The 113,359-nt window shown below is 68.6% G+C and carries 100 protein-coding genes and 28 pseudogenes (1 of these 128 running past the window's edge); 55 read left to right on the top strand and 73 right to left on the bottom strand.

Going from position 1 to position 113,359, the window contains the following annotated elements; all coding sequences use genetic code 11:
- Positions 1-33, bottom strand: partial view of a TetR/AcrR family transcriptional regulator gene (locus OG819_RS52430; protein WP_266656946.1) — the beginning only. 663 nt of this gene lie to the left of the window's left edge; 33 of the gene's 696 nt are visible here — the first part of the coding sequence; its start codon is at positions 31-33; its stop codon lies beyond the left edge, outside the window.
- Positions 34-295: 262 nt separating this feature from the next.
- Between OG819_RS52430 and OG819_RS52425 the strand changes: the two genes are divergently transcribed.
- The 3 genes from OG819_RS52425 (at position 296) to OG819_RS52415 (ending at position 2,176) form a co-directional block, all read left to right on the top strand.
- Entirely contained in the window at positions 296-679 is a 384-nt protein-coding gene (locus tag OG819_RS52425; protein WP_266636197.1) for a hypothetical protein, read from the top strand.
- A 483-nt stretch (positions 680-1,162) separates the two neighbouring features.
- Positions 1,163-1,642, top strand: coding sequence for a TetR family transcriptional regulator (locus OG819_RS52420; protein ID WP_266657445.1), 480 nt, complete (start codon positions 1,163-1,165; stop codon positions 1,640-1,642).
- A gap of 216 nt (positions 1,643-1,858) precedes the next feature.
- Positions 1,859-2,176 (top strand): hypothetical protein, encoded by a 318-nt coding sequence (locus OG819_RS52415; protein ID WP_266636199.1) that lies wholly within the window; start codon positions 1,859-1,861, stop codon positions 2,174-2,176.
- 16 nt (positions 2,177-2,192) lie between these two features.
- On the opposite strand, the gene OG819_RS52410 is transcribed toward OG819_RS52415, so the two are convergent.
- From OG819_RS52410 to OG819_RS52390, 4 genes are all read right to left on the bottom strand, one after another.
- Entirely contained in the window at positions 2,193-3,086 is an 894-nt protein-coding gene (locus OG819_RS52410; protein ID WP_266656944.1) for a DUF1963 domain-containing protein, read from the bottom strand.
- 148 nt (positions 3,087-3,234) lie between these two features.
- Positions 3,235-3,633 carry a transposase gene (locus OG819_RS58935; protein WP_323138287.1) on the bottom strand — a complete coding sequence of 133 codons (399 nt, stop codon included), beginning with the start codon at positions 3,631-3,633 and terminating at the stop codon, positions 3,235-3,237.
- A gap of 28 nt (positions 3,634-3,661) precedes the next feature.
- On the bottom strand, positions 3,662-4,213 hold the full coding sequence (locus tag OG819_RS52395; protein ID WP_266656942.1) for a hypothetical protein: 552 nt from the start codon (positions 4,211-4,213) through the stop codon (positions 3,662-3,664).
- 101 nt (positions 4,214-4,314) lie between these two features.
- Complete coding sequence (locus OG819_RS52390; protein ID WP_266656940.1) at positions 4,315-4,902, bottom strand: transposase family protein; 588 nt, start codon at positions 4,900-4,902, stop codon at positions 4,315-4,317.
- 331 nt (positions 4,903-5,233) lie between these two features.
- On the opposite strand from OG819_RS52390, the gene OG819_RS52385 reads away from it, so the two are divergent.
- Complete coding sequence (locus tag OG819_RS52385) at positions 5,234-5,725, top strand: hypothetical protein (protein ID WP_266656938.1); 492 nt, start codon at positions 5,234-5,236, stop codon at positions 5,723-5,725.
- Here OG819_RS52385 and OG819_RS52380 read toward each other — a convergent pair.
- Positions 5,677-6,606 carry a transposase gene (locus tag OG819_RS52380; RefSeq protein ID WP_266647792.1) on the bottom strand — a complete coding sequence of 310 codons (930 nt, stop codon included), beginning with the start codon at positions 6,604-6,606 and terminating at the stop codon, positions 5,677-5,679. The two genes, OG819_RS52385 and OG819_RS52380, sit on opposite strands and share 49 nt — an antisense overlap.
- A gap of 23 nt (positions 6,607-6,629) precedes the next feature.
- Here OG819_RS52380 and OG819_RS52375 point away from each other — a divergent pair, with 23 nt between their 5' ends.
- Positions 6,630-7,274: a helix-turn-helix domain-containing protein gene (locus tag OG819_RS52375; RefSeq protein WP_266656936.1), complete on the top strand. Its 645-nt coding sequence runs from the start codon at positions 6,630-6,632 to the stop codon at positions 7,272-7,274.
- 458 nt (positions 7,275-7,732) lie between these two features.
- On the opposite strand, the gene OG819_RS52370 is transcribed toward OG819_RS52375, so the two are convergent.
- From OG819_RS52370 to OG819_RS52355, 4 genes and pseudogenes are all read right to left on the bottom strand, one after another.
- Positions 7,733-9,238 carry a GMC family oxidoreductase N-terminal domain-containing protein gene (locus OG819_RS52370; RefSeq protein WP_266657443.1) on the bottom strand — a complete coding sequence of 502 codons (1,506 nt, stop codon included), beginning with the start codon at positions 9,236-9,238 and terminating at the stop codon, positions 7,733-7,735.
- Between the two features lie 1,003 nt (positions 9,239-10,241).
- Positions 10,242-10,481: pseudogene (locus OG819_RS52365) on the bottom strand (transposase); the annotation flags it as partial.
- A 49-nt stretch (positions 10,482-10,530) separates the two neighbouring features.
- Positions 10,531-10,764: pseudogene (locus OG819_RS52360) on the bottom strand (hypothetical protein); the annotation flags it as partial.
- 219 nt (positions 10,765-10,983) lie between these two features.
- Positions 10,984-11,406: pseudogene (locus OG819_RS52355) on the bottom strand (GNAT family N-acetyltransferase); the annotation flags it as partial.
- Positions 11,407-11,697: 291 nt separating this feature from the next.
- On the opposite strand from OG819_RS52355, the gene OG819_RS52350 reads away from it, so the two are divergent.
- From OG819_RS52350 to OG819_RS52320, 7 genes are all read left to right on the top strand, one after another.
- Entirely contained in the window at positions 11,698-12,876 is a 1,179-nt protein-coding gene (locus tag OG819_RS52350; RefSeq protein WP_266636210.1) for a 4Fe-4S dicluster domain-containing protein, read from the top strand.
- A gap of 61 nt (positions 12,877-12,937) precedes the next feature.
- Positions 12,938-13,756: an FAD/NAD(P)-binding protein gene (locus OG819_RS52345; protein WP_266636212.1), complete on the top strand. Its 819-nt coding sequence runs from the start codon at positions 12,938-12,940 to the stop codon at positions 13,754-13,756.
- Position 13,757: 1 nt separating this feature from the next.
- Positions 13,758-14,636, top strand: coding sequence for an oxidoreductase (locus OG819_RS52340; RefSeq protein ID WP_266636214.1), 879 nt, complete (start codon positions 13,758-13,760; stop codon positions 14,634-14,636).
- A complete protein-coding gene (locus OG819_RS52335; protein ID WP_266636215.1) occupies positions 14,633-15,979 on the top strand; it encodes a Ni/Fe hydrogenase subunit alpha in 1,347 nt (448 codons plus the stop codon). Before OG819_RS52340 ends, OG819_RS52335 begins: the two co-directional genes overlap by 4 nt.
- On the top strand, positions 15,976-16,449 hold the full coding sequence (locus tag OG819_RS52330; protein ID WP_266636217.1) for a hydrogenase maturation protease: 474 nt from the start codon (positions 15,976-15,978) through the stop codon (positions 16,447-16,449). Before OG819_RS52335 ends, OG819_RS52330 begins: the two co-directional genes overlap by 4 nt.
- A 193-nt stretch (positions 16,450-16,642) precedes the next feature.
- Positions 16,643-17,518, top strand: a complete 876-nt coding sequence (locus OG819_RS52325; RefSeq protein ID WP_266636219.1) for a universal stress protein — start codon at positions 16,643-16,645, stop codon at positions 17,516-17,518.
- A gap of 500 nt (positions 17,519-18,018) precedes the next feature.
- Entirely contained in the window at positions 18,019-18,270 is a 252-nt protein-coding gene (locus OG819_RS52320) for a universal stress protein (protein ID WP_266656933.1), read from the top strand.
- Positions 18,271-18,402: 132 nt separating this feature from the next.
- Here the strand turns inward: OG819_RS52320 and OG819_RS52310 are convergent, their stop codons facing one another.
- The 5 genes and pseudogenes from OG819_RS52310 to OG819_RS52290 form a co-directional block, all read right to left on the bottom strand.
- The gene (locus tag OG819_RS52310; RefSeq protein ID WP_266656929.1) at positions 18,403-18,840 is read right to left on the bottom strand and encodes an NAD-binding protein; all 438 of its coding nucleotides are present in this window, start codon (positions 18,838-18,840) and stop codon (positions 18,403-18,405) included.
- A complete protein-coding gene (locus OG819_RS52305) occupies positions 18,789-18,980 on the bottom strand; it encodes an NAD-binding protein (protein WP_266636226.1) in 192 nt (63 codons plus the stop codon). The genes OG819_RS52310 and OG819_RS52305 overlap by 52 nt, the downstream gene beginning before the upstream one ends.
- A 98-nt stretch (positions 18,981-19,078) precedes the next feature.
- Positions 19,079-19,375: pseudogene (locus OG819_RS52300) on the bottom strand (cation-transporting P-type ATPase); the annotation flags it as partial.
- 172 nt (positions 19,376-19,547) lie between these two features.
- Positions 19,548-20,429, bottom strand: a complete 882-nt coding sequence (locus OG819_RS52295; RefSeq protein WP_266636228.1) for a universal stress protein — start codon at positions 20,427-20,429, stop codon at positions 19,548-19,550.
- Complete coding sequence (locus OG819_RS52290) at positions 20,413-20,763, bottom strand: DUF1918 domain-containing protein (protein WP_266636230.1); 351 nt, start codon at positions 20,761-20,763, stop codon at positions 20,413-20,415. The genes OG819_RS52295 and OG819_RS52290 overlap by 17 nt, the downstream gene beginning before the upstream one ends.
- Before the next feature lie 439 nt (positions 20,764-21,202).
- Between OG819_RS52290 and OG819_RS52285 the strand changes: the two genes are divergently transcribed.
- Together OG819_RS52285 and OG819_RS52280 are read left to right on the top strand one after the other, a co-directional pair.
- On the top strand, positions 21,203-21,907 hold the full coding sequence (locus OG819_RS52285; RefSeq protein WP_266654313.1) for a CBS domain-containing protein: 705 nt from the start codon (positions 21,203-21,205) through the stop codon (positions 21,905-21,907).
- A 35-nt stretch (positions 21,908-21,942) separates the two neighbouring features.
- The gene (locus tag OG819_RS52280; RefSeq protein WP_266656927.1) at positions 21,943-22,554 is read left to right on the top strand and encodes a hypothetical protein; all 612 of its coding nucleotides are present in this window, start codon (positions 21,943-21,945) and stop codon (positions 22,552-22,554) included.
- A gap of 78 nt (positions 22,555-22,632) precedes the next feature.
- On the opposite strand, the gene OG819_RS52275 is transcribed toward OG819_RS52280, so the two are convergent.
- The 3 genes from OG819_RS52275 to OG819_RS52265 form a co-directional block, all read right to left on the bottom strand.
- A complete protein-coding gene (locus tag OG819_RS52275; RefSeq protein ID WP_266656925.1) occupies positions 22,633-23,283 on the bottom strand; it encodes a CBS domain-containing protein in 651 nt (216 codons plus the stop codon).
- A gap of 23 nt (positions 23,284-23,306) precedes the next feature.
- The gene (locus tag OG819_RS52270; protein WP_266656923.1) at positions 23,307-23,765 is read right to left on the bottom strand and encodes a cyclic nucleotide-binding domain-containing protein; all 459 of its coding nucleotides are present in this window, start codon (positions 23,763-23,765) and stop codon (positions 23,307-23,309) included.
- A 316-nt stretch (positions 23,766-24,081) separates the two neighbouring features.
- Positions 24,082-26,412: a heavy metal translocating P-type ATPase gene (locus OG819_RS52265; protein ID WP_266656921.1), complete on the bottom strand. Its 2,331-nt coding sequence runs from the start codon at positions 26,410-26,412 to the stop codon at positions 24,082-24,084.
- Between the two features lie 495 nt (positions 26,413-26,907).
- Between OG819_RS52265 and OG819_RS52260 the strand changes: the two genes are divergently transcribed.
- Together OG819_RS52260 and OG819_RS52255 are read left to right on the top strand one after the other, a co-directional pair.
- Complete coding sequence (locus OG819_RS52260) at positions 26,908-27,198, top strand: SHOCT domain-containing protein (RefSeq protein WP_266636245.1); 291 nt, start codon at positions 26,908-26,910, stop codon at positions 27,196-27,198.
- A 46-nt stretch (positions 27,199-27,244) separates the two neighbouring features.
- Positions 27,245-27,580: a CBS domain-containing protein gene (locus OG819_RS52255; protein WP_266657441.1), complete on the top strand. Its 336-nt coding sequence runs from the start codon at positions 27,245-27,247 to the stop codon at positions 27,578-27,580.
- Here OG819_RS52255 and OG819_RS52250 read toward each other — a convergent pair.
- The 5 genes and pseudogenes from OG819_RS52250 to OG819_RS52230 form a co-directional block, all read right to left on the bottom strand.
- Positions 27,563-27,631 (bottom strand): annotated as a pseudogene (locus OG819_RS52250) (DUF190 domain-containing protein); the annotation flags it as partial. The gene OG819_RS52255 and the pseudogene OG819_RS52250 sit on opposite strands and share 18 nt — an antisense overlap.
- Before the next feature lie 135 nt (positions 27,632-27,766).
- Complete coding sequence (locus OG819_RS52245) at positions 27,767-27,955, bottom strand: hypothetical protein (protein WP_266656919.1); 189 nt, start codon at positions 27,953-27,955, stop codon at positions 27,767-27,769.
- 81 nt (positions 27,956-28,036) lie between these two features.
- The gene (locus OG819_RS52240) at positions 28,037-30,445 is read right to left on the bottom strand and encodes a bifunctional polysaccharide deacetylase/glycosyltransferase family 2 protein (RefSeq protein ID WP_266656917.1); all 2,409 of its coding nucleotides are present in this window, start codon (positions 30,443-30,445) and stop codon (positions 28,037-28,039) included.
- Between the two features lie 14 nt (positions 30,446-30,459).
- Positions 30,460-31,206 carry a hypothetical protein gene (locus OG819_RS52235; RefSeq protein ID WP_266656915.1) on the bottom strand — a complete coding sequence of 249 codons (747 nt, stop codon included), beginning with the start codon at positions 31,204-31,206 and terminating at the stop codon, positions 30,460-30,462.
- A gap of 89 nt (positions 31,207-31,295) precedes the next feature.
- On the bottom strand, positions 31,296-31,757 hold the full coding sequence (locus OG819_RS52230) for a DUF1877 family protein (protein ID WP_266656913.1): 462 nt from the start codon (positions 31,755-31,757) through the stop codon (positions 31,296-31,298).
- A gap of 501 nt (positions 31,758-32,258) precedes the next feature.
- Between OG819_RS52230 and OG819_RS52225 the strand changes: the two genes are divergently transcribed.
- Positions 32,259-32,876: an RNA polymerase sigma factor gene (locus OG819_RS52225; protein ID WP_266636253.1), complete on the top strand. Its 618-nt coding sequence runs from the start codon at positions 32,259-32,261 to the stop codon at positions 32,874-32,876.
- On the opposite strand, the pseudogene OG819_RS59435 reads toward OG819_RS52225, so the two are convergent.
- Both OG819_RS59435 and OG819_RS59430 read right to left on the bottom strand, forming a co-directional pair.
- A pseudogene (locus OG819_RS59435) lies at positions 32,863-32,934 on the bottom strand (hypothetical protein); the annotation flags it as partial. The gene OG819_RS52225 and the pseudogene OG819_RS59435 sit on opposite strands and share 14 nt — an antisense overlap.
- A 289-nt stretch (positions 32,935-33,223) precedes the next feature.
- Positions 33,224-33,457: pseudogene (locus OG819_RS59430) on the bottom strand (transposase family protein); the annotation flags it as partial.
- A 77-nt stretch (positions 33,458-33,534) separates the two neighbouring features.
- Between OG819_RS59430 and OG819_RS52220 the strand changes: the two are divergent.
- Together OG819_RS52220 and OG819_RS52215 are read left to right on the top strand one after the other, a co-directional pair.
- Positions 33,535-34,161 (top strand): annotated as a pseudogene (locus tag OG819_RS52220) (SAM-dependent methyltransferase); the annotation flags it as partial.
- Between the two features lie 163 nt (positions 34,162-34,324).
- Positions 34,325-34,474, top strand: a complete 150-nt coding sequence (locus OG819_RS52215) for a hypothetical protein (RefSeq protein ID WP_266636255.1) — start codon at positions 34,325-34,327, stop codon at positions 34,472-34,474.
- 206 nt (positions 34,475-34,680) lie between these two features.
- Here OG819_RS52215 and OG819_RS52210 read toward each other — a convergent pair whose 3' ends face one another.
- The gene (locus OG819_RS52210) at positions 34,681-35,979 is read right to left on the bottom strand and encodes an ISAs1 family transposase (RefSeq protein ID WP_266652472.1); all 1,299 of its coding nucleotides are present in this window, start codon (positions 35,977-35,979) and stop codon (positions 34,681-34,683) included.
- Positions 35,980-36,147: 168 nt separating this feature from the next.
- Here OG819_RS52210 and OG819_RS52205 point away from each other — a divergent pair, with 168 nt between their 5' ends.
- Positions 36,148-37,608, top strand: coding sequence for an IS1380 family transposase (locus OG819_RS52205; RefSeq protein WP_266648810.1), 1,461 nt, complete (start codon positions 36,148-36,150; stop codon positions 37,606-37,608).
- An 877-nt stretch (positions 37,609-38,485) separates the two neighbouring features.
- On the opposite strand, the gene OG819_RS52200 is transcribed toward OG819_RS52205, so the two are convergent.
- Both OG819_RS52200 and OG819_RS52195 read right to left on the bottom strand, forming a co-directional pair.
- A complete protein-coding gene (locus OG819_RS52200; protein WP_266636257.1) occupies positions 38,486-39,121 on the bottom strand; it encodes an ATP-binding protein in 636 nt (211 codons plus the stop codon).
- Between the two features lie 266 nt (positions 39,122-39,387).
- A pseudogene (locus OG819_RS52195) lies at positions 39,388-40,619 on the bottom strand (IS701 family transposase).
- On the opposite strand from OG819_RS52195, the gene OG819_RS52190 reads away from it, so the two are divergent.
- Positions 40,501-40,743 (top strand): hypothetical protein, encoded by a 243-nt coding sequence (locus OG819_RS52190; RefSeq protein WP_266657478.1) that lies wholly within the window; start codon positions 40,501-40,503, stop codon positions 40,741-40,743. The pseudogene OG819_RS52195 and the gene OG819_RS52190 overlap by 119 nt on opposite strands.
- An 84-nt stretch (positions 40,744-40,827) precedes the next feature.
- Here OG819_RS52190 and OG819_RS52185 read toward each other — a convergent pair whose 3' ends face one another.
- Positions 40,828-41,307 carry a hypothetical protein gene (locus OG819_RS52185; protein ID WP_266656911.1) on the bottom strand — a complete coding sequence of 160 codons (480 nt, stop codon included), beginning with the start codon at positions 41,305-41,307 and terminating at the stop codon, positions 40,828-40,830.
- On the opposite strand from OG819_RS52185, the pseudogene OG819_RS52180 reads away from it, so the two are divergent.
- Positions 41,267-42,187: pseudogene (locus OG819_RS52180) on the top strand (aldehyde dehydrogenase family protein); the annotation flags it as partial. The gene OG819_RS52185 and the pseudogene OG819_RS52180 overlap by 41 nt on opposite strands.
- Before the next feature lie 21 nt (positions 42,188-42,208).
- On the opposite strand, the pseudogene OG819_RS52175 reads toward OG819_RS52180, so the two are convergent.
- The 3 genes and pseudogenes from OG819_RS52175 to OG819_RS52165 form a co-directional block, all read right to left on the bottom strand.
- Positions 42,209-42,598, bottom strand: a pseudogene (locus OG819_RS52175) (transposase); the annotation flags it as partial.
- A gap of 42 nt (positions 42,599-42,640) precedes the next feature.
- Positions 42,641-42,808, bottom strand: a pseudogene (locus OG819_RS52170) (DDE-type integrase/transposase/recombinase); the annotation flags it as partial.
- 120 nt (positions 42,809-42,928) lie between these two features.
- On the bottom strand, positions 42,929-43,339 hold the full coding sequence (locus OG819_RS52165; protein ID WP_266656909.1) for a hypothetical protein: 411 nt from the start codon (positions 43,337-43,339) through the stop codon (positions 42,929-42,931).
- Positions 43,340-43,492: 153 nt separating this feature from the next.
- Here OG819_RS52165 and OG819_RS52160 point away from each other — a divergent pair, with 153 nt between their 5' ends.
- A complete protein-coding gene (locus tag OG819_RS52160) occupies positions 43,493-44,791 on the top strand; it encodes an ISAs1 family transposase (protein ID WP_266648190.1) in 1,299 nt (432 codons plus the stop codon).
- 46 nt (positions 44,792-44,837) lie between these two features.
- On the opposite strand, the pseudogene OG819_RS52155 reads toward OG819_RS52160, so the two are convergent.
- The 7 genes and pseudogenes from OG819_RS52155 to OG819_RS52125 form a co-directional block, all read right to left on the bottom strand.
- Positions 44,838-46,199: pseudogene (locus OG819_RS52155) on the bottom strand (reverse transcriptase domain-containing protein); the annotation flags it as partial.
- A gap of 532 nt (positions 46,200-46,731) precedes the next feature.
- A pseudogene (locus tag OG819_RS52150) lies at positions 46,732-46,926 on the bottom strand (IS3 family transposase); the annotation flags it as partial.
- Positions 46,927-46,990: 64 nt separating this feature from the next.
- Positions 46,991-47,920, bottom strand: a complete 930-nt coding sequence (locus OG819_RS52145) for a transposase (RefSeq protein ID WP_266647792.1) — start codon at positions 47,918-47,920, stop codon at positions 46,991-46,993.
- 79 nt (positions 47,921-47,999) lie between these two features.
- Entirely contained in the window at positions 48,000-49,694 is a 1,695-nt protein-coding gene (locus OG819_RS52140) for an ISAzo13 family transposase (protein WP_266652478.1), read from the bottom strand.
- Positions 49,695-49,743: 49 nt separating this feature from the next.
- Positions 49,744-49,836 (bottom strand): annotated as a pseudogene (locus tag OG819_RS52135) (IS3 family transposase); the annotation flags it as partial.
- Between the two features lie 56 nt (positions 49,837-49,892).
- On the bottom strand, positions 49,893-50,432 hold the full coding sequence (locus tag OG819_RS52130) for a hypothetical protein (RefSeq protein ID WP_266656905.1): 540 nt from the start codon (positions 50,430-50,432) through the stop codon (positions 49,893-49,895).
- Between the two features lie 65 nt (positions 50,433-50,497).
- A pseudogene (locus OG819_RS52125) lies at positions 50,498-51,105 on the bottom strand (transposase); the annotation flags it as partial.
- 291 nt (positions 51,106-51,396) lie between these two features.
- Here OG819_RS52125 and OG819_RS52120 point away from each other — a divergent pair.
- The 3 genes from OG819_RS52120 to OG819_RS52110 all read left to right on the top strand — a co-directional run bounded on the left by OG819_RS52120 (position 51,397) and on the right by OG819_RS52110 (position 52,880).
- Entirely contained in the window at positions 51,397-51,792 is a 396-nt protein-coding gene (locus OG819_RS52120; RefSeq protein WP_323138315.1) for a VOC family protein, read from the top strand.
- 43 nt (positions 51,793-51,835) lie between these two features.
- Positions 51,836-52,198, top strand: a complete 363-nt coding sequence (locus OG819_RS52115) for a DUF488 domain-containing protein (RefSeq protein WP_266636265.1) — start codon at positions 51,836-51,838, stop codon at positions 52,196-52,198.
- 463 nt (positions 52,199-52,661) lie between these two features.
- A complete protein-coding gene (locus OG819_RS52110; protein WP_266656903.1) occupies positions 52,662-52,880 on the top strand; it encodes a transposase in 219 nt (72 codons plus the stop codon).
- Between the two features lie 109 nt (positions 52,881-52,989).
- On the opposite strand, the gene OG819_RS52105 is transcribed toward OG819_RS52110, so the two are convergent.
- Together OG819_RS52105 and OG819_RS52100 are read right to left on the bottom strand one after the other, a co-directional pair.
- On the bottom strand, positions 52,990-54,693 hold the full coding sequence (locus tag OG819_RS52105; RefSeq protein ID WP_266647505.1) for an IS1634 family transposase: 1,704 nt from the start codon (positions 54,691-54,693) through the stop codon (positions 52,990-52,992).
- Positions 54,694-54,833: 140 nt separating this feature from the next.
- Positions 54,834-55,220 (bottom strand): hypothetical protein, encoded by a 387-nt coding sequence (locus OG819_RS52100; RefSeq protein WP_266656901.1) that lies wholly within the window; start codon positions 55,218-55,220, stop codon positions 54,834-54,836.
- On the opposite strand from OG819_RS52100, the gene OG819_RS59425 reads away from it, so the two are divergent.
- The 6 genes and pseudogenes from OG819_RS59425 to OG819_RS52070 form a co-directional block, all read left to right on the top strand.
- Positions 55,107-55,658 (top strand): IS3 family transposase, encoded by a 552-nt coding sequence (locus OG819_RS59425; protein ID WP_353963275.1) that lies wholly within the window; start codon positions 55,107-55,109, stop codon positions 55,656-55,658. The genes OG819_RS52100 and OG819_RS59425 overlap by 114 nt on opposite strands.
- Complete coding sequence (locus tag OG819_RS52090; protein WP_266656896.1) at positions 55,547-56,986, top strand: PLP-dependent aminotransferase family protein; 1,440 nt, start codon at positions 55,547-55,549, stop codon at positions 56,984-56,986. The genes OG819_RS59425 and OG819_RS52090 overlap by 112 nt, the downstream gene beginning before the upstream one ends.
- Before the next feature lie 311 nt (positions 56,987-57,297).
- Positions 57,298-58,001: pseudogene (locus OG819_RS52085) on the top strand (IS6 family transposase).
- An 82-nt stretch (positions 58,002-58,083) separates the two neighbouring features.
- Positions 58,084-58,518, top strand: a pseudogene (locus OG819_RS52080) (transposase); the annotation flags it as partial.
- Positions 58,475-58,888 (top strand): winged helix-turn-helix domain-containing protein, encoded by a 414-nt coding sequence (locus OG819_RS52075; protein ID WP_323139471.1) that lies wholly within the window; start codon positions 58,475-58,477, stop codon positions 58,886-58,888. The pseudogene OG819_RS52080 and the gene OG819_RS52075, both read left to right, overlap by 44 nt.
- Positions 58,885-59,400: pseudogene (locus OG819_RS52070) on the top strand (transposase); the annotation flags it as partial. The gene OG819_RS52075 and the pseudogene OG819_RS52070, both read left to right, overlap by 4 nt.
- Positions 59,401-59,437: 37 nt before the next feature.
- Here the strand turns inward: OG819_RS52070 and OG819_RS52065 are convergent.
- Entirely contained in the window at positions 59,438-59,845 is a 408-nt protein-coding gene (locus tag OG819_RS52065) for an FKBP-type peptidyl-prolyl cis-trans isomerase (protein WP_323138286.1), read from the bottom strand.
- Positions 59,846-60,149: 304 nt separating this feature from the next.
- On the opposite strand from OG819_RS52065, the pseudogene OG819_RS52060 reads away from it, so the two are divergent.
- Positions 60,150-60,461 (top strand): annotated as a pseudogene (locus OG819_RS52060) (transposase); the annotation flags it as partial.
- 164 nt (positions 60,462-60,625) lie between these two features.
- Here the strand turns inward: OG819_RS52060 and OG819_RS58930 are convergent.
- Positions 60,626-60,982, bottom strand: a pseudogene (locus OG819_RS58930) (IS982 family transposase); the annotation flags it as partial.
- A 2-nt stretch (positions 60,983-60,984) separates the two neighbouring features.
- Here OG819_RS58930 and OG819_RS59420 point away from each other — a divergent pair.
- Positions 60,985-61,146 (top strand): hypothetical protein, encoded by a 162-nt coding sequence (locus OG819_RS59420; RefSeq protein ID WP_353963274.1) that lies wholly within the window; start codon positions 60,985-60,987, stop codon positions 61,144-61,146.
- Between the two features lie 83 nt (positions 61,147-61,229).
- Here OG819_RS59420 and OG819_RS52055 read toward each other — a convergent pair whose 3' ends face one another.
- The gene (locus tag OG819_RS52055; protein ID WP_266647505.1) at positions 61,230-62,933 is read right to left on the bottom strand and encodes an IS1634 family transposase; all 1,704 of its coding nucleotides are present in this window, start codon (positions 62,931-62,933) and stop codon (positions 61,230-61,232) included.
- A 651-nt stretch (positions 62,934-63,584) separates the two neighbouring features.
- On the opposite strand from OG819_RS52055, the gene OG819_RS52050 reads away from it, so the two are divergent.
- The 5 genes and pseudogenes from OG819_RS52050 (at position 63,585) to OG819_RS52025 (ending at position 67,738) form a co-directional block, all read left to right on the top strand.
- Entirely contained in the window at positions 63,585-63,968 is a 384-nt protein-coding gene (locus tag OG819_RS52050; protein ID WP_266636403.1) for a YciI family protein, read from the top strand.
- Positions 63,969-64,116: 148 nt separating this feature from the next.
- On the top strand, positions 64,117-64,416 hold the full coding sequence (locus OG819_RS52045; RefSeq protein ID WP_266636404.1) for a hypothetical protein: 300 nt from the start codon (positions 64,117-64,119) through the stop codon (positions 64,414-64,416).
- 347 nt (positions 64,417-64,763) lie between these two features.
- Positions 64,764-65,111 (top strand): FAD-dependent monooxygenase, encoded by a 348-nt coding sequence (locus OG819_RS58925; protein WP_323139470.1) that lies wholly within the window; start codon positions 64,764-64,766, stop codon positions 65,109-65,111.
- Positions 65,083-66,284 (top strand): IS3 family transposase gene (locus OG819_RS52035; protein WP_266656894.1). Its coding sequence is split into 2 segments (ribosomal slippage): positions 65,083-65,365 and positions 65,365-66,284, totalling 1,203 coding nucleotides; the frame shifts between segments, so codons are not numbered across the junction. The genes OG819_RS58925 and OG819_RS52035 overlap by 29 nt, the downstream gene beginning before the upstream one ends.
- A 165-nt stretch (positions 66,285-66,449) precedes the next feature.
- Positions 66,450-67,738: pseudogene (locus OG819_RS52025) on the top strand (IS701 family transposase).
- An 89-nt stretch (positions 67,739-67,827) separates the two neighbouring features.
- On the opposite strand, the gene OG819_RS52020 reads toward OG819_RS52025, so the two are convergent.
- From OG819_RS52020 to OG819_RS51995, 6 genes are all read right to left on the bottom strand, one after another.
- On the bottom strand, positions 67,828-68,313 hold the full coding sequence (locus OG819_RS52020; protein WP_266656892.1) for a hypothetical protein: 486 nt from the start codon (positions 68,311-68,313) through the stop codon (positions 67,828-67,830).
- A 325-nt stretch (positions 68,314-68,638) separates the two neighbouring features.
- The gene (locus OG819_RS52015; protein ID WP_266636405.1) at positions 68,639-68,860 is read right to left on the bottom strand and encodes a hypothetical protein; all 222 of its coding nucleotides are present in this window, start codon (positions 68,858-68,860) and stop codon (positions 68,639-68,641) included.
- 39 nt (positions 68,861-68,899) lie between these two features.
- Complete coding sequence (locus OG819_RS52010) at positions 68,900-69,553, bottom strand: recombinase family protein (RefSeq protein ID WP_266656890.1); 654 nt, start codon at positions 69,551-69,553, stop codon at positions 68,900-68,902.
- Positions 69,554-69,715: 162 nt separating this feature from the next.
- Positions 69,716-69,838, bottom strand: coding sequence for a hypothetical protein (locus tag OG819_RS52005; RefSeq protein WP_266656888.1), 123 nt, complete (start codon positions 69,836-69,838; stop codon positions 69,716-69,718).
- 277 nt (positions 69,839-70,115) lie between these two features.
- Positions 70,116-70,541: a DUF4267 domain-containing protein gene (locus tag OG819_RS52000; protein WP_266636411.1), complete on the bottom strand. Its 426-nt coding sequence runs from the start codon at positions 70,539-70,541 to the stop codon at positions 70,116-70,118.
- 327 nt (positions 70,542-70,868) lie between these two features.
- Entirely contained in the window at positions 70,869-71,315 is a 447-nt protein-coding gene (locus OG819_RS51995; RefSeq protein WP_266636413.1) for a DUF1772 domain-containing protein, read from the bottom strand.
- Between the two features lie 90 nt (positions 71,316-71,405).
- Here OG819_RS51995 and OG819_RS51990 point away from each other — a divergent pair, with 90 nt between their 5' ends.
- On the top strand, positions 71,406-71,984 hold the full coding sequence (locus OG819_RS51990; protein WP_266636415.1) for a TetR/AcrR family transcriptional regulator: 579 nt from the start codon (positions 71,406-71,408) through the stop codon (positions 71,982-71,984).
- Between the two features lie 189 nt (positions 71,985-72,173).
- Here the strand turns inward: OG819_RS51990 and OG819_RS51985 are convergent.
- A pseudogene (locus OG819_RS51985) lies at positions 72,174-72,662 on the bottom strand (Tn3 family transposase); the annotation flags it as partial.
- Between the two features lie 668 nt (positions 72,663-73,330).
- On the opposite strand from OG819_RS51985, the gene OG819_RS51980 reads away from it, so the two are divergent.
- The 3 genes from OG819_RS51980 to OG819_RS51970 are packed head-to-tail and all read left to right on the top strand — an operon-like array spanning position 73,331 to position 77,092.
- Positions 73,331-75,124 (top strand): FAD-dependent monooxygenase, encoded by a 1,794-nt coding sequence (locus OG819_RS51980; protein ID WP_266656886.1) that lies wholly within the window; start codon positions 73,331-73,333, stop codon positions 75,122-75,124.
- A gap of 4 nt (positions 75,125-75,128) precedes the next feature.
- A complete protein-coding gene (locus OG819_RS51975; RefSeq protein ID WP_266636590.1) occupies positions 75,129-76,184 on the top strand; it encodes a maleylacetate reductase in 1,056 nt (351 codons plus the stop codon).
- On the top strand, positions 76,181-77,092 hold the full coding sequence (locus OG819_RS51970; RefSeq protein ID WP_266636592.1) for an intradiol ring-cleavage dioxygenase: 912 nt from the start codon (positions 76,181-76,183) through the stop codon (positions 77,090-77,092). Before OG819_RS51975 ends, OG819_RS51970 begins: the two co-directional genes overlap by 4 nt.
- A 58-nt stretch (positions 77,093-77,150) precedes the next feature.
- Here OG819_RS51970 and OG819_RS51965 read toward each other — a convergent pair whose 3' ends face one another.
- Entirely contained in the window at positions 77,151-78,089 is a 939-nt protein-coding gene (locus OG819_RS51965) for an AraC family transcriptional regulator (RefSeq protein WP_266636594.1), read from the bottom strand.
- Between the two features lie 16 nt (positions 78,090-78,105).
- Complete coding sequence (locus OG819_RS51960) at positions 78,106-79,014, bottom strand: LysR substrate-binding domain-containing protein (protein WP_266636596.1); 909 nt, start codon at positions 79,012-79,014, stop codon at positions 78,106-78,108.
- Positions 79,015-79,097: 83 nt separating this feature from the next.
- Between OG819_RS51960 and OG819_RS51955 the strand changes: the two genes are divergently transcribed.
- From OG819_RS51955 to OG819_RS51935, 5 genes are all read left to right on the top strand, one after another.
- The gene (locus tag OG819_RS51955) at positions 79,098-80,300 is read left to right on the top strand and encodes a thiolase family protein (protein ID WP_266636598.1); all 1,203 of its coding nucleotides are present in this window, start codon (positions 79,098-79,100) and stop codon (positions 80,298-80,300) included.
- Complete coding sequence (locus OG819_RS51950; RefSeq protein ID WP_266636599.1) at positions 80,297-80,968, top strand: 3-oxoacid CoA-transferase subunit A; 672 nt, start codon at positions 80,297-80,299, stop codon at positions 80,966-80,968. Before OG819_RS51955 ends, OG819_RS51950 begins: the two co-directional genes overlap by 4 nt.
- Entirely contained in the window at positions 80,965-81,636 is a 672-nt protein-coding gene (locus OG819_RS51945) for a 3-oxoacid CoA-transferase subunit B (RefSeq protein ID WP_266656884.1), read from the top strand. Before OG819_RS51950 ends, OG819_RS51945 begins: the two co-directional genes overlap by 4 nt.
- A gap of 208 nt (positions 81,637-81,844) precedes the next feature.
- Positions 81,845-86,743: a non-ribosomal peptide synthetase gene (locus tag OG819_RS51940; protein ID WP_266656882.1), complete on the top strand. Its 4,899-nt coding sequence runs from the start codon at positions 81,845-81,847 to the stop codon at positions 86,741-86,743.
- A complete protein-coding gene (locus OG819_RS51935; RefSeq protein ID WP_266656880.1) occupies positions 86,740-88,026 on the top strand; it encodes a condensation domain-containing protein in 1,287 nt (428 codons plus the stop codon). Before OG819_RS51940 ends, OG819_RS51935 begins: the two co-directional genes overlap by 4 nt.
- 355 nt (positions 88,027-88,381) lie before the next feature.
- Here the strand turns inward: OG819_RS51935 and OG819_RS51930 are convergent, their stop codons facing one another.
- Entirely contained in the window at positions 88,382-88,732 is a 351-nt protein-coding gene (locus tag OG819_RS51930) for an SDR family NAD(P)-dependent oxidoreductase (RefSeq protein WP_266656878.1), read from the bottom strand.
- A 35-nt stretch (positions 88,733-88,767) separates the two neighbouring features.
- Positions 88,768-89,302: pseudogene (locus OG819_RS51925) on the bottom strand (steroid 3-ketoacyl-CoA thiolase); the annotation flags it as partial.
- 229 nt (positions 89,303-89,531) lie between these two features.
- On the opposite strand from OG819_RS51925, the gene OG819_RS51920 reads away from it, so the two are divergent.
- Positions 89,532-90,197: a nitroreductase gene (locus OG819_RS51920; protein ID WP_266636607.1), complete on the top strand. Its 666-nt coding sequence runs from the start codon at positions 89,532-89,534 to the stop codon at positions 90,195-90,197.
- A gap of 120 nt (positions 90,198-90,317) precedes the next feature.
- Here OG819_RS51920 and OG819_RS51915 read toward each other — a convergent pair whose 3' ends face one another.
- From OG819_RS51915 to OG819_RS51870, 10 genes and pseudogenes are all read right to left on the bottom strand, one after another.
- Positions 90,318-91,565: an IS701 family transposase gene (locus OG819_RS51915; protein ID WP_266652542.1), complete on the bottom strand. Its 1,248-nt coding sequence runs from the start codon at positions 91,563-91,565 to the stop codon at positions 90,318-90,320.
- A 156-nt stretch (positions 91,566-91,721) separates the two neighbouring features.
- Positions 91,722-92,651: a transposase gene (locus OG819_RS51910; protein ID WP_266647792.1), complete on the bottom strand. Its 930-nt coding sequence runs from the start codon at positions 92,649-92,651 to the stop codon at positions 91,722-91,724.
- A gap of 101 nt (positions 92,652-92,752) precedes the next feature.
- Positions 92,753-93,127: pseudogene (locus OG819_RS51905) on the bottom strand (transposase); the annotation flags it as partial.
- A gap of 254 nt (positions 93,128-93,381) precedes the next feature.
- Positions 93,382-94,086, bottom strand: coding sequence for a hypothetical protein (locus OG819_RS51900; RefSeq protein WP_266636609.1), 705 nt, complete (start codon positions 94,084-94,086; stop codon positions 93,382-93,384).
- A 73-nt stretch (positions 94,087-94,159) separates the two neighbouring features.
- Complete coding sequence (gene ribA, locus OG819_RS51895) at positions 94,160-94,840, bottom strand: GTP cyclohydrolase II (RefSeq protein ID WP_266656876.1); 681 nt, start codon at positions 94,838-94,840, stop codon at positions 94,160-94,162.
- Positions 94,841-94,924: 84 nt separating this feature from the next.
- A complete protein-coding gene (locus OG819_RS51890) occupies positions 94,925-95,971 on the bottom strand; it encodes a zinc-binding dehydrogenase (protein ID WP_266656874.1) in 1,047 nt (348 codons plus the stop codon).
- Between the two features lie 224 nt (positions 95,972-96,195).
- A complete protein-coding gene (locus tag OG819_RS51885; protein WP_266656873.1) occupies positions 96,196-97,269 on the bottom strand; it encodes a tetratricopeptide repeat protein in 1,074 nt (357 codons plus the stop codon).
- Entirely contained in the window at positions 97,266-98,438 is a 1,173-nt protein-coding gene (locus OG819_RS51880; protein WP_266656871.1) for a DUF4331 family protein, read from the bottom strand. The genes OG819_RS51885 and OG819_RS51880 overlap by 4 nt, the downstream gene beginning before the upstream one ends.
- 36 nt (positions 98,439-98,474) lie before the next feature.
- The gene (locus tag OG819_RS51875) at positions 98,475-99,803 is read right to left on the bottom strand and encodes a Dyp-type peroxidase (RefSeq protein ID WP_266656869.1); all 1,329 of its coding nucleotides are present in this window, start codon (positions 99,801-99,803) and stop codon (positions 98,475-98,477) included.
- Positions 99,804-99,921: 118 nt separating this feature from the next.
- Positions 99,922-100,551 (bottom strand): hypothetical protein, encoded by a 630-nt coding sequence (locus tag OG819_RS51870; RefSeq protein ID WP_266636620.1) that lies wholly within the window; start codon positions 100,549-100,551, stop codon positions 99,922-99,924.
- 538 nt (positions 100,552-101,089) lie between these two features.
- Here OG819_RS51870 and OG819_RS51865 point away from each other — a divergent pair.
- The 3 genes from OG819_RS51865 (at position 101,090) to OG819_RS51855 (ending at position 102,462) form a co-directional block, all read left to right on the top strand.
- Positions 101,090-101,635 (top strand): hypothetical protein, encoded by a 546-nt coding sequence (locus OG819_RS51865; RefSeq protein WP_266656867.1) that lies wholly within the window; start codon positions 101,090-101,092, stop codon positions 101,633-101,635.
- Entirely contained in the window at positions 101,589-101,885 is a 297-nt protein-coding gene (locus tag OG819_RS51860) for a hypothetical protein (protein ID WP_266656865.1), read from the top strand. The genes OG819_RS51865 and OG819_RS51860 overlap by 47 nt, the downstream gene beginning before the upstream one ends.
- Before the next feature lie 259 nt (positions 101,886-102,144).
- Positions 102,145-102,462, top strand: a complete 318-nt coding sequence (locus OG819_RS51855; RefSeq protein ID WP_266657435.1) for a transposase — start codon at positions 102,145-102,147, stop codon at positions 102,460-102,462.
- An 876-nt stretch (positions 102,463-103,338) separates the two neighbouring features.
- Here OG819_RS51855 and OG819_RS51850 read toward each other — a convergent pair.
- The 8 genes and pseudogenes from OG819_RS51850 to OG819_RS51815 form a co-directional block, all read right to left on the bottom strand.
- Positions 103,339-103,926 (bottom strand): TetR-like C-terminal domain-containing protein, encoded by a 588-nt coding sequence (locus OG819_RS51850; RefSeq protein ID WP_266636626.1) that lies wholly within the window; start codon positions 103,924-103,926, stop codon positions 103,339-103,341.
- Between the two features lie 217 nt (positions 103,927-104,143).
- Positions 104,144-105,655 (bottom strand): MFS transporter, encoded by a 1,512-nt coding sequence (locus OG819_RS51845; protein ID WP_266656863.1) that lies wholly within the window; start codon positions 105,653-105,655, stop codon positions 104,144-104,146.
- A 137-nt stretch (positions 105,656-105,792) separates the two neighbouring features.
- A pseudogene (locus tag OG819_RS51840) lies at positions 105,793-106,474 on the bottom strand (NAD(P)/FAD-dependent oxidoreductase); the annotation flags it as partial.
- Between the two features lie 70 nt (positions 106,475-106,544).
- Entirely contained in the window at positions 106,545-107,174 is a 630-nt protein-coding gene (locus OG819_RS51835; RefSeq protein WP_266636620.1) for a hypothetical protein, read from the bottom strand.
- A 163-nt stretch (positions 107,175-107,337) separates the two neighbouring features.
- A complete protein-coding gene (locus OG819_RS51830) occupies positions 107,338-107,562 on the bottom strand; it encodes a hypothetical protein (RefSeq protein WP_266656862.1) in 225 nt (74 codons plus the stop codon).
- A 64-nt stretch (positions 107,563-107,626) separates the two neighbouring features.
- Positions 107,627-107,863: pseudogene (locus OG819_RS51825) on the bottom strand (integrase core domain-containing protein); the annotation flags it as partial.
- 128 nt (positions 107,864-107,991) lie between these two features.
- Positions 107,992-109,254, bottom strand: coding sequence for a dihydrolipoamide acetyltransferase family protein (locus tag OG819_RS51820; RefSeq protein ID WP_266656861.1), 1,263 nt, complete (start codon positions 109,252-109,254; stop codon positions 107,992-107,994).
- Positions 109,255-109,264: 10 nt separating this feature from the next.
- A complete protein-coding gene (locus OG819_RS51815; RefSeq protein WP_266656860.1) occupies positions 109,265-111,454 on the bottom strand; it encodes an alpha-ketoacid dehydrogenase subunit alpha/beta in 2,190 nt (729 codons plus the stop codon).
- Between the two features lie 133 nt (positions 111,455-111,587).
- Here OG819_RS51815 and OG819_RS51810 point away from each other — a divergent pair, with 133 nt between their 5' ends.
- The 3 genes and pseudogenes from OG819_RS51810 to OG819_RS51800 all read left to right on the top strand — a co-directional run.
- Positions 111,588-112,100 (top strand): VOC family protein, encoded by a 513-nt coding sequence (locus tag OG819_RS51810; RefSeq protein ID WP_266636636.1) that lies wholly within the window; start codon positions 111,588-111,590, stop codon positions 112,098-112,100.
- Complete coding sequence (locus tag OG819_RS51805; RefSeq protein WP_266636638.1) at positions 112,097-112,780, top strand: GntR family transcriptional regulator; 684 nt, start codon at positions 112,097-112,099, stop codon at positions 112,778-112,780. Before OG819_RS51810 ends, OG819_RS51805 begins: the two co-directional genes overlap by 4 nt.
- 8 nt (positions 112,781-112,788) lie before the next feature.
- Positions 112,789-112,911, top strand: a pseudogene (locus tag OG819_RS51800) (IS256 family transposase); the annotation flags it as partial.
- Positions 112,912-113,359: the final 448 nt, after the last annotated feature.

Raw genomic sequence — 113,359 nt, 5'->3', positions numbered from 1 at the left:
CTCCCTCGAGGACGGGGCGTGGTGGGGGCTCATGGCTCGAGCTTAACATGAGGACCCCCTCGAATTAGGTTGTTGTCATGTTTCCGATCGCAATCTCGCCCCTCTGACGTGCTGTGATGAGCCTCACCGCAAACATGAGGCACCCCTCGGGTATGGTGGCAGAGCCGAACGTGAGGCACCCCTCCGGATGACCTTGCGGCAAGCCGACTGACCCGGGATTTCCGGATCTCGGTTCACATAGAAGCGGCGGCCGCCAGTTCGGCGAAACCGCGGCAGTCTCGCAAGGGAAATGACCATGAACAGCATGACCAAGCGCGTCTCGATCGCACTCGCCTCCACGGCACTGGCCGGCGGAGCTCTTCTCGGAGCCGGCGGCTCGGCGTCGGCAGCCACGACTTCGGTGCCCGTGCAACACACGCAGTACGTGTCCGCCACCTCCGCGACCAGCAGCGAGCAAGTCGGCCGCCACACGGACGACGACCGCCGCGACGACCACCGTGGGCAGGACACTGTGCGCTACGTACGGGCTGCGGACCACGAGGGCGAGGCGGCCTCGTGGCGCGGCGTCAGCGCCGCCCGCTGGTACCAGGACCAGGTCGACGAAGCGGCCTCGTGGCACGGTGTCAGCGCCGCCCGCTGGTACGAGGACCAGGTCGTGTGGTCCCTGAACCACAGCTGACGCGGCCCGAGCCGCCCCACTCCGGAACGCCGGCGCCTGCCCACACAGCAACACGGCCGCACCCCCGGCCGACCAGGTTCCCGGATCGCGCGCCCCACGGCGGTCCGCACCCGCATGGAGACGAACGCCGCACGCAAGGCGAAGGCAACTCCGGCCCTCAGCGCCCGCCACGCCGACCACGGCCAGGCCCGCACCGACACATGAACCTCGTCGACCGCTTCCCTTGCCGATCGCTTCCGCACGCGCCGTGACATCCCGCCGGACCGGGCAGATCCGCTCCACCCCGGGACAGTCACCCGACGCGAACGCCTAGAACACCACCCCAGGGCGATCGACCGGCCGGGGCGTCATCGGAAGCACTCGGCGCATCGATCCATCCCATGCGCCCATTCTGCCGTCCCGTGCGCAGACTGCCCTTTTGCCCGCACCAGTTCACCTCGGACGGCCTGCGGATCGGCCCCGTTCACCTGAGACAGGGACCAGATCGGCCGAGACGGGACACCCCTTCACCGCGGCTGGGCCCGCACCACCGTGCGGGACATCGCCGCGGCCGCCGGGGTCAGTCACGCCGCCATCGGCTACCACTTCGGCTCCCGGGACGCGCTGCTCACGCAGGCGCTGGTGGAAGCCGTGGACGAGCTCGACGAGGAACTGACCCGCCATGCCCCGGCAGGAAGCGCGGAGGAGCGCTGGCAGGCGCTGATCGACAGCTTCACCACGCATCGGGCGTTGTGGGTGGCCCAACTGGAGGCCGTGGTGCAGGCCGAACGGTCGGCGGCGGTGCGCGAACACCTCGCCGAAGGCCAGCGCAGGGCGCGGGAGGGGCTCGGCGGCTCGGTGCCGCTCGCTCTGCTCGGCGGCTTGATGCTGCAGTGGCTGGTGGATCCCGATCACGCACCGTCGGGCGCTGAGGTGATCGCCGAACTGTGCTCGCCCCCGGCGTCGTTGACGACGGATCGGTGACAGGACCGCCGGAAGGCGACGCGCCCCGAAGCGGGAACGAATCCAGGCGGGCGGCGGCTTGACCTCCTGACCCGCATCCTTTCCCGGGGGCATTCATCGCCCGCTGCCGCAGTACCCGCCCCTGCGAGAAATGCCGAACCCCGACCGACAAGTCCCGGCAGGGCCGCCAACATGTGCAGAGCCCGGAACAACACCGAGTCCAGGCCGCGTTCCACCTTGCCCCGGGACCCTACGCACCCGACCCGCGCGACGTCGAGCAGCGGCTACTGCGCGGCGCCGACATCGGGCCTGGGTACATCGCGGGCCCTGATCGGCGCGAACGCCGAGTGGCTCACCGTGTTCCAGCTGCCCACCTATGCCCCGGACCTCAACCCGCACGAAGGCGTGTGTTCGCTGGTCAAGCGCGACATCGGCAATCTCGCCGCGGCCGACCTCGGTCAGATCACCCGGGCCGTGAAGCGCAAGCTCAAGATGCCGCAGTACCGCCCCGAAGTGATCGACGGCTGCCTCGCGGGCACCAGTTTGGCCCTTTGATCGAAGCAGCGCGCAGTCAGGAACAATCTGAGCGGTAGGCGAAGGGCCTGTCGGAGCAGCTGGTGCATTCGAACAGGTAGATGCCGCCCATGTCGCCGAGCATGAGCCCAGGGGGGCATTGGATCTCGGTGCGTTGTTCGTATGGAAGGTCCCAGATGGTTCCCATGGCCGGGGTGTCCTCGATGGGCAGCCACGTGCGCCAACTCTCGCCATCGAACTCGTTGCTGCTGATCGTCAGGAGATGCTCCATGCGCACACGGCATGTCGGGCACGTCGGCCAGTTGGGCTCCTGCGTCCACGTCGGATACCCGCCGGCCTTGACGCCGTCCGACACGGAGAGGTGGGACCAGTAAGACCAGCCGGTTTCCTCCTCCAGCTGTTCGAACCTGGCTTCGAGCGCGTCGGCGACCTCGTCCGGGAGGTCCCAGTTAGGGTAGTCGGTGACACGCTCAGGGTGCAGGACGCACGGGTCCGGAAGGTAGTCGTTGTCAGCGCCGGTCGGGCGGGGTCGGTTGGCCGGCTGCAGGTCGCTCAGGGAGCCGTCTCGCCAATAGATCTCGGGGCGGGGAACGTAACCGTCCTCGTGATCGAAGGGGCACCACAGCACCTGCAGCAGATCGGTGGCGCTGGGGAAGGCCAGGTCAGGCACGTCGGCCGCGAAGAGCTGGAGGACCGGGACGAGCGGGATCGGTCCCTGGGCGGGAGGGGAGAACGCCGTGCGCGGGTGGTCGTCCTCGCAGTGGGGCCAGGGCTCCGAGAGCGGCCAGAGCACGGGTCCGCCGAGCGAGCTTTCCCACGCGCTCGGATCGCCGAGGCGCGGATGCAGGCGAACGGCCGTCTTCCGATAGCTGGCCACCTCAGGGAACAGCGTCTCGACATCGAGCGGACGTGGCGGGGTGGTGCGAGCCATCGGAGTGCTCCTCACAGACCGAAGCGTTGGCTTGGCCACGGCCGAGGCCGCGGTGGGCTGAGAGTAGCCGCACGGTCCGTCGGATCCAGCAGCAGGCCCCGTTCTCGGTCACGGGGCAGCGCGCGGTCGGCCCTGACAACACCCGACATCACGAGTTCAAGTTCAGTAGCCAGTGGAGATGTGGTGCGTGGCAGCGATGGTGCGCGGGGTCAGTTGCGGGTCGCGCAGGTGCTGTTGGATGAAGGCCCGAATGCGTTATCGCACCCTTCGCATCGGTCAGGGACTGGAGTCGGCTGAAGACCCTGTGCCAGGTGCCGTTCCGCTGCCATCGGCGGAACAGGTCGTAGATCCGGCCCCACGGCCCGTACTCGGCGGGCACGTCCCGCCACGGGACGCCCGTTCGGACCCGGAACCGTATGCCGTCGATCAACTGCCGCCGGGACCAGATGGGTGGTCGCCCCGCCTTCGTCCCCTTCGGCAGCAACGGCTCCAACACCACCCACTGTTCGTCCGAGATCTCCCCGCCCCATGAACCATGATCATTCATGCCTCGTGATCCACTTTCGATACACGGCCTAGTAGGCGAAGTCGTAGGCGATGAAGGCGAGGCAGACGACCGTTCCGTCCTCCTCCAGTGCCTCGTAGCCGTCTCGTTCCTCCTCATTGACCGGGAAGAACAGGGCGTTGCCACCGCGGTCCGGATCGGTGACGATCTCGGCGTAGTTGACCCGGCGGCCCTGGCCGTCGCCGGCCGCGATGATCCGCTTGACCTCGCGGAGATCGGCCTCGGCATCGCGGCCGCCGACGTGCAGCGGATCGAACGGATTGCCGCACAGGACGGCGTATCCGTCCAGCGCCGACGGTTCGTAGCCGCCGTACCCGTCGTTCCAGTCGGCCGCGACGATCCGGGCGGGATCCGCCAGCGGCAGGACGACCATGCTGACCCGGGCCACCCTCGGTTCGTCGCCCACCTGAGACCAGTAGAAGCCCGCGTACACGGGAGCCTTGCTGGGGCCAGAGAGCAGGCCGCCGTGAACCCATCGACCGGCGGTCGCCATCCCGTACCACGTGACCTCCTTCGCCAGTTCCAACTCTCCGACGCGCGCGAACCATTCCGGCCGCGTCATTCCCTTCTCACCGTTCCGATTAACGTGATCCACCCACCGCCATAACAGGGCGTCCATGGTGGCCGCTGGAGTGGCGGAAGCGGGCGAGTCCTTGGCTGCTGTCATGGCGCACAGCATGGCAGGGGGGTGTGACGTGTTGATGTCGGCGTTGGACCGTGAGTCCCCGCGTTCGCGGCGATCTGGCGCTGGGCGATCACGGTCTGACAGGCGTGGAGTGCGGCGGCGAGCGGGTGGACGGCTGCGCCGTCGGTGCGGGATCCTCGCACGGTCTTGCCGGCGACGGCCAGACCGACCAGGGTGTCACCGGGTTCGTCGACCGGGTCGGCGGCGTACCGGGCGAGCCAGGCGCCCACGGCGTCGTCCAGGGCGTCGCCGTCCAAGCGGGCCAGAAGTCGTCCCAGCGTGGAGGCGTTCGACGTGCTGGAGGCCAGTCCGAGTTGTTCGCACAGGTGGGAGTCGGTATCGGCGGCGAAGCGGGCGATGGCCGCCAGGGACGTGGCTCCGCCGAGGACGGCGACCATGCACAGCGCGAGCAGGGAGCCCAGGCGGTAGCGGCGGCCCCGGACCCGGCGGGGATCGGGTATCCGGCCCAACACGTCCGCCAGGCAGGTGAGCTGTGACGGTTCCGGGCAGGTGGAATCGGTGTCCGCGCAGTGCCGTTGCAGGACACCGATTGGGGAGGATGGCACGCGAACGCGACCCCTGTTCGTGATCAAAGGCTTCGAGAAGCTTGATCATCAGGGGTCGCGTCTCTCGTTGCCGAACTGGGCGAACCGACCACGGCGGCGCGTACGCAGGCGATCAGCTCATCTCGCCGAATCAGAACGCATCAGCTCTGCCCCTCGACCGTTGCTATGCGGGCCGTCTGTAGGAAGATTGGCACAGTGCCCACATGAGCCATGGCGACGTCCTGCGGAACACGAGCACCACAGGATGGCGTTGAAGCAATGACGGTGAGGGGATCAGAGAGTCATGCACAGCTCTGGAGCGGGGGTCGACGGCGCGCGCGGGGTGCTCGCAGTGGACTCGACCGCCCCGGACGCCGCACCGCGGGGACTCGATGCCTTCCGGCGCGGGTGGGAGACGCAGATCGGCGACGATGTCTTCCAACTGCCGGCCTTCAGCCCGGACACGATCGGTGACTTCCGGGTCAAGGGCAACGTGGCCAAGGTGCACGGCGCGGCAATCGCCGATCTTCACGCCGCGTCGGCAACCCGGACCGCGGACGCCCCGGGCGGCGATCAGGATCTGGTGGCCATGTACGTAGTGCAGCGCGGCGCATGGACTCTGGGCGGCCCGCCCGGTTGCGGCGAGCAGACGGTATCGGCCGGGCAGTTCCTCGTCCGGCACGTCGGGCGCCTGACGGCCTTCGAGACGACGGCGCACCTCACGGCGAAGTTCTTACGACGGGGTGCGCGATTGAGGTCGGGCCGTGTTGGCCTGGCGGGTTGGCTGGTGGTTGATTACCGCATGGCCGCGCGGTCGGAGACCAGGCCGGCGATGGCCTGGTAGGTCTGGTCGAAGTACTCGCGGCGTCCGATCCAGCGTTGCAGGGGCCGCCACTGCTTGTGCTCGGCGTTGGCGTGCTCGACGCAGATCCGCTCGGAGGACTGCTGCTTGCGCGCTTCCTCCCAGGCCGCCAGGTCCTCGGGCGGGGCATCCTTCTTCGGCTTCAGCGGCGGCGCTTGGACCTGGGCGGGGAACTGCTTGGCCAGTCCCCGGTAGCCGGCGTCGACCTTGGCCTTGACCTGGGGGAACCTCTCGAACAGGTCGCAGATGCCCTCGGTCTTCAGCGCGGTCTGGTCGTGCTGGCGGCCGGGCCGGAAGGCACCCGCCCACAGGGTCCGGCCCTTCTCGTCGGTGACGACGGTGGCCTTCTTGGTGTTCTGCCGCATCTTCCCGGAGATGAATGCCCGGCGTCCGGGCTTGTTCGCCCGTGGACGTCGGACCCGGACCTCGGTGGCGTCGATCCGCAGTTCCACTCCGTGGGAGGCGGCGTAGGCGAAGACATCGGCCAGGGTGCGAAGGCGCAGGTCGGGACTTCCAGGGACGGCGAAGCCGCGGGCGGCGAGCAGGGGGCGGATCTCGTGGACCGCGCGGGTGATCGTGGAGCGGTCCACCTCGTAGAACAGGGCGAGGACGGCATGCGGAAGCTGGAAGCGCAGGATGACCAGGGTGGCGACGACCCGGTCGGTGAAGACGAGTTGGTGGTCGGGACCCGCTCCGGCGGCGCGCTGCCGGTCATGGCCCCGGCGTTCACGCAGCTGGGACTCCTGCCCGGCCACCCACGGCCCGGCCAACTCCGCGACCAGCTTGCCCAGGCGACGGCGCGGGATCCCGGTGCAGATACGATGGCTCAAGGCCGTGCGGGCCCCTCTTGACGTCACAATCATGATCGTCCCGCACGGCCGTTCGCATGCTCAGACCGGGGTTTCAGCTACCGCGCACCACGTCGTTAGTCCTGCCCCCCGGCGAGCTCAAACCCCTGCTCGGGAACCGGGTCGTCACCGGGCCGGCGGACTCGGCCGAGATACGCCTGCTGACGGCCTTCACGGACATGATCCACACAACTGTGGCCGACCTCGGCCCAGCCGGTGTGGAAGCCACCCACGGCGCCCTGATCGAGCTGGCCAAGGCGGTGGCGAAGGGCCGGTTCGACGACGTAGAACCCCGGCTGGCTCCCGCGCTCACCCAGGCAGCCAAGGACCTCGCGGACCGCCGGCTCGCTGATCCCGAACTTTCTCCTGCGATGCTTGCGCGTGAACTCAACGTCTCCGTCCGTACTCTGCACCGGGCATTCGCCGCAGTGGGAGAACAGGTGGCCACCTACATCCGCCACCGGCGACTGCAAGAGGCCCGGCTCGCCCTTACCGCGCCGTCAGGTCGCCTGAGTATCTCGGAACTCGCCGCACACTGGCAGTTCGCGGACAGCAGCCACTTCACCCGGACCTTCAAGAAGCACTACGGCCAGACTCCCACCGAGTACGCCCGCTCGACCGGAGCAGCCTCGCTCTCGCCGAACAGGCACTTGCCGGGCCACGGGCCGGCCGAAGGCGCGTGACCAAAGGTACGACCGCACTTCAGCGGATGCCGCCAACTTGTGTTCCAAGCAAGGCAGGGCGGCGCTGTGGGCGGCCTGGGCATGTGACCGCGGTGGGATGTTGTCGATGAGGGCGCGGTCTGGGTGACCTCGCCGGCGGTGTCCGCGGGGCCCTCGGTCTTTAGGAACTCGGCGGTTCCCGGCGAGCAGAGAGGTGATCCACCGCCCCGTGGCTCACCATTGGGTGGTGTTTGCTGCCCGCCTTCCGCTGGCCGACCGACCACGTACCGGCGTCAGCTCCCCCTCTTTCGCGTGTACGTGGCGGCCGTCCACACCGGCCCTGGACCCGTCGAGCTCGCCGGCCGCCTTGAGTTCGGCAAGCAGGCTGCCGGCAGCTGGTCGAGACTCCGACCAGCCGCCGGCGGTCCAGGCGTCGGGGATGAGCGCGTTGTGGAAGCGCCGTGGGCGCTGAAGAAGGCTCAGTCGAGCAGTTCTGCGGCCCGTTCGGCGATGGCATAGACGGTCGCGTTGGTGTTGGCCGAGGGGATGGACGGCATCACCGAGGCATCGGCGACCCGCAGTCCGGCCATCCCGCGTACGCGAAGGTTCGCAGGGTCGACGACGGCATCGGCGTCGGTTCCCATGCGGCAGGTGCCGGTGAAGTGGAAGTAGGGGCCGGTGGCCTTGCGGATGAACTCGTCCACGGATTCGCCGCTCGTACCGGAGCCCGGCACCGCTTCCTGCTTGCGCCAGTCGGCGAACGCGTCGGCCTCCCCGATGCGGCGTGCCAGGGCGAGGCCCTTGCGCATGACCTCCAGATCACGGTCGTCGCTCAGGTAGCCGGGGTCGACGACGGGAGCGCTGCCGGGATTGGCGTCCGTCAGGCGCACGGTGCCGCTGCTGTGCGGAGCCATCGCGGAGAAAGCAATGGAGTAGCCGTTGGCCGGCGGCTGGCCCCATGCCGACGGGAGCGGTGCGGCGACGATGTAGACCTGAAGGTCCGGCCGGGCCGCGGCGGGGTCGCTGTACAGCAGGCCCATCATTTCGGCGGGCGGGTTGGCAGGAACGAACGGTACGGGCTGGATGGCCTCGTACACCACGCCCGCCATCGGATGGTCCTGCAGATGGGAGCCCACTCCCGGCAGGTCGGCGACGACGTCGATACCGTGTTCCTCAAGGTGTTGTGCCGGGCCGATCCCTGACAGCATCAGGAGGTGTGCCGAACCGATGGCCCCCGCGGTCAGTACCACCTCGGCGCCATCGACGGACAGGTGCTCCCCACCGATGGTGTACTCGACGCCGGTGCAGCGGCCCGCGGTGGTGCGCAGCCGCTGCACGGTCGCGTCCGTGACGACGTCCAGGTTCGGCCGGTCGAGGAACGGACGGATGTAGGCGTCGGCCGCGCTCTGGCGGGCGCCGCCGGGCAGATTCATGTCACTCCACCCGAACCCGGTCTCCAGGCCGCCGCCGATGTCATCGGCGCGTGCGAATCCAGCCTCCACCGCGGCGTCGACGCCCGCCGTGGCCAGGGGATGGGGTTCCGGGACCGGGGCGACCACGACCGGCCCGTCCGTGCCTCGCACGGAGGCATCACGGCTGCGAGTGCTCTCGCTGCGGCGGAAATAGGGCAGCAGATCGTCGAAACCCCAGCCCGGAGCACCGAGGCCGGGCCATTCGTCGTAGCCGGAGCGGTGCCCCCGCAGGTGGTAGAGGCCGTTGATGCTCGACGATCCGCCGAGCGCTTTTCCGCGCAGCACGTCAGCGACCCTGCCTGTACCGGTCTGCACGGTTGAGGCGCCCAGCCAGAGGGATGACGGGTCGAACCCCAGGAAACCCCATGGAGATGCCATCGTCTCGGTTGCGTCCCGGGCTCCCGCCTCCAGCAGCAACACCCGCGCGCCGGGGCGTTCCGAAAGCCGGGAGGCAATCACGCATCCCGCTGTCCCCGCTCCCACCACGACATAGTCATAAAGACTCTTGCCCATCATGTCTCCGCTTTCCACGGCAGCCTTGTCCGACCACCGGATTTCAGAAAATCAGCTCCTCGACGATCAAGGAGCTGATTATGCTTATGTACTAAAGGGGCCTAAAAGTGAGGATGGTTGTCTTCGCGTCAGCCCTATGGGTCGCCGAGCCGCGTCCGGGCCCGGTGCGCAGAAGGCGTGGAACCGGCTGATCAGCAGCGAGCGGGCTCCAGTGGAGCACGGCTGTCCGGATGGAGGCCCGCCACGCGCCCCTGCTGGTGTGGGCGTTGCTGGTGCTGACGGACACCGAGGTGACTCGGTGACAAACGAGCACCTTGATCCGGCGGGCCTGGGCACGCCCGATCCGCACACGGCCGATCACCCCGTTGGGGCTGTCCATGTCGGCGCCGGTACCTGCGATGACGGCCACGCGGCCGGAATTCTCTTGGTTCACGAGTTTCTCGTCTTTGGTGTGTACCCGTCCAGGAACAGCCCGGGTGTTCCCTCTGCCGTCGAAGCTTAGGAAAACCGACACAGCTCGCACTTGAACCACCGCGACGTCCGTTCGGAACCTGAGCGCCATAAGGCAACGTTGGAGCGCGCGCGGCCGGGCTCACGGTGGAGTACATCGACGAGCGGCCGACCGTGCGGATGTAGGGGTCGTCGGGTTTCTTCTTCTGGTGCGGCAGGAGGATCCCGGCGATGAAGTTGGCGACCCGGTGGTGGACAGACTCGAAAAACGCCCGCTCGTAACCCGTCCAGATCTCCGGCGCGTCGTCCAGCATCCGGTAACTCCACGTCTTGTCCCAGGTCACCGGCGGAAGTCCCTTCGCGGCGGCGACCTGGCGCAGGTGCGCGAGCCCGGTGTGGACCTGCGTGCGAGTGCGCTCGGTGGCCGCCATCAGCTGGACGATCGTCAGGCCGGCGGGACGGGCCTCCAGCAGGGCGGAAAGGATGGCTTCGGCGTGGACGTGAGCGGGAACGCGTGGCATTGGTCCCGCATCTGGCGGTGGCAGTAGCCCTCGGGCTGCCCGTCCCTGCCCGCAAGCCAGGCCGGCACCGGCAGTAGCGGGCGGATGGCTGCCCACTCCGCGTCCGTCATGTCCGACGGATACCGGCGCACCCGGTCCGGATGATCGGCCGCGTTGCCGTACATGTGCGCGAGGCAATCACACGATGGAGCAGCCGAGTTGAAGTCGACGGGCTCGGGCGCGTACAACAACGACAACAGTGCCTCCGGGAACCGCTCGGAATGGGGTCGCACCCCCGAGCTACCAGGAGGACCTAATCCGTTCTTAAGGACGCAGGGTGATCAGATCGTCGCGCTGGCCCTCGGCTAGGACAGTGCGGTACAGGCTCATGCGCTGGCGCAGCCGGTCAAGATCGTAGGTGCGAAGGCCTGACCAGGCGACATGCAGCGGCAGCTCAACCCGTCCCTGCGTGGGCCCAGAGAGCTCGTCGAGCGATGCGGGAAGACGACCCGCGTACCGCTCCCGCAGAACTTCGGCGGCGGGCGGCAATGAGACGGGTGAGGACTGCGGAGCCATGCGGTCGATTATCCCCGCCCCCCGCTCCTTGGTAACACAGACGCGGTATCTGCCGCTCCTCTCTGGGACGCATGGCGTCACGTAGGCGGCTGACTCCAGCGGAAGGCCGCCTCCCGTTCAACCGTCCGTAGCCAGCCGAGCACGGTGAGTGGTGACCGGCGCTCGAAGTCGGCATCGGCGCTCTCCGCCGTCTGCCCAGCATCAAGGCGGTGGCTTGAGCTACGTGCTCCGGGCGGCCGGCCCCGGCCATCGGGTGGCCAGCAGGCCGAAGAGAAGAGTGTCGGTCCACTTACCGGTATTGGTGTTCCGGGTGAATTCGGGGCGTCGGCCCTTGAGTTGGAAGTCGGCGAGTTCAAGAAGGCGGGCCGAGGGGGTGCTGCGGGTGTCGCATTCGGCGGAGACCCGGTGGAGCCCCTGGTTGAGCAGATGCCGGCCTGCAGGGCTTCGGTGGCGTATCCGCTGCCCGTGGTGGGCCGGGGCGAGGGTGATGCTCAGTTCGGCCTGCATCCGGTTGTCGTGGAGGAGGATGCCGAGGTCGCCGGCCACGCCGCGGTCGGCCTTGGGTTCGATGGCGTACTGGAACCAGCCGGGCTGTTCGGGGTCCTGTTCGCTGTACTTACGGACTTGCTCGGTGGCCGCCTCGGGGGCGAGAGAGGAGGGCTACCGACGAGCACGTCGAACTGCGATCCACCCTGCGGCGTCTCGGGAGTGCCGGGCGTGCTGATCGTTGCGGAGTAGCTTGGAGGCCCATTCGCCGGACCACGGCCCGCAGCGGCTGTCGACTCCCCAGATGGCGATAAAGGGACAAACGGACCAAAGTGATGCCCGTATGGCTCTATCGGCACATTGCCGCACCGTAAATGCTGCGATCGGGGCCTTGAGAGGACGGCAAGCCCCCGACTCTGCCGTCTGCGGCGCTGAAGGAGATCGGTCATGAGCACCGATGTCGATGTGAACGCCTTCCCGTCTGCCGCGAGCGACGGGCTCGTGATGGGCAAGGACGGAATGGCCGCGCTCGTGGACGTGCTGATCGGACGCGGGTTCACGGTGATCGGCCCCACGGTGCGGGACGGTGCGATCGTGCTGGCGGAGCTGCGGTCGGCCGGCGAGTTGCCGTACGGCTGGGGCGTGGAGCTGGAGGCCGGGCGATACCGGTTGCGTGAGCGGTCCGACGGCGCGGCGTTCGCGAACGCGGCGGGCCCCCAGTCCTGGAAGTCGTTCCTGCATCCGGCGAGGGTGCGGGAGTGGAGCGCCGACCGAGTGGAGGGCGAGTTGGTCCTCACGGCCGACCAGGCCGCGCCTCCCCGGTACGCCTTCCTCGGCGTGCGTCCCTGCGACCTGCGGGCCATTGCCATCCAGGACCGGGTACTGACCGGTGGGGCGTACCGCGACCCCGTCTACGCGGGGCGGCGCTCCGGGGCACTGCTGATCGTGGTCGAGTGCACGGAGCCCGGCGCCACCTGCTTCTGCGTCTCGATGGGCACCGGTCCCGCCGCCGGCCCCGGCTACGACTTGGTGATGACCGAAGCGGTCGATGAGGACGGGCACCGCTTCTGGATCCGCGGCGGCAGCCGGGAAGGTGCGGAGATCCTGGCCGAACTGCCCGCTCGTCCGGCCGACCCCGAAACCCGGGAGACGGCCCGCGCAGGTGTCACGGCCGCCGCGGACCGCATGGGACGGAGCATGCCCGAGGCCGATCTGCGGGAACTGATGGCCGGAACACTCGACGCGCCCCGCTGGGACGACGTCGCCGGACGGTGCCTGACCTGCGGAAACTGCACCATGGTGTGCCCCACCTGCTTCTGCACCACCACCGAGGACGTCACCGACCTCACCGGCGACCACGCGGAGCGGTGGCGGCTGTGGGACTCGTGCTTCGATCTGGACTTCTCCCACCTGCACGGCGGCCCGGTCCGCGCCTCCTCGCGCAGCCGCTACCGGCAGTGGATGACCCACAAGCTCGGTACCTGGCACGGCCAGTTCGGATCGTCCGGCTGCGTGGGCTGCGGCCGCTGCATCGTGTGGTGCCCGGTCGGCATCGACATCACCGAGGAGGCCGCCGCCCTGCACGACTGGACACGGTCCGGGGCATCGGAGGGGGCGGCGTCGTGACCGGGCTTTCCGCCTCCCCGGACTCCCCTGCGGTCGAACGGCTGCTGGGAGGTGGGCCACCATGAGCACCGTGGCGCCCCCGCTTCCGTACCGCGTCGCCGACACCTGGGCCGAGACCGCCGACACCCGGTCGATCGAACTCGTGCCGGTCGGACGGGAAGTCCCGTCCTTCGCACCGGGGCAGTTCGCGATGATCTACGCGTTCGCGGTCGGCGAGGTGCCCATCTCGGCCAGCGCCCTGCGCGGCCGCCATGGAGGTCTCGTGCACACCGTGCGCGCGGTGGGTGCGGTCTCGACCGCGCTGTACCGGATGCGCCCGGGCGACACCGTCGGGTTCAGCGGGCCGTACGGTACCGGCTGGGACCTTGATGCGGCGGTCGGCCACGATGTGCTGGTGATCGCCGGCGGCATCGGGCTGGCTCCGCTCCGGCCGGTTGTGCACGCGGTCCTGGACCGGCCTGCCGCGTATGGTCGGCTCGCGGTCCTGGTGGGCGCCCGTACCCCCGCCGATCTGGTCTACCGCGACGAGATCGAGAGCTGGCGCGGTCCGGCCCGGGTGGAGGTGACCGTCGACCGCCCCGGCCCGGGGTGGCAGGGTGCGGTGGGTGTGGTCACCACGCTCCTGGACCACCTCGACCTGCGGCCCGAACGGACCTGCGCGCTCGTGTGCGGGCCCGAGGTGATGATGCGGCACACCGCACGCGCCCTCTTGGTCCGGGGCCTGGTCCCGCAGCGCGTTCAGGTGTCCTTGGAACGCAACATGCACTGCGCCACCGGCCATTGCGGCCACTGCCAGCTCGGCCCACTCCTGCTGTGCCGCGACGGACCGGTCGTCGGCTACGACCGCGTGGCACAACTGCTCCTCGTGAGGGAGTTGTGACATGGCCACCGAAGCCGGACCTGCCACTGACCCACGGCCCACGCTCGCCGTGTGGAAATTCGCCTCCTGCGACGGCTGCCAGCTGACCCTGCTCGACTGCGAGGACGAACTCCTCGACCTCACCGAGCGAGTACGGATCGACCACTTCCTGGAGATGACCCCGGTCGAGGGTGCCGGCGGGGAGCGCGCGCGGCTGGACGGCCGGGGCCCGTACGACCTTTCCCTGGTCGAAGGATCGATCACCACCGCCGAGGACGCCGAGCGGATCCAGCGCATCCGCAGCGTCTCCGGGTATTTGGTGACCATCGGAGCCTGTGCCACCGCGGGCGGCATCCAGGCACTGCGCAACTTCGCCGAGGTCGACGAGTTCCTGGCCGCGGTCTACGCCCAGCCCGAGTACATCTCCACGCTGGATACCTCGACACCGATCTCGGCCCACGTCCCGGTCGACTTCGAACTGCGCGGCTGCCCCATCGACCGCCGCCAGCTGCTCGAAGTCATCACCGCCTACCTGGCCGGACGCAAACCCCGGATCCCCAGCCACAGTGTCTGCTTCGAGTGCAAGAGGCGCGGCACCACCTGCATCACCGTGGCCCATGGCACCCCCTGTCTGGGCCCGGTCACGCACGCCGGTTGCGGCGCCATCTGCCCCGCCTATGGGCGCGGGTGCTATGGCTGCTTCGGACCGACGAGCCGGCCCAACCTGCGCTCCATGGTCGCGCAGTTGCGCCACGACGGGATGAGTGAGCGGGACATCCAGCGTGTCTTCCGTACCTTCAACGCCGCGTCGCCGGAATATGCCCCCGTACCCGACCTCGCGGCCGAGGAGCAGGACAGCCCTCGGACCACGACGGAAATCCGCCCGGAAAGGCCCGCATGAACCATCGTGGAACCCGCGTCCTACGACTGGACGCGCTGGCCAGGGTGGAAGGCGAGGCCGCCCTGCACCTACGCGTCGACGGGGGGACTGTCGCCGAGACACGGCTGCGCATCTACGAACCGCCACGGTTCTTCGAGGCCTTCCTGACCGGCCGGGCCCATACCGAACCCCCCGACATCACGGCTCGCATCTGCGGTATCTGCCCGGTCGCCTATCAGATGAGCGCCTGCCAGGCGATCGAGAACGCCTGCGGGGTCACGGTGGACGGTCCGCTCGCGGAACTGCGGCGCCTGCTGTACTGCGGCGAGTGGATCGAGAGTCACACCCTGCACATCTATCTGCTGCACGCTCCGGATTTCCTCGGCCATGCGGACGTGGTGGGGCTGGCCCGCGACCAACGTGCCGCCGTGGAGCGCGGCTTGAGGCTCAAGCAGGCCGGTAATACGATCCTCGAACAGCTCGGCGGCCGTCCCATCCACCCGGTCAACGTCCGAGTCGGCGGCTTCTACCGGACGCCGGCGCCGCAGGAACTTCGCCCGCTGGCGGAACGGCTCCGGCAGGCCCGAGAGGACGCGCTGGAGACCGTTCGCTGGGTGGCCGCGTTCGACTTTCCCGACACCGTGTGCGACCACGACCTGCTCGCACTGCGTGACCCCGGCCGCTACGCCATCGACTCCGGAACGCCGACGGTCATGGCCGCCCACGGCGGAAGTCCGGCGTTGCGCGAGTTCACCCTGTCCGACTTCGAACAGCACGTCCAGGAAGGGCAGGTGCCGTACTCCACTGCCCTGACCGCCACTCTCGACGGACGCCGCTTCCTGACCGGTCCGCTGGCGCGCTATGCGATCAACGGCCGGTGTCTGCATCCCGTGGCGGCCGAGGCGGCGCGGGACGCCGGGCTGGGCGACCCCGCCGCCGGCGCGATCTGCGACAACCCCTTCCGAAGCATCGTCGTACGCGCCGTGGAGGTGGTGCATGCCGTCGAGGAAGCCCTGCGGATCATCGACGGGTACGAACAACCTCTCCGACCGGCCGTCGAGGTACCGCCACGCAAGGCGGTCGGCGCCGGGGCCACCGAGGCGCCCCGGGGCCTGCTGTACCACCGCTACGCCCTCGCGGAGGACGGCACGCTCACCGAGGCCCGCATCATTCCGCCCACGGCCCAAAACCAGACGGCCATCGAGGAGGACGTGCGCAGGGCGGTTCAGGCGCGCCTGGACAGGGCCGGGCCCGCCGCAGACGACGAGGAGCTCACCCACTTGTGTGAACGGGCCATCCGGAATCACGATCCCTGTATCTCCTGTGCCGCGCACTTCCTCGACCTGACCGTGGAGCGCAAATGAGCGGCCGGGTGCTGGTGATCGGTGTGGGCAATCCCCTGCGCGGTGACGACGGGATCGGCCCGGCAGCGGTGGAGGCACTGCGGGGCCGTGTTCCGCAGGACACCGTCCTGGTGGTCAGCGACGGTGAACCCGCACGCATGCTCGACCTGTGGCGGGGTGCGGACACCGTGGTCGTCGTGGAAGCCCTGCGTGCACATCCGGCCAGGCCGGGTGAGGTGCACACCCTGACACCGGTGGAAGCGGCCTGCCACGCAGTGGGTACGGCGAGCACACATGCCTTCGGCCTGGGGGAGTGCCTCGCCCTGGCGGAGGCCCTGGACCAGCTGCCTCACAGGCTCGTCGTGCACGCCGTGGAGGTGGCCGACGTCGCACTCGGCGCGGGCCTGAGCGAAGCGGTGCGGTCGGCCCTCCCCGAACTGACCGACCGCGTTGCCGCCTCCGTCCGACAGGCATACGCACGGAACCACTAGCGGTGGTTTCCCACACGAAGCTCCAGGCCCGGCAGGCGACGATGCGACGCCCCGCCACATCGAGCCGTAGGGGGCCGAAGGTCCTCCGACGCGGGCCGAAGCGCCCCTCGCAACGCCAACGGCGGAGTGCCACCGTGAAGTTCACCCCCATGCGCTGCACGAGGTGGCAGCCCTGTGAAAGGTGGTGGGCAGGATGACACTTCCTCTGGTGGTGGGCGTCGACGGCTCGGACTCGTCTCTGCTCGCGGTCGACTGGGCCCTGGACGAGGCCGAACGTCATGGTCTTCCGCTGAGGCTCGTCTACGCCTCCCTGTGGACGCGCTACGAGGGCGGCCGCACGTCGGTGGGCCAGGGGCGCCCTTCCGAACGGGTGCTGGCTGAGCACATAGTGGCCTCTGCGGCCGAACGCGCCGAGCGGCGCGACTCCGATGTGAAGGTCACCACCGACATCGTTCCGGACGAAGCAGCAGACGTTCTCGTGCGCGAGGGCAACAATGCCTTCGCACTGGTGACGGGATCGCGCGGCCGCGGTGAACTCAAGGGACTGCTTCTCGGATCGGTCGGCCTGGCCGTGGCGGGCCGGGCGCCCTGCCCGGTGGTCGTGGTCCGGGGCGATCGTGCGGGTCTGGCGGGTACGCATGAGCGGATCCTGCTCGGTCTGGGGGAAGCCGACACCAGCGTGGAGGCCGTGCGGTTCGCCTTCCGCGAGGCCGAGGTGCGCGGCTGCATCCTGGACGTCGTACATGCTTGGCGCAGGCCCTCCCATGACAGGAGCGGCGAGCGGGTACAGGCCGAAGGGCCGACAGACGTATACGAGGAGCGAGCCTCCGCCCTTCTCGACGCTCAGCTCAAAGCTGCGACCGCCGAGTATCCACACGTCCGAACGCGCCGAACGACACTTGAGGGCCCTGCCGGCAAGATCCTGGTGCACCGGTCGGCGGCCGCCGATCTCGTGATCACCGGCGCACGGCGCAGGACGGGCCATTTCGGGTTCCAGCTCGGTTGCGTGAGCCACGCTGTGCTGCACCACGGCCAGTGCCCGGTCGTGGTCGTACCCCAGAGGCAGTGAGTGCATCCCAGTGGACGGAGGGCCGATGAGCAGGCGCACCCGAGTCGCCCCGCGAGCCGAGCGTGCCCGCTGCGGTGCCCGGTTGCCGTCGCGCGGGACGGCGCGGCTCCTGGCGTCGCGGCCGATGGCCGACTCCGTCCGCCGGAGTGGCCGATGCGCGGCCGGTGAGTGGATGCTGCTGCCTGGCGGCGCGTGGCGGCGTGTCGAAACGATCCGGGTGCCAAGCCTGTTCGGCTGATCGCGAGAGACATGTGCCGAAGCGGTCGCCGGCACATTCCCCACTTCCGGGAGTACCCGTCTTGGGGCCGAACGGCACTCACGAGGACCATGGGGCCCATACCCGGCGGGCATGCGGACACCGCGTCTGCCCGGTCACCGGCCTTCCTCCGGCTTGCCCGGTAGGCGGATCCCGCACAGACCCGACGGCGGCCGGAGCCCCCTGGAACGGCCGGTGGAACGGCGGAACGGCCGGTGGACCGGACGGCTGGTCGGCGCCCGCCGTGGACGTGGACGTTGACGAGACCCGGCAGCGGATGCGGCAGGAGCTGACCGACGTGCTCGGGGAGGACGCGGCCGGCTCGGTCCGTACGCAGGTGGTGCACGGCAATGCCCCCGACGTCCTGTTGCGGGCCGCCGAGGGAGCCGAGGTCCTGGTGGTGGGCAGCCGGGGGAGGGGCGGGTTCGCCCCGCGCCCTGCTCGGTTCGGTTCGGTCAGCCTGCATGTGTCACAGCAGCGAGCTGTCCGGCGGTGATCGTGCGCGACGAGCCGTCGTGAACCGAAGCCGAAGCCGGAACGGCCCGGCGGAATCACTGGAAGGCCGCGTGGATCTCCTGCTCGGTGGCCTCGTGCGAGACGAGCAGGAATTCGTCGCCCGGCAGCAGTGTCACTTCGGGGCTTGGCACCGTGGGACGCCCGTCGCGGACGACGGTGGCGACGACCGTGCCGGCCGGCAACGTGCTCTCCCCAGCGGGTGACCCGCAGCCCGGGAGTCCTCGGTGATCGCTGTCTCGATGACCTCGACGCCCGCCTTGCTCCGTCGCAGGAGCGCCACCGTGTCCGTGGCACCGATGGCCTCCTCGATCAGGGAGATCAGCGGGGTGGCCGCAGGCACTGCGACGTCCACACCCCACCGCTCGTCGAAGAGCCAGGTGTTCTCCGCGTCGTTGACACGCGCGGCCACGCGGGCCACCCCGAACTGGCGCTTCGCGAGCAGGCTGATGACGAGGTTGTCCTCGTCCCGGCCGGTGGCGGCGATGACGAGGTCGCAGGTCAGCGCGCCCGCTCGCTCCAGGAGTACGGGCTCGCAGGCGTCCCCGGCCACCAGCTGGCGGGGGGCAGGCCCTCGATTTCGGCGATGCGGTCCTCGTCGTGCTCGACCAGGGTGACGTCGTTGCGTGCTGCGGAGAGCACCTGGGCGATCTGGGTGCCGAGGCGGCCCGCTCCGGCGATGAGGACGTTCACGTTCCCAGCTCCTTGTCGAGAAAGCCCCGCAGTCGGCCCAGCGCGGTGGCGGCGACGACGAAGGTGACCAGGTCGCCCGGTTCGGTCAGGACACCGTGGGCGGGCAACAGCGACCGGCCGGCGCGGGTGATCTCCACGACGCGGATCTCCCCGTCGACATCGAAGTCGGTCAGCGGCCGTCCGGTGAGGTCGCCGCGAGGATCGGTACGAGTTCGGCGATGTTGTGTGTGGCTGAAGAGGTAGATCAGGAACTTGCGGATGTTCCGGTAGACCGAACGGCCGAGCCCCACCGCCGTGGTGATGGAGGCGAAGGAGTCGTCGAGCAGCACCATCACCGCTGCCTCGCGGACGACGTCCGTGCCGGAGGCGCCCATGGCGACACCGATGTCCGCGTGACTTCCCTTCGCTGCGGGGTTGGGGGCCTCACCGCCGTCCGCGCCACGGACGACAGGTCGAGCGCATCTCTTCGAATCCCCTCTCCAGCGTGTGCTCCGCGCGCCGCGCCCGGGCAAGGGCCATCCGGGCCCGGCGCGGGGCCGAGTGGACTTTCCTTGACAGCCGCGTGGCTTACGCAGGTGCGGACGGAACGGCGATGACGGGGCAGCGCGCGTGGTGCAGCACGCCCTGGCTGACCGAGCCCAGCAGCATGCCGGTGAATCCGCCGCGACCCCGGGTCCCCACCACCAGGCCCAGAGCGTGGGCCGAGGCGTCGGTGAGCACTTGGACGGGATGCCCGACGACCAGTTCGTGACGCAGGTCCACCTCGGGGTAGCGGGGGCGGCGACCGGCCACGACCTCGGAAAGCAGCCGACGGGACTCCTGCTGTGACTCGTACTCGTCGAAGATCCTTAGGTGCCCGGGCTCCCAGACGTACAGGGCGCGCAGCTCGGCGCCGCGCAGAGCCGCCTCCTGGAACGCCACGTCGACCGCGGCGCCGGAGTGCTCGCTGCCGTCGACCCCGACGACGTAGTACGCGCGTTCCTGGGTGACGTGCTCCGGCTCGGGCACGACCACCACGGGACAGTGGGCGTGGGCCATGACGGGTACGGCGACCGAGGCGGAGCCGAACACCTCCTGGGCCCGGCTCAGGTGCCGCGAGCCCAGCACGACGGCCGTGGCATCGCGGCTCTGTTCGCGCAGCACCCACACGGGGTCGCCCTCCGCGAGCAGCGCGTCCACTTCGAGCTGCGGGTGCTTCGCCGTGACGAACTTCGCTGCCTCTTCGAGCACCTGCTTGCCGGCCTGGTGCAGTGCCTCGTTCCACTCCTCCCAGGACGGCGGGATCTCCCGCCTCCCATAGCCCCTGGTCGGCACGCCCTCGACGTGGACCGGGCGCAATGGCAGCCGACGGCGAGCGGCCTCGTCGGCCGCCCAGGCCAGCGCCATCCGGTGGGCGGGATCGGGATCGACGCCCACCACGATCGGCCGACGATCACCGGGCCGGGACATGACTGCCTCCGGTCACCAGTTCACCGGGGGCCGACGAGGCGTCGGCAGCCGGGCCTGCGGGATGCGGTGCAGACGTCAGATCCCTGATGTACGCGTCGGGGCCGGGGAAGTACAGGGTCCACCGTCCGTTTTCGGTCCATCGCACGTCATAGGGCGGGCTGCCGTCCGGATGGTGCAGCCCGACGATTTCGCCGTCGCGGGCGATGACCCCGGCCGTGGTGGCGCGTACGACGATCTCGTCGCCGACGCGGGCGTGCATCGAGGTACCGGTCGCCTCGGTGCCGGTACTCGGCACGGCCCGGTCGTTCTTCTTCGCCGGTGCGGGAGCGGACATCGCCCTCGCCTCCTTCCTGCGGTGGCGCGGAGCAGTGCCGCCGCCGATTTCATTCAAGGCCGCGGCACGGCTGACCTGCCAGAGGCCATTGGTCCCCGGTCCGAGCCCAACGACCCTTCCGCCGCACCGGGACTGCTCACTGTGTGCGCTCCGAGAGCGCCGGGGCGCGGAAGGCTGCCGGGCCTGAGGTCGCGATGCTCCGGGCACAGCCGGGCTTCGATGTCGGCGCGCACCTTGGCGGTCAGCTCCTCAAGGGCTCGGGACCGGCCCGGCGTGACCGGTTCACCCCTCGCACGCAGCGTCACCCGCCGCGCCGTAACCCCGGTCGGCCCCGTGACAGGGACCGGGGAGACGGGCCACTCGGCCCATGCCGTGAACGTGTCCGTTGCCTCAGGCTGAAGGTGTCGTGGGACGGCATCCGAAACCAATGGAGGACGCCATGGACGGCACTGCGACTGTGGTGGACGACGTGATGACCCACCGGGTCGTTGCCCTGCGCACGGGAGCGACCTTCAAGGACATCGTGAAGACCATGGGGGAGTGGCGGGTCAGCGCCCTCCCGGTGCTGGATGACGCCGGACGCGTCGTCGGTGTCGTCTCCGAGGCCGACATGCTGCTTAAGGAGGAGTACCGGCGAAGCGATCTCGACCGGTATGGCCAGCTACAGCATCCCGCCGACGTGTACAAGGCCGGCGCGGTGACAGCCGGCGAGCTGATGACCGCCCCAGCCGTCACCGTGACACCTGACGCCACCCTCGCCCGCGCTGCGCGCGTCATGGCACGCCACGGGGTCAAGCGGCTGCCGGTCGTCGGGCACGATGGGGCACTCAAGGGGATCGTCAGCCGCTCCGACCTGCTGAAGGTGTTCCTGCGGGATGACGAGGACATTGCCGAGGAGGTCCGGCGCGAGGTCGTCGAACCGCTCTTCGGTACACACGCCGAAGCGCTCCGGATCGAGGTGCGCGACGGTGTCGTGACGCTCTCGGGCCTGGTGCACGACACCGCGCTCGTCCCGCTCGCCGCCCTGCTGGTGCGGGCCGTGGAGGGCGTGGTGGACGTGCAGTGCGCGCTGACCGGCCCGGCGCGCCATCCGGACCTCGACCCTGACCTGCCGGACACACGCCGGACGTCGGCCTCCACCTGACGGCGGCCGGCGTCCGGCGAGAGGAGGCGCCGACCATGACGCAGACACCTCCCACGACTCCCACGACGGTGAAACCCGTACGGCTGTGGCGCTGGCGGCGCAACCCGCTCCGACGGCACAGCGATGTCGTCGAAGCGTGGATCGTGCTCGCCACCTGGATCTGTGCCCTTTCCGGCGGGACCCTGGCGGGCGCGGCCGCGGCCCAGGCGACGGACTCGGCGTTCGCCGCGCGGCAGGCTCAGGTCCACGCCGTGTCCGCCGTCCTCACCGACGACGCGGCGAGGACGCCGCTCGGCGGGAGCGGATACGACGACGGCCGGGTATGGGCGGTCGTGCGCTGGACGACAGCGGACGGAACCGTGCACACAGACCGGGCGAAGGTGCTCCCTGGTGCTCCGGCCGGCACTCGGATCACCGTGTGGACGGACCATACGGGTCGCGTGGTGTCCGCACCCGTCACGGGTGCAGCGGCAACCCTGCAGGCGGCCCTGACCGGAGCCCTCGTGGCCCCCTCGGCGGGCGCCGCGGTCTGGACCGTTGGACGGGTGGTTCGCAGCCGGCTCATCCGGCGGCGCATGGCCGAATGGGGCCAGGAATGGAAGCAGGTCGGACCTCGGTGGGGGAACCTGAGCGGGGGCAAGAGCTGAACGCCGAGCCCGTACGTACAACAGGCTGGCCGCCGACAACCTCGATTGTCAGGACAGCTGTTCTCGTAGCGAGGGGCGCTACCCGTCGGCGGCAGTGAGCCGGCAGTCCACGCCCACCACTCCCTCGACGCCCCGCACGAGACGGACGGCAAGCGGGATGCGGGCGGCGTCCGTAACTCGTCCGGTCAAGGTCGCGACGCCTTCGGTGACCGTGATGTGCACAGGCTCGACCGGGGCCGGGAAGAGGACGTCCACGATGTCGCGCCGGATCTCGTCGGCGAGATGGTTGTCCGGGCGCAGGAACACCTTGAGCAGGTCTCCGCGGCTGACGACGCCTTCCAGGACGCCCTCGGCGTTCACGACGGGCAGGCGTTTCACATGCCGCATGGCCATGATGCGTGCGGCCTCGGCGAGCGTGGCGTCGGTGTGGACGGTGACGGCCGGGGTGCTCATCAGCTCCTCCGCGCTCACGGCCCCGGCCTTGGCCAGGTCGGACAGCCGTTGCAGCTGGGTGAACCGGTCCGGGTCGCTGTCCCGGAACTCCTCCTTGGGCAGCAGGTCGGCCTCGGAAACCACTCCGATCACCCGGCCGTCGCCCTCCAGCACGGGAAGGGCGCTGACCTTCCACTGCTCCATACGCTCGACGATGTCCTTGAACAGAGCCTTGCGGCCCACCGCGACGACGGCACGCGTCATCACGTCACCCACCCGGTGCGGGCTGCTGTCCATGCTGTCCTCCTGAAGCCGGGCGGTCACGTCAGGCCACCGCTGCCGTAGGGGGCGTAAAGGTCGAGCAGCCGGACCCGGGAGGCGTGCAGCCGCTGGGCGACCACACGGCCGACCCAGACCGCGATCGCCTGGCCGAACTCGGCGTCCTCAGCGCACATCGCCCGGACCGCCTCGGCGTCGAACTCCCAGGCCCTCACCGGGCTCATCGCCTCGGCGCCCAACTGCCAGAGGTATGGCGGGTAATGCCAGGACCAGCCGACCAGTTCGCCGTGACCGAGCGACTCGATGACGGCGGGACGGCGGCCGGGCACGTACAGGTCCAGGGCGACGGTCCCGGTCCGGACGATCCAGAAGCGATCGGCGCGCCGGCCCTCCTCGAACAGGCGGGCCCCGGCATCGAAGGAGACCTCGCGGGCAAGACGCATCAGCCGTTCGCGGTACTCGGCAGGCAAGGCCGTGGTCATGGTGGTGGCTGAAGTCATCACAGCGGCTCCCTTCATGGTCTCTGTTTCCAGCGTGGACGCGGACAGGCGCCGCCACCACAGGCCGCTCGGATCCGATCAGGGCCCTTCGGCCCATGCGGGCCGGTATCGCCGCCCCGCACGCGATGCAGGTGTCGGACGGGCGGTGCTCTCCCGTCTGGAGTGGGACGCCCGCCAACCGGCCCGGTCAGAGGCGCGCCATCTCCTCAGCGATGTCCGCGACACCCACCATCGCCGCCGGCCGAGGGCTCAGGTCCTGTAGTGGCCCCCGGGCGCTGATACGGCCTGGACGGGAGAGTGCCGACCCCGATCAGCCTCACTCGGCCAGCGAGAAGTAGCTCTCCTCCTCCTGTGTGAAGTGCAGGCGGAGGACGGTGTGCAGTCCGTACAGGCAGCCGCGCAGATCGTCGAGCTGGCCGGGGGACAAGCCGCCCTCGGCGTGAGCCAGCCGCAGGTGGGTGGCGATGCGGCGGGAGAGGCGTTCGATCTCGGTGTGGGCACGGCTCATGGTGGCCATCGCCTCCGGCCCGCCGAGGGTGGGCGCGAGCGCGGGGTAGAGCTGGTGCTCTTCGGCGTACTCGTGGGGCAGCAGCCGTTCGGTGAGCAGCCGGTACGCCTCTTCGACGGCGGCCAGAGCCTGTGGGCCGGGACTGTCGGAGAGGTGGTCGGCTGCACCGTGCACCGCTTCGAGCACGTCCTGGAGGTCGTGGTGTTCCGACGCGAAGCGGTGGATGAGCGCCTCGGCGGTGGGCGTCAGCGCCGGCCGCGCGGTCTGGTCCACGCGCAGCGCGCGCAGGGCGTTGAGGATGACAGCGACGTCAATGGCCTCCTGGAGCAGAGCGCCCGGGGCAGGCGGCAGCAGGCCGAAGGCGGCCGCGGCCATCGCAGCCAGGGACATCGCCATCCCGCCCACGGCACTCTGCACGGCGATCCGCCGGGCCCGTACAGCGATGGACACGGCGTCGGCGAGCCGGTCCACGCGATCGGCGGTCAGCACGATGTCGGCGGCCTCCGAGGAGGCGGTGGAGCCGCGCGCGCCCATTGCCACACCGATGTCCGCGGCGGCCAGCGCGGGGGCGTCGTTCACACCGTCGCCCACCATGACGGTGACCGCGCGTTCGCGTTCGGCCCGTACGACGGCGACCTTGCCGGCCGGGTCTAGCCCGGCGCGGACGTCGTCCAGGCCGAGGACGGCGCCCACCTCGAGGGCCGGCTCCGCGCGGTCGCCCGTCAGCATCAGCAGTCGCTCGATGCCCGCGGCCCGCAGGTGGCGCAGGGTGCGCGGGGCGTCGTGGCGCAGGGGATCTCGGAGGAGCACCGCACCCGCCGGAGAACCGTCGACGGTCAGCCAGGCCACGGCCGCGCCGTCGAGAAGCGCCCGGTTGTCCACCGCCCTCGCCCAGGACGGGCGGGCGTCGGTCGCGTCGAAGCGGCCGACGGACACCTGGTGCCCGTCCACGATGCCCGAAGCACCCCGGCCGGGCTCCTCGGTGACATCGAACGGGACCGACAGAACCAGCTTCCGTTCGCGCGCGGTGTCGACGATCGCCTCGGCCAGGACATGGGGCGAGTACTGGTCCAGCGACGCGGCCAGCCTCAGCACCTCCGTGGGCTGCCACCCGGGTGCGGTGAGCACGTCGAGGACGTGAGGGCGGCCGCGGGTGAGGGTGCCGGTCTTGTCGAGCAGCAGGGTGCGGGCCCGCCCCAGGTTCTCCAGGGCGCCGCCGTCGCGCATGACGACTCCCTGGCGTGAGGCGCGGGAGATCCCGGAGACGATGGCCACCGGCGCGGCCAGCAGCAGCGGACAGGGGGTGGCGACCACCAGCACCGCGACCGCTCGTACCGCCGAGCCACTGAGCAGCCAGGCCAGTCCCGCCACCGCCAAGGTGAGTGGAAGGAACCAGGCCGCGTAGCGGTCGGCCAGCCGTACCACGGGGGCGGACTCGGCCCCGGCCTGCCTGGCCAGCCGCACGATTGAGGCGTACGTGCTGTCCTGCTCGGTCGCCGTGGCCCTCAGCTCGAAGGCGCCGCCTGCGTTGACCACCCCACTGCGGACGGTGCCGCCCGCCGCCCGTTCGACGTTCAAGGACTCGCCGGTGAGTACGGACTCGTCGAGGTCGGCCACGGCGCTCTCCACCCGCCCGTCGACCGGAACGACCTCGCCCGGACCCACGACGAGCAGGTCACCTACTGCGACTTCGGCCAGCGGAACCATGGCGACTCCGGCCGCTGTCCGGCGGCGCGCCGAGCGGGGCGCGTGCTCCAGAAGCGCACGCAGGTCGTGCGAGGCCCGTCGCTGGGCTGCCGCCTCCAGGGTGCGACCGGTGGCCAGCATTAGTGCGATGAGCACGCCGGCCAGGTATTCATGGACAGCGAGGGTGCCACCGAGAGCGAGAACCGCGATCAGGTCGACGCCCGTACGGCCGTGGCGGAGTGCGGTGACCACCCAACCCATCGCCGGTGGGACCGCGGCCAGGGTGCCCAGGCCCCACAGCAGGTCCGCGAGCCCCGCGTCACCGGCGAGCCAGGCGGCACCCCCTGCGGTCAGGGCCGATGCCGTGACGGCCAGGAGGGCGGGCTCCAGCCGTGGCGAGGCGACCGTCCCGGTCAGAGAGCGCAGCCGTGTGATGAAGGCGGAGCGGTTCATGGCCACCTCTGTCCGTCCGGCATTGTTGCCCGCGGTCCGGTCCCATCACATCGCGCCGGGATGGGCCCGTGGCAGGGGACGAACGGCTCTGCCGCCAGGGCCGTACAGACGTTTTTCGCGCCTCCGTGCATGGGGAGGGCGATGATCACGGCATGCGAACAACTGCGGCGAGGTGTGGTCAGGGTCGCTCGGGCCCGGTTCGACGCCGGGCACGTCGTATCCGGCCTGTCCCAGCCCCCGCGAAGGACTCCGTGATCGTCCTCGGTAACGAGCGCCCTTGCCCGCGTGACCGAGCTGCTGCTTACGGCTCATGTGCTCCCGGGGCAGCAGATCCTGTTCATCCCCCTCTCGGCGACGAGGGCCCATCGGCCCCTTGCGTTGGCCTCACCGGCTCATGACGTGCTCCACGATCCGGGCGAGCGTGAGAACCAGACACCTCGAAAGTCGCAGGCACCAGGCCCTGGCTCTCGGTGCCCTGGAGGGAGATGAGTCGCCATGTTGTTCTGGTACGACCACGGTGTCGGTGGATGGGGCTGGTTCGCCATGTCCGTCGGCATGATCCTCTTCTGGGCCCTGATTATCACCTTCGGCGTCCTCCTGTACCGCGCCCTGGCGAGGCCGAGAGGGAGCAGTGACCGTGCCGATGCCCGGCCGCCTGGGCCGTCCCCCGAGCAGTTCCTGGCAGAGCGCTTCGCCCGGGGAGAGATCGACGAGGACGAATACCACCGCCGTCTGACCGTCTTGCGGGAAACCACTGGATGCGGGCCTCGGCCCAGCCAACGCTGACCGGAAGGAGGCAGTCGTGGACGTGAGGCTGTCTGTGGGTGCCCTGATGAACGAGGCGCCGTACTCGATCAGCGAGGACGAGACGCTGTTGATGGCCTGGGAGGTAGTAGAGCGGTCCGGGCAGCGTCATCTGCCGGTGGTCCGCCACGACGGCTGCTGTGCCGGTGTGCTGGACCGCGCCGAGCTCGCCGTCGCCTGTGCGGACCCCGCACGTTGCCCTGCCGGACGTGCGCGACCTCGTGCACGGGCGCCGCACGGTCACGGTCCATCGCTCGGCCTCGGCCACTCCCACCGCGAGCGCCAGTTCCTCCGCCGCGGCCTCCTCCGCGCCGGTTCACACCTTCTTCTCCCCGCCCACGTACCGAACGATCGCCACCGGTAGATCCTCGCTCAGCGACAGCAGTCGCTCGGTGTGGATCAGGGAAGAGGCGCCGAGGCTGACCTTGTTCGGCCGAACGGACGGCACTTGTGCGAAGTGCGTGTGCCGACCGCGTCACAGGCCGAAGGCGCCGCCTTCGAACCGGCCGGCGAAGTGCCACGCCGCCACCAGCACGAGGAACACCGCGGCTTACACGGTCAGCCCGTTGGAGCCGACAGTGGCGAACACACGCACGAGGACAGGAGTGGCCGACTCGGGCAGGAAGGCAGCGCCGCAGTGCCCGGCTCGCTGGGCGAGGTACAGCGCCAGGATCAGGAGGCCGTCGGTGTTGGTGACGGCGATCAGTCCGGTTGCCCGCCCGATGACGCCCAGGTCCACGAGTGGGTGCCCTCTTCCTCGGCAGGGGTGTCCGGTGACGCCACCGGGAGCCCGTGCCGAACCCCTCACGAGACAGAACTGTCAGTACTCGTGGGTGGTGTCGTGGGGCGCGGGCCGGGGAGGCGTCACGTACGGCCATGGCTGTGGGTGAGCCTCGTGCGGCCAGGGGGCCGGGTGGGAGGGGTACAGCTCAGGGTCCGGCTGAGACGCGTACGGTCCGTGCCCCGGGACGCCTGCGTACGGTCCGGAATGGGTGACCGCCTCGTACGGTTGCGGCTGCTGAGCGGCCTCGTACGGTTCCGACGGCTCAGGGGCGGCAGTGCGGTTGTCCCCGGAGGGCTCCGCCCCCGCCGGTGCCCGCAGGCTGCCGTAGCGCTCCATGCGCTGCCAGCGGAGTCGTGAGCCCGACACGGCGGTGAAGACGGACTGGATGACCACCAGGTACATCAGCTGGCGGTAGACGAACTGCTGCAGCGGCAGGCTCCACAGCGGGCCGGGCCGCTCGCCGTCCAGGCGGAACGCGTACAGGCCCATGCCGAGTTGCAGGAGAAGGAAGGCGAGCCACAGGGCGGTGATCCGGAGTGGGTCGAGGAAGACCAGGCCGTAGACGGCGAAGACATCGACGACCGGGGCGAGCAGGGGCAGCAGGACCTGGAAGAGGAGGAGGTAGACCAGACCCCGGCGGCCCAGCTTGCCGGCGGCGCCGCGCTGGATCAGGGCGCCGCGGTGCTTCCACATCGCCTGCAGGGTGCCGTAGCACCAGCGGTACCGCTGGCGCCACAGGGCGTTCAGGGAGGCGGGTGCCTCGGTCCAGGCCACCGCGTGCTCCTCGTACACCACGCGCCAGCCGGCCTGGCACAGTGCCATGGTGAGGTCGGTGTCCTCGGCGAGGGTGACGTCACTGACGCCGCCGAGGGCGAGCAGCGCCCGGCGGCGGAAGGCGCCGACCGCGCCGGGCACGGTCGGCATGCACTCGGCGAGGTCGAACAGGCGGCGGTCGAGGTTGAAGCCGACCACGTACTCGATGTGCTGCCAACGGCCCAGCAGGCCGCCGCGGTTGACGACCTTCGCGTTGCCCGAGACGGCACCCACGCGCGGGTCGGCGAAGGGCTGCACGATCGTGCGGACGGTGTCGGGTTCGAAGACCGTGTCGCCGTCGACCATGACCACCAGGTCGCAGGAGGCCGCGGCGAGCCCGGTGTTGAGCGCGGCCGGCTTGCCCGCGTTCTCCTGCCGGATCACCCGCACCCCGGGCAGGCGGAGGGACTCCACCAGGTCGGCGGTGCCGTCGGTGGAGCCGTCGTCCACCACAATGATCTCGACCGGATGGTCCGAGGCGACCAGGGAGCGTACGGCCGCCTCGATTCCGGCGCTCTCGTTGTACGCCGGGACGATGACGCTGACCCGTTCGGTCACCGGCGGCCCCCACGACCTGCCCCGGCGCCCCTTGCGCAGCCGCCGGTGCCGGCGGGCCGCGAACACCATGACCACCGCACGCAGCACACTGATCACTCCGGCCGCGAACATCAGCACACCCAGCAGCCACACGACCCAGTCGCCGGCCTGCAACACCGTGACGAGGGCCATCCCCTGGAGGTGCTCGCCCAGTCCGGCAGGCTGGACGGGGCCGGCCATGCCGACGGCGGCGCCGACCGTCGCGAACCGGAAGCCCCGGGCCTTGAGCCGGGGGATCAGGGTGTTCAGCGCGGCGACGGTCTGGGAGCGGTCGCCGCCGCCGTCGTGCATCAGCAGGATCTGTCCGGCGCGGCCGTGCGGGGTCGCGTTCGCGACGATGCGGTCCGTGCCGGGGCGCTGCCAGTCCTCGGCGTCCTGGGTGGAGAGCACCGTGACGTAGCCCGCCGCGCCAGCCTGCTTCAGGACCGACCAGTCGGCGTCGTTCAGCGCGTCGTTCTCCGAGGAGTACGGCGGCCTCAGCAGCGCGGTGGTGACCCCGGCCGCGCCGGCCACCGCGAGCTGGGTCTCGCGCAGTTCCAGCGAGCGCTGCCACGGGGCGAGGCGGGACAGGTCGGGATGGGTGAAGGTGTGGATGCCGATCTCGTGGCCGTCGGCGACGATCCGGCGGACCAGTTCGGGGTGGTCCACGACCTCGGTGCCGACGACGAAGAAGGTCGCCTGCACATGGTTGCGGCGCAGCACGTCGAGGATGCGCGGCGTCCAGACGGGGTTGGGGCCGTCGTCGAAGGTGAGGGCGATGGTGCCGGCCTTCGGGCGGGCGGTGTGCGGGGCGCCGGCGGCGTCCGCGATCACGGGGCCGCCGTGGGTCACCCGGCCGGGCACCGCCTCGGCGCGACCCCGGGGGCCGGTCACGTCGTCCGAGGTGATCCCGAACATGTGGTGGGTGTAGCCCTGCAGCAGCAGGGCGGCCGACAGGGTCACCACGAGCACACACAACAGCAGCCAATGGGCGCGGGGGGTGATCTGGCGGGTACGGCTGCGGCGGCGAGGAGCGGTGCGGCGGCGATCGGTCACGTGAGGGCCTTGGATCACTTCACGGGCTTGTGGGACGTCCCGAGGGCGCGCCCCTGGGAGGAGGGGGTCGGGGTCGGGCTGGCGGTGGCCGTCGGAGAAGTGGCCCCGGTGGGCGCCGCGGTGGGCCCGGACGTGGTAACGGGGGCGGTCGAGGCTGTCGGCCGCACTGGCCAGGAGGTCCGCTGCGCCGTGGGACCGGACTTGTCGTGCGCCGCGGCGGAGCTCGCGCTCCCTGCCGAGTGGCCGGTGCCGGACGGGGAGTCGGAGGCGGTCACGCGGGGCGCGGCCCGGTGTGTGGTGTCCGGCTGCGGGACGAACGGAGCGCTGATGCCGGGGCCGCCCAGCACGGTGCTGATCAGCAGGGCGACATAGCCCCCGGCGGGGATCACCAGCAGCCGGGCGACTCGCAGCACGAGGCGCTGGCGTCGCCCGGAGGAGTCCACGAAGACCGGCCGCATCGGTCCGTTCCCCGGCGTACCAGGGTCCGGCTCGGATTCGGGCGCCGGCACCGGCACGAAGGGGACGGGCTGCGTGTCGGTCTCCGGGGCCGACACGGTGAGGACGTCGCCATGGGCGGCGTCCCACGCCGTCGGGTGGGGCTGCGTCCACTGCGCAAGCTGCACCGGGTCCCGGGTCAGCGCGGACGTGTCGACGCTGTACCCCTCATGGCCGTACCCGTCGTGACCGTAGGCATACGCGTACCCAGCGCCACCGTACGGATCCTCGCCGTACGCTTCGCCGCTGGCGTTCGTCCACTGCACGAGTCGTGCCCCCCTGTCCCGGCCGACCGACGCGGCCGCCCGCATAGACAGAGCGCGGCGGGCCGAAACTGTTACACCTCACGCACACCTCATGCCTCGGACAGCCACTTCACCACCGCGTCTCCGCACTCGGCCGTGTGCACGTAGAACGCCCTCAGTTCCCGGTGCGCCGCAGCGAAGGCGTCCCACGTCTCGGGCTCCGCGATCACGCCGACATAGCGCGGCAGCAGTTCGTCCCGGGCGGCATCCCACAGCGCCTCGAAGTCGGCCATCGCGAGGAACCCGGCCACTTGGCGGGCCTGGGCCGCCGTCAGCACCAGGAGCGGCGTCTTGCGCCGGTCGGCACGGAACACCGGCCAGCCGCCGAGCACCACCTGGATCCGGGGCCGGCTCCCGGAAAGAAAATACGGGGGAGCGCTGGCGTAGATGCGCTCCAGGTCCCGGCAGTGTCGGACGGTCTCCGCGTCGCCCTCGAAAAGCCGTTCCAGCCATATCGCGCTGTTGCGCAGTGCCGGAGGCGGCACCGCGCGCAGACGGAGGTGCGCACTCATGCCAGAAGGAGCGCACGGGGGCACCTGAGCATCACGCGGGGCGGACGGAACCGGGGTGCGGATCGGACGCCGCCGGTCCCATGAGGGGTGCCTCGGGACCGGGACCCCGTTCAGTGGTCGAGGCCCCGGCCCCGTCCCTCTCCGCGCCGCCCACGGGGGGAGTCACGAACGGCACGGAGAGAGGTCCGGGGTGCGCTGCGGCGCTGGCGTCGGCGGAGCGGTCGCTCTTGGCCTGCCCTGCAGTGAACCCACATTCCCCCAGCGCACAGGCCGCACGAAACGTCACCCGGCCCGGACCGCACCGATGGCGCTCCGTCCTACACGCATATGTGCGCCGGATCCAGCGGCCGGGGCACGGGGACACCGGCGAGAACGTGGAGGCCGCCTGATGCGTTGTGACACTTCCGTGACGACGGACGCTGAACATCATGGGGTCGTCGATGCGACCGGAGCGCGGCGGACGGCAGTACTCGCTACGAACCGGCGCGAACGAGGACAATCTTGGGCCAGGTACGGCAACCCCAACGCGCACAGGCGCGCGACGGGGAACTGGGCGCGGCGATCGCACAGGCCCAGGACGGCGACGAGACCGCCTTCGCGATCGCCTACCGGATCGTCCAGCCCGGCCTGCTCGGCTACCTGCGCGGCATCGTCGGCGACGACGCGGAAGACGTGGCGTCCGACGCCTGGCTGGAGATAGCCCGCGACCTCGGGCGCTTCAAGGGCGACGGCGCCGGCTTCCGCGGCTGGACCGCGACCATCGCCCGGCACCGGGCACTGGACCACCTGCGCCGCCAACGCGTGCGGCCCCAGGCCGGCGGCACCGACCAGGACGTACTGGATCTGGCCGGCCCGCACAATACTCATGAGCAGGCTCTGGAGTTCCTCTCCACCGAGCGGGCCCTGGAGCTGATCCGCGGACTGCCCCGGGACCAGGCCGAGGCCGTGCTCCTGCGGGTCATCGTCGGCCTGGACGGTCCCGCCGCCGCACGCGTCCTCGGCAAGCGCCCGGGAGCGGTGCGGCACGCGCTCCACCGACCGCAGGGGCCTGGGCGAAGCCCCCGGCCCCGTCCCGGCAGACCGCCTCGATGCCGGGGTGGGCCTTCAGCCAGGCGATGACCGTCTGTGTCTTCCGGTCCGGCAGTACCTCGACACGCTCGCCGGTCTGGGCGTCGATCAGGATGGTGGCGTAGCGGTGCCCCTTGCGCAGGGCGAACTCGTCGAGCCCAGGACCCGCGGAGCCGATCGGGCAGGCACCGTTATGCGCATCAGGCAGTTCAGCACGCTTGCCCAGGACAGGACGTGGTGCAGCACGTCCAGCAGGCGGGCTCCGGCCGATCCGGCCAGCGCCACGGCGACCGCGTCGACCACCTTCTGCAGGGCTGGAGTGCGGCGCTGTAACGTCGGGTCAGCCCCGCGTCCTGCTCGACGAAGGTGGTCTTCTCGCAGGCGGAGTTCTCGCAGTACAGGCGTCGCACCGGTAAGTCGATCACGACCGAGCGCCCGCCCACCGCCTCATCCGCGACATGCCGCACGTCACGCGAATGCACCCAGTCCGACGCCTGCCCGCACCCCGGACATGCTGCCGGGGTGTCATCCCTGTCCGGGCCGTGATCCGCAGCAAGTTCGCGTTGGCCTCCACGCGCTCGACCTGCACCGTGGCCAGATTCGGTATCAGGTCCCCCACCGCGACAAGACACACAGCCAGCCTGGCACCGTCAACCGGCCGACGCCACAGGCAAGTTGAAGCGATCACCGGCTACGAAAATCTTGTGAGAGCCGTTCGTTTGACAGACCTTATCTCGTCTCCGAGGCAGGTATCCGGCAGTTCCTGGATGTCGGTACCGGGCCTCCGACCGCGCAGAACACCCACGAGGTCGCCCAGGGGCTCGCTCCCGAGGCGCGGATCGTCTACGCCGACAACGATCCGATGGTGCTCGCCCACGCCCGTGCGCTGCTCTACTCCACCGACGAGGGCGCGACCGCCTACATCGACGCCAACGTGACGGACCCGGATCGCATTCTTGACGTCGCCGCCAAGACGCTGGACTTCGGTCGTCCCACCGCGCTCATCCTCAGCAACATCCTGGGTCATGTCGCCGACTACGATCAGGCCCGTTCCATCGTCACCCGGCTTATGGGCGCCCTGCCCTCGGGCAGTTACCTCTCCATCAATGATGGGTCGCGTGGCATCGACCCGGTCTTCGAGCAGGCCCAGGACGCCTACAACAACAGCGGCGCCGTTCCGTACAACCTGCGCTCCATTGATGAGATCACCGCGTTCTTCGACGGTCTGGAGCTTGTCGAGCCCGGTGTCGTCTCGGTGACGCAGTGGCGTCCGGAGCCCGGTTCGGACGCCACTGAGGTCACCGCCGAGCACGGTGGACTTGCGCGTAAGCCGTAACGACAGGAGCGGCGCGGTCAGGCCGAAGGTACCGGGTCGACCTTGCCGGAGGCGGTGGTGCGGTCTTCCGGGGGCGGCGCCACCGCCGTACCGTTCGCTGCGCCTGCTGGCATGGGCTGATGTGGGCGATGTCGAGCGCGCTGCACGCCATGCTCAGGCCGAGATGGAACGTCAGGAAGAACAGCACCAGGCGGCGGCGCACGCGGAACACGCTGTGGTCTCACGGGGCAGCTGGTGCTGGAACGGCGTCTGCGCCGCAACGCTCGGCCAGGTGCCGACGGGCCGGGTCGGACAGTTGGCCAAGGACACCTGAACGGCGGCCTGCACCATCGAACCCTGTGCCCGGCGACGGGCCAGGAACGGCCGTGCAGTATCGGCGGCCTTCCGCCCTTCCCTTCCCATGGCGACCTCGCACGGCAGGAGATCAGTCGGTACGCGGCGCCTGCCGCACGCAAGCCGTGTACGTCCGCAGCCACGGCCCCGGCGTTGTTCGGTTGTGTCCGGCTTCGTGGTAGTTGATCAGATGCCGTAGACGGCGAAGGCGTCGTTGTGGTTGAGGAGATCGCGGCGGGCGTGGGCGATGTTGGCTCGTCCGGCCAGGCGGAGCGTGCTGATGCCCAGGTTGCGGAAGCTGGCCAGTGCTCGGGGTGCGGTGCCGGTCCTGACCTGGGAGTTGTCCTCATGGAAGGTGACGTCCCGCACCCAGTGGATCTTGTTTTCTATGGACCAGTGGACCCTCTCGTAGTGGTTGAGGTGAGCGGGGCCTGCGAGGTGGGCGGGCAGGCTGGTGACGCCGAAGACGATCTCCTTCCCGGTCCAGGTTCCGTCGAGGCCGCCGGTGTCACGGCGCAGGCGGAAGACCTGTCCCGCGCCGGGGAAGAGGGCGTCGTCGGCTTGGGCGGTGCGGATCGTGCGACGCTCGGTGCGCCCGTGCCCACGGTCGTCCTCGGCCTCGGTGGTCTCGGTCCACTCGGCGTCGGTACCGGCCAGCAGCGCCTGGGCGGCGGCGCGGGCCAGCGGCTGGTTCCCCTTCAGGATCAGGACGTAGTGGGCGTCGAGCCGGTCCGTGATCAGGTGGGCGGTCTTCTTCGTGGTGTGCAGGGCGTCCAGGGTGAACACCCGGCCGGACAAGGCGAGTTGGGCCAGCAGCATGCGGGCCGCCTCGCCCTCGCCGCGCTTGTCCGGAACCTGCCTCTGGCCGAGGACCGCGCCGCTGGCGTGGTCGACCGCCCCGACCAGGAAGACCCGCCCCGATTCGGTGCGGGCGCCGGTCAGGGCCTTGCCGTCGAGAGCCGCAGCGGGCAGCAGCCCGGCCGGCGCCGGGTGTTCCACGGCCCGCTGGGCGGCGCGGCGCTGTTCGCGCTCGATGGGCCCCGGGGTGTCCGGGACCTCGGGCGTCGGTGCCTTTCCGGTCGCGACGTCGGCGACGTATGCGCAGGTCGCCGCGTCCAGCACGTCGGCATCCAGGTCGGCGAGCACGCGGCGGAAGGTGCGCTCGCTGGGCACAAGGTACTGGCCGGCCAGCGGGTCGTACCGGGCGCCGAGGCGGGCCAGTTTGACCTGCGGGGCGCGGGCGGACCACTGCCAGATCGCGGTCATGGAGTCACCACCGACCACCAGCGTCGCGCACGCGGCCAGCACCAGGATCACCACCAGGGGATGCCGCCGCCCACGCTCCGCACGCCGGTCAGGGACCTGCCGCAACCTGCTGACCAGCGCGGATTCCACTGCCACAGGGTCGGCGGCGAGCTCGGCCTCCCACAGCGCGAGATCGGTGAGCTGGCCAAGGACAGGGCTGATCAGGGAGGATGCGGACACGAGCGCGGCTCCTGAGACGATCTTCTGGCGTAGGAACCTGAAAGATCATCAGCCTCATGTATTCAGCTATGAAAGTGATCTGACGTCCCGGCAGAAGAAGGGTGCCTCCCACCTGCGATGATCTGACTGCTGAGATCAAGAACGTCGCGGAGAAGAGGCACCCAACAGGTGCAGGTTACCGAATGGGATCACCGGCTTGCCGTGCGGGCCGACGGCAAGAACCTGATCGGCCACGCGGGCGTGGTGCTGCTGCGGAAGGTCGCCGACCGCGTCGGCCTGGCCGCCGCGCTGAGTGCGGCGTTGCCGAAGGGCACCGGGCCGGGCTGGCGGGACCGGGGCATGGCGCTGGTCCAGCTGGCCTGTGCGATCGTGCTCGGCGCGACGAACGTCCTGGAGGCCGAGCAACTCCAGTACCACTGGCGTGCGGTGTTCCCGCGCCCGGTTTCGGACAGCACCCTGCGCCGCGCCCTGGCCGCGATCGACGCCCCGGTCGCGGCCAGGGTGGAACGCGCCCGTGCCGCGATACGCCGCGTGGTGTGGACGCTGCTCGCCCTGCGGCCCGGCGGTTTCCCCTGGATCTCGGTGTGCGGCCGGGAGCTGACCGGCTGGTACGTCCTGGACCTGGATGCGACCATCGTGACCTGCACCAGCCGCAAGGAAGGCGCGGCGGGCACCTTCAAGGGGACCTTCGGTCACATGCCGCTGGGGGCGTGGGTGGCCAACACCCGTGAGTGCGTCGCCATGCTGCTGCGGCCCGGCAACGCGCCACCGAACGATGTCGCCGACCACAAGAGCGTCCTGGCCTCGGCGTTTCGGCAGCTCCCGCTCCCGCTGTGGTCGAAGCTGCTGGTGCGGATCGACGGCGCGGCCTTCAGCCACGAGGTCCTGGACCATCTCCAGAGTCTGACCACCAGCCGGCGCCGGGTGCGCTGGGTGACCGGCTGGGCCATCAACGCCACGGACGAGCGGGCCATCGCGCTGCTGCCCGAGAACGTGTGGACGGCCGCACTGCGGCAGGACGGCCAACTCCACGAGATCAAGGGACCCGATGGGGAATGGGTGTCCTACCAGGTCGCCGAGCTGACCGGGGTCCGTGACCTGACCGGCTGGCCGGCCGGGATGCGGCTGATCGTGCGCCGGGTCAAGCCCTCGCGGCGGGATACGAAGAAGCTGACCGCGTTCGAGAAGCGCACCGGCTGGCGCTACCAGATCGTCGCCACGAACATCCCCGCCCGCCAAGGGCTCTCCGGGGCCCCGGGCTCCGGGCAGGTGTGGTTCGTCGACGCCCTCTACCGTGATCACGCCGAGGTCGAGGACCGTGTCAAAGCGATCAAGCGGGTCGGCCTCGGGCTGCTGCCCTCGAAGTCCTGGCAGCTCAACATGGCCTGGGTGCTGGCCGCCACGCTCGCCGCCGACCTCGACGCCTGGACCCGGCTCCTCCTCCTGCACGACGAGCCCGCACTCGCCGCCGCCGAACCGGAGACGATCCGCAGGAAGCTGTACCACCTGCCCGCCCGGCTCACCTCCCACGCCCGCCGGCGCACCCTGCACCTCGACCGCACCTGGCCCTGGGGGGCAGCGTTCGCCACCGCCTGGCAGCGCGCTCACCAGCTTCCGGCCCTCACCTGACGGCCGGCCACCACCCGACAACAACGAGAGGACCGCACCACCCTCGGGCCCGTGGAACCCGACGCCCCGCAGCGTCACGCGACGGCCAGTCCCGACACGGCACGGGACATATCAGGCAGTCAGCCGCTCACACTGCCGCCGCCAGCCCTCGGAAGAATCGAGGTCAGAGGCCGCGCTCGTCTGGCAACTCACACCCCTCCCCCTGGGCAAACGACCCAAAACCCATCAAAGATCAACTACGCCGGGGCCGTGCGTCCGCAGCGACGCTCGCTCGGGCGTCGCAGCCGCTCTGGAGCTGCGCGCGCATTCTCCTCTTTGTTGTATATACGAGATATCCGCACCATTGGCAACTACCGAGAAAAGGGCCAGCGCCAGGAGGAGGAAGAGCATTCCGCAAGGGAGGAAACCCAAAAAGTGCCTGCGTAAAGATTCCCCTGCTCCCCTGCCGCATTCAGCTCTGTCATCGGGCACGGGCAGGGGCTGCCGCCACGGCGTGGAGATATCAATTCTCGGAGCGGTCCGGCGAAGCTGCCCCGCGGAAGCCTCGGCTTCCGCGTTGTCCCGCGCGGAAACGGCGAGAAGACGGAAAGGAGCAGAGGACCAGAGTTCGATGCACACCACGGGTCGGCGAGGCCGAATGGCCACGAAGTCCTTCCCGGCCTGATGGCGGCGCGTACCGACGCACAAGGCATCGGGGACGCAGGTGCCGCGCTCGTGTGTTCCACTCAGAGCACGCCACCAGTCGGACTCGACGGTCACCCGGCGTACGGCCGTCAACGGCACGCGCACGTCGTCGCCCCGGCGGGCGGCTGCTCTCTCCCACCACGCCAGGCGTATGACTACTTGGCCATCCTCGACGACTACGTGTGCCATCGTGTCAGCGCCTCCCCTCCACTTCATTCCGGGAGCGGCCCGACGCGCTGCACAGGACACGTGCTTCCCGTTGTGTGGTCCGCCCCGTCGGCACACCCGCTCTGCCCCTGTGACGTGGACGCCGCTCGGCCTCAACGGGCGGCTTGCCGCAGAGACCGTCAAGCCGTCCTGGGGCGGCGAACCGAAGGCAGGCCGCAGTGGTGAGGTCGGCCCAGTGGGTGACGCGGTCGCGTTCCTGGTCGTAGCCGTGAGCGGCGGTGACGAGGTCGATGATGTGCAGTCCTCGGCCGTGCTCGCCGTCGGTGCAGCTCGCTGCCCAGTCGCCCTGTGTGGCGGCAGGGCCGCCGTCGGTGACTTCCACCCGCACCCGTCCGGAGTCCGGGTCGTGCTGCAGATGCAGGGCTGCTGGCGGTCGCGCGTGTTCGACGGCGTTGGTGACCAGTTCGGACACCACAAGCAGCACGCTTTCGGCGACCTCCGGGGCTACCCGCCATTCTCGCAGGACCTCTTCGGTGATCTTCCGTGCGTGTGCCGCTGCCCCCGGTCCGTGTGCCAGTATCCAGGTTCCGTCATCCGCCGACACGCCCGGGGCCCCGGCCTGCCGCCCGGGAAGAACTCCGGTGTCGACGATGGCTTCCATCGCCTTCTCCTTCCTTTCTTCTGATCGTTTTCAGACTTCCTGCTCTCGTATCAGGGAAACGTTTGTTGACCGGTCGTTGTTTCAAGCGGATCGAGAATCGGTAAGCGGACTCCGATCGGTGTCTTCGGCATTGAGGAGAATCCGCCCCCGAACCCGTCCAGGCGGCGGTCATCAACGGCGACTTCAGCCAGCCGGCCTTCACCGCCGACACCGACACCAGCCAGGTCAAACACGGCAGCTGTAGTTCGTGACTCGTGAGGTTCCTGTCATGCGATGGCCACTGCTGTGACGTTGTTCCAGCGGCGGTGGCAGGCCGTCGCGCGATGCTGGTGTCGGCGACGCCAGTTCGACCAGCGCAGGGCGTGTGCCGGATCGGTGTCCTGGCGGGGCCTTGGCAGGGCGAAGACCCGCAATAGCGCGAGGAGTTCGCGCGGGCTGACGGGCACCATGGCCAACTCGTCGTCGGAGTTGGCGGGGTGGGCGCGTTGCCGCTCGTGGAGGGCGCCGACGGCCAGAAGTGCGTAGGCGATCATTGACATGAGGCTCCAGCGGTGCCAGGACGTCCAGCAGGTGACCTGGCCGGTGTCGAGGTGGGCCAGGCCCTTGGCTCCCTGGAAGTCCTCCTCGACCCGCCACCTGCGGCAGACCGCGCTGACCAGCACCGATATCGGCTGCGGGTCGGGGTGCCAGGTCCGGTAGAAGGAAAGGGTGCCGGTGCGGCGGTGGCGTCGGACCAGGACCTGGCTGTGCCCGGCGGCCTGTCCGGGCGGCGCATCGTCGGGGTTCACGTCGATCATCGCCCAGTCGTAGAGCCGCTCGGCCTTGGTGCCATGGCCGGTCCTCAGCCGCATCCAGGCCCGCTTCGGCACCCGCTCCAGCAGCGCGGTGACCTTCTTCTTCCCGGCGCCCGGGGTGGTGACCCGGTGGCTGGTGGGTACCGCGATCGCGTAGCCGTAGCCCAGCGCACGGATCCGCGCACGCAACTCCCGTCCACCGTAGACCTCGTCGGCGGCCACCCACGCGGTGTGCACCCCCGAGGCGTGGGCGTCCTCCAGCATGTCGCCGGCCAGTTGCGGCTTGGTGGCGAACACCTCTCGTCGGGCACCCCGACCAGCTCACGGCGCTCGTCGTCCGCCGCCCATGCCTCGCCCAGGTACAGCCGACGGTCGACCAGCGCGTGCCCCTCGGCACTCACGTAGGAGAGGTGTACCGCGACCTGGCACAGCCCGATCCCGCCCAGCGCCCCGGAGTACTGCCGGGCCGCGCCGACCGCGTCGAGGGACGACTTCTCATCGCCCGTCTCGTCCACCACCAACATCACCTCCCTCTCGCCGAGTTGCTCCACCGTCCAGGCCGCGACCGACCGGCGGACTGCCTCGGTGTCGAAGCGGGCCCTCGACAAGAAGTGCTGCAGGACATGCGGACCGCTGTGGCCGATCGCCTCGGCCAACGACCAGCAGTTCGCCGATTCCTTGACCATCAGCAGCCCAGAGACCATGTTCCGGCAGGTCAGCCGGGTCTCCCGGCGCGGGAAGCAGCTCGCGAACCGGCCCATCAACCCCTCGAACAACCCGTCCCACCCGGCGTGTACTACCGTGGCCTGCGCGGCCACCGCTTCTTGATTCTTCGTCACACAAGATCACGATGCCGGTGGCCGTACCCCTGCCGCAGGCACCCCACCCACCACGCTGGCCAGCGGCGATGCCTCACGCCTCACGAACTACAGCTGCCGTGTCAAAGGCTGGACCATCCGCTACCCCTACCGCTACAGCGGCACCTCCTCCAGCCACCCCGACAACGCACCGGTGGCCATCCTCCTGCGAAACCGCAACACCGACGATCACACCGTCAGCCAGCGGCTGCGCGGAGTACGGGCCGGTGCCGAGGTCACCGTCACCTTCGACGACGGCTTCGGAGGAACGGCCAGCAACTGCCCGAGCGACCAGCTCACCCAGGGCCAGCCCTTCACCGTGCTGGCCGAAGGCGGCGCACGCCAGGAGTTCCGCACCGAACCCAAAGACCAGGGCTGGCATCTCGGCCGCGAGTACACCTTCCGGGCCTCCGCTCACGAGCCCTTGATCACCTTCGCCTCCACCCGCTCCGCCGGCAGCTGGAACTGCGGCCCGCTGCTCGCCCGCGTACGCGACGGTCATCCTGAAGGTCTTACCGGAGAACTCCCTGAGCATGGGCCTGCTCGCCGACCTGCTGGCCGAGTGCGGGCTGCCCGCAGGCACGATCAGCGTGCTGCCGGCCGACCGCGAGACCAGCGAGCACCTGGTGTCCCACCCCGACGTCGACAAGATCGCGTTCACCGGTTCGACCGGCGCCGGGCGTCGGATCGCCTCCATCGCTGGCCAGCAGCTCAAGCGCGTCAGCCTGGAGCTCGGCGGCAAGTCCGCCGCCATCGTCCTGCCCGACGCCGACCTGGCGAAGTTCACAGCCGGCCTGGCCTTCTCCTGCCTGCTCAACAACGGCGAGGCGTGCATCGCCCAGACCCGCATCCTCGCCCCGCGCAGGCGCTATGAGGAGGTCGTCGCCGCCGTCAAGCAGGTCGTCGAGTCGCTGAAGGTCGGCGACCCGCACGACCCGGACACCTTCATCGGCCCGATGATCCGCCGCGACCAGCAACAGCGGGTGCGCGGCTACATCGAGATCGGCATCAAGGAAGGCGCACGCCTGGTCACCGGTGGCCCGCAGGTGCCGGTCGGCCTGGAACAGGGCTACTACGTCACCCCGACCGTCTTCGCGGACGTCGACAACGCGATGCGGATCGCCCAGGAGGAGATCTTCGGCCCGGTGCTGGTCGTCATCGCCTACGAGGACGAGGACGACGCCGTGCGCATCGCCAATGACTCCGAGTATGGCCTGTCCGGCGGCGTGTGGTCCGCCGACGAGCAGCACGCCCTGGCCATCGCCCGCCGCATTCGCACCGGCACCGTCACGATCAACGGCGCCCCCGTCGGCTTCGACGGCCCGTTCGGCGGCTTCAAGGCCAGCGGCCTGGGCCGCGAGTACGGCTTCGCCGGCCTGAACACCTACCTCGAATACAAGACCGTCACCATCTGATCACCCGTCGAACAGGGGAGTGAGGTTGGCCAGGCTGCGCTTGACATGTGCCCATACCCACTCGACGGGGTTCAGGTCCGGCGAGTACGCGGGCAGCAGGAATACCGTCAGCCATTCACGCTCGGCGATCAACTCACGTATGGCGTGGGAGACATGGGTGTTCAGCCGGTCCCAGACCAGCACGATCGGGGCCTTGACGAGGTGGTGGACACCGTCGATCAGCGCGATGAAGTCCTGTTCGCCTATGCTGCGGCGTTTGCTTTTGCCCGCGGGATGGGTGCGCAGGCGGTGGCACAGCCGGGTGCGGGAGCCGGGCCGCATCGCGATGAGTCCGGCGACCGACAGGCGGCCCGAGCGTCGCCCGCTCACCGTCACCTGCGGGGTGCGGCCGCGCCGGCCCCAGGTGCGTATCTCTCCAGGAAACTGGTGTTGCGACGACCGGTTGAGTCCAAGTTGAGCCCCGTGATCGCTGTGGAAGATGACGTCGTCCACCCGGCCGCCGCGAGTGCGGACGGCCGCCTTGAGCGCGTCGGTGACGAGTTCGGCCCGCATGTCATCAGCCATCGACCAGCCCAGTAGGCGACGGGAGTACACGTCGATGACGGTGGCCAGATACAGGAACTTCCCGCCGGCGATGGGGTGAAGTAGGCCGCCGACGAGGTGCCCGTGGCACGGGTCCTTTTCCGACGGCCCCCCCCCGAACGGAACGTGCCCGTTTCCGGGCATTCCGCTCTCCAGCGGTCACGTCCGCAGTGGCTGAGAAACGCGCCCGGCATGGACCGAGACATGGCAAGTCCGGCAGAGCACAAGCGTCTTGCGCCTCCTCCGGGCCATGAGCTGGATCCAGGCGGGCTTGTCCCGACGTCCGGGCTGTTTGAGGTCTGCGAGGTGGCGGATGTGGTGGACCTCCAGATCCGTGCGGGTCTCGCAGAGCTCGCAGTACTCGGCCAGGAGCCGTTTGATCAGCTCGTTGTAGGCGGGTGCTGTCACCGGCCGGACGTCGGCGAGCGTGGCGGTGCGCTCTCGTTTGAGTGGGATCCCGCCGAAGCGGGCGACCAGCGGCTTCTTCCCCTCCTTGCGTTCGACCGTGACCTGTAGACAGCGGCGTGGGCCGTGCGGTGTCTCGACGGTTGCCCGGTATTTCCGAGACATCTTCCGGACCGTGCTGCGGTATTTGCACGGCCCCGGCGTAGTTCTCCCTTGAGTTGTTCTGCCCCGGTTTGATGTGGCTGGTTGCAGGACGAGCGCGACTTCTGATGATCTTTCAGGTCTCTACGCCAAAAGATCGTCACAGGAGTCGCGCTCGTGCCCGCATCTTCGCCGATCCCCCCTGCCGTTGGCCAACTCGCGGACCTCGCCCGGGGGGAGGCCGAGCTCGCCACCGACCCGACGACAGTGGAGTCCGAACTGGTCAGCAGGTTGCGGCAGGTCCCGGACCTGCGCGCGAAACGTGGCCGACGCCACGCCCTGGTGGTGATCCTGACACTGACCGCGTGCGCGACGCTGGTGGTCGGCGGCGACTCGATCGCCGCGATCTGGCAGTGGGCGGCCCGTGCCCCGCAGACGAACCTGGCCAGTATCGGCGCTCGGTACAACCCGCTGACCGGCCGTTACCTCGTACCCAGCGAGCGCACCTTCCGGCGCGTGCTCACCCATCTGGACACCGACGCCCTGGACACGGCAACCTGCGGACACGTCGCGGACCTCGCCCGCGGCACCGTGCCGGCGCCGGAGATCCCCGCCACCCCGGGACCAGCGGAACGCGAACAGCGCCGCACCGCCCAGCGCGCAGCCGAGCACCCGGCGCCAGAGGGGCTGCTGCCCGCCGCGGCCCTGGACGGCAAGGCCCTGACCGGCGCCCGCACCGAGAGCGGGCGGGTCTTCCTGGTCGGCGCGATCGACCACGCCAACGGCGCGGTCCTGGGCCAGAGCCAGGTCCCCGACAAGCGCGGCGAGGGCGAGGCAGCCCGGGCCCTGCTCACCCGACTCGGCCTGGACGGAAGGGTGTTCACCCTGGACGCGCTGCACACCACGAAGAAGACCGCCCGCCTGATCACCGGCCCCCTCGGCAGCCACTACGTCCTGATCCTCAAGGGCAACCAGCCCCTCGCGCACGCCGCCGCCCAGATACTGCTGACCGGCACGGACACCGACTTCACCGAGACCACCGCGACCGAGACCGACCGCGGGCACGGCCGCACCGAACGCCGCACCCTGCGCACCGCACCCGCCGGCCACACCCTGTTCCCCGGCGCATCCCAGGTCTTCCGCCTCCGCCGCGACACCGGCAACCTCGACGGCGAATGGACCAGCAAAGAGATCGTCTTCGGCGTCACCAGCCTGCCGCCCGACGTCGCCGGCCCCGCCCACCTCAACCATTACGAGAGGTCCCACTGGACCGTGGAGAACAAGATCCACTGGGTGCGAGACGTCACCTTCCGGGAAGACAACTCCCAGGTCAGGACCGGTACAGCACCCCGAGCCCTGGCCAGCTTCCGCAACCTGGCGATCAGCACCATCCGCCTCGCCGGACGCGCCAACATCGCCCACGCCCGCCGCGACCTCCTCCGCCACAAGGACGCCTTCGCCGTCTACGGCATCTGATCAACCGGCACGGAACCGGACATCACACAACTACGCCGGGGCCGTGGCGGTATTTGCAGGCCAAGGTCTTCAGCAATGAGGTCTCCATGATCCAGTGGAGCTTGCTCAGACGGTGCACGTTCTGGGCGAGGAGGTAGTACTGGATGAGACCCCGGTACTCGGCCTGGTACTTCGCGACGATGGAGAAGTCCTCGTCGTGAAGCAGTACTCCACGCGGAGCCGGTTTTCCCTTCTTCTTGTAGAGCGCGGACTTGGTGCGGATCACCTGCTCGGGCACGAAGAGCCCGGGTGTGCCGTTGATCGACCGACGTCCATCGGTGATCTTTGTGTCGGCATGCAGAGCCCGGATCTCATAGCCCAGGAAGCGCGCCGCCTGGCTGGTGGCGTGCGTGATCAGCGTCTTGGACTCGGATAATTCCAGCCTGAGTTGCTCACGCAGGAAGGCCCTGATCTTCGACGTGATGTCCTGGGCTTCGCGCTTGGAACCGGCGAACCCCAGCAGGAAGTCGTCGGCGTAACGGACATAGCGCAACCGCCGATAGCTCGGATCGTTCGGGTCGCCGTAGGGCAGGGAACGCTGCTGGTGTCGCAACACCCGCACCGCCTCCCGGTCCTGGTGGCGTCGTGCCTTCGCGATCGCGTGCTGAACGGTTAGATATGCCGGATTCGGCCGACGACGGTCCCCGAGGTTGTATTCCGGCAGCAGGGACTGTTCAACGAACCGGTCCAGTCGGTCCAGGTAGATATTGGACAGGATCGGGGAAGCCACCCCGCCCTGCGGTGAACCGCTGAGCGTGGCGTTCCACTTCCAGTCCTCCAGATACCCGGCCTTGAGCATGCGGCTGATCAGCCGCAGGAACCGGCCATCGTGGATTTTCTCTCCCAGAACCTTGAGCATCACCTCGTGGTCCAGGCTGCCGAAGCAGTCGGAGATGTCGCCCTCGATGAACCAGTGCACTCCCCGCCAGGTCCGTGCCACTTCCGTCAGCGCGGTGTGGCAGCCCCGTTGGGGGCGGAAACCGTGGGAGCGATCGGAGAACTGGACGTCGTAGTACGCCTCCAGGAGGAGACGGACCGCCTCGGCGACCAGCTTGTCCGACCAGGTCGGCAATCCGAGCGGGCGTTTCTTCGTTGATCCCTTCTTCTCGATGTAGACCCGCCGGGCCGGAGACCATCGGTAGCGTTCGGCGCGTAAGGCGTCGATGATGCTGTCGATCTTCTCCAGCGACATGCCGTCTGCGGTTTCCGCGCTGACCCCGGGTGTCATCGCACCCTTGTTGGCGTAGATGCGCCCATAGGCCAGCAGATACAACTGAGGGTTGAACAGCTGCCGATAGAGCCTTTCCACCGGCAGTCCCCGCTCCCCTCGCTTGCGGATGACGTCCAGCACCGTTCCGGCGTTTTGCATTACGCATACCTCCCTTCGCTGGACGTCTGGACCACCTGTGCCCCTTCGCCCTGCGGCCGGCTTTCCCGGCCCCCTTGGTGGGACGTGACCCCCACGACTACTACGAGCACTCCGTCGCCATAGGGCTCGCGCCCCGTAGGCGATCCCGCGGTACGTCTTCGTCGTACGTATCGAGCGCGACACAGGCCGCCCACTCATCCCCTTGGCCGCCCTCGCTGGGCGGTGCCACCGTCATGGAGGTTGCCCCGGACTATCTGCCATTCCGAAACATGACGAGGCGTCGGTTTCAAGCGTCATTCCGACGGGCGATCACTTACGCCGCTGGAGATTGGACTTCAAGCAATCAAGCCTTGGCCATATCGCGCAGGTCTTGCGACACCCCGCCCTGGACACCTCCGGACGGTCACCGCTTCCCCGGCATGCTCTGGTCCCCTTCGCGCTTTCGCGTCCGGGTAAGCCGGGCGACCTAAGAACGTTCCTCCAAGTTCCTCCCTACTGCATAGGGGATACGACAAAGCGCCTCACGGCGCACCAGATAGGTGATGTCGCCGACCCAGGCCCGGTTGGGGGTGGATGCGGTGAAGTTGTGCCGCAGCAGATCGGGCACCGCCTGGGCGGCGGGGTCCGGAATGGTGGTTCGGTGTCGACGCTTCAGCCTCCGCCCCTGGATGGCGTGTTGGCGCATGAGCCGTTCGACGCGTTTGCGGTTGACGACCACACCGCCCGCGCTAACGACGGGGTGCGCGATTGAGGTCGGGCCGTGTTGGCCTGGCGGGTTGGCTGGTGGTTGATTACCGCATGGCCGCGCGGTCGGAGACCAGGCCGGCGATGGCCTGGTAGGTCTGGTCGAAGTACTCGCGGCGTCCGATCCAGCGTTGCAGGGGCCGCCACTGCTTGTGCTCGGCGTTGGCGTGCTCGACGCAGATCCGCTCGGAGGACTGCTGCTTGCGCGCTTCCTCCCAGGCCGCCAGGTCCTCGGGCGGGGCATCCTTCTTCGGCTTCAGCGGCGGCGCTTGGACCTGGGCGGGGAACTGCTTGGCCAGTCCCCGGTAGCCGGCGTCGACCTTGGCCTTGACCTGGGGGAACCTCTCGAACAGGTCGCAGATGCCCTCGGTCTTCAGCGCGGTCTGGTCGTGCTGGCGGCCGGGCCGGAAGGCACCCGCCCACAGGGTCCGGCCCTTCTCGTCGGTGACGACGGTGGCCTTCTTGGTGTTCTGCCGCATCTTCCCGGAGATGAATGCCCGGCGTCCGGGCTTGTTCGCCCGTGGACGTCGGACCCGGACCTCGGTGGCGTCGATCCGCAGTTCCACTCCGTGGGAGGCGGCGTAGGCGAAGACATCGGCCAGGGTGCGAAGGCGCAGGTCGGGACTTCCAGGGACGGCGAAGCCGCGGGCGGCGAGCAGGGGGCGGATCTCGTGGACCGCGCGGGTGATCGTGGAGCGGTCCACCTCGTAGAACAGGGCGAGGACGGCATGCGGAAGCTGGAAGCGCAGGATGACCAGGGTGGCGACGACCCGGTCGGTGAAGACGAGTTGGTGGTCGGGACCCGCTCCGGCGGCGCGCTGCCGGTCATGGCCCCGGCGTTCACGCAGCTGGGACTCCTGCCCGGCCACCCACGGCCCGGCCAACTCCGCGACCAGCTTGCCCAGGCGACGGCGCGGGATCCCGGTGCAGATACGATGGCTCAAGGCCGTGCGGGCCCCTCTTGACGTCACAATCATGATCGTCCCGCACGGCCGTTCGCATGCTCAGACCGGGGTTTCAGCTACCGCGCACCACGTCGTAAGGGCTCGCAGAGAATCAACATGCGTGTTTGATGTTGTCCGGGGATTCGGTGCCGTAGGCGTCGAGGTAGGCGGCCACGTCTGCGGGGGTGGTGAATCGTGCTGTGGAGCGGGGGACGGTGTATTCGTGCTGGTCCAGGAGGGGTTGGGTCTCCTGGATTGTGCGGGTGATGGTTTGCGAGCTGGTCTCGAAGAGTGCGCCGAGGAGGGCGTGGGTGAAGCAGCCGCGCTGATAGAGGACGGTGGCCAGGATCCGGTCGGGGTCAGTGAACGCCTGCCTGGGGCCCGCCCCGGGGGCCCGCTGTCGTTCGTGGCCGCGTCGGTGACGGCGCTGGTGTTCCCGCTGGGCGGCCTGGATTGGCGCCAACCTGCTGATCAGGGCGTCCAGTTGTGCGCGGGTGAGGCCGGTGAGTTCCGGGTCGGTGAGCCGGGCGTGCTGGCGGGCACCCCATTGCCGCGGTTCCGCTCCGTGTGGAGTGCCGGTGGTTGTGGGGCCGCGCTGCTGGGCGTCGAGCGTGTAGTTCCAGTCGCCGTGGAAGCGGTGGCGGGTCATCGCCAGCGCGTCGACCTGGGCGTCGTCGACTTTCACTCCGGTGGGGTAGGCGCCGGTGTCGAGTTCGGCGCGGACCGTCAGTCCGGTGCGGGTGGTGGTCGCCGCAATGGACTGCAGAATGACTTCATGGCTGGTCAGGGGCCTGCCGCGCCAGTTCATGGAGATGTGGGAGAACAGCCGGTGCTCAATCCGATTCCACTTCGACGTGCCCGGAGGTAGGTGACAGACGGTGATTTCAAGGCCAGTCTCGGCGGCCAGGGCGGCAAGTTCGGTCTTCCACGCCCGGGTGCGGTAGCCGTTGGAGCCTCCGGCGTCGGCGGTGATGAGCAGACGCCGGGCGTGAGGGTAGTCGCCCTGTCCGGCCCCGCGCCACCAGCGGCGGATCGAGGCGACCGCGAAAGCGGCGGTGTCGTGGTCGGTGCCGACACTGACCCAGCCGGAGTTCCCGGCGATGTCGTAAATCCCGTACGGGATCGCCTTGCCGGGCCCCTCCCGGTCCAGGAAGTCATGCGTCTTGACCTTCACTGGATCGCCCGTGGGCTGCCACTCACGCCCCGCGTTCTTGTACTCGCCGACCATCTCCTTCTTCTTGCTGTCCACGCTGACCACCGGGTCCCCGGCGCCGATGTGGTCCTTGGCCTGCTCGTTGATGTAGTGGAACTGGGCATCCCGGTCCGGGTGCTGCTTGCCCTCCAGGGTCTTGGAGTTGGCCTGCAGGCTGAAGCCCTCCTCCCGCAGCAGGTCACCGACCGTGTCGGCGCTGACCCTGTGCCCCTGGCGGGTCAGCTCGGCGGCCAGGTTCCGGGTCGACTTGGTCGTCCACCGCAGCGGCGACATCGGGTCCCCGCGCATGTCCGGCTCGACCAGGGCCAGCAGCGCGGGCCGCAGCCCCGCATCAAGGTCAGCGGCCTTCTTCCGGCCGCCACCGGGCCGGCGGACCCGCCCCAGCGGCTCTACTCCCGCCTCCAGCTCATCCACCCCCTTCCGGACCGTCGTCTCGCTGGCGTCGGCTGCCCGAGCAACGGCCCGGATCCCACCGTGGCCCAGGAGACGGGCCTCGGCTCCCATCAGCAGACGCTGCTGCCGCTCGTCCAGGTGAGGGAACAACACCTCAAACTTCACCGCGAGTTGAACACGAATCTCATCGGGGATGCGCATACCACGCCAACGAACCGAATCACGGGAGGCAACATGTTGATTCTCTGCGAGCCCTAAGCTCGGCGGTGATCCGCTTGGCCCCGTACGTCTTTCCGGACTCCGCGTGGACCTTGCGTATCCGCCGGGTGAGTGCAGCGTCCGCGGCCTGTTTCGCGGACTGCCGCTGAGCGACCACGCGGCGCGCAGACGTGATCCGAGTTATCGGGTGGACTCTGTCAGCCACTGAACTGCGTCGATCACGCTGTCCACCACCTCGATCACCGGCTTGGATGCATCGATGATCGTCGCGCCACGGCTTTCGTAGATCGCTCGCATCCGAGGATTCCACCTCAGGGCCGCTGCGAGCTCTTCGGGATGTTGACCGAATGTGTTCGTGGTGCGGGCCGCGAGCCGGTGGCGGAGGGTGTCCTCGTCGATCACCAGGCACACGATGAGGTCGAAAAGATCGCGGACGTCTGCCTCGTTCTCCGCCGACCCACACAAGAACGCGATTCGGAAACGAGACTCCTCGACGAGGGTCTCAACACGCTCACGGACGATCGCCCACCCGTATCGGTCGAGCCAGCCCCCAGGAACCGGATACGGAGGATCCACCACAACCTCGCCCTTACCCCGGTCGATCCAGCCACTGAAGCCGTCCTCGTCGGCGTCGAGCGCAACGTAGCCATGCGCTCGCAACACCCCGCAGACCGTGGACTTACCAGCACCTGAATTGCCCGTCACCCACACCAATGTCACGCCGCCAGCGTAGACATGACCACCCCGGAATAGTGCTGTGACCGCGCAGGTTCGCTGGGTTGCGGTCAGGCTGCGGCTTTGAGAGGGCGTCCGCCCCAGCGGATGCCTTTCTCGCTGCGGACGCGGGCGCGTTCCTTGCGTTCGGCGGCCAGGACGTTGCGCTGACGGGCGTTGGCGTTGCGCCAGCGGAGGTAGGCGTGCAGGGCCCGGGTCTGCACGATGCGGTTGGGGTGGTAGGAGTTGGCGATGGTGAACTGCCGCAGCGGCCCGAAGTGCGCCTCGATCGCCTTGGCCCACGAGGCGTAGGTCAGGGTGAAGCACAACTCGACCTTGTTCTTCTCCGCCCAGCGGCGGATGTCGGCGCCTTTGTGGGCGGACAGGTTGTCCAGGATCACGTAGACCGGAGCGCCGTCGGGACGGGCGGCGCGGATCGACTTCAGCGCTGCCAGTGTGTCCCCGGTGCCCTTCCGCCGGCGGTTGACGCCCGACAGACGGTCGTCGCCGACCGAGTAACAGCCGTGGAAGTAGCGCACCCCGTGGGTGCGGTGGTAGGTGGCCGGCAGTCGGTCGGGGTGCCTTTGTTCGGCCCAGCCGGCGCCCGCGGTGGGGCGGATTCCGAGCGGGCCCAACTCGTCGAAGGCGAAGACCCGTCGGGGAAGCGGTCTAGGACCTCGCCGCGCACCTCGCCTACGGAACCATCATCGGAGGCTTCCTCACGTGGCCAGGCTGACCTCCCCCCCAACGACACCGTTCACGGTCTGCTACGCCGATCGGCCAGCAGGAGGCAGGCCGGGTAGCGTGGAATCCGGCCCAGGAAACCGGGAGAAGAGCCCTCGTACCACAGTCGAAGGCGGAAGGGTCCCCCATGACGCACCCACAGGAAGCGCCCGCTGGCCCGCACAGCGCACCGGTCCCGGCGGATTCGGGGTCGGCCGGTGGGGGACCGGATATGTGAGGGCCGCGGCTGGCCTCGGTCGTGGTGTTCGTCCACGACCACGACGCATCTGCGGACTTCTACCAGGAGCTGCTGAACATGGAGGTCACAGTACGCACCGCCACTGCCGCCCTCCTCGTGGGCCACAATGGTTTCCAGGTGTATCTGCGCGCCGTCGGGCCGCACGCGCCCCACCCGGCGGGCCATGTCGGCGCGCAGTACGTGATCTGGACGGCGGACGGCCCCGACGACTTCCAGCGGTGCGAGCGCATGCTCAGAGCCCGGTCCGGCCATGTGTACACAAGGCAGGCTGAGGGATTCACCCTTCTCGAGGGTATGGACCCCAGCGGTCTGCCGGTGCTGGTGGCCTATCCGGGGCCGGACGAGGTGGCACGGCTTGAGATCATCGCCCGCTACTACGTGTGACGCCGAAAGAGGCGGAGTACCCAGCTCACCAGGAGGTTCCTCCATGGCACGCAAGAAGACCGTACACGTCCGCAGGGTCTACGAGGCTCCGGAGCAGGCCGACGGCACCAGAGTGCTGGTCGACCGTATCTGGCCCCGGGGAATGACCAAGGAGAAGGCCCACCTCGACGAGTGGTGCAAACAGGTTGCCCCGTCCACGGAACTGCGCAAGTGGTACAGCCACGACCCGGAACGCTTCACGGAGTTCAGCCATCGCTACCGGGTCGAACTCGAAGATCCCGAGCATGCAGACGCGCTGGCTCACCTGCGCGACCTCGCCAAAGACCGGACTTTGACGCTCCTCACCGCGACCAAGCAGCCCGAGATCAGCGAAGCCGAGGTGCTGGCCGAGCTGCTCAGAGGGTGACCACGGGTCCAAAACGCACCGTTGCGTCAACGGAAACTTTGATCTCCCAGTGTCACAAGTGCGCGGCCACAGGCAAATGACCCGCTCAAAGTGCGGCCGGAGATGTTCAGCCAACTGCGCTGAACGTCCGCCGGTGTTCAACTGGCCCGGTCGGACTCGCTGAGCAGGTCGCCCAGGGGCACATCACTGTCGGCGAGATTCTTCGTGTCGACGGCCGAAGGTCACCAGGGTGCGGATCGGGTCGGTGACGTCCCGGACATTGCTTGCGCGCTCGGTTGGTCGTCACAACGACTCCCTGTCCCGGTCACGTCGCCCACGCCTGCGACCGGCTGAGAGTGCCGTTTCTTGATTGGGTGATTCGAAGAACCTTGGCCGCGGCGCCGACTGGCGTGGGTGAGCTTCCCCTGAGATGCGGGGTGAGTTGACAGGGGGTCAGATGGGACTCATGAGAGGAACATCGACCATGGCTGCCCCCAGAAAGTACTCGCTGGGGTTGCGTGATCGTGCGGTGCGGATGTATCGCACCTCCGACCCGAAGCCGCAGATCAAGAAGCTCGCCGTCGACCTCGGTGTGCATCCGGAGGCCCTGCGCGGCTGGATCCGCCAGGCCGAGGCGGACGCCGGCGAGCGCGATGACCGGCTCACCACCGATGAACGCGCCGAACTCGCCGCTCTACCCTGAGTTCCACAGTTAGCGGTGTCGACTAGGGAACGAAAACGTGGGTTGACCTGCGGAAACGCCTGTGAGCACGCCGAGATGGCGTGTCACTAGGCGGGGGGATAGTGCCTGGTCAGCGGCCTGCGGTCAGATCGATGATCTTCTTGGGCGGGGTGACGTTCAGGGCGGTGAAGATGTCGCGCTGGGGCTTGGTGAGGTCGGTGGACTGGCGGAAGGTGCCGGCCGGGCCGGTGTAGGTGACCGCGTGCAGGCGCTGGAGTTCGGCGCGCAGGCGGTTCCAGGTCTGGCCGGTGGAGGTCTCGGCGACGCGGATCAGCAGCAGGGCGAGCCAGCAGAGCAGGACGTGGGCGCGGATGCGGTCCTCGCGGCGGTGGTAAACGGGGCGGAGATCGAGAATTTGCTTCATGTCGCGCCAGCCGCGCTCGACTTCCAGGAGCTGTTTGTAACCCAGGGCGATGTCCTCGGCCGACAGCTTCGGATCCGAGGAGCGCAGGAGGTACTTCCCGTCGAGGTTGGCCTCGGCGGCGATCTTCTTCTTGTCCACCCGCAGCAGCCCGCTCGGGGTGGTGCGCAAGAACCGTTTCAGACCGGGCTTGGTGGACAACACCCCAGCCAGCTTGTCGCGTTCGGGCCTGGGCAGCTTGTCCGTGGCCTCGATCGCCTCGGTGAGCTGGGTGACCATCCGCTGACGGATCGCGGCGTCGCGGGTGGCCTGGTCGGGGTTGAAGCAGATCACGAACCGGTCGTCGGTTCCGATGTTGACCTCCTTGACCTGGAGGTTGTCGCGCACGGACGCATAGCGGCCCTGCCGCGAGAGGGCGGCGCGTACTTCGGGTGATCCGGTGCGGAGTTTCTCGCCGATGATGTAGCCGCCGCCTCCGCGCATCAGCGCCCGGCGGTTGGCGGCGGAGGTGAAGCCGCGGTCGGCGACCCACACGATCTTCGACAGCGTCCACTCGCGCAGGTCGTCGCGGACCTGCCGGATCAGGGCCTGGTCACCGGTGTTGCCGGGCCAGGACCACACCCGCACCGGGATCCCGTCGCGGGTGACGGCCATGCCGATGACGACCTGGGGCAGATCGTCGCGGGAGTCCTTGGACTTGCCGTGGGTGCGGAACCCGTCGTGTCGCACCGCGTCTTCGGCCGGCGCGTCGGCGGCCAGGCGCTCGCCGTGTTCGTCGCGGGCGACAGGTTCGTCGGCGTCCTCGGTCTCGAAGTACGTGGAGCTGGTGTCGAAGAACAGCAGGTCCACCTCCAGGTTGAGCAGGTCGGTGACCTGGAAGTACGTCTCCTTGGCCAGGGCCGGCTCGATGGTCAGCAGGTAATCCATGGCTCGGTAGCAGGCTTCGTCACTGATCGCCTCCAGGCCGTCTATGTGGACGTCGTCGGCGATCCACTCGGTCGCGGCGAGCTTGCTGGAGGCGGCCAGGGCCCGGTTGGCGACCAGCGCGAACAGCACCCGTTCGACGCGCGGATCCAGCCGCCGCCCGGCCAGTTGGCGGTGCACGACACCGTCGAGGCCGAGCCGGTGCCAGAGTCCGTCCAGCGCGTGCACCCCGCCGCACGGCCTGGAACTGATCAGTGACAGGTCTCCCGAGCCGGTCGCGGCCAGCGCGGACGCGGGGTCCAGCAGCTTCGAGAGCGCGCCGACCAGTCGGCGCACCGCCTCGCGGTCGAGCTCGTCCTCCCGGCCGAAGGAGTGCAGCACCTTCGTACGCGAACGCCCCACGGCCGGGTCCCACTCGTTGTGGGCCAGCTGCAGATACCGGACCGTCTGCCCGTCCTTGTTCCGCCGGGACGTCGTCTTCACATACATGCCGCTAGACGATACGCACATCATTCCATGTCACAGGCATGGGGGTGACAACATCGTGCCACTAGGCGTTTTCGGCCTTTCGCGCTAGGTGCAACCGCCTGACCTGCACCGATGCCCTGCCACACCCCCGAGAACCCCGCTCAACTGTGGAACGCAGGTCTACGCAAGGAGAATGCCCAGCTCAAGCGTGCAAACGAGGTGCTGCGGACGGCCTCGGCGTTTTTCGCGGCGCAGCTCGACCCGACCCGGCCCAGGTGACGGCGCTCGTTGACGAGCACCCCAGCCTGGGGGTCGAGTGCGTACTTCGGGAACTGCACATCGCCTCCTCCACGTACTACCGCTGGCGCCGTGCCGAGCGCGAGCCGTGCGAGCGCGTCCGCCAGGATCCGGAGCTGACCGAGCAGATCCGGCAGATCCACGCCGACTCGGGCGGGATCTACGGCTCGCCGCGCGTCCACGCGACCCTGAGGCGCGAAGGCGTGCACGTGGGCCGCAAACGGGTCGAGCGCCTGATGCGCGAGGCCCACATCGCGGGCGTCAGCCGGCGCCGCACGGGCTTCACGCGCCGGGATCCCAAGGCCACACTCGCCCCGGACCTTCGTTCAGGCGGCCGGGCGCAGGTCGCTCTTGCTGCGGACCGCGCCGGTTGCGTGCTTGAGGGCCTGGCGCGCGTCGACACCCCGATGCGAGGCCGCGTCGAGACGGAGCATGCCTTTGAAGGCCTCAGGGGTGAGCTTCGCCCAGTCCATACGCGCTGTGTGCTCCGGGAGACGTGCGGTGCTTTCGTACGCTTCGCTCATCGTTGTGCCCGAAACGATACGTTCTCGGTGGTATGGGAGTATGGTCGATTTACATGGCAGATTCCCGGACCAATTCCGCGGCCGGTCCGCCCCCTGCGTTCGGCGCCGACCTTCATCTGGAGCTGCGTGGACCCGGGCTGCGCGCAGGGCTCACGGACGCCTTGAGGGAGGCCGTGCGCACGGGGCGTCTGGCGCCCGGCGTCCGGCTGCCGGCCTCCCGTTCACTGGCCGCGGATCTTGGCATCTCCCGAACCACCGTCGTCGACGCCTACGCCGACTTGGTCGCCGAGGGCTGGCTCACCGCCCAGCAGGGGTCCGGGACCCGGGTGGCCACCCGGGTAGAGCCGCACAGGGCCGCGGCCGACGCTCCTCCCCCGAGGCCGGACGAGCACCGTCCCAGGTATGGCCTGTTTACCGGTGCACCGGACCTCGCGAACTTTCCGCGCACGCAGTGGCTCACCGCGGCCCGCCGGGCTCTGACCGCCGCGCCACACGACGCCTTCGGCTACGGCGACGCCCGCGGCCGAATGGAGCTGCGCACCGCACTCGCGGACTACCTGGCGCGGGCCCGCGGGGTATACGCCGGGCCGGAGCGGATCGTCATCTGTTCCGGTTTCCACCACGGCCTGGCGCTGATGGCGCAGGTGCTCAGGGTGCGGCGGGTGCGGGCGGTGGCCGTCGAGGCCTACGGCCTCGACCTGTATCGCGACCTGCTGAGGAATGCCGGTCTGCACACTCCGCCCCTCTACGTCGACGAACATGGCGCGCGCATCGACGACCTCGGGCGACTGCGCGGAGTGGGCGCGGTGCTGCTGACCCCGGCGCACCAGTACCCGACGGGCGTCGCGCTCTGCCCGGAGCGGCGCACGGCGGCCGTCGACTGGGTACGCGCCACTGGTGGCCTGATCCTGGAGGACGACTATGACGGGGAGTTCCGCTACGACCGTCAGCCGGTGGGGGCCCTGCAGGGCCTCGATCCGGAGCGGGTGGTGTACTTCGGTTCCGTGAGCAAGTCCCTGGCGCCGGGGGTACGGCTCGGATGGATGGCGCTGCCGGAGGAACTCGTCCCGGAGATCGTGATGGCCAAAGGTCACGGTGACTACATGACGAGCGCCCTGGAGCAGCTGACACTCGCGGAATTCATCGCCTCGGGTGCGTATGGCCGTCATGTGCGCTCGATGCGGCTGCGCTACCGGCGTCGCCGCGATGAGCTGGTCACTGCCCTGCGCCAGAGGGCTCCCGGCATTCATGTGGCCGGCATGGCGGCAGGACTGCAGGCGGTCCTCGAGCTTCCGCGGGGAACCGAGAGTTCGGTGGTCCAGGCGGCGGCTCGGCAAGGGCTGGCGGTCCGGGGGTTGACGCAGTTCGGCTATGAAGTGGCGGACTGTGGGTGGCAGTTTCCCGAGCGGGACGCCCTGGTGGTCAACTACGCGGCGCCCTCGGACAGTGCATGGGCGGGCGCACTGGACGCGCTGTGCAGGGTGATGCCCTAGACGGGGTTCCGAGGCCGCAGCGGGCGCGCCGTTGTTTGGGTCGGGAGCGTTCCTGCGGAGTTTCGAAGTGCTGGGGCCGTCGGCCTCAATTGCCAGGCGGCTCGGCCGGAGTCGGCGCGATCTGCCGCATTCGCCGGGCAGACCACCGATCTGCGGATCTATCTGGTCGCGCCGATCCTGGGAGCGGCCTGGGGACCTGCCCTGAAAAGTCCTTGCCGTCGAAGTGGGTGAACCGGAGGCCACTGTCAGGCGTCGTCAACTTGGCTGAGATCTGGGATGATCTTGGGGTTGTGATCGCGGGGAGGGCAGTCTTGGACGCGGGGTCGCCGTCGTATAAGGGGTTCCGGTACCCGGCGGAGATCGTCGCCTACTGCGTGTGGCTGTATCACCGCTTCCCGCTGAGCTTCCGCGAGGTGGAGGAGCTCATGCTCGCCCGCGGCGTGATCGTCTCCTACGAGACGATCCGCCAGTGGTGCGCCAAGTTCGGACCCGCGTACGCGGCCGGGCTGCGCCGCCGAAAGCCCCGGGCCGGTGACAAGAGGCACCTGGACGAGGTGTTCGTGAAGATCAACGGCGAGCGGCGGTACCTGTGGCGCGCGGTCGACCAGGACGGCAACGTGCTGGACGTCCTTGTCCAGAGCAGGCGCGACGCCAAGGCCGCCAGGCGGTTCATGGCCAAGCTGATGAAGAAGCAGTGCCGCGGGCGCTGGTCACCGACAAGCTCCGCAGCTACGGCGTCGCCCACCGCGAGCTGATGCGCTCCGTCGAGCACCGGCGGTCCAAGTACCTGAACAACCGGGCGGAGAACTCCCACCAGCCGACCCGCCAGCGCGAACGCGCCATGAAGGGCTTCCGCTCACCCGCCGGCGCCCAGAAATTCCTCTCGGTGTTCCGCGCCGTCTCGCCACACTTCCGGCCCCGCCGCCACCTTCTGACCGCCCCCGACTACCGCGTCGAGATGACCATCCGCTTCACGATCTGGAACAAGATCACAGACGTACCTGCGGCACCCTGACCACAGCACCGGCCGACGGCTCCATTCGCCCCGTCAAGCCCCAACACACTTCGAACCCCACCAAGTTGACAAGACCGCCACGGGTGAGGTCATCACTGCCCTGCACCGACGGCACCGGGCCGTGGAGTTCAAGAAGTTCCTGATCCGGATCGACAAGGAGGTGCCCGCTCACCTGCAGGTCCATCTGATTGTGGACAATTACGGCACCCACAAGACTCCAGCGATCAAGGCCTGGCTGGCCAAACACCCGTGATTCGAGCTGCACTTCACCCCGACCGGCTCGTCCTGGATCAACCAGGTCGAGCGGTGGTTCGGCTACCTGGCCCACCAGATGATCCGCCGCGGCGCACACAAGAACATTCAGGCCCGCGAAGCCGATATCCGAGCCTGGGTGAAAGACTGGAACAAAAACCCCAAGCCGTTCATCTGGACCAAGACAGCAGAAGAGATCCGTCATCGCCAAAGACCTGCGGGTGAGCGAGCGTTCGGTGGAGCAATGGCGCCGGGACTGGCGTGAAGGCGGTATCGAGGGTCTGAAGTCGAAGGGACCCGCGAAACTGCCGAAGCTGTCGGACGAACGGTTCGCCCTGCTGGAAAAGGAGCTGGCCAAAGGGCCGGCCGCGCATGGCTGGGAAGACCAGCGGTGGACACTGGAACGCGTCAGAACGTTGATCGGCCGCCAGTTCAAGGTCAGTTGCTCGATCGCGGGAGTGTGGCGGCTGCTGCACCGCCACGGCTGGTCCTGGCAGAGCCCGGCCCGTCGCGCGCTGGAACGTGACGAACACGCGGTCGAGCTCTGGAAGAAGGACGTGTGGCCGCGGGTGGAAGGATCGCGGTGGCGCTCGATGCCTGGATCGTCTTCGAGGACGAGGCCGGGTTCGCGATGACGCCGCCACGCGCCCGCACGTGGGGCCGGCGCGGGCAGACTCCCGTGGTGCGAGTGCGGGGACGGTCCCGGCGACGGATCTCGGTCGCCGCGATGTGCTGCTACCGGCCGGGCGAACGGTCCCGGCTGATCTACCGGCCCCGCTTTCACCTGCTCCTCAAAGGGGCACGCAAGAGCTTCGCCTGGCAGGACTACCGCGACCTCCTGGTCCGCGCGCACCTGCAACTCGGCGCCCCGATCGTTGTCGTCTGGGACAATGTGAACACCCACCGTGCTGCCGGGTTGAGCAAGTACGCTGCCGACCACGAATGGCTCACCATTATCCAACTTGCCTCCTACAGACCGGACTTGAATCCCATGGAAGGCATCTGGTCGTGGTTACGGCGCGGGCCGATGGCCAACACCGCATTCACCGACCCCGACCACCTCACCCGCACCCTCCGCCGCGGCCTCGCCCACATCCAGCGTCACCCCGAGCTTATCAACGGCTGCCTCACCGAAACCGGACTGAGCCCCCCACCCCGGATCCCCCGAAGCCAATCCGAAAAGGTCAGTAGGCGTTGCTCCACCCGGTTGTGCTGGAATACGAGTCCAGCAGGTCCACCACGAAGACCAGGGTCGAGCCTGCCGGGATCAACGGCGAGTGCGACTGATTGCCGTAGCCGAGACGCGGGGGAACGATGATCTCGCGCCGACCGCCGACCTTCATCCCCCTCACGCCCCGGTCCCAGCCCTTGATGACCTTGCCACTGCCCAGGGCGAACTTGAACGGCTGGCCCCGGTCCCAGGAGGCATCGAACTCCTTCCCGGACTCGAAGGTCACCCCGACATAGTGGACCCTTACCACCATGCCCGGCTTCACCTCAGCCCCGTCCCCGACGACCAGGTCCCGGATGGTCAGCTCGGTAGGAGCGTCACCCTCCGGAACGTCGACCTCGGGCTTCGTCAGTTCACTCATTGCAGCCTCATCACTCTCCGTCGGAAGCCGTCGCACGGACCAGCCGGACACATGGGCACTCCATGCAGCAGATGGTCACGCTACCGAGAATGCCGGCCCCCGGAGCACACCAGATCCAGCGGCCACACGTGATGATCTTTCGCACAGCCGATGAACGCGACCGCCACGCACAGGTCACGCAGTAATCGCCAGAACGAGACGAGGTGCAGACGGCTGTCGGCACATTGCGAGACATGTCGACCGAACATCGGACTTCGCAGGCACAACCGCCGGGACTCTGTTGGTGATGTTGGCGGGGTGCTGACTGTATCCCTCGGACGGCAGGCCGGGGCTGTCGCCGGGGCAGCTGGCGCTGGTGTCGGTGCTGCAGTTCGCGGAGAACCTTTCCGACCGGGCGGCAGCGGACGCGGTGCGGACCAGGATCGACTGGAAGTACGCGCTGGGCCTGGAGCTGGACGATCCCGGGTTCGATTACTCGGTGCTGTGCGAGTTCCGGGCCCGGCTGGCCGAGGACGGCGCCGCCGATCGGCTGCTGGAGGTCATGCTGCAGCGTCTGAAAGAGGCCGGACTGCTCAAGCCCGGCGGGCGGCAGCGCACTGACGCCACCCATGTGCTGGGACGCCCGCGGGCGCCTGTGCTGGCGGGACGGGCACGCCCTGCCCCCGGCTCACCTGCGCTTCGACTCCAACTGGAAGCTCAAACGCACCGAACACCGACACCCCGCCCGCCCAGAGACCCCGGCCGTCATGATCACCAAGCCCACCAAGACCAGTCCGGCCCTCCTGAAAGATCACTAAATCGCCGGTATCGGATCTGGTGGGAACGGCCGCATTCCACCGGCGTGGAGTCGACGACCCCCAGGTCGTCGCTCCACAGTGTGGTGTCGCGGGCCAGTGTGCGGGTGACTCGGCGGATGAGGCCGGCGGCGTTGCGGACCGTTTGTTGTATCCGCTCTGTTGGGGAAGGTAAAGGAACAGGTGCCGCAGGTGGGTGCTGGCGTGCCGACAGCCACCGGGCCTCGGAGGTGAAGCCGAGCATCGCCTGCATCATCGCCAAGGTCACCAGTTCCACATCGCTGAGCCGCGGCACGACACCCACCGTCGGTCGCCAGGGGGTGAGCTGCGGCGAATCCTTCAGACATTGCTGAGCATTTTCACGTCTCAGCCCAAACCATCGGTAAGCACCTTGGCCACGCGCTCGAGAAACTCGACATCAACCCCCGCGTGGAACTGACTGGACCGGCATCGCACCACGGCGTGGTACCGGATGACCTGAGTTCCACAGTTAGCGGTGTCGACTAGGGAACGAAAACGTGGGTTGACCTGCGGAAACGCCTGTGAGCACGCCGAGATGGCGTGTCACTAGGCGGGGGGATAGTGCCTGGTCAGCGGCCTGCGGTCAGATCGATGATCTTCTTGGGCGGGGTGACGTTCAGGGCGGTGAAGATGTCGCGCTGGGGCTTGGTGAGGTCGGTGGACTGGCGGAAGGTGCCGGCCGGGCCGGTGTAGGTGACCGCGTGCAGGCGCTGGAGTTCGGCGCGCAGGCGGTTCCAGGTCTGGCCGGTGGAGGTCTCGGCGACGCGGATCAGCAGCAGGGCGAGCCAGCAGAGCAGGACGTGGGCGCGGATGCGGTCCTCGCGGCGGTGGTAAACGGGGCGGAGATCGAGAATTTGCTTCATGTCGCGCCAGCCGCGCTCGACTTCCAGGAGCTGTTTGTAACCCAGGGCGATGTCCTCGGCCGACAGCTTCGGATCCGAGGAGCGCAGGAGGTACTTCCCGTCGAGGTTGGCCTCGGCGGCGATCTTCTTCTTGTCCACCCGCAGCAGCCCGCTCGGGGTGGTGCGCAAGAACCGTTTCAGACCGGGCTTGGTGGACAACACCCCAGCCAGCTTGTCGCGTTCGGGCCTGGGCAGCTTGTCCGTGGCCTCGATCGCCTCGGTGAGCTGGGTGACCATCCGCTGACGGATCGCGGCGTCGCGGGTGGCCTGGTCGGGGTTGAAGCAGATCACGAACCGGTCGTCGGTTCCGATGTTGACCTCCTTGACCTGGAGGTTGTCGCGCACGGACGCATAGCGGCCCTGCCGCGAGAGGGCGGCGCGTACTTCGGGTGATCCGGTGCGGAGTTTCTCGCCGATGATGTAGCCGCCGCCTCCGCGCATCAGCGCCCGGCGGTTGGCGGCGGAGGTGAAGCCGCGGTCGGCGACCCACACGATCTTCGACAGCGTCCACTCGCGCAGGTCGTCGCGGACCTGCCGGATCAGGGCCTGGTCACCGGTGTTGCCGGGCCAGGACCACACCCGCACCGGGATCCCGTCGCGGGTGACGGCCATGCCGATGACGACCTGGGGCAGATCGTCGCGGGAGTCCTTGGACTTGCCGTGGGTGCGGAACCCGTCGTGTCGCACCGCGTCTTCGGCCGGCGCGTCGGCGGCCAGGCGCTCGCCGTGTTCGTCGCGGGCGACAGGTTCGTCGGCGTCCTCGGTCTCGAAGTACGTGGAGCTGGTGTCGAAGAACAGCAGGTCCACCTCCAGGTTGAGCAGGTCGGTGACCTGGAAGTACGTCTCCTTGGCCAGGGCCGGCTCGATGGTCAGCAGGTAATCCATGGCTCGGTAGCAGGCTTCGTCACTGATCGCCTCCAGGCCGTCTATGTGGACGTCGTCGGCGATCCACTCGGTCGCGGCGAGCTTGCTGGAGGCGGCCAGGGCCCGGTTGGCGACCAGCGCGAACAGCACCCGTTCGACGCGCGGATCCAGCCGCCGCCCGGCCAGTTGGCGGTGCACGACACCGTCGAGGCCGAGCCGGTGCCAGAGTCCGTCCAGCGCGTGCACCCCGCCGCACGGCCTGGAACTGATCAGTGACAGGTCTCCCGAGCCGGTCGCGGCCAGCGCGGACGCGGGGTCCAGCAGCTTCGAGAGCGCGCCGACCAGTCGGCGCACCGCCTCGCGGTCGAGCTCGTCCTCCCGGCCGAAGGAGTGCAGCACCTTCGTACGCGAACGCCCCACGGCCGGGTCCCACTCGTTGTGGGCCAGCTGCAGATACCGGACCGTCTGCCCGTCCTTGTTCCGCCGGGACGTCGTCTTCACATACATGCCGCTAGACGATACGCACATCATTCCATGTCACAGGCATGGGGGTGACAACATCGTGCCACTAGGCGTTTTCGGCCTTTCGCGCTAGGTGCAACCGCCTGACCTGCACCGATGCCCTGCCACACCCCCGAGAACCCCGCTCAACTGTGGAACGCAGGGATGAAGGTACGGATCGCTCATTTGCGGGATGCGGGAGAGCAGCCGGGTCATCGACGATTGCGGCAGCACGAGTGACCCAGCGGTCACCGACGGCAGTGCGCACAGTCATGACACACCTGTTCGTCGCCGCGAAAAGGTGAGGAGAAGGGCCATGTCACTCGAAGACGTACTCCAGGCACACCGTTCGAAGGCTTGACGTCAGCGGGACGCACGAGAACGACAAGTCCGAGCTTTGAGGTCGTGCGGTCGGCTCGGGGCGCGGTGACGACGTTGCCGTCGTTCTGTTTCCCCGAGCCGCCGACCCGAACCGGACGTGCGTGCGACTGTTCTTTTCGACAGGACGCACGGGGTGGGGCAGGTGGCGTTCTTTGAGGCGCGGTCCCGCGCTTTTGCGATCACCTCGGCACTCGGCGCGGCCTTGGGCCAGCGAAGTGCGGCTACTCCCCCGCTTGTGGCTTGGGCCGAGCGCAAGCGAATCGAAAGGACAACACGATGACTGAGATCACTCAGGCCAAGCCCGACGAGCGGCACACCGGAGCACAGAAGGTCCTGTTCCTCTGCTTCACCGAACCCAACGGAGTGTCTGCCGACGTGCTGCGCCAGCACCTCGAGGAACATAAGAAGTGGCTTACCGCGGTGGAGCATGACGGCCGACTCTTCGCTGCGGGACCCCTGCTCGATGAGGACTACCGGGGGTCGGGGAGCGGCATGCTGATCCTGCGTGCCGCGTCGCGGCAGGAGGCGCAAGACATAGTCGACCAAGACCCGTTTCACGTCCGCGGGCTCCGTACGTACCGGCTCCAGCCCTGGCAGCTCAACGAGGGATCGTTCGGCGTGAACGTCAGCTTGTCCGATGGCACTGCCACCCTCACCTGACCGTCCGGCTCCGGGTCTTCGAAGTCGAACGGTGGGCCGCTCTGAGCCGCGGAGGGAGTGTCAGGCTCTGTGCGTCATAACCCGCCGAGCCCGCGGACACCACCGCACCGCTCACCTTTGAAAACCCGGCAATCCACTGGGGATCTCGGTGCACCAGGAGGGACAGCAGGTCTGCCGTATCGACCGGGACCGGCCCGATACGGTCGAAGACCTCCTTGCCGATCCGCAGCAGAACAGCACGCTTGCAGCTCTCGCAGTGAAGCACATCGGCAACATCTACGTGACGGACTTCTACGGGGGACGGCTCCTCCTCGTCGACTCCGGCGGCTCAATCGCCACGGTGGCCACCGGCATTCAGAACCCCAACGCCGTCGCCGCCGATGGTGACGGCACAGTTTACGTGGCGGACCTTACGGACGGAGCTGCCATCGGACGGGTCATGTCCTGACCTGCGGCAAGACGCGAACTGCTCCCTTCGTGGAAAGCGATGTGTTTGAGGACCCGGCACTGGTATCGGCGCTATGCCCTGCACATGACGACATGTGTGTGCAGCTGCATTGGCGCATCAACGCACGATGTGCGCGGCAGCCGCCGCGCTCACCGTGCGGCGGATCCCCCAGGCTTCCTGATGGCACTCCCGCGGTCGTCGAATCGTGTGTCCGGCCGGGGCTCGCGGTTCGCAGCCTCACCGAGCGGCACCTTCACGGAGGGCCGATAATCGCAAACGGGCACATAAGGGATAAGTTGCCTCGTGGTTCTTCGGGTGAACACGGGGCACCAGTCGCGGACGTTCTGGTGGTCGGCGCCGGCCCGACCGGGCTTCTGCTTGCGGGCGATCTCGCCAGTTCCGGAGTCGAGGTGACGCTGCTGGAACGGCGCGATCACGAATCCAACTTGAGCCGAGCCTTCACCGTCCATGCGCGAACCATGGAGGAGCTCGACGCCCGCGGCCTGGCCGACGAACTGCTCCGTATCGGCACGCCAATCCAGTCGTTCCAGCCGTTTGGCCGTCTCCATATTGACTTCTCCAGGCTGCACACACGCTTTCCATTCATGCTCATCACTGAATCGCCCCGGTTCGAATGGAGACTCGATTTCATGAAAGGATCGAGTCATGGCACGACCTTCCCGTTACCCGCTTGAGCTCCGCCGTCGTGCGGTGCGCATGGTCGCCGAGGTAGGCGACGACTACCCGAACGAGACGGCCGCCCTGCAGGCGGTGGCCGAGAAGCTCGGCATCGGCTCCCGCGAGACGCTGCGGAACTGGGTGAAGCAGCACGAGATCGATGCGGGGACACGTCCGGGGACGACGACGGAGGAGTCCGCCCAGCTCAAGGCGTTGAAGAAGGAGAACGCCGAACTGAAGCGGGCCAACGAGATCCTGAAGGCCGCGGCGAGTTTCTTCGCGGCCGAGCTCGACCGGCCACACACACGCTCGTAGCGTTCATCGACGAGCACCGGGACCGCTTCGGCGGCGTCGAGCCGATCTGCAGGACGCTCACCGAGCACGACTGCAGGATCGCCCCTTCCACCTACTACGCCCACCACAAACGTCGGAGCACGCCGTCGGCCAGGACCGTGCGGGATGCCGAACTGAAGAAACAGATCAGCGAGGTCTTCGAGGCCAACTACCACGTCTACGGGGCGAGGAAGATCTGGCGTGAGCTGAACCGGCAGGGCCGCCGCGTGGCCCGCTGCACCGTCGAACGCCTGATGCGCGAACTCGGCATCGCTGGGGCGGTCCGTGGCAAACGCGTGATCACCACGCTGCCCGGCGGGCAGGCCGAACGGGCGCCGGACCTGCTGGACCGCGACTTCGTCGCTGCCGCCCCGAACCGCTGCTGGGTCGCGGACTTCACCCACGTGAAGACCTGGGCCGGTGTCGTCTACGTCGCCTTCGTCGTGGACACGTTCTCCCGCCGGATCGTCGGCTGGTCCGCGGCCACCGTGAAGGAAACGGTCTTCGTCCTGGACGCCCTTGAGATGGCCGTGTGGCAACGTGACCGCGACCAACACCCAGTTCAGCCAGGCGAGTTGATCCACCACTCGGATGCCGGGTCGCAATATACGAGTTTCCGGCTCGCCGAGCATCTGGACGCCGCCGGCATCGCCGCCTCGATCGGATCGGTCGGCGACGCCTACGACAATGCCCTGATGGAGAGCACGATCGGCCTGTACAAGACCGAGCTGATCAAGCCCCAACGGCCCTGGAAATCGCTCTCCCAGGTCGAGTTGGCCACCGCAGAATGGGTCGACTGGTACAACCACCGCCGACTCCACGGTGAGATAGGGCACGTTCCGCCACGGCAGCTGTAGTTCGTGAGGCGTGAGGCATCGCCGCTGGCCAGCGTGGTGGGTGGGGTGCCTGCGGCAGGGGTACGGCCACCGGCATCGTGATCTTGTGTGACGAAGAATCAAGAAGCGGTGGCCGCGCAGGCCACGGTAGTACACGCCGGGTGGGACGGGTTGTTCGAGGGGTTGATGGGCCGGTTCGCGAGCTGCTTCCCGCGCCGGGAGACCCGGCTGACCTGCCGGAACATGGTCTCTGGGCTGCTGATGGTCAAGGAATCGGCGAACTGCTGGTCGTTGGCCGAGGCGATCGGCCACAGCGGTCCGCATGTCCTGCAGCACTTCTTGTCGAGGGCCCGCTTCGACACCGAGGCAGTCCGCCGGTCGGTCGCGGCCTGGACGGTGGAGCAACTCGGCGAGAGGAGGTGATGTTGGTGGTGGACGAGACGGGCGATGAGAAGTCGTCCCTCGACGCGGTCGGCGCGGCCCGGCAGTACTCCGGGGCGCTGGGCGGGATCGGGCTGTGCCAGGTCGCGGTACACCTCTCCTACGTGAGTGCCGAGGGGCACGCGCTGGTCGACCGTCGGCTGTACCTGGGCGAGGCATGGGCGGCGGACGACGAGCGCCGTGAGCTGGTCGGGGTGCCCGACGAGAGGGTGTTCGCCACCAAGCCGCAACTGGCCGGCGACATGCTGGAGGACGCCCACGCCTCGGGGGTGCACACCGCGTGGGTGGCCGCCGACGAGGTCTACGGTGGACGGGAGTTGCGTGCGCGGATCCGTGCGCTGGGCTACGGCTACGCGATCGCGGTACCCACCAGCCACCGGGTCACCACCCCGGGCGCCGGGAAGAAGAAGGTCACCGCGCTGCTGGAGCGGGTGCCGAAGCGGGCCTGGATGCGGCTGAGGACCGGCCATGGCACCAAGGCCGAGCGGCTCTACGACTGGGCGATGATCGACGTGAACCCCGACGATGCGCCGCCCGGACAGGCCGCCGGGCACAGCCAGGTCCTGGTCCGACGCCACCGCCGCACCGGCACCCTTTCCTTCTACCGGACCTGGCACCCCGACCCGCAGCCGATATCGGTGCTGGTCAGCGCGGTCTGCCGCAGGTGGCGGGTCGAGGAGGACTTCCAGGGAGCCAAGGGCCTGGCCCACCTCGACACCGGCCAGGTCACCTGCTGGACGTCCTGGCACCGCTGGAGCCTCATGTCAATGATCGCCTACGCACTTCTGGCCGTCGGCGCCCTCCACGAGCGGCAACGCGCCCACCCCGCCAACTCCGACGACGAGTTGGCCATGGTGCCCGTCAGCCCGCGCGAACTCCTCGCGCTATTGCGGGTCTTCGCCCTGCCAAGGCCCCGCCAGGACACCGATCCGGCACACGCCCTGCGCTGGTCGAACTGGCGTCGCCGACACCAGCATCGCGCGACGGCCTGCCACCGCCGCTGGAACAACGTCACAGCAGTGGCCATCGCATGACAGGAACCTCACGAGTCACGAACTACAGCTGCCGTGTCCGCCCGTCGAGTACGAAGCCAACCACTACATGGAATCCACGAAACCCCAGGTCACAACCATAATCTGAGATCTCTATCGAACCCGGGGCGATTCAGGGCGAAGAAGGCGTGCAGTTCAGCCTTGGTGAACGCCCGCTTCTTCGGGTCGGACTCGTTGTCCTGGACGTGCACCGCGGTGTTCCACTCGTGCACCACCTGGACCGGGTGGGTGCCGAAGCGTTCCTCGCAGGTCGCGGTCCATTCATAGAGGGGGTCGGTCACGAAGTGGCAGAAGGACCGGACGGCCTCGGAGTACGAACGGATCGTCGAGCGCTTCAGGTCGCGCAGCGAGCGCAGATCGCCGAGCCATTCATCGACCATCGCCGGCGTCCAGTTCCACGGGTAGGTGTTCACGTACGCGGTGAACGCCTTCACCGTGTTCTCCCGGCCTTCCACGGTCGTGCGGGCCAGGTTCCGCGCCAGCTGCTGATTGGCGAACCCGGTCAGCATCGCCGCGAAGACCTGTTCCTCCGGCCGCAGCAAAGCGACCCCGTCCACCAGGAGCAGTCTCGCCGCCCCTGGTATTGAACCGTTGAACCCCACTGATCCACCACTCTCCGTGACTCGCATCAGATGCGAGAAAGCCGCATCCTATGCGAGTCTCCAGGGAACCCGCAGGTCAGCCCCCTGAGTGAGTGGCAACAAGACCCTGTCGGCCGCTATCGTCACCGGGTAACGCAGGCGCCCAACTCCACAGGATCGCAGCGTGGTTGACACCCCCGCGCAGGCAGATTCGCATACCGTCGCGAATTCGCATCCAATGCAATTGGCGGCGCTTGGAACAACGGAACAGCGGTTGGCGCTAAGCAATTGATCTTGCCGACTACTCGCTCTCCAGGTGCAGAAGTACTTCTTCGTGGAAGCGGTCAGGGTCGTTGGCTTCCTCGGGCGTCAGCAGGTCATCTGGACGCCGGATGCGGGTTCGGCGCGGGCGAGGGAGGTCGGCGTCCTGGAGGGCGGCGAAGTCGGCATGGGCTTGCTCGACGGCTTCGGGGTACGTTTCCTTCTTCGCGTGCTCGGCGAGCGCCCGGTAGATGCTCGCCACCGGAGGGGTTGTGTCCCTTGCGCTTGCCGGTGGGGATGATCAGGTCGGGCTGGATATCCTCGACCGACTCGCCGCCCGCGCGGCGGCGGAGCACGGTGTGCAGCATGTCGTCGGTGACGACCGGCGGCCGGCCGCCGTGCTTGCCCTTGCGGGCCGCGCTTCCAGGGTCGACTCGCGGATGTTCTCCCGCTCGCTCTCCGCCATCGTCGCGAAGAACGCGAACAGCAGCTTCCCCGGCCCGGTGGGGTCGTAGAGGCCGGGCAGGGGCCCGGCGAGCATCTCCAGGATGAGGCCGTGGGCGGTGAGGTGGTCTGCGAGCGCGGTGAGTTCGGCGGCGTCGCGGCCCAAGCGCTTCATCTCGTACACGGTGAGGATGACCCGGCAGTGCGGGGCGTGCGCCTTGATCTCCCGGGCGGTCTTCAGCGCCTCCTCGAACTGGGGCCGGACCCGTACGCGGGTGCTGATCTTCTCGCTGAACACCTTGTCCCTGGGGATGCCGTGCTTGGCGAGCGCGTCGAGCTGGGAGTCGAGTTCCTGGCCGAGCGCGGAGCAGCGGGCGTAGCCGATGCGGATGTCCGCGCTGGGCAGGTCCGGGTCGATCGGCGCCGGGGGCGGGGTGCCGGGTCGCCACGGCTGGCCGGGCCTGCGGTCGGCGAGGGTGGGCACCCGCAGCAGCTTCGCGAGCCGCGGCACCTTGGTGAAGCGGTGGGTGTGCTAAGGGCTGTCCTGCTCAGGTTCAAGGAGCCGTCGCAAGGCGGAGGGTCGTCCTCATACTGGGCGTATTCGGGCGATCTGACAACGCGGCGAGGTGCCGTAGCTGTCGTCGTGCGCCCGCCGGGGATTACGGGACAGCCCTTAGGCAGAGGCGACCGCGCCGCCGCGCGAGCGGCACGGCGAGCCGGGCTGTGCGTCGCACTTCGGGCAGGCGTGCTGTTCGACGTCGTCCGCGTCGGAGCGCGGGGTTTGAGGATCCGTCATGGACGCGGATCCTCGCACAATGCAACTCGCAGAAGGGGGTCCGTTCCCCTTTCGAGTGAGAACGGGTTGTGAGAACCGATCGGACATCAACGGGCCGCCGGCGGCCCACCGTTGACCTTGCTCTCGCAAAGGACCATTTATGAGAGTCGGGGCAGGGGGCCGCGCTGCGCCATCCCGGAGAAACGGGACCCGGCCGCCGTCCACTGGGAGAAGATCGTGCGCCTCGCCTTTCCCGGCAGGCGCTGACAGGCGAATACCGACACGCGCCAAGGTGGCGTTAGGCGGGCTGCAGGGCGGGCGTTGCCGGAGCGGCCGCGACCTTGCGGGTCTCGCGCATTATCAGCAGGCCGTTGACCACCATCAGTGTCGCGGTCAAGCAGTGGACGCCGAGCGCGGTGGCCACGGAGCCGTGGTGGGCCAGCACGGTTGCCATGTCGCCGTACGCGGCGAGGGCCTCCACCAGCAGCACCCAGCCCAGCGCCCGGCGGTGGCCCGTCACCAGCAGGATGCCCAGGACCAGGGCCAAGACGACGTCGCGGATTCCCTTGATGATCAGGAAGCCGTCGCCGTCGCCGGATGGCCAGCTCGGCAGGCCGAAGCCCGGCGCCGTCGTCTCCGGGCTCAGGATGAATTCCGTCCCGAACCAGAGGATGAAGAGGATGAAGGCGGCGGCCAGGACGGTGTTGATCTTCTTCAGCGACATTGTTCTTCTCCTCGCGAGTCTTCGTCAGCTTGGTGAGCTTCGTGGAGCCCGGTGAGTCGTGTGGTGCCCGATCAGGCCGCGTGGACGCGGCTGATCGAGGGGCGTAGCTTGCCGGGATCGCAGTTGTGGGATTTGAGCGGCAGCTGCATTCCCGAATGTCGGGATTTCGGTGGTCAGGCGCCCCCCCGGAGGAGTGGGGATTGTGCGCCACCGGCGCGGCGTCGGCCCGCGGGGTCAGAAATCCGAAGCCCTGTCGGGCTCACCCCGACGGGGCGAAAGCCGTCGATATACAGGGGCGAACCAGTGCATGTCGGGGCAGCGGTGGTATCAGGTGAGGGCGGCGACCAGCAGGGTGAAGGCGGCGATGATGACGGCGACGCGGACGTAGTGGTAGCGGTCCCAGCGGTGCAGCTGCTGCTTCCAGTCGGCGGGCCGGTTGTCGGGGGTCCAGGTCTTGTTTCGGTTGTTGATCGGGACGAGCAGCAGCATCGACATGACCACGCTGACGATTAGCAGGCCGGCGGCGGTGACGACGAGTCCGGCGCCGTGGTGGTGCCATCCGGCGACAGCCCAGATCGCGCTGAGGACGAGCGAGCCTATGTACCAGAACGGCATCAGGGCGCCGAGCATCCGGCCGCCGTGGGCGTGGCCGAGCTGGCCGCTGTCCTCGGGAAGCGCGTCCAGGATCCGGTTCATGATGAAGGCGACGGAGAACTCCACCCCCACCATCACGCCGACGATCACGGTGGTGACGACCTCGAGTGCGTTGAGCATAATGACCTCTTCGGAATCTAGCGTTGCTAGCTGATGAGGCAACACTAGTGCTGCTGCCGCTCGATTGTCTAGTGATGCTAGGGTCGATTCATGTCGGTACAAGAACGCAAGCAGCGCGAACGGGCGGAGCGCGAGCGCCTCATCGTGGCGACAGCCCGCGAACTCGCCGAGCAGCAGGGCTGGGACGCGGTCACCACCCGCCGGCTCGCCGAGCGCATCGAATACAGTCAGCCCGTCCTCTACAGCCACTTCCGCGGCAAGCGCGAGATCATCGGCGCCGTCGCCCTGGAGGGCGCCACCGAGATGGCCGCGGCGGTGCGGGCCGCGACCTCCGCCGAGGACGACCCGCGCGCCCGGGTCACCGCCCTGGCCCGCGCCTACCTCGACTTCGCCGAGCACAACCCGGCGGTCTACGACGCCATGTTCCGGCTCGATGGCGGCCTGGCGTACGCGCAGGAGGACACCCCCGAGCCGCTGAAGGACGCCTTCGCCGCCCTGCTCGAGTGCCTCGCCGAGGTCGCCGGGGACGGCATCGACCCGGGGCTGTTCACCGAGGTGTTCTGGGCGGCCCTGCACGGGCTCGCCACCCTGACCCGAGCGGGCCGCCTGCTGCCCGAGGACGCCGAGCGGAGGGTGGAGCTGCTGGTGGACCGGCTCGCCATGGTCTGACACACCATCCCGGCGGGCACGCAGCCGGGGCCCTCGGGCCCCGCCGCTGCCTGCCTGCGGCAACGCTTCCGGTCACTCGCGTCCACACGGCGCAGCCGCAGATCGCCGGGCCCCGTACTCCAGACGGGCACCCGCCCCGGAAGCTGCGATGCTCATTGATCACGACCCGATACGCGCCTTAACGCCGCGTCATTCGCCGGTGTCCTCGTCGTCCTCGTCGAGGTGGACGGTCGCCGGGTCACGCAGTGGGCGTAGGCCCTCGCGTGGCGGGCGGGCGGCGAAGCTGTAGCGGCCCAGGCAGTTGAGGTTGGCGTGCTTCAGCGGGGAGACCCGGGCCACGTCGTCGTCCAGGACGTCATGCTCCCGCTCCTCGGGCGGCAGGGCCCGCAGGTGGTCGACGGCGGCGTCGAGGTAGCGCGTTGTCCAGAGCACGGCGGCATTGAGGACCAGGCCGAGCGCGCCGAGTTGGTCCTCCTGCCCCGTCCTGTATGCCTGCATGATCTGTCCGCGCTTGCCGTGGCAGATGTCGCGGGCGAGCTTGTGCCGTGACTCCTGGACGGTGAGCTGCCGGTTCATCTGGCGTCGGTAGGGGTCGTCGACCGGGTCGACGACCCCGAGCAGGTGCAGGGTCTTGGCGATGCGCCCGTACTCGGCGAACGCCTGCCCCAAGGGCGTGGGCAGACACGGACGGCCCCTTCTCACTCCGGTCGGTATCCGCCTTCCGGTGTCGCCGTGCTCTCCCCCTGACCTGCCGTGTGCGTTGCCCCTTGCCGGAAGGCAACGGGCCCGTGGCGGTACGTCATTCGGGGGCCGATCCGGTATCTGCCGCGCGCTGTCACGCCTTTGGGCGGGCGATGTCCGCACCCTGCGCAAGGCAGCGCTACGGGGACTGGCCTGCGTGCGGCACCGCGGTGCAGGCGCGGTGCCGCGGTCGCACGTGCCGAGGCAGGCCGGACGACGGGCACCTGCTGTCCGCCGGACCTGTTGTGCCTGCGAGAGTGATCGTTCATGGCGGTGTCCGGTCCTGCGACCAGGTTCGGGCCGGGCCTGGCCGTGCGCACGGTGCGGTACACCCCAGGGGCGCCCGTGACCTGGGCGGATTCATGACGCGACCAGCGCACACGACTAACGCTTCGACATCTGTGGCCAGCGGTTTCCCGTCGCCGACGTACTCATGGACGACGGCTGCCTCAGCCTCGGAGGTGACCAGCGTTCCCAACCTATCGTGGATCCGCCATGTCTTGGCGTTCCCGCCGACCTCGCAGCCGTCCCGTTCCGTGCTTGCCGGACCGGTCCCACACTGGCGTCGTCGGCAATGACGCCGGATCGATGAAAGGCCGTACACCATGCCCATATTCAGCGACGGGATCGCCGAGACCGAACTGCCTGTCGACTCGACCGTGACGACCGACGTCGTGGTCGTCGGTTCCGGACCGGCGGGCGCCTCTGCCGCGCTGCTGCTCTCGACGCTCGGCGTCGACACCATCATGATCACGAAGTACCGGTGGACGGCCAACACCCCCCGCGCGCACATCACCAACCAGCGGTCCATGGAGGTGTTCCGCGATCTCGGCATCGAGGACCAGGTACTGACGGACGCCACCGAACACGGTCTGGTCGGCGACACCGTGTTCTGCACCAGCATCGCCGGTGAGGAGATCGGCCGGATCCACACCTGGGGCACACGCCCCGACCGGGAGGCCGATTACCGTCTCGCGTCCCCCTGCCTGACCGTCGACATCCCGCAGACCTACCTTGAGCCGATCCTGGTGCGCAACGCGACGCAGCGCGGTGCCCAGACCCGGTTCTCCACCGAGTACCTCTCCCACTCCCAGGACGCCGACGGCGTCACCGTCCAGGTACTCGACCGGATCACCGGGCAGGAATACAGCATTCGCGCCAAGTACCTGATCGGCGCGGACGGCGCCCGCTCGAAGGTTGCCGCCGATCTCGGTCTGCCGTTCGAAGGCGCCATGGACATCGCGGGGTCGATGAACATCACCTTCAAGGCCGACATCACCCGTCACGTCGCCCATCGCCCCTCCGTTCTGTACTGGGTCATCCAGCCGGGCTCGAACGTGGGCGGCATCGGTGCCGGACTGGTGCGCATGGTGCGTCCGTGGAACGAGTGGCTGATCGTGTGGGGCTACGACATCGCCGAGGAGCCCCCGGTGGTGGACGAGCAGGCTGCCGTCCAGATCGTGCGCAGCCTCCTGGGGATCCCGGACCTCGACGTGGAGATCACCGGCACCAGTCTGTGGGGCAACAACGAGATGTACGCGACCCGGCTGCAGCAGGGGCGGGTGTTCTGCGCGGGCGACGCCGTCCACCGGCACCCGCCGAGCAACGGCCTGGGGTCCAACACCTCCGTCCAGGACGCGTACAACCTCGCCTGGAAGATCGCCGCCGTGCTCAAGGGACATGCGGCCCCGTCCCTGCTGGAGACGTACACCACCGAGCGGGCGCCCGTCGCGGAGCGCATCGTCAAGCGGGCCAACAAGTCCAGCCGCGAGTTCGTGGACATCTTCCGCGCGCTGGGCGTCCTCGACGCCAAGAGTGAGGCGGAGATGGCGGCCGCCATCGAGGAGCGCAAGGCCAACACCCCCGCCGGCGCCGCCAAGCGGGACGCCCTGGTGCGCGCGATGGACCTGAAGAACTACGAGTTCAACGCTCACGGCGTCGAACTCGGCCAGCACTACACCTCGGCCGCTGTCGTCTCCGACGGCACGGAACTGCCCGCCCCCACACGGGATGCCGATCTCTACTACGAGATGTCCACGGTCCCCGGTGCGCACCTGCCGCACGCCTGGGTCGGCAACAGCGTGCAGCGTCGCGCCCTCATGGACCTGGCCCCCTACGACCGCTGGACACTCCTGACCGGCATCGCGGGCGAGGCGTGGGAAGAGGCGGCCGAGAAGGTCGGCCAGGCCCTGGGCATTCCTCTCACGACCGTCGTCATCGGTCCGGGCCGCGAAGTGACCGACCTGTACTACGACTGGGCCAAGCTGCGCGAGATCGGCGAGAGCGGGGTGTTGCTGGTGCGGCCCGACAAGCACATCGCCTGGCGGGCAATGGAGCTGCCGGAGAGCCCTGAAGACGAGCTGCGGCGCGCCGTGCTCTCGATCCTGGGAAGGGACTAAACGCATGCAGTTCGTTCATGACACGCTCCCACAGCGGGTGCGGTTCGCTTCCGGCGCGGCCGCGGACGGGCTCGCGGCCGAAGTCGCCGCGCTCGGCGCGCGGCGGCTGATGGTCATCGCGGGAACGGCCGAGAAGGACCTGGCCGACCGCATCACCGCGGGCCTGCCCGTGGTTCACCAGCACAATGACGTCGTCATGCACGTTCCCGGCGACGTCGCTCAGCGGGCGCGGGCAGCTGCCGCCGAGCGGGACGTCGACGTGGTGGTCAGTGTCGGAGGCGGTTCGACCACCGGCCTCGCCAAGGCGGTCGCGCTGACCACGGGGCTGCCGATCATCGCGGTACCCACCACCTACGCCGGCTCCGAGGCCACCGCCGTGTGGGGGCTGACGGAGAACTCCGTCAAGACCACCGGAACCGATCCGAAGGTCCTGCCGCGCGCGATCGTCTACGACGCCGCGCTGACGCTCTCCCTGCCCGTCGAGCTGAGTGTCGCTTCGGGTCTGAACGCCCTGGCGCACTGCGTGGACTCCATGTGGGCCCCGCGGACCGACCCCATCAACCAGGCTCTGGCCGTCGAGGGCGCCTGGGCACTGCGCGTCGGCCTGCCGCTGGTCGTCGCGGAACCGGATGCGGTGGAAGGCCGGGAGAAGGCGCTGTACGGCGCGTATCTGTCCGCGTCGGCGTTCGCGTCCGCAGGCTCCGGCCTGCACCACAAGATCTGTCATGTGCTGGGCGGCATGTTCAACTTGCCGCACGCCCAGACGCACGCCGTCGTCCTGCCTCATGTCCTCGCCTTCAACGCTCCCGGCGTCCCGGAGGCCGAGCAGCGCCTGGCCGCGGCCCTCGGCGCTCCCACCGCCAACGAGGGACTGGCACGGCTGCGCGACCAGCTGAATGCACCGCACTCGCTGCGAGACCTCGGGATGCCTTCCGACGGCATCACCGACGTCGCGAAGGCCGTCGTCGCCGCTGCCCCGGCGGGCAACCCGCGGCCCGTCACTCTCGAAGCGATCACCGAGCTCGTCCGCATGGCCTGGGAAGGATACGAACCCCGATGACCCACAACACCACCGCCCCCGGCGCCCCTGTCCCGGCCGAGCAGCAGGAGCGGGAGGCCGAGATCACCCGCAAGGTGGTCGAGTCCTTCGAGGGCTGCACCGACCCTCGGCTGCGTCAGGTCATGCAGGCGCTGGTCCGTCACCTGCACGGGTTCGTGCGGGAGGTCCGCCTCACCGAAGAGGAGTGGGCCAAGGGAATCGAGTTCCTCACCCGCGCCGGTCACATCACCGACGAGCGCCGTCAGGAGTTCATCCTGCTGTCGGACGTGCTCGGCGCCTCCATGCAGACGATCGCCGTCAACAACGAGGCGTACGGAGAGGCCACCGAAGCCACGATCTTCGGACCGTTCTTCCTCGAGCAGAGCCCCGAGATCGAGCCCGGCGGTGACATCGCCTTCGGCGCTGAGGGAGAGCCCTGCTGGGTGGAAGGCACCGTCACCGACATCGAGGGGAAGCCGGTGCCCGGGGCACGGATCGAGGTGTGGGAAGCGGACGAGGACGGCTTCTACGACACCCAGTACGGCGACGACCGGATGGCGGCGCGGGGACACGTGTTCACGGATTCCGACGGCCGCTACTCCTTCTGGGGTCTGACCCCCACGTCGTATCCCATCCCCCACGACGGGCCGGTGGGTGAGCTGCTGGAGGCGGTCGGCCGCTCTCCGATGCGAGCCTCGCACCTGCACTTCATGGTCAGCGCGCCCGCGCAGCGCACCCTGGTCACGCACATCTTCGTCCGTGGCTGCGAGTTCCTCGACAGTGACACCGTGTTCGGGGTCAAGGAGTCGCTCGTCAAGGACTTCGAGGCGCAGCCGGCGGGTACGCCCGCTCCGAACGGACGCGACCTCGGCGACCGGTCGTGGTCCCGGGTCCGCTTCGACATCGTGCTGGCACCCGACGCCAGATGACCCGCCCATCCGGTCTGCGGGCCGCAGAGGACGTCTGCGGCCCGCGGACCGGCCGGGCTCATGCCCGTGAGCGCGCCTCGCGCAGCACATCGGTGGCCCGCAGCCCGAAACGCTCCTTGAACCGGTGGGAGAAGTGGGCGGCCGATCCGAAACCGCAACGCGCGGCCACCTCGGCGACGGTCTTCCCTCCCCCCTCCTGCAGCAACGACCGGGCACGCTCCAGGCGACGCAGAAGCAGATACTGCGGAACGCTCGAGCCGCCCGAGGCGAACACCCGTGACAGATGGCGCTCGCTGATCCCGACGCCCCGGGCGACGCGGGCCGCCGAGAGCCCCGAGTCGGCCAGATGCTCGTCGATGTACGCCTTGGCGACGGTCAGGTGAACCGTGGACAGGGAGGGTGCGCGGCCGGTCACCGCGGAACCGAGCAGGTCCAGCAGGACGTCCTCGTCCACGCTCGCGGGGGATTCCCGGCGCAGCGCCTGAGCGATCAGCGTGGCCAGGGCCTTGGTCTGGACGACGCCGTCGTCGACGACCAGCGGCTGCGGCAGCGACTTCGGTCCTCCGAGATCACGCCACACCGTGTGCGGGACCTTGACCGCGAGCTCCTCCAGGCCGTGCGAGAAGCCACGCATGAAAGGCTGGTCCGCGTCGCAGACCAGCAGCTGTCCCGGATGCAGCAGCCGGACCCCGTCGTCGTGGTAGAAGAACGCGTCGCCCGCCAGGTTCAGGTAGCACGCCACGGCGTCCGAGGGCACCCGACGGATCTCGGCTCGGGGCCGTTCCACGAAGTGGGGGCTGCCGACCACCCGGGCCACATGCACCTGGGGGAGCTGCAGGTTGATCTCCGTCGCGTCCAGGGCCGCGTCCTGCAGGGAACGGCAGCGCAGCCCGATCAGGGTTTCGGCGTTGTGCTCTTCCCACAGGGCGATCCGTTCGGCCTCGGGAAGGCCCACGGTGCTGAAGCGCACCGGAGCGCCCGTCGTCCCGCTCTTCATCCCTCCAGAGTAGAGGTCACGCTCTCGCGGAGCTCGATTCGAGGTCGTCGACGCACTCTTTGATCACCGAGGAGACCTGCTCGGTCGCGGGAGTGCTGCGCCGGGCCAGGCGGGCGAGCACCAGGTCGACGGATTCGCTCTCGGCGAGTGGTACGTAGGCCACGCTGCTGAGGCGGAGGCTCTGTACCGACTCCGGGACGAGGGCGACGCCGTGTCCGGCCGCGACGAAGACGACCAGGGTGGCCGTCTCACCGACCTCCATCAGTGACGCGGGCTGGAATCCGGCGCGTCGGCACGCGGCCAGGACCCGGTCGTACATGGAGGAACGGGCGCGTGACGGGTGGACGACGAACGGCTCACCGGCCAGGTCCGTCAACGAGATGCGCCGCCGGCCTGCCAGTGGATGATGCGACGGCAGCACGGCAACCAGGGATTCGGTGCGCAGTGGGGTGGTACGGATGTCCTCGTGGTTCACCGTGCCGCGCAGGACCGCGAGGTCGTAGGTGCCGGCGAGCAGGCCGTCGACCAGATCGGGGGTGAGCAGTTCGCCCCGCAGCTCCATGGTGATCCTGGGCAGTCGGGCACGCACGGTACGTGCGACCTGCGGCAGCACGTCGTAGGTGGCTGTGCCGATGAAGCCGATGGAGACACGTCCGGCGTCGCCGGTGGCCAGCTCTCTCATGTGGAGCCGGGCCCGCTCCTCCTCCGCGACGAGGGCGCGTGCGTGCTCGACGAGGTGATGACCGGCTTCGGTCAGTGCGACGTGCCGGGTGGACCGGGTGAACAGTGAGGTCCCCAGCTCCTTCTCCAGCTGTTTGATCTGCTGGGAGAGGGCCGGCTGCGCCACGTGCAGGCGGGCGGCCGCACGTCCGAAATGGCATTCCTCGGCCAGTGCCAGGAAGTACCGGATCTGCCGTAGTTCCATGACTTCCATCTTATAAGGCTTCTTTATCAATCGATCGCGATTAGGTCTTGGACGTGCTGAAGTGCGGGTCCTACGGTGGCGGTGTGACCGACAGTTATCTCTACTTGGCAGCTCGAACCCCCTTCGGCCGGTTCTCGGGCGCTCTCGCCCATGTCCGGCCCGACGACCTCGCGGCACAGGTCATCACCGGAACACTGGCACGGACGCCCGAGCTGGATCCGGCCGAGATCGGCGACGTCGTCTGGGGAAACGCCAACGGCGCGGGTGAGGACAACCGCAACGTCGGCAGGATGGCCGTTCTGCTGGCGGGACTGCCCACCTCGGTGCCCGCCACGACCGTCAACCGCCTGTGCGGATCGTCCCTGGACGCCGCCCTCATCGCCTCGCGCACCATCGAGAGCGGCGACGCGGACATCGTTCTCACCGGCGGGGTCGAGTCGATGACCCGGGCTCCCTGGGTCCTGCCCAAGCCCGAGCGCCCGTTCCCCGCCGGGGACATGACCGCGGTGTCCACCACACTCGGATGGCGCCTGGTCAACGAGCGCATGCCCAAGGAGTGGACGGTCTCCCTGGGCGAGGCGAACGAGCAACTGGCCGACCGCTTCGCCATCTCCCGGGAGCGCCAGGACGAATTCGCCGCCCGCTCCCACCGTCTCGCCGACGACGCCTGGAACGCCGGCTTCTACGACGACCTGATCGTCCCCGTCACGGACCGCGACGGCACCGCCCTGCAGCGCGACGAGGGGATCCGCCCCGGATCCACCCCCGAGAAGCTCGCCACGCTCAAGCCGGCCTTCCGTACCGACGGCGTGATCACGGCCGGCAACGCCTCACCGTTGAGCGACGGCGCCTCGGCGGTCCTGCTCGGCTCGGGCTCCGCCGCGGCGCGCATCGGCATCGATCCCGTCGCCCGCATCGCGGGCCGCGGCGTGTCCGCGGTGGAGCCTCAGATGTTCGGTTACGCCCCCGTCGAGGCGGCGGACAGAGCACTGAAGCGCGCCGGCATCACCTGGTCCGACGTCGCCGCGGTCGAACTCAACGAGGCGTTCGCCGTGCAGGCTCTGGCATGCGTGGATGCCTGGGACATCGATCCGGGGATCGTCAACGCCAAGGGCGGTGCCATAGCGCTCGGCCATCCCCTGGGCGCCTCCGGCGGCAGGCTTCTGGGCACTCTGTCCCGCCGGCTGCAGGAGTCGGGGCGGCGATGGGGCGTCGCGGCCATCTGCATCGGCGTCGGCCAGGCACTCGCCGTGGTCCTGGAGAACGTCACCGGGAGCAGCCGATGACCGCGCGGGTGTGCACTCATCCGGACGAGGCGGTCGCCGGCGTCAAGGACGGCTCGACGGTACTCGTCGGCGGGTTCGGCATGGCCGGCATGCCGGTGGCCCTGATCGACGCCCTGATACGCCAGGGGGCCACGGACCTCACGGTCGTCTCCAACAACGCCGGAAACGGCGACACCGGCCTCGCCGCGCTGCTGGCCAAGGGACGGGTCCGCAAGGTGATCTGCTCCTTCCCCCGCCAGGCGGACTCGTGGGTGTTCGACGGCCTCTACCGGGCGGGCGAGATCGAGCTCGAAGTGGTTCCCCAGGGAACTCTCGCGGAGCGGCTGAGGGCGGCGGGAGCAGGCATCGGCGCCTTCTTCTGCCCCACCGGCGCCGGCACGCTGCTCGCCGAGGGCAAGGAGGTACGCGAGATCAACGGCCGTACCCATGTACTGGAGTACCCCATCAGCGGAGACGTCGCGTTGATCAGTGCCCACCGTGCCGACCGTATGGGCAACCTCGTCTACCGCAAGACCGCCCGGAACTTCGGCCCCGTCATGGCCACCGCGGCCACCACGGTGATCGCCCAGGTCCGCGAGATCGTCGAGACCGGAGCAATCGACCCGGAGACCGTCGTGACACCCAGCATCTTCGTCGATCGCGTCGTACAGGTGGCTGATCACGCATGAACCAGAATCTTCCAGTGATGAGCGAACAGGGCCCGCTGAGCAAGCACGAGATCGCCGCCCTGGTGGCTCGTGACATTCCGCAAGGCGCCTACGTCAACCTGGGCATCGGCCAGCCGACCCTCGTCGCCGACCACTTGTCCGCCGATTTCGGCGTCGTCCTGCACACCGAGAACGGCATGCTCAACATGGGACCCGCCGCGGGAGCGGGCCAGGTCGATCCGGACCTGACCAACGCCGGCAAGGTCCCCGTCACCGAACTGCCCGGAGCCGCCTACTTCCACCACGCCGACTCCTTCGCCATGATGCGCGGCGGACATCTGGACATCTGCGTCCTCGGTGCGTTTCAGGTCTCCGCGCACGGAGACCTGGCCAACTGGCACACCGGCGCGCCCGGCGCCATTCCCGCGGTGGGCGGGGCCATGGACCTGGCGATCGGGGCGAAGCAGGTCTTCGTGATGATGGACCTCTTCGCCAGGGACGGCGCACCCAAGCTGGTACGCGAGTGCGGCTACCCGCTCACCGGGCTCGCGTGCGTGAACCGTGTCTACACGGACCTGGCGGTGTTCGACATCACCCCGCGCGGCGTCAGCGTCAGGCAGACCTTCGGCATCGATGTGCACGAGCTCGCCGATCGCCTGGATCTGCCCCTGCTCGCCGAGGGCGAGTGAATCCGGCGGTCCGTGCGCGCACATTGGCCGAGTTGGATGCGAACGCTGTCAACGCTGGCATCCGAGCCATGTTTTAGGCTGCTGTCGCTCGCTCGGTGGCTTCACCGAGCGACCGCAGCGGGACGTGAGTACGGTCCGGCGGCCCGATGCCGCAGTCCCCGCTGGATGATGCCCAAATGGGCGCCAAGATTGTGTTCGTCTGCAGGGTGTGCACGGGCCGGAGCAGGACGCGCCGAGCGAGTGGGCGTCGGTCGGCGCCGTCATCGCGCGGCAGTGCGCGTTAACTCCTTCGGCAGTGGCCTTCCACGTCGACGACAAGGACCTCACGTACGGCGAACTCGACGCCCAGGCGAACGCCTTGGCCTCGGCGCTCGTGCGGGCCGGTATCGGAAAAGAAGACATCGTCGCCCTCGTTTTCGAGCGGAGCGCGGCGTTCGTGGTGGCGGTGCTTGCCGTTTGGCGGGCCGGAGCCGCCTATCTGCCGCTTTCCCCTGGGCATCCCGAGGCATGGCTCACCGATGCCGCGCGCCGGGCCAAGGTCTCGCTCGTGCTCGGTGAGCCGATTCCTGGCTTTCCGAGCCTGGAGGACGTACCCGAGCACGCCGACCCCGTGGCGGATCTCAACGCTCCCGGCGATCTGGCGTATGTGATCGCCACGTCGGGATCGACCGGGACGCCGAAGCTCGTCATGATCGAGCACGGCGGACTGGCCAATCTCGCCCGGGCCCAGCGCGCGTACCTCGGAGCCGTCCCCACGCGTTCTCGCGTACTGCTGTTCGCGCACCCCGCCTTCGACGCTGCCTTGTTCGACATCGTGCTGGCACTGACGAACGGTGCCCGCCTCGAGATACCGGACGTGACGATTCATTCCGGCGAACCCCTCGCCCATGTGCTCACGGACCGACGTGTCACGCACGCTGTGCTGCCCGCGGCGGTGCTCCGGACGCTCCAGCCCGACGGATTCCCCGACCTGGAAGTCCTGATCAGCATCGGTGACGTCTGCCTTCCGGAAACGGCCCGGAAGTGGTCGGCTCATCACCGTTTCATCAACGGGTACGGCCCCACAGAGACCACGATCGGCACCACCCTGCACACGGCGATTGGTACGGAGAGCACACGTGTGCCCATCGGCCGGCCGATCAGCGGTACTCACATCGTCGTGCTCGACGACAACCGCCGACCGGTGCCGACCGGCTCAGTGGGCGAGATCTGTATCGGCGGGCTCGGCGTCGGTCGAGGCTATCTCGGGGATCCCGAGCTGACCGCCGAACGATTCATCGAGGATCCCACCGCCGGCCGGCTCTACCGCAGCGGCGACTTGGGGCGTCTGCTCGCCGACGGAACACTGGAGTTCCTCGGTCGTGCGGACGATCAGGTGAAGGTGCGCGGCGCGCGGATCGAGCTCGGTCAGGTGGAGGCGGCGCTTGCCGCGCAGCCCGGTGTGCGTGACGCGCTCGCCCTGGTCGACCGGGCAGGAGAGTCGCGACTGCTCGGACACGTTCTCGGTGATGTGGATCCCGGTCTGCTGCGCAAGTCGCTGGCCCGCGCGGTGCCCGGATATCTGGTGCCCGACCAGATCATGGTGGTCGAGAGCTGGCCGCTCACGGTGAGCGGCAAGGTCGACCGCGAGGCGCTGCCCCGACCGGGGCTGACGGATCAGCGGATACGGGAACCGCGCAATGAGACCGAGGCCGCGGTGGTCGCGGTGGCCTCGGAACTGCTCGGCATCGAGGCCGAGCGGATCGATGTGGACGACGACCTGCTGTCGTGGGGCGGCAACTCACTGTTCGCCACGCAGCTCGTGGCCCGGCTGCGATCCCGCCTGGGTGCCGAAGTCGCCCTGAGCGCCGTTCTGGAGAGCGCCACGCCGGCCGCCATCGCCGCCGGCATCGAGGGAGGGACGCGTGACCTCGGACCGCTGCCCGACGGCTCGCCGCCGGAACCGTCCTTCGGGCAGCGCCGGGTGTGGCTGATGGACGCGTTGAACCCCGGGTCGCGTGCCTACCTGAGCCAGTCGGTGTTCCGGCTGACCGGAGAACTCTCGCTGACAGCCTTCGAGGCCAGCCTCACCGAGATCGTGCGCACACAGGACACCCTGCGCAGCCGGTTCCTCGTGGACGACGGCGAACTGACGTGTGTGATCGACGAGCCGTGGCCGGTGCGGCTGGACGTCCGGGATCTCAGCGAGCAGGCCGACCAGGATGCGGCTGTCGGCACTGCCGTGCGCGAGCTGCTGGAGATGCCGTTCGACCTGGCCGTGGAGCCTCCGTTTCGCTGGGCGCTGCTGCGCCTGGCGGCCGACGAGCACGTCTTCGTGCACATCGAGCACCATGTGATCCATGACGGCTGGTCATTGCGGCGCTTCGTACGCGACCTCCTCGACGGTTACGCCGAGCACCTGGCGTACGGCGTGGTGACGCGCGCCGCGCCGCCCGTGAGCTACTACGACTACGCCCGGTGGCAGAAGGAATGGCTGGCGTCCCCGCAGGCCGAGAAGCAGCGGGAGTTCTGGCGCGCGGAACTGGCCGGCGCCGAGACCGTTCTGCGCCTGCCGCGGCGCATCGAGGCGCACACCACACGGTTCCCGGGCAAGGCTCCACGACTCGAGATCGACGCGGACCTGGCCCGGCGACTGGCAGACCTGGCCGACCGGTCCGGCACGACCCTCTACATCGCCTTGATGAGCGCGTTCTTCGTGCTGCTGCACTCCTACACGGGCTCACGGGACCTGCTGGTGGGATCCGCGGTGGCGAACCGCCGCTGGCAGCAGACCGAGGACGTGCTCGGGATGTTCGTCAACATGGTCGTCTTCCGGGGACGTCTGGAGAAGGACCCCACGTTCCTCGAGGTGCTGGAACAGATACGTGAACGGTCGCTGGGGGTCTACGAGCACCAGGAACTGCCCTACGACCAGATCTTCGAGGCGTCCCCCGCGGCGCACGGCGACAGCGCACGTCCCCTGACGCAGGCGGCGTTCAGCTTCCACGACTCTCCGCTGGGACCGCTGCGCCCGACGCCTCTGGGTGTCGACTTCATCGAGGGTCTCAACAACGGGTCCGCGAAGTTCGACATCTCCGTCGTCGGTGTACCGCGTTATGCCGAACCCGGGCGCATCTCTCAGCTCACGGGCGACCTGGTGACCATTCCCGCCTCCGACGAGCCGGTGCTTCCCAGCGCGCGGGGCCAACTGGAGGGCATCACGTTGGCGCGGGAGTTCGACACCGACCTCTTCGACGACGTGTTCTGCACCCACATGCCGAAGGCGTACGAGAGGCTCCTGCGCTCCATCGTGGACGGGCCCCGGCTTCCGGTCTCCCAGCTCGACCTCGTGGACGACGCCACACGGGGAGAGCTTCTGCTGTGGGGACGAGGACGTACCGTCGAGCCCGAAGCGCCATGGCTGCCGGATCTCATCAGCCGCTGGGCGCAGGAGACACCGGACGCGCACGCCGTCGCCGGCCCTGCCCCGCTGACGTACGCGGACCTGGAGGCACGGTCCGATCGGGTCGCCCTGCATCTGGGGGCCGCCGGTCTCGGTCAGGGCGACGTCATCGCCGTTCGGGTGCCCCTGTCGCCCGAACTCGTCGTCGCGCAGCTCGCGGTGATGAAATCGGGGGCGGCGTTTCTCCCCGCGGACCCGGGTGATCCGACGGCCCGGCTGACCACCGTCATGGCCGACTGCGGAGCCCAGGTGCTTCTGACGACCGAGGCGCTGGCCGGAGAAGCCGTGCCCGAGGGCGTGCGCACGGTGGTGCTGGAGGCGGTCGCCGATGCCGGAGGTCTGATCCCGCAGGGCAAGGGAGCGGACGCCTGCTATGTGATGTACACCTCCGGCAGTAGCGGCACACCCAAGGGTGTCGTCGTCGAGCACCATTCGGTCGCCTCCCGGTTCTCCGGTGTGACCGGCTTGGGACCGGGTGACACATGTCTCGCAGTGTCGTCTCCGTGCTTCGACATCTCGGTCCTGGAGGTGTGGGGCACCCTCCTGCACGGTGCGACGGTGCGCTTCCTTCCCCGCCCGTGGTCCTTGTCCGACCTGGCGGACGCGCTCAGGACGCCTGAGGTCAGCCATGCCACTCTTTCCACGGCCGTCTTCAACGCGCTGGTGGCGGAGTTCCCCGAGGCCGTCCACGGTCTGCGGCACCTCGGTGCCGGCGGTGATGTCATGTCTGCGGAAGCCGCGGTGCGACTGCGTGCAACGGGTGCCGCGCGCCTGACGAACTACTACGGACCGACCGAGACCACCATCATGGTCACCGCGATGCCCCTGGAGGAATGGAACTCCGAGAGCCAGCCCCGGGTGCCCATTGGCCGCCCACTGCCCAATTCATGGATCTATGTGGTCGACGACGACATGAGGCTGGTCCCTCCAGGTGTCGTCGGGGAAATCTGTATCGGCGGGCCGGGGGTCGCCCGCGGCTACACGAAGCCGACACCCGGCTTCGTGCCGAACCCGTTCGGCGAAGGACGCCTGTACCGAACCGGTGACCGAGGCCGCTGGCTCGATGGCGGAGTACTGGACTTCGCGGGCCGCGACGACGGACAGGTCAAGATCCGCGGCTTCCGGGTCGAGCCCGCCGAGGTGCGCGTGGCGCTCCTCGCCCTGCCCGGCGTGCACGACGCGGTCGTCCTGGCCGACCGGGCTCAGGACGCACTGGTGGCACACGTCCTGAGCCCGCGGACGGGAACCGACATTCAGCGCGCGCTGGCCGAGGTACTGCCCAAGCACCTCGTGCCCAGCGTTGTCGTTCCGCATGAGGACTTTCCTCTCAACTCCCAGGGCAAGGTGGACCTGCGAGCGCTGGCCGCGGCGCCGGAACCGAAGCAGGCCGTTGCGCCGACGGCGCCGCTCGATGCCGCGGAGGAGGTGATCGCGGCCCTCGTCGCCGGGGTGTGCGACGCGCGGCCGGGCGCGGACGACAATCTCTTCGACCTCGGCATGCATTCCCTGCAGGCGATGCGTCTGGCGTTGCGTGTCACAGCCGCGACGGGCCGGGAGGTCGGGCTCGCCCTCGTGCTGACCCACCCCACGGTCAGGAGCCTTGCCGCCGCCGTCGCTTCGGCGCCCATGGCAACCGACACGATCCGCAGGCTGCCGCAGTCATGACACATTTCCCGTTGTCATCGGCCCAAAGAGCGGTCCGCGCCCTGCACGACGCCGATCCCACCAGGCGTCGGCAGAGCACACGCCGGATCTTCGAGGTCCGGGGCCCGTTGGACGTGGAGGCGCTCGGGCGGGCTGCGGAGGCGCTCGTCCTGCGGCACGAGCCACTGCGGACCGTCTACCCCTCCGAAGACCGACAGGTCATCAGGTCAGAGGCACACCAGGTGCTGCACGTGGTCTTGGAACGGCAGCCCTGGGTGACCTTCGACCTGGCGCATGGGCCGCTGTTGAGTATCTCCGTACAGCCGCTCGGTCCAGACCACCACGAGATCTCGTTCTGTGTGCATCTGCTGGCCGCCGACGGCTGGTCCATGCAGGTGCTGTTCGACGATCTCTCCGCGCTGTACCGGGCCGAGGTGCTGGGTGGGGCCGCGGCCCTCCCGGAGTTGGCGATCCAGTACGTCGACTGGGCCGCGTGGCATGCGGGCCGTGTGACCCCCGAGCGCCGCGCCGAGGTGCGGCGCTGGTGGCGCGGCGCCCTGGCGGACTACCCACGACCCTGGGGCAGCGGTTCCACCCCTGCACCGGGATCCGGGAGACGTCGGGCTGTAAACCTGGCCCCCGGTGTGGTGTCCGCGATCCGCGCTCTTGCCAACTCGTCGGGTCATACGGCATTCACTCTGCTGGCCGCGGCTTGCGCTGTCGCGTTGACCTGCCGGAACCGTCAGGATCGTCTCCTGCTCGGACTCGCGGTGGCCAATCGCGACCATGTCGCCGTGGAGCGCCTGCTGGGCTTCTTCGTCACCATGTCCGTCCTGCCGGTGGACCTCAGCGGCGATCCGCGCTTCTCCGAGTTGATGCGTCGCGTGGCCGAGGCTACCGCCGCCGTGTACGCGCACCGGGAACTGTCGTTCCCGGACATCGCCTCCGACTGGGACGCTCCGGCCGGTGCGGAGGTCGGCCCTGTGATGCCGGTGATCTTTGCTCATCACCCGCCGAGCACGGTAGGCACATTGGCACTCGACAGCTGCGAGATCACCGAGTTACCGGTCTTCGACACCGCGAAATTCGGCCTGACCGTCCGAGCCCAGGACGCAGCCGACGGTGCCTGCGACGTCTGGGCGGAGTACGACACCTCTCTCCACAACGACAGGGAGATCGACACCCTCCTCGAATGCTACGAAACAGTTCTCGTCGTCGCCTGCGAAGACCCGCCGATCTCCGCCTTGCGGTCCCGCGCCGAGTCTGAGGACGCGGGTGCGCGCACGGGGGCCGCCATGAACTGAACCATCGGCCTCCGCGACCCGGACCGCAGCCACTCGGATCCGCGGGTGCGGTGCCGGTACGGTCCGTGCACATGAGGACCACACCCGTGCGGAACCGGCCCAGTCGGCCGACCGGGTGGCGGACAGCGCCTGCGACGGCATGCCGTCGCAGGAGGACCGCAATCCCGGGGAGGGCCGGGCGAGGTGAGCCTCGCCCGGCCCTCCGCGCAACGGGCGGGCCATCGCCCGCCCGCCCCGACCCCGGCGTGCTGGCTGCGCCGCCCGTGCCGCCGGGTACCGGAACCCCTTATACGACGGCGACCCCGCGTCCAAGACTGCCCTCCCCGCGATCACAACCCCAAGATCATCCCAGATCTCAGCCAAGTTGACGACGCCGTCTGGCCCTGGAGCTCCCGAAGATCAACATCGAAGTCGATCGAGTCGGCCGCATAGGGGCGAAAGATTGCCAATCGCAGTTCACGGCGAGGCGTACGTCGCCCAGCCGGCCGGCCACGTCCAGGACTTCCTTGACGTCCTGCTCGCTGGTGACATCGGCGGGCGCGAAGACCGCCCGGTCGCCGAGTCCGGCAGCCACGCACTTGCCGTCGCTGGTCGGGAGGTCCACCAGGAGCACGAAGGCGCCGGCGTCCAACAGCCGCTGCCCCGTGCCCAGTCCGAGGCCGGAGGCGCCGCCGGTGACGAGTGCGACGTTTCCCGTGATGTTCACAGCGTTGCGTCTCCCGTCTCGATTGGGACGAGCGGTCAGATGCGCTCGATGATGGTGGCGTTGGCCATTCCGCCGCCTTCGCACATGGTCTGCAGGCCGTATCGGCCGGTCGCCTCGAGATGGTTGACTAGCGTGGCGAGCAGCCGGGTTCCCGAAGCTCCGAGATGGCCGAGCGCGATGGCACCGCCTCGAGGGTTGAGGCGGTCCGGCTGCGCATCCATCTCCCGCTGCCAGACCAGGGGCACGGGGGCAAAGGCCTCATTGACCTCGTACGCGTCGATGTCGTCGATCTTCAGGCCCGATCGCGCGAGGGCCTTCTGCGTGGCGGGGACCACGCCGGTGAGCATCAGCAGCTGGTCCGAGCCGGTCACCGCGAAGGAGTGGAAACGGGCCCGGGGCCCGAAGTCTCAGGCGCCTGGCCGAGGCCGAACTCATGATGAGGGCTGCCGAGGCGCCGTCGGTCAGCGGTGAGGAGTTGACCGGTGTGATGTTCCAGCCGATCTCCGGGAAGCGCGCGGCGGCCGGAATGCCGGTGAAGGCGGGCCGCAGGGACGCGATTCTCGGGCTGGTACGGGCCCGTGACCGTCGCGACGCTCAACCGCTGGCGCACGGTGCTGAACGCGCCGGTGCCGGTGGGGCTGACGGGGCTTTCCGGGCGCGGTGCCCATCGCGTGGTCCCCGTGCGGGGCGGGTCCGGTGCGACTGTCACTCATGGGGTATTTTAGGCGTATTGTGAATTTTTCGGACCCGACTGTCAATTCGGTCGACACCTTGAGCAGATGAGGGAGGTGGGGGCCTCTTGGACGTGTATGAGGCGGTCACGAGCCGACGGGCGGTGCGCGGATTCACCGACCGGCGTGTCCCGAGGGAGGTGCTGGAGCGGGTGCTGTCCGCCGCGGCCTGGGCGCCGTCCGGATCGAACCTCCAGCCGTGGCACGCCTATGTGCTGACCGGCAGGCCGCTGGCCGAGCTCAAGAAGCGCGCCGGCGAGCGCGTGGCCTCAGGCGACCCCTGGGACGAGCGGGAGTACGAGATGTACCCGCCCGCACTGAAGTCTCCATACCACGAGCGCCGTTCCGCCTTCGGACATGAGCGCTACAGCGCACTCGGTATTGCGCGCGAGGACTGGGAGGCGCGCCAGAGGGCCGCTTCCGCGAACTGGGAGTGTTTCGGCGCGCCCGCCGCCCTGTTCTGCTACATCGACCGCGACCTGGGCCGACCGCAATGGTCCGACGTCGGCATGTATCTGCAGACCGTCATGCTGCTGCTGCGCGCCGAAGGGCTGCACAGTTGTCCGCAGATGGCGTGGTCGGTGTATCGCAGGACTGTCGCGGAGGTCCTGTCACCCCCGGACCAGCTCATCCTCTTCTGTGGCATGTCGATCGGGTTCGAGGACGTCACGCTGGGTTGCACCCGTACGGGTCGGGCGCCGCTCGAGGAGACGGTCACGTTCGTCGAGAGCTAGTAGGGCTTTGTTAGGTCCTGTGGTGGGGTTCGGGTGTGGGGGCGGGGTGGCCGCATATCGAGCAGGCGCCGGTCCAGGTGGCCAGGATCTTCTGTAACGCGCGCAGAACCGCGTAGAGGGTCAGGCCGGCGCAGGGACTTTTGGGTCGAGGCGGAGCATGGTGCAGAAGGCCTGGGCGAGGGCGGCCAGGGTCACGTGCCGGTGCCAGCCGAGGTAGCTGCGGCCTTCGAAGTGGTCCAGGCCGAGGCCGTCCTTGAGCTCACGGTAGTCGTGCTCGACCCGCCAGCGGATCTTGGCGATACGGACGAGTTCGCGTAGCGGGGTGCCGGCGGGCAGGGTGGAGAGCCAGTAGTCGGTGGGCTCGGCGGCGCCGGGTGGCCATTCGGCCAGCAGCCAGCACTCGGGCAGACTGCCGTCCAGGTCACGGGGGATGTCGCGGTTGGCCGGGCGCACGCGCATGGCCACGAAGCGCGAGCGCATGTCGGCCCGTGGGTTGCGCGGACCGCTCTTGGTGCCCTGGCGCCAGGTGACGGTGCGGGCGGCGCCCCGCCCGGCGGCCAGGACGAGGTCACGCAGGGTGCTGTGCGGCATCGGGTAGGCGGGCCGGGGCGGGCGGCCGCGGCCGCTGTAGGGCGGACGCTCGGGCAACGCCTCACCGGGGTAGGCGGTGGTGGTTCCTTTGACGGCGACCGCGTAGGCGAGACCGCGTTCGGTCAGGCCCAGGCGGAAGCCGGTGGCATCGCCGTAACCGGCATCGGCGACCACCGGCAGACCGGGCAGTTCCCACTGGCCGCGGACCTCGTCGAGCATCTCCAGCGCCTGGCGCCACTTCTCCTTGTGGCGGACCTGGTCGGGGATGCCCGCCCGCTGGCGGCGTCGGCGGATCGCCTCGGCCAGCAGCGGGTCGTCCCCGGATGCGGCGTCGTCCCAGCTGTCGGGGATGAACAGCCGCCAGTTGACGGCCGCTGAGGCGTGGTCGCTGACCAAGTTGACACTGACCGCTATCTGGCAGTTTCCGCGCTTGCCCAAGGCGCCGCAGTACATCCGGGCCACCCCAGGGGAGTCGTACCCGTCCTTTGGGAAGCCCGTGTCGTCGATCGCATACGCCTCCGGGGTGATGTGCGCCGCTGCCCACCGCGAGACCCGGCGCCGCACCTCGACGTAGTCCCAGGTGGAGGAGGAGATGAACTGCTGCAGCTGCTGGTGGTCCACGCCCAGACGCTCGGCCATCGGCTGCATCGACTTGCGCTTGCCGTCCAGCATCAGCCCACGCACGTACAGCTCGCCCTTGGCCCGCTGGTCCCGGCGTTTCACCGTGCCGAGCATCTCGGCTGCGAACGCCTCCAAGCGGGGGCGGATCTCGTCCATCTCCTCAGGTGTCACACCTGACAGGACATCACGAGACTACCTCGGAACGATCAACCAGGGTACGTAACAAAGCCCTACTAGTGTCCTGCGCCAGTAACGACGGGGTGCGCGATTGAGGTCGGGCCGTGTTGGCCTGGCGGGTTGGCTGGTGGTTGATTACCGCATGGCCGCGCGGTCGGAGACCAGGCCGGCGATGGCCTGGTAGGTCTGGTCGAAGTACTCGCGGCGTCCGATCCAGCGTTGCAGGGGCCGCCACTGCTTGTGCTCGGCGTTGGCGTGCTCGACGCAGATCCGCTCGGAGGACTGCTGCTTGCGCGCTTCCTCCCAGGCCGCCAGGTCCTCGGGCGGGGCATCCTTCTTCGGCTTCAGCGGCGGCGCTTGGACCTGGGCGGGGAACTGCTTGGCCAGTCCCCGGTAGCCGGCGTCGACCTTGGCCTTGACCTGGGGGAACCTCTCGAACAGGTCGCAGATGCCCTCGGTCTTCAGCGCGGTCTGGTCGTGCTGGCGGCCGGGCCGGAAGGCACCCGCCCACAGGGTCCGGCCCTTCTCGTCGGTGACGACGGTGGCCTTCTTGGTGTTCTGCCGCATCTTCCCGGAGATGAATGCCCGGCGTCCGGGCTTGTTCGCCCGTGGACGTCGGACCCGGACCTCGGTGGCGTCGATCCGCAGTTCCACTCCGTGGGAGGCGGCGTAGGCGAAGACATCGGCCAGGGTGCGAAGGCGCAGGTCGGGACTTCCAGGGACGGCGAAGCCGCGGGCGGCGAGCAGGGGGCGGATCTCGTGGACCGCGCGGGTGATCGTGGAGCGGTCCACCTCGTAGAACAGGGCGAGGACGGCATGCGGAAGCTGGAAGCGCAGGATGACCAGGGTGGCGACGACCCGGTCGGTGAAGACGAGTTGGTGGTCGGGACCCGCTCCGGCGGCGCGCTGCCGGTCATGGCCCCGGCGTTCACGCAGCTGGGACTCCTGCCCGGCCACCCACGGCCCGGCCAACTCCGCGACCAGCTTGCCCAGGCGACGGCGCGGGATCCCGGTGCAGATACGATGGCTCAAGGCCGTGCGGGCCCCTCTTGACGTCACAATCATGATCGTCCCGCACGGCCGTTCGCATGCTCAGACCGGGGTTTCAGCTACCGCGCACCACGTCGTAAGAGGTTCGGTGAGCAGCTGACGACGAACGGGTGGGGCGCCGCTCGCAGCGAAGCGAGTACTGCCCCGTCGGTGTCGGCGAGCAACCGCCAGGCGGTGGGCGTGGAGGCGACCGGTCCGAATACCTCGCCCTGGTCCCGCAGCACGGCCAGATCCGCTATCGCCTCACCGCCGTCGGCGAGCATCACCGCGAGATCGGTGAAGGTCCGACCTGGATCGTGCCCGGTGCCACGCGGTCGCAGCGGCCTGAGCGCAGTGGAGTAGGCGGTGGTCAGACCGGTGGCATCGGCAAGATCCGCCAGCAAACGTGCGCCCGCGTGCCCGACCACCCCCGAACCGTCAGTGGAGACGTGGACCTTTGGACGAGAACCGACACCCTGCACGCAGAAAGTGCCTTCCGCTTGGACCGACAGAACCCCTCGACAAGGTTCATCGTCCCAGCTCAGAAGGCACTTTCGTATTCCCTCCCCGCTTCCGGCCTCATCTCAACCGAAACGGCGAGACTAAGGGCTGTCCCGTAATCCCCCGTGGATCAGCGCGCGGCGTCAGATGCGGTGCATCGCAAGGCGGAGGGTCGTCCTCATACTGGGCGTATTCGGGCGATCCGACAACGCGGCGAGGTGCCGTAGCTGTCGTCGTGCGCCCGCCGGGGATTACGGGACAGCCCTTAGAGATTCGTGCCCGTGTCGCCCTCGTCATTCAATGAGTCCCGCCGCTTCCTCTCACCCGGAGCAGAGAGGCCCTCTTGCCCGTCCAGCAGCTCCAGGAGCGCGGCGTCTGCCTTCTGCCTATCCTCTTTCGTCAGTTCAAGAGGTGCGTTGCTGTAGACGGTGTACCGGTCGGGATCAATGATGTTGGCGGCCCTCAAGGTGAACGTCATAAGGGAGCGCCACCCTTTGCGGTGACCGACCCTCGCCTGAAGCTGGACCTTGTAATCGCGGGGCTCCGGCAGGAATCCGGAAAACGGTGCCTCGAACTCGATGAGGAGCTGTTGCGCTTCCCTGCCGTCCACGGCGAATCCGGCTGGCAACTTCGGCTCGTCCTTCGGCCCGGGTTGGAGACAGGACGGTGAAGATATCCACAGGAGTGGCAGATGAGAGGCGGGCTCATCGGGGAAGGTCAACCTGAGATCCTGCACCACTATCGGCTTGGCACCAGTGTTGTGAAGGACGAGCGGAAGCCGCAGGCGAGCCATGGAGCAGTGAACAATTGCGGCAAAGGAATGAGGCTCCCAGGACTTCAGGTGCCCTTGCCTGGCGTTGATCCACCAGAAGGATGCGACGGTGAAGATCAACGCGCAAACCGACACGACGCCAGCACCAGGAATCGATGGAAACGCATCCTGAACTGCAGCGGCCATCAGCGAAAGCACAAATTCAGTGTGCCAGCCCCAGGGTGCGCACGCGAACAGAACTCGGCGACGCGGGCCCTATGGGCATCGGCCGTCAGCCCGCCGTCAGTTCCGTCAGCGGCAGGGTGTGCTGGGTGCGGATCGCCTTGGTACGGAGGTAGCGGACGTTGTGGGCCGTGGTGAAGACGCCCGTGGGAACGTGCTGGGTCACCGTAAGCCCCAGTGTGCGCAGCTGGGCCGCCTTGTCCGGGTTGTTGGACAGCAGGTCCACCTCAAAAATGCCGAGGGCGGCGAGCATCTGCGCGGCGGCGGTGTAGTCGCGGGCGTCCTCGGGAAGCCCGAGGGCCGCGTTGGCCTCGTAGGTGTCGAGGCCCTCGTCCTGGAGGGCGTAGGCGTCGAGCTTGTTGTAGAGGCCGATGCCGCGTCCCTCCTGGCGGAGGTAGAGCAGGACGCCTCCGCGGTCAGCGATGCGCTCGACCGCCTCGCGCAGCTGGGGGCCGCAGTCGCAGCGGGCTGAGCCGAAGACGTCGCCGGTCAGGCACTCGGAGTGCAGGCGCACCAGCGGTGGCCGGCCGGCGGCGGGTTCGCCGAGGATGACGGCCACGTGTTCCTGCCCGTCGGCGAGGTGGTGGAAAGTGGCGAGGTCGGCGGTCACCGTACAGTCGTCGCCGAAGTGGAGCGGGACCGTCACGCGGGTGCGCACCGTGACTGCCGACAGGCCCGTCGGATTGCTGCTGGTGTCGCTGGATGCGGTGGCGTTGCGTGATTCGCGCATGTCGGTCTGCTTCTTTTTTCGGGTGTTGGTCGCGCGATGGGCCGGCTCCGTCGTCGGGGCGGCCCCACGCGCTCGGTCGAGTCGTCAGGGAACGAGGATGAGGCGGATCGGATCGCCGATCTTGTTCTCCAGGCGGTGGATCGCCTCGGGGGCGTCGGCCAGGGAGATGTGGTCGGTAATGGACGGGGCCAGGTCGAGACGGCCGCTGCCGGCCAACCGGATCAGCTCGTAGACGTGATCGAACGAGGATCCGTAGTGTCCGAACACCTTCTTGTTCTTCAGGTTGAAGGTCATCTTCTCCGAGATCTTCAGTGGCTCGGTGGTGATACCCACCAGCACGAGCGCACCGTGGTTACCGAGGAGAGGCGATGCCTGCTCCCGGACCCGGGGAACGCCTGCGAAGTCGAAGGCGTAGTCCAGGCCCAGGCCGTCGGTGGCTCGCAGCACGGATTCTTCGAAACCGGGGTCGGACGGGTCGAGGGCGATATCGGCGCCGAATGCGAGGGCTCGCGCACGCGCATTGGGCAGCGGGTCGACGGCGATGATCGGCGTGGCACCCATCATGCGGGCCAGCCGGACGGCGTGGGCGCCCACCCCGCCGACTCCCCAGATGCCCACGGCTTGGGCGGAACGCACCTGCACGGTGTCGACCAGGGCCGCGTACGAGGTGGAAACGGCGTCCGGGATGATCGCCGCCTGGTCGAAGGGAAGTGTGTCGGGGATGGGGACGACGGTGTCCTCACGGGCGATCGTGTACTGGGACCAGCCACCGTCGTAGTCGACGCCGCGGCCGCGGAACGATACGCACGTGCCCCCGCTGACACAGCGGGCGCACTCGCCACAGGGCTGTCCCGCCTGCAGGGCGACCCGTGTGCCGACGGCCAGGTTGCGCTTGAGGCCGGGTCCCAGGGAATGGATGACACCGGAGATCTCGTGCCCGAGGGTGAGTACGTTGGAGTTCAGGTGCAGCGGCGTGATGCTTCCGTCGATGAGGTGGAGGTCGGAGAGGCACACGCCCGCCGCCTTCACCTCGATCAGTACTTCGCCCGGCCCGGGTACGGGGACCGGGATCTCCTCCATGACGAACTTCTTCGTGTCCAGGTGGACGCGTCCTGCCAGCATGGTGTCCATCGTTTTGGGCCTTCTCGGATAGTGGTTGCTGATTTGGAGTGCTGCAGTGGTCCGTGGGACCACAGGGGGGTAAGAAGCGCTGCGAGGGGTCGAGGGGGTCTCAGCCGGTAAGAGGCCGAGTCACGGTTGCCCCTGCGGGCTGGTGCGGGGCCGGCCGAACGGTGTGCCGATCCGTCCGGCCGACCCCGTCGGTGCCCTATATCGCCGACATCGCCGCTCGGCGGCTATGAGGCAGCCTGTGCAACCCGGTTCTGCGCGAGGACAGCGCGCTGGAACAGGGCATGGGCTCGGGATGTCTGGCGGAATGCGAGGTTCTGCAGCGCCAGTTGGAGCCCCCGCTCGGCATCTGCCCCCACGGTGAGCCAGAAGTCGGCCGCGTGGTCGGCGTAAGCCTCCGGGTGACACAGCACCAGTTCGTCGTAACGCGCCGCCGCGCGCTCGCGCCACTGGTTCGCCTCCTGAACCCTGTCGCACGCGTGCAACGCGGCCGCGAGGTGGCCGGCGTACTCGGGGTCGTCGCTGGTTCGGGTGAGAGGTCGTAGGAGGGCGACGGTATCGTGAGGCTCTCCGCGCAGCAGCTCGACCTCGGCCAGGTGGCCCAGTGCCGGCGCGTAGTCGGGCACGCGGCGCCGGGCGGCCTCGTAGAACGAGCGAGCTGCATCGAGATCGCCCTCGCGGTGCCACATCACACCGCGCCGGAAGTCCAGCTGAGCGAGTGGAAACGGCGAGGTGCCCTGATAGTGGTGCCGCGCCTCACTGAACAGCTGCTCCGCTTCGGTGACCTGCCCGCGCTCAGCCTGGAGTACGGCGAGCGAGCCGAGCGTCGTGAAGTCGCTCTGCCGCTCCGCCGCTTTGTGGATCACGGCTGTGGCATCCGTGTAGCAGCCGAGGGCCTGCAGGACGACGGCTCGTTCCGCGTCCAGTGTGGTCTCGTCCGCGCCGCTCCGGGCCGCCGCGCCGAGGTCGGCAACGGCCTCGGCAAAGCGGTGCAGGGTCGCGCGTGTCCTGGCGCGGGCGAGCAGGGCCGTGCTGTCCTCCGGTGCGACGTGCACAAGCTGTTCGGCGAGTTCCGCGGCCTGCTCGTAGTCGGCGACGCGGCCCAGGATGTGGCCTCGGAGGTTGAGGAGGTCGATCAGGGCCGCCCCTTGCGCCACCGCGAACGGAGCCCATGACGTCTCCCCGGTACCCGCACGGCTGAGCCGTACGGCCAGGCCATCGATCTGCCCGTGCAGATTCGTTACGGCGATGGTGCCGTTCGTCGTGACCGGCTCCCTCTCCTGGGGAGACGCCCCGGTCATGCCGCTTCCTCGCGGGGAGGCATCTGCGCGGCCAGGCGGGCACCCAGGTCCGGCGGGGTCGGGTTGGGAGCGTTCAGGTAGGGGAATGCGTCGGTGGCCAGCTGAGTGGGCTGGTCGACGCCGTCACTGATGCGCTCGCCGTCGATGCCGCCCACCAGCAGGGTGTAGAGGGTGTCCACGATGTCGTCGTTGAGCGACCGGCCACCGCAGGTCGTGTGCGGGCGGCCGGCGAGCAGGGCGGTCTCGATCTCGAAACAGCCGTCCTCGGAGAAGGGCTTGGACAGGTCGACGACGAGGAAGTCCGCCAGCAGCAATTCGGTCAGCGGGTGAGCACCCTGCTCGTCCAGCGGCCAGGCGGTCTTGCCGTCCAGGCCGTCGTAGAAGGCCAGGTTGGCGTTGAGCCGTGCGCGGTAGGTGCTCGCATAGTCGGGCCGCAGGCTGAAGGCGTCCTCCTCGTTGATGAGGTCGCGGATCTCCAGATCGCTGTTGACGGTGTCGAACTTCTTGGGCGACATGATCACGTTCTTGATCTCCGGCCGGCCCATGCGCTCCAGCCGGACCGGGCGTCCACCACCGGAAGTCAGGGTCTCGCCGACGATCGCGACCAGCGAGCCGGCGGCCGGGCCGAGCACCGCGGCGTCGATTTCGAGCACGATGCTCAGCGCGTTCAGGCCCTCCAGAACGTTGCTGGCATCAGACCTGAAGGCCAGCTTCCCCGTCGCCTCGGTGGCGATCACGCCCACGAAGTCGATGAAGAACGGGTCGAGCCGCGACCCGGCGAAGATCTTCAGTCCCTCTGCCTCGGTGGGCACCTCGTTGCCGACCTGGAAGGAGACCTTCCGGCCGCCGGGGGCCTGGCACGTGCCCGCCTGCACCAGGGTGTCCGTGCCGCCGACCTTCTGGGGGGCGTCGAAGGTGAAGTCGAAGACGTACTCGTCCTCTTCGACATTGAACGCCGCAGCGGCGCCCTCACTCACGGAGGTGATCGGCCGGACGCGGAAACGGTGGGTGATCGCGTCGGAGAACAGGGCCGTAGGGGCCGAGGCCGGGAGCACGTTGAGGACGAGCACCAGGTTTCCCGGCCGCTCCGGGCTCGGGAAGGCGTACACGTCGCAGATGTCGGACGCGGGGTCCGCGATGGCACGCGGTCCGGAGAAGTGGTCAGCCATGAGAAACGCTCCTTGTCGTGTTGCTTGTGAGAGATGTCAGGTGTCGAGGTCGGCGATCCAGCGCAGCGCCGACAGTCCGGGCATGAAGCAGTACTCGCCACCCCGGTTGACGACGAACGGCGGAAGCCCCTTGAAGCGGCGGCGGATCGGTTTGCGCGGGACGGTGAACCCGCCGTCGTCGTTCGTGCCGATCAGCGGGTCCTTTTCCGCGGGCGCCCCGATGAACTTGCCGTCGTTGACCCACTGCCGCTGGACGAACTCGAACTGCCGGTCCAGGTTCGCTCCGACAAAGGCGAACATTATGCCGCGGTCGGCGCCGTCGTCCTCCAGCACTCCCTTGGGAAGCGGCGGACCATAGGTCGTACCGCGCCGGATCATGCGGTGCAGGCGCACCTCGCCGGTGACGACCGCATCCCGCGGGTTCATGCGCCGGGCATGGGCGCCCACGGGGCACTTGAGGCCCTCCGGGTCGTCGCCGTACATGAACTCGTTGTTGCGTTTGGGATCGGCACCGAGTTCCGGATCGTCCTTGTCCGGCGTCAGTGCCAGTGGGGCGCCACTGGGCCAGCGGCCGACGAGCTTGGCCGCCAGCAGCTCCTCGTCGGCGGTGTCGGTGGCGCGCTCGTGGAGGTACTTACGGAATTCGGCCACTCGCGTGTGCAGCTTACGGAAGGCCACGTACGTTCCGTTGCGCCCGAGTACCTCGGGCTGCGGAACGGGTGTGATGCCGTGGGTCTCGTTCTTGTATCCGGTGATGAACTCGCCTGCTCTGAGCGGCTCTTCGTACGGATTGGTGCCGGGGATGCCCGTGCCCTCGATCGCTGGCTGACCGATGCCGTCCCGGAAACCGAACGGTTCCTTCTCGTCCGGTCCGACGTGCACGTCCTGCTGCCAGATGGCAACGACGCCGGGCAGATCGCGCAAGGCGTCGCGGACCAGGAGGAGGACCGTCTCTAGGCGAACGGTGTCCGGGGCGAGGCCGGCCAGTATGAGGTGCACGTCCTTCGAACCGAGCGGGCTCTCCCAGTTCTCCGGCGCGTTTTCCCCGACGTCCCCGATGTACTCCGCCCTCGTGGCCATGCCCTCGCGGAACTCCTCCGGGAAGGTGGCCAGCGACTCCGCGGGCACCCCCAAGGCCTTCAGGCCCTGGAAGCTGAGTGCCACCGCGAGCGAGACCTGGCGCTCGGGGTCGAACGCGGCGACGGAGTCGAGGGCGGGGGTGAGCCGCCGCAGCAGCTCGCGGCCCTGCCGCCGGTCGTCGATGCGCAGGGCGAGGTAGGCGCCCGCGTAGGGCGTCGGCCGTGGCTCCAGAGCGGCGGCCTGGATGTCGTCGAGCTCCAGGGCGTTGCCCGTCTCGATGCTCATGATGCCTTCCAGAACTGTCTTGGGCGGACGGAGTCGTCACGCGGTTCGTGGCAGGGGGCGGGGGTGACGCCCCTTCCCGGAGGGGGTGGGGGTGGGCCCCCTCCGGGGGTGTGGTGGGTCAGCTGGCGGCCTGGGCGAGCAGCGGCTTGAGGGCCGGGTGCTGGAGGGCTTCCTCGGCGGCGGGGTTGTCCAGGACCTCCTGGAAGGCGGCGTTGATCTGGTGGGCCTTGGCGATCTCCGGCATCGTGAGGGAGCCGACCGGGTTGAAGTAGGCGGCGGCCTGCTGCTGCCCGTCCTGCAGGATCTGCTTCATGCCGGCCATGTTCGCGAGGATGTGCTCCTCGAAGCCCTCGCGGGTCTTATCGCCGGTGAGCGCCTCGAGGCCGCCGGACTTCTCGATCCACGGGGCGATCTTGGTGTCCCACTCGGTGGTGTGCTGCATCCAGTCCACGAAGTGTTCGAAGCCGACGGTCAGGAACGCGTCGTCGATGTAGGGGTCCCACTCGGTCTCGAAGGTGGTGGCCCACAGCAGGCGCGTGCCGTTGTCGAAGACCACGTGGCGGGAGTCACGCAGACCGGTCTTGATGGTGGCGGCGATGTCGCCCTGCCGCAGGGCCTCGCACATCCGCTGGCAGGCCGCCGCCACTTCCTGCTCATGTCCCGGCTTGACGTGGAAGTAGGTGGCCAGCTCGGAGACGACACCTTCGGTGCGGCCCTTGCCCGCCTTCTTCGTGATCGAAGCGGTCATGATTTCCTCCATGAGAGACCTTGTGCGCAAATGCGATGGGATGAGCGGTATCTGCGGATAGTTGCGGGATCTGTCTTTTCGCAACCCCGATGTGAGACAGATTGACTCACAGAGAGTCTATGAGTCAACTTGTCTCAGAGAGACCTGCGTCACACCGATTCAGTCCACAGGTGCGCAGTGGTCGGACCGGTGGCACCCGCCGGGACTGCGGGCCGATCGGTTGGGCCGACAGGTTCGGCCGACTGCTGCCGAAGCCGGAAACCCAGAGGTGACAGGAACTCGCAGCTCTTCATGGGGCGAGACGGAGCTGGGTCTAGGCGGCGAGGATCAGGAAGGTTCATCGGTCGCCTGCCTCGGGGGGCGGATCTTCGGCGAGGTGCAGTTCAGGGTCTGTTTGAACGGGCGGAATGGGCCCGAGCGGACGCGGCCGGCGTAGCAGCCGTCGCCGCCGTCGCACGCTGGCTAGAGCCTGTCCGTTCGATCATGGTGGAGGCAGCCGGTCAAGGGAACGAACGCGCTAGACGTAAGCTCCGCGAATATGGATGACGTCACCCCACCCTCCAGCTTGCTGCCGGTTTTGGCTGGTGGTGAGCCTGGCGAAGCAGCACCGCTTGTGGACCGGTTGCGTGTTGCCGTTTCGCGGCGGCTTGCCGCAAATCTGCCTGTGCCAGGCTCAATGATGCAGTGGGTGGATGAGGAGATGGACGCTTTCGCCGACGACTCGGAATTGCTCGGCGTGCTCTTCGACCAGTTGCTTCACGCCCACGCACTGGACACTGCCATTGCAGGTGCGGCGGTGCTTCTCGCGGACGTGGTCATCGACAGTCGAGCCGCTGCCGCTGTCCGTGCCGCACTGACGGTGACGCTGGCCGAAGCGGCGACGGCCGCGCTGCGTGAAGAGGCACTGGATCCGCAGGGGTTCGTCAGTACCGAGGCTGTGCTGCGGCAACAGACCGACAGCGAGCGAGCCGTCCGGCAAGCCGTTCGAGGGGGAGGCTCCCCGCCTGTTTGCGCAATGGGACGAGGGGCCGCAAGTGATGCAGTTCGCGCTTGCCGTGCTTGCGGCCGCCTGCGCCGGGACTGATGTCATCACGCGGATCGCAAGCCTGGCCACTGTGTGGCCGGAAACCCCTCGGGCGGCCACCTTGGCGTTGGCCTGTGCTCTGGCCGCTGACAATGAGGAGGCGATCGCGGAAGCTCTTGAAGAGACCGTCAGCCATCCCGATTACAACCCTGACGCCCAGGGAGATCCTGAGGCTCTCGTGCAAAGCCAGGGGCTGAGCCTCCTGATCGACCTCGCACAGCGTGAGATCGGCCCTCTGGTCTTCCACTGACGAACCGAGCGGCTACGGGCTGCGAAGCCAGATGACGACGTGGCGGGCGCGCCCCGGGGCTGCGACAAAGAGCGGTAGTCGGCCGAACAAGTCCTAGTCGACGGCGGCTACACCTCCCTGGTGTACCTGGAACAGGCCGGTCAGAAACACCAGGGCACGGTCACCGACCGCTTTCGGGCAACCCCGACCGCCAGCACCGCAGGAACGAAGGCTTCGGCCAGGACGGCTTCCACATCGACTTCAACCGGCGACAGGTGACCTGTCCCCAAGGCCAGGTCAACAGAGGCCGACAGGGCCCCTATCCGACCTCCTCGCCCACCGCGGCCCGACTGATCGTGGCGCGGTCACCAAGGGCCAGTGTCAGCCGTGTTCGGTCCGTGCCCAGTGCACCACCTCACGCGACGGCGCCCGGAACGCGGGCTTTCCCCCACGAGAACTCCGCGACCTGCAAGTCCGCTTCCGCGCCGAACAGCAGACGCCCGACGGGCAGGCCCGGTACGCGATTCGCTCCGGGGCGGAGGGCACCGTCAACGAGCTCGCTGACGAGCAGGGCATGCGCCGCTGCCGCTACCGGTAGTTCGTTAAATCCGGCAGTAGAGGTCAATGCCGTGTCCGGTGGTAACCGCGTCGATCAGGGCCTGAAGGTCGGGGGGTGGGTCCTTGTCCGTCCAGGCTCGCCACCATCGGTTCAGGGTGATGGCGGGGGTGAGCCAGGAACGGATGGCTCGTAAGGCCCTGGGCCAGCAAGGTTGTTGGGGCTGGTGGGACGGGTCTGGTCCCCCTCTCTGGCCCCTCGTCGGGGCAGGGGTCCGGCGCGGTGGCATCCAGGGGTCCGGGTGGGGCGAACCATTGGTCCCAGCAGACGGAGAAGGGTCAACTGCCTTGCTGGAGCATGAAGATGACCGCTCGCCGTACGTGTCCGCGTGCGCCGGGTCCGTTGGAGGACTACGCGGTCCGGTTCGACGACCACTTCTTCAGCCTGGCCCAGCGGCGGGGGTTTCGCGAGTATCTGACCGGGCTGCTGGCGCCGCGGGAGCGGAAACCGCCTCTACGGACTGCGGCCGTGGACCGAGCAGAGCTACAAACAGGTCAAGGACGAACTCGGCTGGGCCGACTTCCAAGTCTGCTCCGACCGCGCCATCCGCCGCCACCAGACCCTGGTGCTCCTACCACCGGCCTACGACCAACCCGACCTGCCGTCAACCCACACCACCGCCGGATTCAACGAACTACCGGTAACAGGGGCAGTCGAAGGCCACCTGCAATACGTCTTCACGCCCATCGCCGTGAACATCGAGCGCCTCAGCGGTCCGCCGCCGACCGGCAACGCAACCCCTCCCCGGTCACCGACCGCTGTCCGACTTCCTGGACCAGCACGGGATCCCTCGGCCGAAGTCCTGGCGGGCCGTCAGCGGCCGACCTCGACGACTGCAAGATCCCCGACAGCGTCAAGCTAGGACCAGCCCCGCATGGCGGCATCCACGACGGAGTCCACGGTGTCGCGTCCTAGGCGGTTCCCGGCGAGAAAGCGTTCGAAGAACAGGGGGCCCGCGGTAGCCATGGCAAAGGTCTCGGGGGTGACGTCGGACCGGAGCTGGCCGCGCTCCACGGCCGCGGTGACAGCGGGGCGCAGGGCATCGGCGATCTGGTTCAGCAGCGACTCCCGGAGGCGGCGTATGCCTTCGTCATGCCGTGAGCCGCCAAGGATCGCAGCAAGGACGGCACCGGCCTGCTCGTCGTCCCACCGCTCGGCAAGCACGCCCAGGCGGTGAACGAGCTCCGCTCGCGGATCGTTGCCCGAAGCGGCCCGAAGCTCCTCAGGCATCGGAGGCAAAGGCGGCATGCCGGCTTCCAGCGCGGCCAAGCGGAGGTCGAGAAGGCCGGGCCAGTGCCGATAGACGGTGGCTCTGCCGACGGCAGCACGGGCGGCAACCGACTGATGCGTCACGGCCTCCAGCCCGCCCTCCGTGAGCAAGGCGGTGGCCGCCGAGACCATGGCGTCGCGGCTGCGCAACAGACGCGGATCGGTTCTGTCTTCCACCTCTCCATTCCCTTCTGTGAGACAATACGGCTTACAGGTTACTATGAGGCATTCTGTCTCAGACGGAGGGAACGGCAGCTCAGAGAATCTGCGCTCTCCCGAGGCCGCCCCGTCAAAAGTACCCGGACACTGCCCCCTTTGATTCCTCGTGCACGGCAGCTGTCGCAGCAGGTGACTGCACGACCTGCGCCCCTTCTCAGACAGACCCGTTCGTTGACTACATGTGAACGACAGGCGCGGCGTTCTCATCCTGCTGCGGCACGCCGCGGCGGTAGAGCAGGGCGGTCACGCCCAGGCCGATGACGAAGATGGCCGCCGACCACCAGTAAGCGGTGGAGTAGCCCTCGAGGCCGGCCTGGGCCAGGACGCCGGGGTCCTTGGGGTTGCGGCCGGAGAGGTAGCCGGTGACGGCGTCCGAGGCCATCGTGCTGAGCAGGGAGACGCCGATGGACCCGCCTACCTGCTGGACGGTGTTGACAGCGGCGGACGCAGCCCCTGCATCGGCCGCGGCCACGCCGGAGGTGGCCAGGCTCATCGCGGGCGCGATGACCGTGCCCAGCCCGACGCCGACGAGCATCAGCTGCGGCAGTACCTCCGTCACGTATCCGCTGTTCAGGTCCAGCGTGGTCATCCAGACCAGGCCGGCGGCCGCAATGGCCATGCCCAGCGGTACCACCGGCTTGGGGCCTATACGGGGCACCACGACGTTGTTGGCCACGGCGGAGGCAGACGACGATGCCACGATCATGGGCAGGAAAGCGAAGCCGGTCTTCAGGGCGCTGTAACCGAGGCCCTGCTGCAGGTAGTAGGTCAGGAACAGGAACACGCCGAACATGCCCGCGCCGCTGACGAAGAGGGCGGCGAACGAGGCACCGCGGTTACGGTCCAGCAGGACCCGCAGAGGCAGCAACGGGTACGCCGTCCTGCTCTGCCGCCAGACGAAGAGGGCCACCAGTACGGCACCGGCCGCCAGCATGCCCCAGGTCATCGCCGAACCCCAGCCGTGGGTCTCGGCGTTCGAGAAACCGTAGACCAGGCAGAACAGGCCGGCGGAGACCAGCAGGGTGCCGGGAATGTCGAGCTTCGAGGACCTGTCGCGCGGGGTGCGGTGCAGAAGGGCTGCGCCACCGACGAACGTCACCACTGCGAAGACCACGTTGACGTACATGGTCCAGCGCCAGTCCAGGTACTCGGTCAGCACCCCGCCGAGGATCAGGCCGATGGCTCCGCCCGCACCGGCGACCGAGCCTGCGACGGTGAAGGCTTTCGCCCGCTCGCGCGGATCGGTGAAGGTGGTCATCAGGAGCGACAGCGCGGACGGGGCCAGCAGGGCCGCGAACACGCCCTGGATCGCGCGCGCGATGACGAGCATGCCGAAACCGTTCGCCGCGCCTCCCAGCATGGAAGCGGCCGCGAAGCCGGTCAGACCCACCAGGAAGGTCACCTTCCGTCCGACCAGGTCTGCGACCCGGCCGCCGAGCAGCAGCAGGCTGCCGAAGGCCAGCGCGTAGGCGGTGACCACCCACTGTCGGTCGGCGTCCGAGAAGCCCAGGTCGCGCTGGGCGGACGGCAGAGCGATGTTCACGATGGTGCCGTCGAGAACTCCCATCAGTTGGGCGAGGGAAATGACCATCAGAATCCACCAGCGGCGCTGGTGCGACGGGTCGACAGACGCATTCTCCGGTGCGGTCTCAGCGCCACGAGCAGCGGCGGCGGTGTTCTGTGACATGGGGACAGCCCTCCAGGCGGCGGACGGGGGTACGGCGGAAAGAGAAGCGGAAAGAGAAGCGGAAAGAGAAAGGGACAAAAACGGGCGGAGAGATCAGGTACGGCTGTGGGAGGCGTCGCCGCCTCGGTGCACGGGCCTCGCGGGTGCTCCCGTTCGATGAGGCCGACGGATTCCCGCTTCAGGACCGAGGTCAGGATCCAATCCACGAACACGCGTATCCTGCGGTTCAGCGTCGGCACACGGCTGCCGCGGTAGAGGCGGTGGAACCACCACGCCGGGCGACCTCGAGTTTGATCCTGTTGAAGAGGATGGCGGCACCCTTGTGGAGGCCGAGGTCAACCACCGCGCCCAGGTTCTTGTGCTGATACTCCTTCAGCGGACGGCCGCGCAGAGCCGCGATCACGTTGTCGGCGAGCACCGTGGCCTGGCGTACGGCGTGATGCGCGTCGGGAGGGCACCACGCGCCCTCTTCGGCGGCCAGGTCGGGGACCTGGGCGTTGTCGCCCGCGGCCCACACGTGGTCGAGGCCCCTGACCTGGAGCGTGGGCAGGATGTCGACGTCTCCACGCGAGCCGAGCGGCAGGCCGAAGTGGGCCAAGGTGGGGTTGGGGCAGACGCTGGCCGTCCACACGATCATGGAGGCGGCCATCTCGACACCGTTCGCCAGGACCACGTGCTGTTCGACGCAGGACTCCATGGAGGTCTCGAGGTGCACCTCGATCGTCAGCTGAGCCATGACGTGGCTGCGCACGCTGATGGCCTCCTCGACCGACTCGCACAGATGCCGTGCTCGACCAAGCCGGGCACGGGGAACGTGCGGGAGGCACTGCGCCTAGCGGTCAAGGTCCCGGAGGGGGTGGGGGTGGGCCCCCTCCGGGGGTGTGGTGGGTCAGCTGGCGGCCTGGGCGAGCAGCGGCTTGAGGGCCGGGTGCTGGAGGGCTTCCTCGGCGGCGGGGTTGTCCAGGACCTCCTGGAAGGCGGCGTTGATCTGGTGGGCCTTGGCGATCTCCGGCATCGTCAGGGAGCCGACCGGGTTGAAGTAGGCGGCGGCCTGCTGCTGCCCGTCCTGCAGGATCTGCTTCATGCCGGCCATGTTCGCGAGGATGTGCTCCTCGAAGCCCTCGCGGGTCTTATCGCCGGTGAGCGCCTCGAGGCCGCCGGACTTCTCGATCCACGGGGCGATCTTGGTGTCCCACTCGGTGGTGTGCTGCATCCAGTCCACGAAGTGCTCGAAGCCGACGGTCAGGAACGCGTCGTCGATGTAGGGGTCCCACTCGGTCTCGAAGGTGGTGGCCCACAGCAGGCGCGTGCCGTTGTCGAAGACCACGTGGCGGGAGTCACGCAGACCGGTCTTGATGGTGGCGGCGATGTCGCCCTGCCGCAGGGCCTCGCACATCCGCTGGCAGGCCGCCGCCACTTCCTGCTCATGTCCCGGCTTGACGTGGAAGTAGGTGGCCAGCTCGGAGACGACACCTTCGGTGCGGCCCTTGCCCGCCTTCTTCGTGATCGAAGCGGTCATGATTTCCTCCATGAGAGACCTTGTGCGCAAATGCGATGGGATGAGCGGTATCTGCGGATAGTTGCGGGATCTGTCTTTTCGCAACCCCGGTGTGAGACAGGTTGACTCACAGAGAGTCTATGAGTCAACTTGTCTCAGAGAGACCTGCGTCACGTCACTGCCTTCAGCTCACATACGGCCGCGCGGGCGCGGGCAGCCCCGACGTTCGAGAGTCGACGTCGGCGCACCCGTCGAGAGCGGCATTCAGTGAGGACTGGCTCAGTGCCGTCCAGGCGGTGACGAGCAGGCTCACCCACATCGCCGACCGCACCGTCCGCCAGGCCCGCGCGGCCGTCGCGGCGGAATCGCCGCCGGCCGTATCGAGCCCGCCACCGCGCCGCTCGCCCACGGCGGTCGACGCCGTGGGGGAGGGGCAGGTGCACCGCGGCCTTGACCCCGGATCTTGAACACGTCTATGCGGCTCGGGTCAGGGTAGTTGATGTTGAGTGGAAGGTGTTCTCGTAAGCGATCGGGGATCGCTGGCCGAGCCGGGAATGCCGGCGTCGGGTGTTGTAGCGGGACAGCCAGCGGAAGGCTTCGAGGCGGGCCTCGCGCTCGCTCGACCAGCCCTTTCGCCCCTTCAACGTCTCCCTTTTGAAGGTCGCGTTGAACGATTCCGCGGCGGCGTTGTCCGCGCTGCTGCCCACTGCAAGCCCGGCTCCGCACCGCGTAGCGCGGCTGCACAGCCGTCTGATCCACCGCCGAGGATCACGAGGTCGATCGTGGTCTCGGTCGTGGTGCGGGTTCAGCGCTCCGCACCCTTCGAGTTCGCCGGCACTCAGAGCAGGATCCGGAGCGGGTGCTCGAGAACATCCACGAAGGCCTTCAACCACTCGGCCGCGGTGGCGCCGTCGACCGACCGGTGGTCGACGGCGAGGGTCAGACGCAGTACGGACGCGATGTTGATCGCACCCTCGTCGACGACTGCCTCTTGCCGCACCGCGCCGACGGCCAGGATTGCGGCCTGCGGCGGATTGATGATCGCTGCGAAGTCCTCGGTGCCGTACATGCCGAGGTTGGTGATCGTGATCGTGCCGCCTTCCAGTTCGTCCTGCTGGAGTCGGCGCTCCTTCGCACGGGCGATCAGGTCCTTCGTCGCCTTGGCTACGCCGCTCATCGGCAGGGAGTCCACGCCGCGGACCACCGGGGTGACCAAACCGCCGTCGGTGGCGACGGCCACAGCTATGTCGACGTCTGAAAAGTACCGGATCGAGGTGTCGTTCCACTGCGCGTTCATCGCGGAAACGCTCACGTGCGCGGACGCGATCGCCTTAATGAGCAGGTCGTTGATCGACACCTTCACGCCCTGGCCGGCGTTGATCTGTTGCCGCAGCTCAAGCAATGCGTCGACGCGTGCGCCGGCGCGCAGATAGAAGTGCGGCGTGTTCTGCTTGCTCTCCGTCAGCCGGCGGGCGATTGCCGTCCTCATCCGCGTGTTGGGCACGTCCACGAATCGTGGTCCGACCGCCGAAGTCCCGTTTTTCGGGATCTCTGCCCCGGTGTGGGCCGGCAACGTTTCCTTCGGCTCCACCGAGGTGACGACGGCTGCTTCGATGTCGGCGCGCCGGATTCGTCCGTGTGGGCCGCTGCCCGCCACAGCGTTCAGATCCACTCTGAGTTCGCGCGCGAGACGTCGTGCCAGCGGGCTGGCGAAGAGGCGCTCGCTGTTGTCCCGCGCCGCCACGGCGGGCGCCGGAGGGACCGTGCCCGCCGGCGTCGCGGGCTCTTCCGGCGCCGTCGCCGAAACGGTGGACGCCGTCACCGGCGCTTCTCCGGTACCCAGCGAAGCCACCAGGGCGTCCACCTCGGACGCCGGCTCGTCCTTCGCCCCCCAGACTGCGATCGGTGTACCCACCGCCACTGTCGTGCCCGCTTCCACCAGGAGGCGCAGTAGTACGCCGTCGCTCTCGGCTTCCACGTCGACCGCGGCTTTCTCGGTCTCCACCGTGACGATCGGGTCGCCGGCTGCATATGGGGTGTTCAAGCCGACGTTCCAGGCCTCCAGGATCGCCTCTGTGGTGTTGGCGGCGACCTCGGGCATGCGCATGATCTCAGCCATTGTTCTGCCCCTGCGTGATCTCGCGGAGCTTGGCGACGACTTCCTCCGTGGAGGCGAACGCGGCACGCTCCAGTACCTTGCTGATGCTCGGCGACGCCTCGCCACCCGTCACGCGCTGGATCGGGGCGTCGAGCCAGTCGAACAGCCGGCGTTGGATCTCGTCCGCGAGCCAGCCGCCGTAGGAGGTTCCGAGGGCACCCTGCTCGGCGATGAGCACGTTGTTGGTCTTCTTCACCGATCGGGTGATCGTGTCCCAGTCCAGGCTGGCCCGGTCCAGCCATCGCAGGTCGATGACCTCGGCGTCCACTCCCGTCTGTTCGACGGCGGCCAGAACGGCGGGCGTCATCGCCAGGTAGGTGAGGATGGTCAGGGCCGCTCCCTCGCGGCGTACGGCTGCCTTGCCGACGGGAAGGTGGTGGTCGTAGTTCTGCGGCAGTCCGGGCCCGGTGGAGTTGTACAGATCCACGTGCTCGAGGACCACGACCGGGTCATCACAGGCCAGGGCCGTGTTCATCAGGCCGACGTAGTCGAACGGCGTCGATGGAGCGACTATTCGCCAGCCCGGTGCCGTCGCGAAGATGCCGGCCGGGTCCATCGAGTGCTGCGATCCGTATCCGGTACCCATGGCGACCTTGCTGCGCAGGACGAACGGCACCTTGCCCTCACCTCCGAACATGTGGCGGGCTTTTCCGATCTGGTTGAACAGCTGGTCTGCCGCCACCCACATGAAGTCGGCGTACATGAACTCGACGATCGGGCGGAACCGGCCGTCCAGAGCCAGTCCGCCGCCGAGGCCGGCGAACGCGTTCTCCGAGATCGGGGTCCCGAGTACACGGTCGGGGAACGCCTCGCTCAGGCCGCGGGTGGCACCATTGGTGCCGCCGTTGAGCTTGTGCACGTCCTCTCCCATCACCACGACGCGAGGATCGGTCTCCAGACGGCGTCCCATCACCCCGGCGACGGCGCCGATGAACTTGACATCGGTCAAACCGTCGGCAAAGTCCTCGGTGTCGGTGAACTCGATGCCGGACAGCTCCGACAGGTCGCCCCGGATGCCTTCGTCGACGAACGCCGGGTCCGGCCACTCCGAGGGCATGATGCGTCGCTCACCCGGCTTGCCGCCCGGCCGCGGTTCCAGGAGGACGCCGCCGAGTTCCGACATCAGAGCTTTGGCGCGCTTGACCGTCTCCGTGACCGCCCTCTTGCTGAGGATTCTGCGTCGCACCAGGTGTCCCGCCATGGTGTCGATCGGATCCCGACCGCGCCACTGCGCTTCCTCTTCCTTGGTGCGATACCGGAACGCCGAGCCGGGGAAGGGGCCGTTCTGGTGGAAGTAGCGGTACACATCGGCTTCGATCATCGTGGGACCGTTGGCGCTGCGCATATGGGCGAGGGCCTGCTGCGTCACGAGGTACACAGCCAGCGGATCCATGCCGTCGACCTTCCAGCTCCGGATGCCGAAGCCCGGGCCGCGGCCGGACAGCCGTGGCTCGGCGGTGACTTCGGACACGTGGGTGGAGACGGCGTACAGGTTGTTCTCGACGAAGAAGCACAAGGGCAGCGACCACGCCGCCGCAAGATTGAAGCTCTCCAGCGTGGATCCGATGTTGATCGCGCCGTCGCCGAAGAACGTGAAGGTCACCGCGTCAGTGCCGGACTTCTTGTGGGCCCACGCGGATCCGGCCGCGAGCGGTACCCCGCCACCGACGATCGCGTTGGTCCCGATGGCGCCGGCCTCGTGCCACTGGAGGTGCATGCTGCCGCCTCGACCGTGGCTGAAGCCCTGGTCCAGTCCGCAGATTTCGCGCAGGCTGCGCAGGAGTACGGCCCGTACATCCTCGGGGAACGGCTTTGCCGGGTCTATGCCTTTCGGGTACAGATGGGCGAGCACCTTGGCGAGGAACTGGTGATGGCCGCGATGCGACCCGTTCACGGTGTCCTCCGACGTCAGGGCGAAGCACGCACCGACCGCGCCGCCCTCCTGGCCGATGCTGGAGTGCGCGGGGCCATGGATGAGCCCGTCCGCGGCAAGCTCCAGGACGTACTCCTCGAAGGACCGGATCAACACCAGCTGGCTGAACATGCCCGTCAGGAGTTCTGGAGCCGCGGCGTCCCAGTCGTCCTGGGTGACGACGAACTCCGACCACGCGGCGTTCGTTTCGAGTGCGTGTTCCGCAGGCATGGGGAGCCTCCTTCAATCGGCCACAGTGCGACTGACCCTCCCACATGGTTGGATCCAATTACAAGAGTGCGCTCGACTTCTGACGCGATGGCCGCCATCATTGAGGCGCGTTTGTATCCAAAGGAGGAAGATCATGGCTCTACCTGGCCTCGTGCGCCTGGATCACATCGGATTCACGGTGCCGGACCTGGACCAGGCGCACGCGTGGCTCGTGGACGTCCTGGGGTGCGAGTACCTGTACTCGCTCGGCCCGTTCAGCTCGGCAGGCGACTGGATGTCGGAGCACCTGAACGTGGACGCGCGCACGGTCATGCGTCAACTGCGCTTCTACCGGTGTGGCGAGCAGGCCGTGTTCGAGGTCTTCGAGTACCAAGCGGATGCGCAGCAGACGGTTGTCCCGCGCAACAGTGACGTCGGCGGTCACCATGTCGCGCTGTACGTCGAAGACCTGGACGGCGCCGTGTCGTTCCTGAGGGCGAGGGGCGTTCCCGTGCTGGGTGACCCGACCGTCAGCGCCGGACCGTCAGAGGGGCAGCGGTGGGTCTACTTCCTCTCGCCGTGGGGAATGCAGTTCGAGCTGGTGTCCTATCCTGGCGGCAAGGCCTTCGACCGCGACCCGTCAAAATTCAGAGGTGACCGCTCTTGACTCCTGAGCATGCTCGCGATCCGCGCGGGACGGAGAGCGTCAGGAGTCAGCACATCGCCGGCATCCTCCGCGACGAGATCCTCGCCGGCGAGCTGACTCCCGGCACGTGGCTGCGCCAGGACGAGATCGCGGCGCGCCTCGGCACGAGCCGGATCCCGGTCCGCGAAGCGCTGCGGATCCTGGAGTCCGAGGGTCTCACCGAGTCGTTCCCCAACCGAGGGTCGCGGGTTCCTGTGCTCAGCCTTGAGGACGTGAACACGTACTACCGGATGCGCGAGCGACTCGAGCCGCTGACTCTGGCCGAGAGTCTTCCCCATCTCACTGATCACCACCTCGACCACCTGGAGCACATCCAGGACGAGATCGAGAACCAGAGCAACGTCAATCGGTTCCTTCTCCTTGACCGCGACTTCCACATGGCGACCTACGCGGGTTGCCCCAGCGACCACCTGCTGGCCATGACAGTGCGGCTCTGGAACTCCACCCAGCACTATCGCCGTGCGTTCATGGTGCTCACGGACCATGACCGGGCCGCGATCGTCAACGCCGAACACCGGCTGATCCTCGACGCCGTGCGGCGCCGTGATCGTGAGGACGGCGAGCGGTACCTCACGGGGCACATCCGCCGCACGAGGGTCGAACTCACTGCCCACCCCGAACTCTTCGTCGAAAAGCGGTGACACGGGGCGGACTCCTGCAGCAGCCGGCCAAGCGGGTGCCGGAGTCCGCATGGGACGGCGAGATCACCGACCACCTCGGCCACGAGAAGTGCGATCCGGCCGGCGTCGGGCAGCGGGACTCCCGCAACGGCGTCCGTGCCAAGACCGCGCCGACCGACGTCGGCCTTCTCAAGCTCCCCCTGATCTTTCGGGCCACCGGCTGAGCGACCTCCGCGTCCGGACGGAACGCCCGTCTCAGGGGCGGGATGCCGGCGCGCGTGCCGGACTCGGCGCGTAAGGACCGCCCCGCGTCGTGCGCGGCGTGCGGATGAGCGTCCGCTTCGGACGTCGTTCCTGAGAGTCACGGGTCGCAGAGCCGGTGATGCCGAGCAGCCGGGCACAGCGACGGCCGTCCCTGCCATACGCATTCGACGCACGCAGCCGGCTCTCTCAACGCATTGCGAACTGCTCTCAGATGGATACGCGCGGCAAAAAATGTATCCAACTGGATGCGAGTGAAAGGGAAGTGCACCATATTTTCTGGCGCACTACCCTCGTGGAGCCTACAATGGATCCAATCAAGGCTCGTTGAATGCTTCC

The sequence above is a fragment of the Streptomyces sp. NBC_01549 genome (assembly GCF_026339955.1).
GTDB lineage: Bacteria > Actinomycetota > Actinomycetes > Streptomycetales > Streptomycetaceae > Streptomyces.
Note: the sequence above shows the minus strand (reverse complement) of the source record. Positions and strands in the feature narration are given on the sequence as shown.

Excerpts from the sequence above, each read along its gene's own strand:
- OG819_RS52425 (WP_266636197.1), top strand. The coding sequence starts at position 296 with ATGAACAGCATGACCAAGCGCGTCTCGATCGCACTCGCCTCCACGGCA.
- OG819_RS52410 (WP_266656944.1), bottom strand. The coding sequence starts at position 3,086 with ATGGCTCGCACCACCCCGCCACGTCCGCTCGATGTCGAGACGCTGTTC.
- OG819_RS58935 (WP_323138287.1), bottom strand. The coding sequence starts at position 3,633 with ATGAATGATCATGGTTCATGGGGCGGGGAGATCTCGGACGAACAGTGG.
- OG819_RS52395 (WP_266656942.1), bottom strand. The coding sequence starts at position 4,213 with ATGACGCGGCCGGAATGGTTCGCGCGCGTCGGAGAGTTGGAACTGGCG.
- OG819_RS52380 (WP_266647792.1), bottom strand. The coding sequence starts at position 6,606 with ATGATTGTGACGTCAAGAGGGGCCCGCACGGCCTTGAGCCATCGTATC.
- OG819_RS52375 (WP_266656936.1), top strand. The coding sequence starts at position 6,630 with ATGCTCAGACCGGGGTTTCAGCTACCGCGCACCACGTCGTTAGTCCTG.
- OG819_RS52370 (WP_266657443.1), bottom strand. The coding sequence starts at position 9,238 with ATGGGCAAGAGTCTTTATGACTATGTCGTGGTGGGAGCGGGGACAGCG.
- OG819_RS52350 (WP_266636210.1), top strand. The coding sequence starts at position 11,698 with ATGAGCACCGATGTCGATGTGAACGCCTTCCCGTCTGCCGCGAGCGAC.
- OG819_RS52345 (WP_266636212.1), top strand. The coding sequence starts at position 12,938 with ATGAGCACCGTGGCGCCCCCGCTTCCGTACCGCGTCGCCGACACCTGG.
- OG819_RS52340 (WP_266636214.1), top strand. The coding sequence starts at position 13,758 with ATGGCCACCGAAGCCGGACCTGCCACTGACCCACGGCCCACGCTCGCC.
- OG819_RS52335 (WP_266636215.1), top strand. The coding sequence starts at position 14,633 with ATGAACCATCGTGGAACCCGCGTCCTACGACTGGACGCGCTGGCCAGG.
- OG819_RS52330 (WP_266636217.1), top strand. The coding sequence starts at position 15,976 with ATGAGCGGCCGGGTGCTGGTGATCGGTGTGGGCAATCCCCTGCGCGGT.
- OG819_RS52325 (WP_266636219.1), top strand. The coding sequence starts at position 16,643 with ATGACACTTCCTCTGGTGGTGGGCGTCGACGGCTCGGACTCGTCTCTG.
- OG819_RS52295 (WP_266636228.1), bottom strand. The coding sequence starts at position 20,429 with ATGTCCCGGCCCGGTGATCGTCGGCCGATCGTGGTGGGCGTCGATCCC.
- OG819_RS52290 (WP_266636230.1), bottom strand. The coding sequence starts at position 20,763 with ATGTCCGCTCCCGCACCGGCGAAGAAGAACGACCGGGCCGTGCCGAGT.
- OG819_RS52285 (WP_266654313.1), top strand. The coding sequence starts at position 21,203 with ATGGACGGCACTGCGACTGTGGTGGACGACGTGATGACCCACCGGGTC.
- OG819_RS52280 (WP_266656927.1), top strand. The coding sequence starts at position 21,943 with ATGACGCAGACACCTCCCACGACTCCCACGACGGTGAAACCCGTACGG.
- OG819_RS52275 (WP_266656925.1), bottom strand. The coding sequence starts at position 23,283 with ATGGACAGCAGCCCGCACCGGGTGGGTGACGTGATGACGCGTGCCGTC.
- OG819_RS52270 (WP_266656923.1), bottom strand. The coding sequence starts at position 23,765 with ATGACTTCAGCCACCACCATGACCACGGCCTTGCCTGCCGAGTACCGC.
- OG819_RS52265 (WP_266656921.1), bottom strand. The coding sequence starts at position 26,412 with ATGAACCGCTCCGCCTTCATCACACGGCTGCGCTCTCTGACCGGGACG.
- OG819_RS52260 (WP_266636245.1), top strand. The coding sequence starts at position 26,908 with ATGTTGTTCTGGTACGACCACGGTGTCGGTGGATGGGGCTGGTTCGCC.
- OG819_RS52255 (WP_266657441.1), top strand. The coding sequence starts at position 27,245 with ATGAACGAGGCGCCGTACTCGATCAGCGAGGACGAGACGCTGTTGATG.
- OG819_RS52230 (WP_266656913.1), bottom strand. The coding sequence starts at position 31,757 with ATGAGTGCGCACCTCCGTCTGCGCGCGGTGCCGCCTCCGGCACTGCGC.
- OG819_RS52215 (WP_266636255.1), top strand. The coding sequence starts at position 34,325 with ATGGAACGTCAGGAAGAACAGCACCAGGCGGCGGCGCACGCGGAACAC.
- OG819_RS52200 (WP_266636257.1), bottom strand. The coding sequence starts at position 39,121 with ATGGAAGCCATCGTCGACACCGGAGTTCTTCCCGGGCGGCAGGCCGGG.
- OG819_RS52185 (WP_266656911.1), bottom strand. The coding sequence starts at position 41,307 with ATGCTCAGGGAGTTCTCCGGTAAGACCTTCAGGATGACCGTCGCGTAC.
- OG819_RS52165 (WP_266656909.1), bottom strand. The coding sequence starts at position 43,339 with ATGTCTCGGAAATACCGGGCAACCGTCGAGACACCGCACGGCCCACGC.
- OG819_RS52145 (WP_266647792.1), bottom strand. The coding sequence starts at position 47,920 with ATGATTGTGACGTCAAGAGGGGCCCGCACGGCCTTGAGCCATCGTATC.
- OG819_RS52140 (WP_266652478.1), bottom strand. The coding sequence starts at position 49,694 with ATGCGCATCCCCGATGAGATTCGTGTTCAACTCGCGGTGAAGTTTGAG.
- OG819_RS52115 (WP_266636265.1), top strand. The coding sequence starts at position 51,836 with ATGGCACGCAAGAAGACCGTACACGTCCGCAGGGTCTACGAGGCTCCG.
- OG819_RS52110 (WP_266656903.1), top strand. The coding sequence starts at position 52,662 with ATGGCTGCCCCCAGAAAGTACTCGCTGGGGTTGCGTGATCGTGCGGTG.
- OG819_RS52105 (WP_266647505.1), bottom strand. The coding sequence starts at position 54,693 with ATGTATGTGAAGACGACGTCCCGGCGGAACAAGGACGGGCAGACGGTC.
- OG819_RS52090 (WP_266656896.1), top strand. The coding sequence starts at position 55,547 with ATGGCAGATTCCCGGACCAATTCCGCGGCCGGTCCGCCCCCTGCGTTC.
- OG819_RS52065 (WP_323138286.1), bottom strand. The coding sequence starts at position 59,845 with ATGAGTGAACTGACGAAGCCCGAGGTCGACGTTCCGGAGGGTGACGCT.
- OG819_RS52055 (WP_266647505.1), bottom strand. The coding sequence starts at position 62,933 with ATGTATGTGAAGACGACGTCCCGGCGGAACAAGGACGGGCAGACGGTC.
- OG819_RS52050 (WP_266636403.1), top strand. The coding sequence starts at position 63,585 with ATGACTGAGATCACTCAGGCCAAGCCCGACGAGCGGCACACCGGAGCA.
- OG819_RS52005 (WP_266656888.1), bottom strand. The coding sequence starts at position 69,838 with ATGACGGATCCTCAAACCCCGCGCTCCGACGCGGACGACGTCGAACAG.
- OG819_RS52000 (WP_266636411.1), bottom strand. The coding sequence starts at position 70,541 with ATGTCGCTGAAGAAGATCAACACCGTCCTGGCCGCCGCCTTCATCCTC.
- OG819_RS51995 (WP_266636413.1), bottom strand. The coding sequence starts at position 71,315 with ATGCTCAACGCACTCGAGGTCGTCACCACCGTGATCGTCGGCGTGATG.
- OG819_RS51990 (WP_266636415.1), top strand. The coding sequence starts at position 71,406 with ATGTCGGTACAAGAACGCAAGCAGCGCGAACGGGCGGAGCGCGAGCGC.
- OG819_RS51980 (WP_266656886.1), top strand. The coding sequence starts at position 73,331 with ATGCCCATATTCAGCGACGGGATCGCCGAGACCGAACTGCCTGTCGAC.
- OG819_RS51975 (WP_266636590.1), top strand. The coding sequence starts at position 75,129 with ATGCAGTTCGTTCATGACACGCTCCCACAGCGGGTGCGGTTCGCTTCC.
- OG819_RS51970 (WP_266636592.1), top strand. The coding sequence starts at position 76,181 with ATGACCCACAACACCACCGCCCCCGGCGCCCCTGTCCCGGCCGAGCAG.
- OG819_RS51965 (WP_266636594.1), bottom strand. The coding sequence starts at position 78,089 with ATGAAGAGCGGGACGACGGGCGCTCCGGTGCGCTTCAGCACCGTGGGC.
- OG819_RS51960 (WP_266636596.1), bottom strand. The coding sequence starts at position 79,014 with ATGGAACTACGGCAGATCCGGTACTTCCTGGCACTGGCCGAGGAATGC.
- OG819_RS51950 (WP_266636599.1), top strand. The coding sequence starts at position 80,297 with ATGACCGCGCGGGTGTGCACTCATCCGGACGAGGCGGTCGCCGGCGTC.
- OG819_RS51945 (WP_266656884.1), top strand. The coding sequence starts at position 80,965 with ATGAACCAGAATCTTCCAGTGATGAGCGAACAGGGCCCGCTGAGCAAG.
- OG819_RS51935 (WP_266656880.1), top strand. The coding sequence starts at position 86,740 with ATGACACATTTCCCGTTGTCATCGGCCCAAAGAGCGGTCCGCGCCCTG.
- OG819_RS51915 (WP_266652542.1), bottom strand. The coding sequence starts at position 91,565 with ATGGACGAGATCCGCCCCCGCTTGGAGGCGTTCGCAGCCGAGATGCTC.
- OG819_RS51910 (WP_266647792.1), bottom strand. The coding sequence starts at position 92,651 with ATGATTGTGACGTCAAGAGGGGCCCGCACGGCCTTGAGCCATCGTATC.
- ribA (WP_266656876.1), bottom strand. The coding sequence starts at position 94,840 with ATGCGCGAATCACGCAACGCCACCGCATCCAGCGACACCAGCAGCAAT.
- OG819_RS51890 (WP_266656874.1), bottom strand. The coding sequence starts at position 95,971 with ATGGACACCATGCTGGCAGGACGCGTCCACCTGGACACGAAGAAGTTC.
- OG819_RS51885 (WP_266656873.1), bottom strand. The coding sequence starts at position 97,269 with ATGACCGGGGCGTCTCCCCAGGAGAGGGAGCCGGTCACGACGAACGGC.
- OG819_RS51880 (WP_266656871.1), bottom strand. The coding sequence starts at position 98,438 with ATGGCTGACCACTTCTCCGGACCGCGTGCCATCGCGGACCCCGCGTCC.
- OG819_RS51875 (WP_266656869.1), bottom strand. The coding sequence starts at position 99,803 with ATGAGCATCGAGACGGGCAACGCCCTGGAGCTCGACGACATCCAGGCC.
- OG819_RS51870 (WP_266636620.1), bottom strand. The coding sequence starts at position 100,551 with ATGACCGCTTCGATCACGAAGAAGGCGGGCAAGGGCCGCACCGAAGGT.
- OG819_RS51865 (WP_266656867.1), top strand. The coding sequence starts at position 101,090 with ATGGATGACGTCACCCCACCCTCCAGCTTGCTGCCGGTTTTGGCTGGT.
- OG819_RS51860 (WP_266656865.1), top strand. The coding sequence starts at position 101,589 with ATGCAGTTCGCGCTTGCCGTGCTTGCGGCCGCCTGCGCCGGGACTGAT.
- OG819_RS51845 (WP_266656863.1), bottom strand. The coding sequence starts at position 105,655 with ATGTCACAGAACACCGCCGCCGCTGCTCGTGGCGCTGAGACCGCACCG.
- OG819_RS51835 (WP_266636620.1), bottom strand. The coding sequence starts at position 107,174 with ATGACCGCTTCGATCACGAAGAAGGCGGGCAAGGGCCGCACCGAAGGT.
- OG819_RS51820 (WP_266656861.1), bottom strand. The coding sequence starts at position 109,254 with ATGCCCGAGGTCGCCGCCAACACCACAGAGGCGATCCTGGAGGCCTGG.
- OG819_RS51815 (WP_266656860.1), bottom strand. The coding sequence starts at position 111,454 with ATGCCTGCGGAACACGCACTCGAAACGAACGCCGCGTGGTCGGAGTTC.
- OG819_RS51810 (WP_266636636.1), top strand. The coding sequence starts at position 111,588 with ATGGCTCTACCTGGCCTCGTGCGCCTGGATCACATCGGATTCACGGTG.